This window comes from Undibacterium sp. GW821-FHT07F11 (assembly GCF_059418665.1).
The window spans coordinates 288,358-402,851 of the sequence record NZ_JBWKQH010000005.1; the positions used below are offsets into that span (position 1 = coordinate 288,358).

At 51.2% G+C, this 114,494-nt stretch carries 113 protein-coding genes (2 of these 113 only partly in view); 66 read left to right on the top strand and 47 right to left on the bottom strand.

Annotated elements, in window-relative coordinates:
- Positions 1-418 carry the start of a cryptochrome/photolyase family protein gene (locus AC07OI_RS14615; RefSeq protein WP_495257743.1) on the bottom strand. 1,073 nt of this gene lie to the left of the window's left edge, so only the first 418 of its 1,491 coding nucleotides appear in the window; it begins with the start codon at positions 416-418; the stop codon falls past the left edge of the window.
- Between the two features lie 147 nt (positions 419-565).
- Here AC07OI_RS14615 and AC07OI_RS14620 point away from each other — a divergent pair, with 147 nt between their 5' ends.
- The 6 genes from AC07OI_RS14620 to AC07OI_RS14645 all read left to right on the top strand — a co-directional run bounded on the left by AC07OI_RS14620 (position 566) and on the right by AC07OI_RS14645 (position 5,257).
- Positions 566-1,183 carry a YqgE/AlgH family protein gene (locus AC07OI_RS14620; RefSeq protein WP_422949683.1) on the top strand — a complete coding sequence of 206 codons (618 nt, stop codon included), beginning with the start codon at positions 566-568 and terminating at the stop codon, positions 1,181-1,183.
- The gene (gene ruvX / locus AC07OI_RS14625) at positions 1,183-1,578 is read left to right on the top strand and encodes a Holliday junction resolvase RuvX (RefSeq protein WP_492703468.1); all 396 of its coding nucleotides are present in this window, start codon (positions 1,183-1,185) and stop codon (positions 1,576-1,578) included. The genes AC07OI_RS14620 and ruvX overlap by 1 nt, the downstream gene beginning before the upstream one ends.
- A complete protein-coding gene (gene pyrR / locus AC07OI_RS14630; protein WP_492703469.1) occupies positions 1,575-2,096 on the top strand; it encodes a bifunctional pyr operon transcriptional regulator/uracil phosphoribosyltransferase PyrR in 522 nt (173 codons plus the stop codon). Before ruvX ends, pyrR begins: the two co-directional genes overlap by 4 nt.
- Positions 2,089-3,060: an aspartate carbamoyltransferase catalytic subunit gene (locus AC07OI_RS14635; protein ID WP_186952126.1), complete on the top strand. Its 972-nt coding sequence runs from the start codon at positions 2,089-2,091 to the stop codon at positions 3,058-3,060. The genes pyrR and AC07OI_RS14635 overlap by 8 nt, the downstream gene beginning before the upstream one ends.
- A 7-nt stretch (positions 3,061-3,067) precedes the next feature.
- Complete coding sequence (locus tag AC07OI_RS14640; protein WP_495257745.1) at positions 3,068-4,354, top strand: dihydroorotase; 1,287 nt, start codon at positions 3,068-3,070, stop codon at positions 4,352-4,354.
- Between the two features lie 168 nt (positions 4,355-4,522).
- The gene (locus tag AC07OI_RS14645) at positions 4,523-5,257 is read left to right on the top strand and encodes a lysophospholipid acyltransferase family protein (RefSeq protein ID WP_495257746.1); all 735 of its coding nucleotides are present in this window, start codon (positions 4,523-4,525) and stop codon (positions 5,255-5,257) included.
- 3 nt (positions 5,258-5,260) lie between these two features.
- Here the strand turns inward: AC07OI_RS14645 and AC07OI_RS14650 are convergent, their stop codons facing one another.
- The 4 genes from AC07OI_RS14650 to AC07OI_RS14665 all read right to left on the bottom strand — a co-directional run bounded on the left by AC07OI_RS14650 (position 5,261) and on the right by AC07OI_RS14665 (position 9,949).
- Positions 5,261-6,085: a symmetrical bis(5'-nucleosyl)-tetraphosphatase gene (locus AC07OI_RS14650; RefSeq protein WP_495257747.1), complete on the bottom strand. Its 825-nt coding sequence runs from the start codon at positions 6,083-6,085 to the stop codon at positions 5,261-5,263.
- Positions 6,086-6,092: 7 nt separating this feature from the next.
- Complete coding sequence (gene hemH, locus AC07OI_RS14655; RefSeq protein WP_495257748.1) at positions 6,093-7,199, bottom strand: ferrochelatase; 1,107 nt, start codon at positions 7,197-7,199, stop codon at positions 6,093-6,095.
- Positions 7,200-7,214: 15 nt separating this feature from the next.
- Positions 7,215-8,861: a DNA repair protein RecN gene (gene recN, locus AC07OI_RS14660; RefSeq protein ID WP_495257749.1), complete on the bottom strand. Its 1,647-nt coding sequence runs from the start codon at positions 8,859-8,861 to the stop codon at positions 7,215-7,217.
- A 194-nt stretch (positions 8,862-9,055) separates the two neighbouring features.
- The gene (locus AC07OI_RS14665) at positions 9,056-9,949 is read right to left on the bottom strand and encodes an NAD kinase (protein ID WP_492703476.1); all 894 of its coding nucleotides are present in this window, start codon (positions 9,947-9,949) and stop codon (positions 9,056-9,058) included.
- Between the two features lie 75 nt (positions 9,950-10,024).
- On the opposite strand from AC07OI_RS14665, the gene AC07OI_RS14670 reads away from it, so the two are divergent.
- From AC07OI_RS14670 to AC07OI_RS14680, 3 genes are all read left to right on the top strand, one after another.
- Positions 10,025-10,711 carry an HAD family hydrolase gene (locus AC07OI_RS14670; protein ID WP_492703477.1) on the top strand — a complete coding sequence of 229 codons (687 nt, stop codon included), beginning with the start codon at positions 10,025-10,027 and terminating at the stop codon, positions 10,709-10,711.
- 44 nt (positions 10,712-10,755) lie between these two features.
- Entirely contained in the window at positions 10,756-11,787 is a 1,032-nt protein-coding gene (hrcA, locus tag AC07OI_RS14675) for a heat-inducible transcriptional repressor HrcA (RefSeq protein WP_492703478.1), read from the top strand.
- 67 nt (positions 11,788-11,854) lie between these two features.
- Positions 11,855-12,238, top strand: coding sequence for a response regulator (locus AC07OI_RS14680; RefSeq protein WP_492703479.1), 384 nt, complete (start codon positions 11,855-11,857; stop codon positions 12,236-12,238).
- A gap of 74 nt (positions 12,239-12,312) precedes the next feature.
- Here the strand turns inward: AC07OI_RS14680 and fur are convergent, their stop codons facing one another.
- A complete protein-coding gene (gene fur, locus AC07OI_RS14685) occupies positions 12,313-12,741 on the bottom strand; it encodes a ferric iron uptake transcriptional regulator (protein ID WP_492703480.1) in 429 nt (142 codons plus the stop codon).
- Positions 12,742-12,852: 111 nt separating this feature from the next.
- Between fur and AC07OI_RS14690 the strand changes: the two genes are divergently transcribed.
- From AC07OI_RS14690 to AC07OI_RS14765, 16 genes are all read left to right on the top strand, one after another.
- On the top strand, positions 12,853-13,386 hold the full coding sequence (locus tag AC07OI_RS14690; protein WP_492703481.1) for an outer membrane protein assembly factor BamE: 534 nt from the start codon (positions 12,853-12,855) through the stop codon (positions 13,384-13,386).
- Positions 13,387-13,435: 49 nt separating this feature from the next.
- Entirely contained in the window at positions 13,436-14,242 is an 807-nt protein-coding gene (gene dapB / locus AC07OI_RS14695; protein WP_492703482.1) for a 4-hydroxy-tetrahydrodipicolinate reductase, read from the top strand.
- A gap of 248 nt (positions 14,243-14,490) precedes the next feature.
- On the top strand, positions 14,491-15,147 hold the full coding sequence (locus tag AC07OI_RS14700) for a MotA/TolQ/ExbB proton channel family protein (protein ID WP_492703483.1): 657 nt from the start codon (positions 14,491-14,493) through the stop codon (positions 15,145-15,147).
- Between the two features lie 12 nt (positions 15,148-15,159).
- Positions 15,160-15,603: an ExbD/TolR family protein gene (locus tag AC07OI_RS14705; RefSeq protein WP_495257750.1), complete on the top strand. Its 444-nt coding sequence runs from the start codon at positions 15,160-15,162 to the stop codon at positions 15,601-15,603.
- Between the two features lie 161 nt (positions 15,604-15,764).
- Positions 15,765-18,392 (top strand): leucine--tRNA ligase, encoded by a 2,628-nt coding sequence (leuS, locus tag AC07OI_RS14710; RefSeq protein ID WP_495257751.1) that lies wholly within the window; start codon positions 15,765-15,767, stop codon positions 18,390-18,392.
- Positions 18,393-18,444: 52 nt separating this feature from the next.
- Positions 18,445-18,954: an LPS-assembly lipoprotein LptE gene (locus AC07OI_RS14715; RefSeq protein WP_492703486.1), complete on the top strand. Its 510-nt coding sequence runs from the start codon at positions 18,445-18,447 to the stop codon at positions 18,952-18,954.
- 1 nt (position 18,955) lies between these two features.
- Positions 18,956-19,975 (top strand): DNA polymerase III subunit delta, encoded by a 1,020-nt coding sequence (gene holA, locus AC07OI_RS14720; protein WP_495257752.1) that lies wholly within the window; start codon positions 18,956-18,958, stop codon positions 19,973-19,975.
- A 117-nt stretch (positions 19,976-20,092) separates the two neighbouring features.
- A complete protein-coding gene (locus tag AC07OI_RS14725; protein WP_495257753.1) occupies positions 20,093-21,358 on the top strand; it encodes a glutamate-5-semialdehyde dehydrogenase in 1,266 nt (421 codons plus the stop codon).
- 14 nt (positions 21,359-21,372) lie between these two features.
- Positions 21,373-21,804, top strand: a complete 432-nt coding sequence (locus tag AC07OI_RS14730; protein WP_492703489.1) for a CopD family protein — start codon at positions 21,373-21,375, stop codon at positions 21,802-21,804.
- A gap of 107 nt (positions 21,805-21,911) precedes the next feature.
- Positions 21,912-23,126 carry a THUMP domain-containing class I SAM-dependent RNA methyltransferase gene (locus AC07OI_RS14735; RefSeq protein WP_495257754.1) on the top strand — a complete coding sequence of 405 codons (1,215 nt, stop codon included), beginning with the start codon at positions 21,912-21,914 and terminating at the stop codon, positions 23,124-23,126.
- A gap of 163 nt (positions 23,127-23,289) precedes the next feature.
- Complete coding sequence (locus tag AC07OI_RS14740; protein ID WP_495257755.1) at positions 23,290-24,771, top strand: NAD-dependent succinate-semialdehyde dehydrogenase; 1,482 nt, start codon at positions 23,290-23,292, stop codon at positions 24,769-24,771.
- A gap of 123 nt (positions 24,772-24,894) precedes the next feature.
- Positions 24,895-26,130: a multidrug effflux MFS transporter gene (locus AC07OI_RS14745; protein WP_495257756.1), complete on the top strand. Its 1,236-nt coding sequence runs from the start codon at positions 24,895-24,897 to the stop codon at positions 26,128-26,130.
- 392 nt (positions 26,131-26,522) lie between these two features.
- A complete protein-coding gene (locus tag AC07OI_RS14750) occupies positions 26,523-27,599 on the top strand; it encodes a porin (protein ID WP_492703493.1) in 1,077 nt (358 codons plus the stop codon).
- Between the two features lie 222 nt (positions 27,600-27,821).
- Positions 27,822-28,268 (top strand): hypothetical protein, encoded by a 447-nt coding sequence (locus tag AC07OI_RS14755; RefSeq protein ID WP_492703494.1) that lies wholly within the window; start codon positions 27,822-27,824, stop codon positions 28,266-28,268.
- A 31-nt stretch (positions 28,269-28,299) separates the two neighbouring features.
- The gene (locus tag AC07OI_RS14760; protein ID WP_495257757.1) at positions 28,300-29,259 is read left to right on the top strand and encodes a homoserine kinase; all 960 of its coding nucleotides are present in this window, start codon (positions 28,300-28,302) and stop codon (positions 29,257-29,259) included.
- 3 nt (positions 29,260-29,262) lie between these two features.
- Complete coding sequence (locus AC07OI_RS14765) at positions 29,263-30,042, top strand: BPSS1780 family membrane protein (RefSeq protein ID WP_495257758.1); 780 nt, start codon at positions 29,263-29,265, stop codon at positions 30,040-30,042.
- Here AC07OI_RS14765 and AC07OI_RS14770 read toward each other — a convergent pair.
- Positions 30,027-30,482 (bottom strand): OsmC family protein, encoded by a 456-nt coding sequence (locus AC07OI_RS14770; protein ID WP_492703497.1) that lies wholly within the window; start codon positions 30,480-30,482, stop codon positions 30,027-30,029. The two genes, AC07OI_RS14765 and AC07OI_RS14770, sit on opposite strands and share 16 nt — an antisense overlap.
- Positions 30,483-30,920: 438 nt before the next feature.
- On the opposite strand from AC07OI_RS14770, the gene rplM reads away from it, so the two are divergent.
- The 11 genes from rplM to AC07OI_RS14825 all read left to right on the top strand — a co-directional run bounded on the left by rplM (position 30,921) and on the right by AC07OI_RS14825 (position 40,037).
- Positions 30,921-31,349: a 50S ribosomal protein L13 gene (gene rplM / locus AC07OI_RS14775; RefSeq protein ID WP_110255178.1), complete on the top strand. Its 429-nt coding sequence runs from the start codon at positions 30,921-30,923 to the stop codon at positions 31,347-31,349.
- Positions 31,350-31,358: 9 nt separating this feature from the next.
- Positions 31,359-31,751 carry a 30S ribosomal protein S9 gene (gene rpsI / locus AC07OI_RS14780; RefSeq protein ID WP_110255177.1) on the top strand — a complete coding sequence of 131 codons (393 nt, stop codon included), beginning with the start codon at positions 31,359-31,361 and terminating at the stop codon, positions 31,749-31,751.
- Positions 31,752-32,042: 291 nt separating this feature from the next.
- Positions 32,043-33,080: an N-acetyl-gamma-glutamyl-phosphate reductase gene (argC, locus tag AC07OI_RS14785; RefSeq protein ID WP_495257759.1), complete on the top strand. Its 1,038-nt coding sequence runs from the start codon at positions 32,043-32,045 to the stop codon at positions 33,078-33,080.
- A 10-nt stretch (positions 33,081-33,090) separates the two neighbouring features.
- The gene (locus tag AC07OI_RS14790) at positions 33,091-33,816 is read left to right on the top strand and encodes a DUF6776 family protein (RefSeq protein WP_492703499.1); all 726 of its coding nucleotides are present in this window, start codon (positions 33,091-33,093) and stop codon (positions 33,814-33,816) included.
- Between the two features lie 114 nt (positions 33,817-33,930).
- Complete coding sequence (locus AC07OI_RS14795; protein ID WP_422949483.1) at positions 33,931-34,320, top strand: bactofilin family protein; 390 nt, start codon at positions 33,931-33,933, stop codon at positions 34,318-34,320.
- Positions 34,321-34,368: 48 nt separating this feature from the next.
- Positions 34,369-34,719 carry an iron-sulfur cluster insertion protein ErpA gene (gene erpA, locus AC07OI_RS14800; RefSeq protein WP_110255173.1) on the top strand — a complete coding sequence of 117 codons (351 nt, stop codon included), beginning with the start codon at positions 34,369-34,371 and terminating at the stop codon, positions 34,717-34,719.
- A 159-nt stretch (positions 34,720-34,878) separates the two neighbouring features.
- Positions 34,879-35,379 carry an ankyrin repeat domain-containing protein gene (locus tag AC07OI_RS14805; RefSeq protein WP_495257760.1) on the top strand — a complete coding sequence of 167 codons (501 nt, stop codon included), beginning with the start codon at positions 34,879-34,881 and terminating at the stop codon, positions 35,377-35,379.
- A gap of 248 nt (positions 35,380-35,627) precedes the next feature.
- A complete protein-coding gene (locus AC07OI_RS14810; RefSeq protein WP_492703501.1) occupies positions 35,628-37,106 on the top strand; it encodes an FAD-linked oxidase C-terminal domain-containing protein in 1,479 nt (492 codons plus the stop codon).
- Between the two features lie 31 nt (positions 37,107-37,137).
- A complete protein-coding gene (gene glcE / locus AC07OI_RS14815) occupies positions 37,138-38,202 on the top strand; it encodes a glycolate oxidase subunit GlcE (RefSeq protein ID WP_495257761.1) in 1,065 nt (354 codons plus the stop codon).
- A gap of 5 nt (positions 38,203-38,207) precedes the next feature.
- A complete protein-coding gene (glcF, locus tag AC07OI_RS14820; RefSeq protein ID WP_495257762.1) occupies positions 38,208-39,497 on the top strand; it encodes a glycolate oxidase subunit GlcF in 1,290 nt (429 codons plus the stop codon).
- Positions 39,498-39,500: 3 nt separating this feature from the next.
- Positions 39,501-40,037 carry a DUF2867 domain-containing protein gene (locus tag AC07OI_RS14825; RefSeq protein WP_492703504.1) on the top strand — a complete coding sequence of 179 codons (537 nt, stop codon included), beginning with the start codon at positions 39,501-39,503 and terminating at the stop codon, positions 40,035-40,037.
- Positions 40,038-40,041: 4 nt separating this feature from the next.
- Here AC07OI_RS14825 and AC07OI_RS14830 read toward each other — a convergent pair whose 3' ends face one another.
- The 3 genes from AC07OI_RS14830 to AC07OI_RS14840 are packed head-to-tail and all read right to left on the bottom strand — an operon-like array spanning position 40,042 to position 42,720.
- The gene (locus AC07OI_RS14830) at positions 40,042-40,524 is read right to left on the bottom strand and encodes a glutathione peroxidase (RefSeq protein WP_495257763.1); all 483 of its coding nucleotides are present in this window, start codon (positions 40,522-40,524) and stop codon (positions 40,042-40,044) included.
- Positions 40,521-41,657 (bottom strand): PilT/PilU family type 4a pilus ATPase, encoded by a 1,137-nt coding sequence (locus AC07OI_RS14835; protein WP_492703506.1) that lies wholly within the window; start codon positions 41,655-41,657, stop codon positions 40,521-40,523. Before AC07OI_RS14835 ends, AC07OI_RS14830 begins: the two co-directional genes overlap by 4 nt.
- Before the next feature lie 19 nt (positions 41,658-41,676).
- Positions 41,677-42,720 (bottom strand): type IV pilus twitching motility protein PilT, encoded by a 1,044-nt coding sequence (locus AC07OI_RS14840; RefSeq protein WP_492703507.1) that lies wholly within the window; start codon positions 42,718-42,720, stop codon positions 41,677-41,679.
- Positions 42,721-42,852: 132 nt separating this feature from the next.
- On the opposite strand from AC07OI_RS14840, the gene AC07OI_RS14845 reads away from it, so the two are divergent.
- Together AC07OI_RS14845 and proC are read left to right on the top strand one after the other, a co-directional pair.
- Positions 42,853-43,557: a YggS family pyridoxal phosphate-dependent enzyme gene (locus tag AC07OI_RS14845; protein ID WP_492703508.1), complete on the top strand. Its 705-nt coding sequence runs from the start codon at positions 42,853-42,855 to the stop codon at positions 43,555-43,557.
- Positions 43,547-44,377, top strand: a complete 831-nt coding sequence (gene proC / locus AC07OI_RS14850) for a pyrroline-5-carboxylate reductase (RefSeq protein WP_495257764.1) — start codon at positions 43,547-43,549, stop codon at positions 44,375-44,377. The genes AC07OI_RS14845 and proC overlap by 11 nt, the downstream gene beginning before the upstream one ends.
- A 59-nt stretch (positions 44,378-44,436) precedes the next feature.
- Here the strand turns inward: proC and AC07OI_RS14855 are convergent, their stop codons facing one another.
- The 4 genes from AC07OI_RS14855 to ubiA form a co-directional block, all read right to left on the bottom strand.
- Positions 44,437-44,799 carry a YqjK family protein gene (locus AC07OI_RS14855; RefSeq protein WP_495257765.1) on the bottom strand — a complete coding sequence of 121 codons (363 nt, stop codon included), beginning with the start codon at positions 44,797-44,799 and terminating at the stop codon, positions 44,437-44,439.
- A 3-nt stretch (positions 44,800-44,802) separates the two neighbouring features.
- Complete coding sequence (locus AC07OI_RS14860) at positions 44,803-45,192, bottom strand: phage holin family protein (protein ID WP_492703511.1); 390 nt, start codon at positions 45,190-45,192, stop codon at positions 44,803-44,805.
- A 15-nt stretch (positions 45,193-45,207) separates the two neighbouring features.
- Positions 45,208-45,519, bottom strand: a complete 312-nt coding sequence (locus AC07OI_RS14865) for an ElaB/YgaM/YqjD family protein (protein WP_162039958.1) — start codon at positions 45,517-45,519, stop codon at positions 45,208-45,210.
- A gap of 130 nt (positions 45,520-45,649) precedes the next feature.
- Positions 45,650-46,516 (bottom strand): 4-hydroxybenzoate octaprenyltransferase, encoded by an 867-nt coding sequence (gene ubiA, locus AC07OI_RS14870; protein WP_492703512.1) that lies wholly within the window; start codon positions 46,514-46,516, stop codon positions 45,650-45,652.
- A gap of 191 nt (positions 46,517-46,707) precedes the next feature.
- On the opposite strand from ubiA, the gene ugpB reads away from it, so the two are divergent.
- The 4 genes from ugpB to AC07OI_RS14890 all read left to right on the top strand — a co-directional run bounded on the left by ugpB (position 46,708) and on the right by AC07OI_RS14890 (position 51,038).
- Positions 46,708-48,021: a sn-glycerol-3-phosphate ABC transporter substrate-binding protein UgpB gene (gene ugpB / locus AC07OI_RS14875; RefSeq protein WP_492703513.1), complete on the top strand. Its 1,314-nt coding sequence runs from the start codon at positions 46,708-46,710 to the stop codon at positions 48,019-48,021.
- Between the two features lie 203 nt (positions 48,022-48,224).
- Positions 48,225-49,106: a sn-glycerol-3-phosphate ABC transporter permease UgpA gene (ugpA, locus tag AC07OI_RS14880; RefSeq protein WP_495257766.1), complete on the top strand. Its 882-nt coding sequence runs from the start codon at positions 48,225-48,227 to the stop codon at positions 49,104-49,106.
- 2 nt (positions 49,107-49,108) lie between these two features.
- Complete coding sequence (ugpE, locus tag AC07OI_RS14885; RefSeq protein ID WP_422949466.1) at positions 49,109-49,960, top strand: sn-glycerol-3-phosphate ABC transporter permease UgpE; 852 nt, start codon at positions 49,109-49,111, stop codon at positions 49,958-49,960.
- Position 49,961: 1 nt separating this feature from the next.
- Positions 49,962-51,038: a sn-glycerol-3-phosphate import ATP-binding protein UgpC gene (locus AC07OI_RS14890; protein ID WP_495257767.1), complete on the top strand. Its 1,077-nt coding sequence runs from the start codon at positions 49,962-49,964 to the stop codon at positions 51,036-51,038.
- A gap of 42 nt (positions 51,039-51,080) precedes the next feature.
- On the opposite strand, the gene AC07OI_RS14895 is transcribed toward AC07OI_RS14890, so the two are convergent.
- Positions 51,081-51,338, bottom strand: a complete 258-nt coding sequence (locus AC07OI_RS14895) for a hypothetical protein (RefSeq protein WP_495257768.1) — start codon at positions 51,336-51,338, stop codon at positions 51,081-51,083.
- 216 nt (positions 51,339-51,554) lie between these two features.
- Between AC07OI_RS14895 and AC07OI_RS14900 the strand changes: the two genes are divergently transcribed.
- Entirely contained in the window at positions 51,555-52,343 is a 789-nt protein-coding gene (locus AC07OI_RS14900; RefSeq protein ID WP_492703516.1) for a helix-turn-helix domain-containing protein, read from the top strand.
- Here AC07OI_RS14900 and AC07OI_RS14905 read toward each other — a convergent pair.
- From AC07OI_RS14905 to AC07OI_RS14925, 5 genes are all read right to left on the bottom strand, one after another.
- A complete protein-coding gene (locus AC07OI_RS14905; RefSeq protein ID WP_492703517.1) occupies positions 52,316-54,586 on the bottom strand; it encodes a patatin-like phospholipase family protein in 2,271 nt (756 codons plus the stop codon). The two genes, AC07OI_RS14900 and AC07OI_RS14905, sit on opposite strands and share 28 nt — an antisense overlap.
- 165 nt (positions 54,587-54,751) lie before the next feature.
- On the bottom strand, positions 54,752-55,285 hold the full coding sequence (gene rimJ / locus AC07OI_RS14910; protein ID WP_495257769.1) for a ribosomal protein S5-alanine N-acetyltransferase: 534 nt from the start codon (positions 55,283-55,285) through the stop codon (positions 54,752-54,754).
- Between the two features lie 28 nt (positions 55,286-55,313).
- On the bottom strand, positions 55,314-56,258 hold the full coding sequence (locus AC07OI_RS14915; protein ID WP_495257770.1) for a hydrogen peroxide-inducible genes activator: 945 nt from the start codon (positions 56,256-56,258) through the stop codon (positions 55,314-55,316).
- A gap of 286 nt (positions 56,259-56,544) precedes the next feature.
- Positions 56,545-57,456 (bottom strand): SDR family NAD(P)-dependent oxidoreductase, encoded by a 912-nt coding sequence (locus AC07OI_RS14920; RefSeq protein WP_495257771.1) that lies wholly within the window; start codon positions 57,454-57,456, stop codon positions 56,545-56,547.
- 714 nt (positions 57,457-58,170) lie between these two features.
- Positions 58,171-58,989 (bottom strand): SDR family NAD(P)-dependent oxidoreductase, encoded by an 819-nt coding sequence (locus tag AC07OI_RS14925; protein ID WP_495257772.1) that lies wholly within the window; start codon positions 58,987-58,989, stop codon positions 58,171-58,173.
- A 135-nt stretch (positions 58,990-59,124) separates the two neighbouring features.
- On the opposite strand from AC07OI_RS14925, the gene AC07OI_RS14930 reads away from it, so the two are divergent.
- On the top strand, positions 59,125-60,003 hold the full coding sequence (locus AC07OI_RS14930; RefSeq protein WP_495257773.1) for a LysR family transcriptional regulator: 879 nt from the start codon (positions 59,125-59,127) through the stop codon (positions 60,001-60,003).
- Between the two features lie 24 nt (positions 60,004-60,027).
- Here AC07OI_RS14930 and AC07OI_RS14935 read toward each other — a convergent pair whose 3' ends face one another.
- Complete coding sequence (locus tag AC07OI_RS14935; RefSeq protein ID WP_495257774.1) at positions 60,028-60,516, bottom strand: GNAT family N-acetyltransferase; 489 nt, start codon at positions 60,514-60,516, stop codon at positions 60,028-60,030.
- A gap of 6 nt (positions 60,517-60,522) precedes the next feature.
- Positions 60,523-62,679 carry an ATP-dependent DNA helicase RecG gene (gene recG, locus AC07OI_RS14940; protein ID WP_495257775.1) on the bottom strand — a complete coding sequence of 719 codons (2,157 nt, stop codon included), beginning with the start codon at positions 62,677-62,679 and terminating at the stop codon, positions 60,523-60,525.
- 195 nt (positions 62,680-62,874) lie between these two features.
- On the opposite strand from recG, the gene queA reads away from it, so the two are divergent.
- The 4 genes from queA (at position 62,875) to AC07OI_RS14960 (ending at position 68,381) form a co-directional block, all read left to right on the top strand.
- Positions 62,875-63,924 carry a tRNA preQ1(34) S-adenosylmethionine ribosyltransferase-isomerase QueA gene (gene queA / locus AC07OI_RS14945; RefSeq protein ID WP_495257776.1) on the top strand — a complete coding sequence of 350 codons (1,050 nt, stop codon included), beginning with the start codon at positions 62,875-62,877 and terminating at the stop codon, positions 63,922-63,924.
- Positions 63,917-65,050, top strand: coding sequence for a tRNA guanosine(34) transglycosylase Tgt (tgt, locus tag AC07OI_RS14950; protein WP_495257777.1), 1,134 nt, complete (start codon positions 63,917-63,919; stop codon positions 65,048-65,050). Before queA ends, tgt begins: the two co-directional genes overlap by 8 nt.
- Positions 65,051-65,186: 136 nt before the next feature.
- Positions 65,187-66,710: a flavin monoamine oxidase family protein gene (locus AC07OI_RS14955; protein WP_495257778.1), complete on the top strand. Its 1,524-nt coding sequence runs from the start codon at positions 65,187-65,189 to the stop codon at positions 66,708-66,710.
- A 219-nt stretch (positions 66,711-66,929) separates the two neighbouring features.
- Positions 66,930-68,381, top strand: a complete 1,452-nt coding sequence (locus tag AC07OI_RS14960) for a YdgA family protein (RefSeq protein ID WP_495257779.1) — start codon at positions 66,930-66,932, stop codon at positions 68,379-68,381.
- 23 nt (positions 68,382-68,404) lie between these two features.
- On the opposite strand, the gene AC07OI_RS14965 is transcribed toward AC07OI_RS14960, so the two are convergent.
- Positions 68,405-68,659: a hypothetical protein gene (locus tag AC07OI_RS14965; protein WP_495257780.1), complete on the bottom strand. Its 255-nt coding sequence runs from the start codon at positions 68,657-68,659 to the stop codon at positions 68,405-68,407.
- 100 nt (positions 68,660-68,759) lie between these two features.
- Between AC07OI_RS14965 and yajC the strand changes: the two genes are divergently transcribed.
- The 5 genes from yajC to AC07OI_RS14990 all read left to right on the top strand — a co-directional run bounded on the left by yajC (position 68,760) and on the right by AC07OI_RS14990 (position 76,697).
- Entirely contained in the window at positions 68,760-69,026 is a 267-nt protein-coding gene (gene yajC / locus AC07OI_RS14970; protein WP_492703649.1) for a preprotein translocase subunit YajC, read from the top strand.
- Between the two features lie 78 nt (positions 69,027-69,104).
- Positions 69,105-70,982 (top strand): protein translocase subunit SecD, encoded by a 1,878-nt coding sequence (gene secD, locus AC07OI_RS14975; protein WP_492703529.1) that lies wholly within the window; start codon positions 69,105-69,107, stop codon positions 70,980-70,982.
- A 33-nt stretch (positions 70,983-71,015) separates the two neighbouring features.
- Positions 71,016-72,038, top strand: coding sequence for a protein translocase subunit SecF (secF, locus tag AC07OI_RS14980; RefSeq protein WP_495257781.1), 1,023 nt, complete (start codon positions 71,016-71,018; stop codon positions 72,036-72,038).
- Positions 72,039-72,318: 280 nt separating this feature from the next.
- Positions 72,319-73,605 (top strand): efflux RND transporter periplasmic adaptor subunit, encoded by a 1,287-nt coding sequence (locus AC07OI_RS14985; RefSeq protein ID WP_495257782.1) that lies wholly within the window; start codon positions 72,319-72,321, stop codon positions 73,603-73,605.
- The gene (locus tag AC07OI_RS14990) at positions 73,602-76,697 is read left to right on the top strand and encodes an efflux RND transporter permease subunit (protein ID WP_492703532.1); all 3,096 of its coding nucleotides are present in this window, start codon (positions 73,602-73,604) and stop codon (positions 76,695-76,697) included. Before AC07OI_RS14985 ends, AC07OI_RS14990 begins: the two co-directional genes overlap by 4 nt.
- Positions 76,698-76,751: 54 nt before the next feature.
- On the opposite strand, the gene AC07OI_RS14995 is transcribed toward AC07OI_RS14990, so the two are convergent.
- The 4 genes from AC07OI_RS14995 to AC07OI_RS15010 all read right to left on the bottom strand — a co-directional run bounded on the left by AC07OI_RS14995 (position 76,752) and on the right by AC07OI_RS15010 (position 79,017).
- The gene (locus tag AC07OI_RS14995) at positions 76,752-77,144 is read right to left on the bottom strand and encodes a MarR family winged helix-turn-helix transcriptional regulator (protein ID WP_492703533.1); all 393 of its coding nucleotides are present in this window, start codon (positions 77,142-77,144) and stop codon (positions 76,752-76,754) included.
- A gap of 125 nt (positions 77,145-77,269) precedes the next feature.
- Entirely contained in the window at positions 77,270-77,836 is a 567-nt protein-coding gene (locus AC07OI_RS15000; protein ID WP_492703534.1) for a YceI family protein, read from the bottom strand.
- 58 nt (positions 77,837-77,894) lie between these two features.
- Positions 77,895-78,461 (bottom strand): YceI family protein, encoded by a 567-nt coding sequence (locus AC07OI_RS15005; RefSeq protein ID WP_492703535.1) that lies wholly within the window; start codon positions 78,459-78,461, stop codon positions 77,895-77,897.
- 19 nt (positions 78,462-78,480) lie between these two features.
- The gene (locus AC07OI_RS15010; protein WP_495257783.1) at positions 78,481-79,017 is read right to left on the bottom strand and encodes a cytochrome b; all 537 of its coding nucleotides are present in this window, start codon (positions 79,015-79,017) and stop codon (positions 78,481-78,483) included.
- A 254-nt stretch (positions 79,018-79,271) separates the two neighbouring features.
- Between AC07OI_RS15010 and AC07OI_RS15015 the strand changes: the two genes are divergently transcribed.
- The gene (locus AC07OI_RS15015; protein ID WP_495257784.1) at positions 79,272-80,477 is read left to right on the top strand and encodes a sterol desaturase family protein; all 1,206 of its coding nucleotides are present in this window, start codon (positions 79,272-79,274) and stop codon (positions 80,475-80,477) included.
- Between the two features lie 106 nt (positions 80,478-80,583).
- On the opposite strand, the gene purB is transcribed toward AC07OI_RS15015, so the two are convergent.
- Positions 80,584-81,951, bottom strand: coding sequence for an adenylosuccinate lyase (gene purB / locus AC07OI_RS15020; protein ID WP_492703538.1), 1,368 nt, complete (start codon positions 81,949-81,951; stop codon positions 80,584-80,586).
- Between the two features lie 264 nt (positions 81,952-82,215).
- Between purB and AC07OI_RS15025 the strand changes: the two genes are divergently transcribed.
- Positions 82,216-82,824 (top strand): glutathione S-transferase, encoded by a 609-nt coding sequence (locus AC07OI_RS15025; RefSeq protein WP_492703539.1) that lies wholly within the window; start codon positions 82,216-82,218, stop codon positions 82,822-82,824.
- A 113-nt stretch (positions 82,825-82,937) separates the two neighbouring features.
- Here the strand turns inward: AC07OI_RS15025 and bfr are convergent, their stop codons facing one another.
- Positions 82,938-83,414, bottom strand: a complete 477-nt coding sequence (gene bfr / locus AC07OI_RS15030; RefSeq protein ID WP_492703540.1) for a bacterioferritin — start codon at positions 83,412-83,414, stop codon at positions 82,938-82,940.
- Positions 83,415-84,290: 876 nt separating this feature from the next.
- Between bfr and AC07OI_RS15035 the strand changes: the two genes are divergently transcribed.
- Together AC07OI_RS15035 and AC07OI_RS15040 are read left to right on the top strand one after the other, a co-directional pair.
- Positions 84,291-85,016 carry a hypothetical protein gene (locus AC07OI_RS15035; RefSeq protein ID WP_495257785.1) on the top strand — a complete coding sequence of 242 codons (726 nt, stop codon included), beginning with the start codon at positions 84,291-84,293 and terminating at the stop codon, positions 85,014-85,016.
- 12 nt (positions 85,017-85,028) lie between these two features.
- Positions 85,029-86,276: a hypothetical protein gene (locus AC07OI_RS15040; protein ID WP_495257786.1), complete on the top strand. Its 1,248-nt coding sequence runs from the start codon at positions 85,029-85,031 to the stop codon at positions 86,274-86,276.
- Positions 86,277-86,519: 243 nt separating this feature from the next.
- On the opposite strand, the gene AC07OI_RS15045 is transcribed toward AC07OI_RS15040, so the two are convergent.
- The 5 genes from AC07OI_RS15045 to asd form a co-directional block, all read right to left on the bottom strand.
- Entirely contained in the window at positions 86,520-87,197 is a 678-nt protein-coding gene (locus AC07OI_RS15045) for an energy transducer TonB (protein ID WP_495257787.1), read from the bottom strand.
- 8 nt (positions 87,198-87,205) lie between these two features.
- On the bottom strand, positions 87,206-87,445 hold the full coding sequence (locus AC07OI_RS15050) for a (2Fe-2S)-binding protein (protein ID WP_423006752.1): 240 nt from the start codon (positions 87,443-87,445) through the stop codon (positions 87,206-87,208).
- A gap of 4 nt (positions 87,446-87,449) precedes the next feature.
- Positions 87,450-87,791, bottom strand: a complete 342-nt coding sequence (locus AC07OI_RS15055) for a hypothetical protein (RefSeq protein WP_495257788.1) — start codon at positions 87,789-87,791, stop codon at positions 87,450-87,452.
- Between the two features lie 45 nt (positions 87,792-87,836).
- On the bottom strand, positions 87,837-88,052 hold the full coding sequence (hemP, locus tag AC07OI_RS15060; RefSeq protein WP_492703546.1) for a hemin uptake protein HemP: 216 nt from the start codon (positions 88,050-88,052) through the stop codon (positions 87,837-87,839).
- A 329-nt stretch (positions 88,053-88,381) separates the two neighbouring features.
- Entirely contained in the window at positions 88,382-89,233 is an 852-nt protein-coding gene (gene asd, locus AC07OI_RS15065; protein ID WP_495257789.1) for an archaetidylserine decarboxylase, read from the bottom strand.
- A gap of 175 nt (positions 89,234-89,408) precedes the next feature.
- On the opposite strand from asd, the gene AC07OI_RS15070 reads away from it, so the two are divergent.
- The 4 genes from AC07OI_RS15070 (at position 89,409) to AC07OI_RS15085 (ending at position 94,179) form a co-directional block, all read left to right on the top strand.
- Positions 89,409-90,713 carry a cyclic di-GMP phosphodiesterase gene (locus tag AC07OI_RS15070; protein ID WP_495257790.1) on the top strand — a complete coding sequence of 435 codons (1,305 nt, stop codon included), beginning with the start codon at positions 89,409-89,411 and terminating at the stop codon, positions 90,711-90,713.
- Positions 90,714-90,718: 5 nt separating this feature from the next.
- The gene (locus tag AC07OI_RS15075) at positions 90,719-92,641 is read left to right on the top strand and encodes a PAS domain-containing sensor histidine kinase (protein ID WP_495257791.1); all 1,923 of its coding nucleotides are present in this window, start codon (positions 90,719-90,721) and stop codon (positions 92,639-92,641) included.
- Positions 92,642-93,027: 386 nt separating this feature from the next.
- Positions 93,028-93,576 carry a peroxiredoxin gene (locus AC07OI_RS15080; protein ID WP_110255121.1) on the top strand — a complete coding sequence of 183 codons (549 nt, stop codon included), beginning with the start codon at positions 93,028-93,030 and terminating at the stop codon, positions 93,574-93,576.
- Positions 93,577-93,654: 78 nt separating this feature from the next.
- Positions 93,655-94,179: a carboxymuconolactone decarboxylase family protein gene (locus tag AC07OI_RS15085; RefSeq protein ID WP_186950911.1), complete on the top strand. Its 525-nt coding sequence runs from the start codon at positions 93,655-93,657 to the stop codon at positions 94,177-94,179.
- Positions 94,180-94,709: 530 nt separating this feature from the next.
- Here the strand turns inward: AC07OI_RS15085 and AC07OI_RS15090 are convergent.
- The 6 genes from AC07OI_RS15090 to AC07OI_RS15115 form a co-directional block, all read right to left on the bottom strand.
- Positions 94,710-95,054: a hypothetical protein gene (locus tag AC07OI_RS15090; RefSeq protein ID WP_495257792.1), complete on the bottom strand. Its 345-nt coding sequence runs from the start codon at positions 95,052-95,054 to the stop codon at positions 94,710-94,712.
- Positions 95,055-95,118: 64 nt separating this feature from the next.
- Positions 95,119-95,910, bottom strand: a complete 792-nt coding sequence (locus tag AC07OI_RS15095; protein WP_495257793.1) for a prohibitin family protein — start codon at positions 95,908-95,910, stop codon at positions 95,119-95,121.
- 88 nt (positions 95,911-95,998) lie between these two features.
- On the bottom strand, positions 95,999-97,000 hold the full coding sequence (locus AC07OI_RS15100; RefSeq protein ID WP_495257857.1) for an isoaspartyl peptidase/L-asparaginase family protein: 1,002 nt from the start codon (positions 96,998-97,000) through the stop codon (positions 95,999-96,001).
- Position 97,001: 1 nt separating this feature from the next.
- On the bottom strand, positions 97,002-97,949 hold the full coding sequence (locus AC07OI_RS15105) for a MurR/RpiR family transcriptional regulator (protein ID WP_162040004.1): 948 nt from the start codon (positions 97,947-97,949) through the stop codon (positions 97,002-97,004).
- A 348-nt stretch (positions 97,950-98,297) separates the two neighbouring features.
- Positions 98,298-99,395 (bottom strand): tRNA 2-thiouridine(34) synthase MnmA, encoded by a 1,098-nt coding sequence (gene mnmA / locus AC07OI_RS15110; protein ID WP_495257794.1) that lies wholly within the window; start codon positions 99,393-99,395, stop codon positions 98,298-98,300.
- On the bottom strand, positions 99,392-99,883 hold the full coding sequence (locus tag AC07OI_RS15115) for an NUDIX hydrolase (protein ID WP_495257795.1): 492 nt from the start codon (positions 99,881-99,883) through the stop codon (positions 99,392-99,394). Before AC07OI_RS15115 ends, mnmA begins: the two co-directional genes overlap by 4 nt.
- Before the next feature lie 453 nt (positions 99,884-100,336).
- On the opposite strand from AC07OI_RS15115, the gene AC07OI_RS15120 reads away from it, so the two are divergent.
- From AC07OI_RS15120 to AC07OI_RS15135, 4 genes are all read left to right on the top strand, one after another.
- Positions 100,337-101,452 (top strand): Re/Si-specific NAD(P)(+) transhydrogenase subunit alpha, encoded by a 1,116-nt coding sequence (locus tag AC07OI_RS15120; protein ID WP_495257796.1) that lies wholly within the window; start codon positions 100,337-100,339, stop codon positions 101,450-101,452.
- Between the two features lie 41 nt (positions 101,453-101,493).
- Entirely contained in the window at positions 101,494-101,859 is a 366-nt protein-coding gene (panD, locus tag AC07OI_RS15125) for an aspartate 1-decarboxylase (RefSeq protein WP_110255112.1), read from the top strand.
- Between the two features lie 83 nt (positions 101,860-101,942).
- Positions 101,943-102,266: an NAD(P) transhydrogenase subunit alpha part 2 gene (locus AC07OI_RS15130; protein WP_162040008.1), complete on the top strand. Its 324-nt coding sequence runs from the start codon at positions 101,943-101,945 to the stop codon at positions 102,264-102,266.
- Positions 102,266-103,699: an NAD(P)(+) transhydrogenase (Re/Si-specific) subunit beta gene (locus AC07OI_RS15135; protein WP_495257797.1), complete on the top strand. Its 1,434-nt coding sequence runs from the start codon at positions 102,266-102,268 to the stop codon at positions 103,697-103,699. The genes AC07OI_RS15130 and AC07OI_RS15135 overlap by 1 nt, the downstream gene beginning before the upstream one ends.
- Positions 103,700-103,774: 75 nt before the next feature.
- Here the strand turns inward: AC07OI_RS15135 and AC07OI_RS15140 are convergent, their stop codons facing one another.
- The 5 genes from AC07OI_RS15140 to AC07OI_RS15160 all read right to left on the bottom strand — a co-directional run bounded on the left by AC07OI_RS15140 (position 103,775) and on the right by AC07OI_RS15160 (position 112,771).
- A complete protein-coding gene (locus AC07OI_RS15140) occupies positions 103,775-106,912 on the bottom strand; it encodes an efflux RND transporter permease subunit (RefSeq protein WP_495257798.1) in 3,138 nt (1,045 codons plus the stop codon).
- 20 nt (positions 106,913-106,932) lie between these two features.
- Positions 106,933-108,453, bottom strand: coding sequence for an efflux RND transporter periplasmic adaptor subunit (locus tag AC07OI_RS15145; protein ID WP_495257799.1), 1,521 nt, complete (start codon positions 108,451-108,453; stop codon positions 106,933-106,935).
- A gap of 8 nt (positions 108,454-108,461) precedes the next feature.
- Positions 108,462-109,736: a TolC family protein gene (locus tag AC07OI_RS15150; protein ID WP_495257800.1), complete on the bottom strand. Its 1,275-nt coding sequence runs from the start codon at positions 109,734-109,736 to the stop codon at positions 108,462-108,464.
- A gap of 144 nt (positions 109,737-109,880) precedes the next feature.
- On the bottom strand, positions 109,881-110,249 hold the full coding sequence (locus AC07OI_RS15155; protein ID WP_495257801.1) for a hypothetical protein: 369 nt from the start codon (positions 110,247-110,249) through the stop codon (positions 109,881-109,883).
- 260 nt (positions 110,250-110,509) lie between these two features.
- Complete coding sequence (locus AC07OI_RS15160; RefSeq protein ID WP_495257802.1) at positions 110,510-112,771, bottom strand: heavy metal translocating P-type ATPase; 2,262 nt, start codon at positions 112,769-112,771, stop codon at positions 110,510-110,512.
- A gap of 104 nt (positions 112,772-112,875) precedes the next feature.
- Between AC07OI_RS15160 and cadR the strand changes: the two genes are divergently transcribed.
- A complete protein-coding gene (cadR, locus tag AC07OI_RS15165) occupies positions 112,876-113,322 on the top strand; it encodes a Cd(II)/Pb(II)-responsive transcriptional regulator (RefSeq protein ID WP_495257805.1) in 447 nt (148 codons plus the stop codon).
- A gap of 77 nt (positions 113,323-113,399) precedes the next feature.
- Here the strand turns inward: cadR and rocF are convergent, their stop codons facing one another.
- Together rocF and ocd are read right to left on the bottom strand one after the other, a co-directional pair.
- Positions 113,400-114,311, bottom strand: a complete 912-nt coding sequence (rocF, locus tag AC07OI_RS15170) for an arginase (protein WP_422949411.1) — start codon at positions 114,309-114,311, stop codon at positions 113,400-113,402.
- Between the two features lie 34 nt (positions 114,312-114,345).
- A protein-coding gene (ocd, locus tag AC07OI_RS15175; RefSeq protein WP_495257806.1) for an ornithine cyclodeaminase crosses the window boundary here: on the bottom strand, positions 114,346-114,494 show its final stretch. 931 nt of this gene lie beyond the right edge of the window; 149 of the gene's 1,080 nt are visible here — the last part of the coding sequence; its start codon lies beyond the right edge, outside the window; its stop codon occupies positions 114,346-114,348.

The following is a 114,494-nucleotide window of genomic DNA, read 5'->3' on the forward strand; positions in this document are numbered from 1 at the left end:
CAAAAATGACCTGGTCTTTAAAGCTCAGAAATGCACAATTTCGTTTTGATAATTCTTGCCTGACAGACTCATCACGGATCCCTGCCTGTGGTTCGTAATCATGATTGGTGAACACGGCATCCACACCAAGCTCGGCCGCCAGTTGCAGTATGGCTGTTTCTGCATGGGCATAACGCACCAGCAAGCCACCACCCATTTGCTGTAGTTCTTGATCCAGTTCAACAATACTTTCATGAATAAAGGCCAGCCGCCTGTCATTTTCTGGCAAATTGTCTAATATTGTCTTATCGAAGATAAAAGCGCAGTAGATCTCGTCACTTTGCCGCAGGGCATGGTACAGGGCTGCATGATCAAAATTTCGCAGGTCGCGGCGGAACCAGACCAGCGCGCGAGGGAAATGGGCTTTATTTTCTTGCATGATCTGTCTGATAGTGTGGTCAAAACGCAGTGTGGCACCTTAGCACACATCGAAAATACACGCTAAAAATGCTAAAATGTGACCATGGCGAAGCAAACAAAATCACTACATACCAATCTGCACGACGATGCAACACAGTCGGCCCCCATGACTTCCAGACATAAATTCCAGGTGAAAAGCGAAGACGATAACAATTTGGAATTGAATTTAACCAATCATTTCCTGATTGCAATGCCATCCATGATGGATCCCGTCTTTGGCGGCACGGTGATTTATCTATGCGAGCACAGCCCGCGCGGTGCCATGGGCATGGTCATCAACCGCCCCATAGAGCTGACAGTGGCTGGCCTGTTTGACCGCATAGACTTGAAACTGGAAATCATTCCTGATTCTCATCCCATAGGCAAACGCCCCGTCATATTTGGCGGGCCGGTGCAGGATGACCGTGGCTTTGTCCTGCATACCCCTGTTGGTGAATATTCATCTTCATTAAAAGTGACTGACGAGATCGCCTTCACCACCTCACGCGATGTGCTGGAAGCCGTGGCCGCCGGTGACGGGCCTGAGCAAGTCCTGATCAGTGTTGGTTATGCTGGCTGGGGTGCTGGCCAGCTGGAGCAGGAGATACTGGCCAATGGCTGGCTGACAGTTGCTGCTGACGCGCGCATCCTGTTCGATTTGCCGCTGGAAGAACGCTTTGCCGCCGCCATCAAATTGTTGGGCATCGATCCATTGATGCTGGCAGCCGAAGCGGGGCATGCCTGATGGCTGCAAGCGAAGGTACGGTACTCGCCTTTGATTTTGGTTTAAAGCGCATAGGCGTTGCCGTTGGCAATACCTTTTTACGTCAGGCTGAAGCGCTCAGCATCATCCACGCTCCTACCAATGACGGCAAATTTGCCGACATCACCAAGCTCATAGAAAAATGGCAGCCCGTGCTGTGTGTAGTGGGTTTGCCCATGCACCCCGATGGTGCCGATAATGAAATGACACAGCGCTGCAAGCGCTTTGCCAACCAGCTTAATGGCCGTTTCAACATACCCGCCGTACTGGTCGATGAACGCTATTCTTCTGCCGTACTCTCAAGCTCGCGTGGCGAGTTCATCGACGACGATGCGGCTGCCCTTATTCTGCAACAATATTTTGACGAAACGCCATGACTACCACGACCACCAATGCTGCCCCGCTTGATGCAGAAGTCTTGTATCAGCAGTTACTGGAGCAAATCAGACCACATGCGCTGGCACAAGATAAACTGGCCATCGTTGGCATTTACTCAGGCGGCGCCTGGATAGCCGAGCGGCTGGTGCAAGACCTGGGCTTGCCGAATAAAGCGGGCCTCATCGATGTGTCCTTTTACCGCGACGACTATGCCGCCAAGGGCCTGCATGCCGAAGTCAAACCTACGCAAATTCCTTTCGATGTCGATGGCGCGCAAATCATCCTGGTAGATGACGTGTTGTACACGGGCCGCACCACCCGCGCCGCCATCAATGAATTATTTGATTATGGCCGCCCGGCCCGCATCATGCTGGCCACCCTGGTAGACCGTGGTGGTCGCGAATTGCCGGTGGCTGCTGATTTTGTAGCCCATACTGCCTCATTTGAACCCGCCGTCTCTGTCAATCTGCAACGCGCAGATGATGGCACTTTCAGCATCTCTGTCGACCATGCATAATCCCCAGCTCAATAAACACGGCGAACTCCAGCATTTGCTGACGATAGATGGCTTGCCGAAAGCCATCGTCAACCATATTCTCGATACCGCTTCTTCCTTCGTCAGCGTCAGCGACAGGGAAGTCAAAAAAGTGCCGCTGATGCGTGGCAAAAGCGTCTTCAATCTGTTCTTTGAAAACTCTACCCGCACACGTACTACGTTTGAGATTGCCTCCAAGCGCTTGTCGGCAGACGTGATCAATCTCAATATCGCTGCTTCCAGTACCAGCAAAGGTGAATCCCTGCTCGACACCATCGACAATCTGGCGGCCATGCATGCCGACATGTTTGTCGTGCGTCATGCGACTTCCGGCGCGCCTTTCCTGATCGCCAAGCATCTGAACGACACCAAACAACACCATGTACACGTGGTGAATGCCGGTGATGGTCGCCACGCCCACCCCACCCAGGGTTTGCTGGACATGTACACCATACGCCACTACAAAAAAGACTTCACCAACCTGACAGTGGCGATTGTCGGCGACGTCTTGCACAGCCGCGTTGCGCGTTCCGACATTCATGCCCTGACAACCCTGGGCGTGCCAGAAGTGCGTGTGATAGGTCCACGTACCTTGTTGCCCGGTGGCCTGGATCAGATGGGGGTGCGGGTATTCAATAACATGGATGAAGGCCTCAAAGGTGTCGATGTCATCATCATGCTGCGCCTGCAAAATGAACGCATGAGCGGTGCCTTGCTGCCTTCAGCACAAGAATATTTCAAGAGCTATGGCCTGACGCCAGAACGCCTGGCGCTGGCAAAACCGGATGCCATCGTCATGCATCCCGGCCCCATGAACCGTGGTGTGGAAATTGATTCTGCCGTGGCCGATGGCCCGCAGGCAGTGATATTGCCGCAAGTGACTTTTGGTATCGCCGTGCGCATGGCTGTCATGAGCATCGTTGCAGGCAACAGCGGCGGGGTATGAGGAGAATATGAAGATACATATCAAAAATGGCCGTGTGATTGATCCGGCAAGTGCTACCGATGCAGTACAGGACGTGTTTATCGCTGCTGGCAAGATCGTCGCTATAGGCCAGGCACCTGCCGACTTCGTTGCCAATAAAACTGTGGATGCAACAGGCCTGATCGTTGCCCCTGGTCTGGTCGATCTGAGTGCCCGCCTGCGTGAGCCTGGTTTTGAATACAAGGCCACGCTGGAATCTGAATTACAGGCCGCCATGCGCGGTGGCGTCACCAGCCTGGTGTGCCCACCAGATACTGACCCTGTGCTTGATGAGTCTGGCCTGGTAGAAATGCTCAAGCAAAGAGCGCGCATGCAAAACAAGGCCCACGTTTATCCGCTGGGTGCATTGACTGTCGGTTTGAAGGGTGAGTCCCTGACAGAGATGGCCGAGCTGACACAGGCTGGCTGCATAGGTTTCTCTCAGGCTGAAGAAACCATCGCCAATACCAATACCCTGCAAAGGGCTCTGGATTACGCAGCCACCTTTGGTTTCACCGTCTGGCTGCGTCCACAAGATGCCTATATAGGCAAGGGTGGCGTTGCCCACAGCGGCCCTTTGGCTTCACGCCTGGGTTTGTCTGGCGTACCTGTCATGGCCGAGACGATAGCTCTGCATACTCTGTTTGAACTCATGCGTGCCACTGGTGCCAAAGTGCATCTATGCCGTATCTCTTCAGCAGCTGGTCTTGAGTTGATACGCAAGGCCAAGAAAGAAGGCTTGCCGCTGACCTGCGATGTTGGCGCCCATCATGTACACCTGACTGATGCCGACATTGGTTTCTTTGATTCCAACGCCCGCCTGACCCCGCCTTTACGCAGCCAGCGAGACCGCGATGCCATTTCTGCGGCATTGAAAGACGGCACCATCGATGCGATATGCTCAGACCATACGCCAGTTGATGATGATGAAAAACTGCTGCCCTTTGCCGAGGCATCACCAGGTGCTACCGGCCTGGAATTATTGTTATCGTTAGCATTGAAATGGGCAGAAGACAGCCGTGGTGAAGTCAGCCTGACGCTGGCCCTGTCCAAGATCAGCCAGCATGCCGCCAAAGTGGCAGGCGTGCCAGCCGGGCAAATCGCAGTTGGCCAGGCAGCCGATATCTGCATTTTTGATCCTGCCACACGCTGGAAGGTAGAAGCCAAAGCCCTCGCCAGCCAGGGCAAGCACACGCCTTTCCTGGGTTATGAATTGCCGGGCGTGGTCAAGACGACAATAGTTTCAGGGCATATTGCGTTTGATACTCTGCACTGAAATGCGCTTGGGGCCAGTGCAGGGGGGCTCGTAAATGATGTAGCTATATATTTGGTAATTATTGGGCAATAAAATGGTTTGCTGGGAGTATGGTTCACCGTACTCCCGTTTGTTTTATTGAGATTGATTTTTTTTATTCTTACCCTGTATGGGTATGGGCGTTCGGGCATGATCGTTTGGCATTTTTTTCGGATATTTCTCCATCTCACGGCAGGTCTGCTGACTTGCGCCGTGATCTTTCCGTTTTCTTCTGATGTCAGGCGTGACGATCTGGTCCGTCGCTGGTCGGTCAAGTTGCTGGCTATCTGTACTGTGGATGTTACTTTCAAGGATAAAAGCGGAGGCGCGGTGAATCCGGCGGCGATGATCGTCTCTAACCATGTGTCGTGGTTGGATATTTTTGTCATCAATACCCTGCACCCTTGCCATTTCGTCGCCAAGTCAGATATTCGCAACTGGCCTTTGCTGGGCTGGTTATGCGAAAAAGCGGGCACGATTTTCCTGGTGCGTGGCAGGCAGCGTGATGTGCGGCGTATTTATGAAGGTCTGGTACATCAGATAGAAGCGGGCAAGCGCATTGCGTTTTTTCCTGAGGGTACAACAGCGGCACAAGGCAATTTGCTGTCTTTTCACGCCAACCTGTTTGAAGCAGCAATAGAAGCACATGTACCTGTGCAACCCTTTGTTGTGCGATATCTTGATGCGCGGGGGCAGTTCCATTCTGCCGCTGATTTTATTGGTGAAATGACTTTTGCAGAAAGCATGCGCATCATCTTGCTGGCACCGCGCATGACGGCAGAACTGGTGCGCTTGCCTGCTATTCCTACCGAAGGTGCACACCGCAGAGAAGTGGCGCAAGTGGCTCGTGCGGCGGTGATGAAAGAACTGGGTTTAAGAGAGTAAGGCTTAACCCGGTTTTTGCTGCTGCGGACAATCTACCTGCACGACTTGCCTGTCTTCCAGCGCGACGGCTGTCAGCTTGCCACCCCAGACACAACCAGTATCAAGGCTGATCAGATTGTCACGCAAGATCAGGCCCAGGGTAGACCAGTGACCAAATACCACAGAGTTTTTTTCACTGGCGCGTGGCAGGTCAAACCATGGGGCAAATCCTTCTGGTGCGCCATCCAGACCATCCTTGCTGTCAAAATCCATGACGCCATCAGCACTACAAAAACGCATGCGTGTCAGGGCATTGATGATGCAGCGTGACCTGTCATAACCTTGCAAATCATCGCACCATTGCGCGGGTGTATTGCCATACATATTGCGCAATAAATCTATCCAGTTTTTATTGCGTAACTGTGTTTCGACTTCATGCGCCAGCTTGATGGTTTGCTTTGCTGACCATTGCGGGAATATGCCTGCATGCACCAGCAAATGCTGATGCTGCAAAATCGCAATAGGCCTGTGTCTCAGCCAGTCCAGCAATTCTTCACGGTCTGGTGCCTGCAGTATATCGTCGAGGGTATCGCTACGACTTGCCTTGCGTATGCCATTGGCAACGGCCAGCAAATGCAGGTCATGGTTGCCGAGCACGGATTCTGCCCGGCCAGCGATTTGCAAATCACGTATCAGGCGCAGGCTGGCCAGTGACTTTGGGCCGCGGTTGACGAGGTCCCCTGCAAACAAATACTGTGCATCCGGTTCGGTCAGCTCTATCTGCTTGAGCAGGCTTTGCAACTGGTCGGCACAGCCTTGTATATCACCGATAAAATAGGTTTTTGCCATTGCTGTCTCAGGGTTCTCCACCCAGACGTTTGGCTTCTGCGCGGCTGATCAGGGCTTGTTGCTTTTGTTGTTCACGCACGCTGGCAGTGATCATGGTTGGCCAGCCTATCAGATGCTGTTCTGCAATTTCAGCCAGGCCACGCATCCATGCTGGTGATTCATTCAGGCAGGGGATGTAGTTGAATTCCTTGCCACCTGCTTTGAGAAAATCGGTCTTTACTTCCATGGCGATTTCTTCCAGTGTTTCCAGGCAATCAGCGATAAAACCTGGGCAAATCACGTCGACCCGCTTGATGCCTTCTTTGGCCAGTTTTGCTACAGTCGGCGCAGTATAAGGTTGCAACCATTCTGCACGTCCCAGGCGTGACTGGAAAGTGACCACATAATCATCCTTGCCCAGCCCAAGCTTCTCCGCCAGCAGGCGGGCGGTTTTATAGCATTCGCAATGGTAAGCATCGCCACGCAGTAAAAAGGCCTTGGGCAAACCATGGAAACTCATGACCAGTTTGTCCGGGCGGCCATGGCTTTGCCAGTGATCCATCACTGATATGCGCAGCGCCTGTATATAGCCATCATGATCATGATAATTCTTGACGAAGCGCAGTTCAGGCATATTCCTGACTTGCTGGTAATGCTGGACTACGGCATCAAAATTGGATGCCGTCGTGGTGGCAGAATATTGCGGGTAAGCAGGCAATATCAGTATGCGTTCACAACCGTCGGCTTTTAGCTTTTGCAAGACATCGGGTATCGAAGGTGAGCCGTACCGCATGGCATACGCAACTTGTACTTCATGCCCACGCTCACCCAGATAGCCTTTCAGCAATGCAGCCTGTTTTTGCGTATGTATCTTCAGTGGCGAGCCATCCTTGGTCCAGATGGACGCATATTTTTTTGCTGACTGGCCAGAACGGAAGGGCAGGATAATCCCATGCAAGAGCAGCCACCAGACCGGGCGCGGCACTTCAACCACACGCCTGTCCCATAAAAATTGTTTGAGGTAGCGGCGCACAGCCGATGTCGTTGGTGCATCAGGCGTGCCCAGGTTGATCAGCACTACTGCTGTCCTGGGGATTTTGCCGTGTGAATATTCAGGTTCTTTAAGGAAGCGCATGATGTATTTTTTTTCTTAAGATGCCAATAATTCTCTGGCGTGTTTGCGCGTAGTCGCTGTAATTTCTATGCCGCCCAGCATGCGGGCAATTTCTTCCACTCTCTGCTTATTATCGAGTGCTTCTATCTGCGAAACGGTTTTGCCATTCTGGTTGGCTTTGCTGACCTGGAAGTGCTGGTTAGCCTGACTGGCTACTTGTGGTAGATGCGTCACACACAAGACTTGCCTGTCTTGTCCAAGACGTTTCAATAAGCGTCCAACCACTTCAGCCACGCCACCACCTATGCCGCTATCAACTTCATCAAATATGAGGGTAGGGGTGGCCGTAGCACAAGAGGTGATAACAGAAATCGCCAGCGAGATACGTGCGAGTTCACCGCCAGAGGCCACCTTGGCCAATGGCCTTGCCTGCACACCTGCATGGCCTGCCACGAGAAATTCCACTTGCTCCAGACCATAGCCGGCTGGTTCGACCGGGTTCAGGGCGACCGAGAAACTGCCGCCGCCCATGCTCAAGTCTTGCATTGCCGTGGTTACTGCTGCGCCCAGGTCCTTGGCAACTTTTTGTCTGGCCCTGCTGAGTTTTTCTGCGGTTTGCAGGTAAGCCAGCCTGGCTTTTTCTTCCTGTGCTTTCAGGGCATCCATGTCAGTCGCATTGGATAGTTGTGCCAACTGGGCAGACAGCGTGGCAAATTCTTCATGCAGTTTTTCTGGTGCGACGTGAAAGCGCCTTGCCGTGGTGTGTATTGCTTCTACACGGTTTTCCACGACGCGCAGGCGGGCCGGGTCAAGTTCGGTGCGGCTCAGGTAAACATTGAGTGCATAAGTGGTTTCCTGCAAGTTGATGCAGGCAGATTCCAGCGCATCGGTGACGGGTTTGAGCGCTGCATCGTAATCGATAAGCTTCAACAGCTTTTGCTGGATGGCAGTCAGTTGCGACAAGACCGGATGCTCGGATTCAGAAATCAATGCCGCCGCTTCCTGACCAGCTTCGAGCAGGCTGGCGGCATGGGCGAGGCGGCTGTGCTCCTGGCTGATGCTTTCCCATTCGCCTGGTTTGATTTGCAATTTATCGAGTTCACCAACTTGCCATTCCAGGCGCTCGCGCTCTTGCAATACGCTCTTGGCATTGGTTTCAAATTCTTCGCGTTGCTTGCTGATGTTACGCCACGCCCGGTAACGCAAACCTGCTTCTGTGACTTGTTCTTGCAAGCCGCCTTGCATATCCAGTAAATCGCGTTGCGCTTCAGTTTTCAGCAATGACTGATGTGCATGCTGGCCGTGAATATCCACCAGCATGTCGCCAATCTCGCGCAATTGGCTTACTGTGGCGGTGATGCCATTGATCCATGCTTTTGAGCGGCCTGCATTATCGATGGTACGGCGCAAGATCAAAGGCTGGTCCTGGTCAAAGAATTCATGTTCTTTGAGCCATGCTGCAAGAATCTCATTGACGGCAAATTCCGCGCTGATATCAGTTTTGCTGGCAGACTCGCGCACCATGCTGGCATCACCCCGTCCACCCAAGGCCAGGGTCAGGGCATCGATGAGGATGGATTTACCAGCACCGGTTTCTCCGGTCAGCACACTGAAGCCGGAAGAAAATTCAAGTTCCAGCGTATCGACAATGACAAAATCACGAATGGCAAGCGTGCGCAACATAATGGGCTGACATGAAGGAATTTGTTAAGAAAACAGGGCTGGACTATATGGTATATGACCCGGTATATGGCCCAGCATAGCGAAATCGCTATTCTAGCAACAGCCTGTGACTTCTGTGTTCGTAAGAGTGGGTTTGGTACGCTTAATAAGTTACTCAATAGGATACCTACTTAGTTGGGTACTTACTCAGTAGATTAATTCAGCGCACCCTCTACGGATGGATATTCATTCCAGTGCAATTTTTCGCGCAGAGTGTTGTAATAATTCCAGTCCTGAGGATGAAGAAAGGTCACTGTATGAGCAGAACGATTGACGATGATCCTGTCCTGATGCTGCAGGCTGGCAAAATTTTGCATATCAAAGTTCAGGCTGATATCGCGCCCAGCCACGATGGTGATGACGATTTCACTACTGTCTGGCAAAACGATGGGCCGGTTCGATAAGGCATGCGGTGCAATCGGCACCATCGCAATGCCGGATAAGCTGGGGTGCAGCAAGGGGCCGCCAGCAGAAAGCGCATAGGCCGTAGAGCCAGTTGGTGTCGAGACGATAAGGCCGTCTGAACGCTGGTTGTACATGAAGTGCCCGTCTACCTCAACGCGCAGTTCCACCATGCCTGAGCCAGCACCACGCGACACCACAATATCATTGAAAGCCACGCCACTGAAAATCTGGTTGCCATCACGGGTAACGATAGCCTGTAACAGGCTGCGCCGTTCAGACACATATTTGCCATTCAGCATTTCTGTGATGACAGGGATTTTGCGGTCGAGCGCAATATCTGTGATAAAACCCAGCCTGCCCTGATTGATGCCGATCAGCGGGATATTATAGGGAGCCAGTTGCCGCGCTATACCCAGCATGGTGCCATCACCGCCAACCACGATGGCAACGTCCGCCAGCTTGCCTATCTCTGGCACGGGCATACTGCTGAATTCACTTAACTGCAGGTATTGCGCCGTTTCTGCTTCGATGACGACACGATGTCCCTCGCTCGCAAGAAAATTGGCCAGCTCCTTAATCGAGTCGGCAATGCCTGCCGCATTAGATTTTCCAACAAGTGCAATGGTTTTGGCCTGTACTGTCATAAACAAAGGTAGGGTGACATGATGGCTAAGATTAGAACATAATTAGGACATCAATGAATGGAATGAGTGCTCTTTATGGCAATTAAAGCAGTTTTGCTGGATCTGGATGATACTTTGTGGCCGGTTGCACCGGTAATTCGCCATGCCGAATCAGTGTTGCAGCAATGGATGCATGAGCATGTACCCGTCGTGGCGCAAAATTACAATATGGAAAAATTGCGCGAGCGCAGGAATGTGCTGGTAGCGAGCGACCAGCGTTTTCAATACGATTTATGGGCCTTGCGGCATACCCTGTTGAAGCAGGTGTTTGATGAGCATGGCGTGGCAGCCGATAAAGCCGACCAGGCCATGGCGGTATTTGCCGATGCCAGGAACAAAGTCGATTTGTACAGCGATGTCAAACCGGCTTTACAGGCCCTGCAAGAAAAACTGCTGCTGGGCACTGTCTCAAATGGTTTTGCCGATTTGCAGGCGATAGGCCTGGCGCACCATTTCAAGGTGTCTATCGCTGCCTTTCGCTTTGGCTGTGCCAAACCTGATCCCAGGATATTTCTGGCTGCTTGCCAGGAATTGGGTCTGGCCCCGCAAGAGGTATTGTACGTAGGTGATGATTTATTGCTTGATGTGCAAGGTGCGCAACAGGCGGGATTAAAAGGCGGCTGGATGAACCGCCAGGGTTTAAAAATTGAAGATGAGCGCCATCTGCATATCAAGCCGGATGCAGAATTTGCCAATCTGCATGACCTGACTCTATGGCTGTGAATTTTTCTATGTTCATGTCAGTCATGAACGCATAAAATGAAACCATGCAACTAGATATCCGCGCACAAACTTTATTAAAAGCCCTGGTCGAGCGTTATATCGCCGATGGCCAGCCTGTGGGGTCTCGCGCCTTGTCAAAAATATCCGGTCTGGAGTTATCGCCAGCGACGATACGCAATGTCATGGCGGATCTCGAAGAAATGGGCTTTGTCGCTAGCCCGCATACTTCTGCGGGCCGTATCCCCACCCCCAGAGGTTATCGTGTCTTCGTTGATAAGTTGCTGACTGTGCAAGATATCAATGGTGCAGGTATGGATTCGCGCCTGCAATCGAGCCTGCAATCGAATATGAATGCACAGCCGCCGCAAAAACTGATTGCGAATGCGGCGCAAATCTTGTCTTCCTTGACGCAGTTTGCCGGTGTCGTCATGACCCCGCGTACTGAGTCGATTTTCCAGCAAGTTGAATTCTTGCGTCTTTCAGAAAAACGTATTTTACTGGTGGTCGTCACTCCAACAGGCGAAGTCCATAACCGCTTGCTGTTGACGGATGTTGATTACACACCCACCCAGCTGGTGCAGGCAGCCAATTACCTGAACCAGAACTTTGGCGGCCTTAGTTTTACCGATGCACGTACCCGTATCAATAGTGAGTTGCGGCAATTGCAAAATGACATGACCAGACTCATGCAGGCGGCTGTTGAAGCAGGCAGCAATGCCATGGATGAAGATAATGACGAAGTCGTCATCTCTGGCGAGCGCAATTTGCTGAATGTGCAGGACCTGTCTTCGAATATGAGTTCCCTGCGCAAGCTGTTTGATATGTTTGAGCAAAAAAACAGTCTCATGCAACTGCTTGATGTCTCCAGCAAGGCAACCGGCGTGCAGATATTCATAGGCGGCGAGTCGCAACTGGTGCCCATGGAAGAAATGAGTATCGTCACTGCCCCTTACGAGGTGAACGGTAAAATAGTAGGTACCCTGGGTGTCATAGGCCCAACCCGCATGGCATATGAAAGAGTAATTCCTATCGTGGATATCACTTCGAAATTATTATCGAATGCATTAAGTCAATAAGCCGGGATGTCAACATGCCCAGACTGGCGTAGCAGCTTATTAAACATTTACGCGAATACAGATTGCCATGGACAAGAAAAACGCGAAGATTTTATTGATAGATGACAATGATGTAACCCGCGAAGTGCTCAGGGTCATATTGCGCAGCGAGGGGTATAACGTTGTTGGTGAGGCAACGGATGGCGGTGCTGGCCTGGAAATGGCAGTGAAGCTCAGGCCCGACCTGATCTTGCTTGATATTGTGATGCCCAAAATCAGCGGTACTGAAATTTTACCGCGTATCCGAGAACTGCTGCCAGATGCCCGGGTACTCATGGTGACAGCCAATAAAGATCAGGAAACCATCAATGAGGTAGTCAAAACCGGCATACATGGCTATATCCTCAAGCCATTTAATGCCCAAAAGATCATAGGTACTGTGGAAGCTGTTGTTACCAAGATCAATAAGTGAGTCTGGCGGCGCACAGGACATGTATATCCATCCCGGTGCGCTTGAAAACCAAATTTGAGAAATTGTTGTCTGACTTAAGCCTTATGCTCGCAATTCGGCTTGGTACAGTTGCCATAGATCGCCAGTGCATGTTCAGCAATCTTGAAGCCACGCTCCTGAGCTACCGTCTGCTGGCGTCGCTCGATTTCTTCATCAAAGAACTCTTCCACGCGACCACAATCCAGGCAAACCAGATGGTCATGGTGTGAACCCTCATTCAATTCAAAAATGGCTTTGCCAGTCTCAAAATGATTGCGGTTTAACAGGCCAGCCTGCTCAAACTGGGTTAGTACGCGGTACACAGTTGCCAGACCGACATCCATATTTTCATTCAGCAGGATCTTATATACATCTTCTGCTGTCAGATGACGAACCTTGCTGCTCTGGAAGATTTCCAGGATTTTCAGACGGGGCAGAGTGGCTTTCAGACCGCTGGCCTTGAGGTTGGGGGTGCTGTTTGTCATGTTTTCGATCAAAAAATTGCTATCTGCTTTATGATATCGGGTTTTAGGGCTTGTTGCTCAATTAAGAGGTTATCTATGCAACTGTTGTTTTCAGAATTAACACGGAAGAAGATGAGCCGTGTAGCGGGTCTGGTAGTGCTGGCTTCTTTGACAGCATGCTCATCACCTATTCCCCTGCTGTCATCGGCTGACAAGACATCAGTATATGCAACATCGGGCACACCTGGTGATGCGAATGGTGCACAAGTGGTAGAGCCTACTGGTTTTGGCAAGGTATTGGCCTTTATTTCACCTTATCGCGTTTCCATACAGCAAGGTAATTTTGTTTCCCAGGAAATGGTGGCGCAATTAAAAGAAGGCATGACGCGCGAACAAGTGCGTTTTGTGCTTGGCACAGCCTTGCTGACCGATATGTTCCATGAAGACCGCTGGGATTATCCTTTCCGCCTGACCAAGCCGAATGGCGAGCGTATTACCAGCCGTGTTTCTGTGTACTTCAAGGATGGTACGGTAGCGAAGTTCGAAGGCGGTGGTAATTTGCCGACTGAAAAAGAATATCTGGCGCGCATCACTGAATCCGCACTGGGCCTGAACCGGGTGCAATCAGTAATAGAAACTGATGCGCCGAAGAAAAAAGATAAATAAGTCTTAAATAAGCCTAAAGAGAAATAAATCTAAAGAGAAATTAATACCAATGACTGCACTGAAAATCGCCGTGGCCGGGGCTTCTGGCCGTATGGGGAAAATGCTGGTCGAAGCGATCAGCAATGCGGATGATATGGTACTGGTTGGTGCCCTGGATGTGCCAGCTTCGCCAGCTCTGGGTACGGATGCGGCAGCCAGCTTGGGCAAGCCTTCTGGTGTCAGCATTACGGCTGACCTGTCCGCAGGCCTGGCGAATGCTGACTACCTGATCGACTTCACCCGTCCTGAAGGTACACTCAAGCATCTTGAATATTGTGCTGCGCATGGCATCAAGATGATCATAGGCACCACAGGCTTTGATGAGGCTGGCAAGGCAGCGATCGCCGCCGCAGCAGAAAAAACTGCCATCATGTTTGCGCCGAATATGAGTGTGGGCGTGAATGTCACCATGAAGTTGCTGGAAATGGCAGCCAAGAGCTTTGCAGAGGGGTATGACATCGAAATCGTCGAAGCCCATCACCGCTTCAAGGTGGATGCTCCATCAGGCACTGCCCTGAAAATGGGTGAAGTCATCGCCGATGCATTGGGCCGTGACCTCAATGAAGTGGGTGTCTTTGCCCGCGAAGGCGTGACTGGTGAACGCGATCCGTCTTCCATCGGTTTTGCCACTATCCGTGGCGGCGACATTGTTGGTGACCACACAGTCTTGTTTGCCGGCATAGGTGAGCGTGTAGAAATCAGCCACAAATCATCCAGCCGTGTGACTTATGCCCATGGCAGCCTGCGTGCAGCACGTTTCCTGCAAGGCAAATCTACAGGCCTGTATGATATGTACGATGTGCTGGGTTTGCGGTAGTGGGACTGACGCAAAACCGCCCCAGCAGCGTTGCAGCTCCTGGCCGTACTAAAGTACTGTCTTCATCGCTATGGTGTAGTCGGGGTTTCAGGCAACATGTTGCCTGCCGACGTAACGAACCTCTCTTGCAAGAGAGGTTTCTTAAGGCGATAGTCTTGCCGGGACAATTTTGCGTAAGTCCTATTTAGTTTTCGTTAATAACACAACATTTGCCTGACATTTAAATAAGTGAAATAAGCGGCGCACGCATGAATTCTGCAATTGCACATTACTGGGAACAGGCTGATGCCCTGGGTCATCTGGTCGGCTGGCTATTATTGTTGATGTCGGTACTGAGCTGGACATTGATCTTGATGAAGGGCTGGAGTTTCTGGCGCATCCGTAAGGCGGCGCCGGCAGTGCGTACATTCTGGCGCGCCCCCAGCCTGGCAGATGCCTTGTCGTCCTTGCGTCAGGCGGATCAATCCAAGGTATTCATCACTCTGGCAGATGCTGCGCACGCAGCAGGTGACACTGCACAGCGCAGCGCCACGCTGTCTGCCAGTGCCGGGCTTAGCGAAATCCTGACACGTAGCCTGCGTCAAGAATTGCAGGGGCTGACAGTCAAGCTGGAAACCGGCCTGAGCTTTCTCGCCTCAGTCGGTGCAACCGCTCCTTTTGTTGGCTTATTGGGAACGGTCTGGGGTATATACCGCGCCTTGACGGCAATCTCGTCCAATGGCGTAGTGCAAATCGACCAACTGGCAGGGCCGGTAGGTGAGGCCCTGATCATGACAGCGCTGGGTTTGCTGGTCGCGATACCTGCAGTGCTGGCTTACAACGCTTTTAACCGTGTCAACCGCATTACCCTGGCAGAGCTTGATGGTTTTGCTTTTGACTTGCATGCTCACATGAGCAAGGTTTGATACTTTCCAGAGATGACATTCGGTCAATTCCATACGCCGCGCGAATCTTCATCCCGCCCTTTGACTTCAATGGCGGACATCAATGTCACGCCCATGGTCGATGTGATGCTGGTCTTGCTTGTCATCTTTATCATTGCAGCTCCTTTCATGACACATGCCGTCAAGCTGGATTTGCCACAAGCCCAGTCTGCCCCGGTGCCGGACCAGGCAGATACAGTGCGTATTTCCTTTGATGCTGACGGCATTCTGTACTGGGATAAACAGGTTCTCGCCATGGCTGATCTGGAATCCAGACTGGCTTTGCTGGCAAAAAAGAACAAGCAGACAGAATTGCAACTACGCGCAGATAAGTCCACCCGTTATGAAATCATTGCCCAGGTCATGGCGTCTGCCCAGGCACAGGGGCTGGCCAAGATTTCTTTCGTGACCGACAGCAAGCAGGCTAAAAAGCCTTAATTGTTCTTGGCCTGCTCAGGTCAGACTAGCCTGAATAAGCACCACTCTCCCTGTAAATTCGCCCTGACAGCCTTTGTCCATCAGGCTTTCCTCAATAATGTGCCTGAACCAGTTATAATCAAAGGTTCTGAGTCATTTCCGCATCTACTTCTGCTTACGCCATGCAAGAAAAATACACGCCTTCCGACGTCGAACAATCGGCGCAATCCCATTGGAAAAAGATCGATGCCTATACGGCAGTAGAAAACAATCCACGTTTCCCTAAAGGCAAGTATTACGCCTGTTCCATGCTGCCTTATCCTTCTGGCAAGCTGCATATGGGCCACGTGCGCAATTACACGATCAATGACATGCTGGCACGCCAGTTGCGCATGAAGGGCTATAACGTCCTCATGCCTATGGGCTGGGATGCATTTGGCTTGCCAGCAGAAAATGCGGCGATTGCCTATAAAAAATCACCGGCAGAGTGGACCTACGCCAACATCGAAGACATGAAGTCGCAAATGCAGCCCCTGGGACTGGCATTTGACTGGACGCGTGAAGTCGCTACCTGTGACCCTGACTACTACCGCTGGAACCAGTGGCTGTTCCTGAAGATGCTGGAAAAAGGCGTGGCCTACAAAAAAACCCAGGTTGTGAACTGGGACCCTGTCGATCAAACCGTGCTGGCGAATGAGCAGGTGATTGATGGTCGCGGCTGGCGCTCTGGCGCACTGGTCGAGAAGCGGGAAATCCCTGGCTATTACTTTGGCATCACCCAATACGCAGACGAACTGCTGAACAGCATCGACAATCTCGATGGCTGGCCTGAGCAAGTGCGCACCATGCAGCGCAACTGGATAGGCAAGAGCGAAGGCGTACGCTTTGCTTTCCCGCACGAAATTAAGGATGAAACTGGCGCGCTGGTACAAGATGGCAAGATGTATGTGTTTACTACCCGTCCTGACACCATCATGGGGGTGACTTTCTGCGCAGTAGCAGCAGAACATCCTGTCGCCACTCTGGCAGCAAAGAACAATGCAGCACTGGCAGCCTTCATTGAAGTCTGCAAAGCCGGTGGTACGACAGAAGCCGAAATGGCGACCAAGGAAAAAGAGGGCATGCCTACTGGCCTCTTCGTTACTCACCCTTTGACTGGCGAGCAGGTAGAAGTCTGGGTCGGTAATTATGTCCTCATGACTTATGGCGATGGCGCTGTCATGGGTGTTCCTGCGCATGATGAACGCGATTTCGCTTTCGCGAAAAAATACAATATCGCCATCAAGCAAGTGGTGGCGATTGAAGGTGAAAGCTTCAGCACTGATGCCTGGGCAGAATATTATGGCGACAAGCAACGTGGTGTCACCGTCAATTCCGGTAAATATGATGGCCTGAGTTTCAAGGCCACGGTTGATGCAGTGGCTGCCGACCTTATTGCCAAACAACTCGGCGAAAAGAAAACCACCTGGCGTTTGCGTGACTGGGGTATTTCCCGTCAACGTTACTGGGGTACACCTATCCCTATCATCCACTGCGACAGCTGTGGTGACGTGCCCGTACCTTATGAAGATTTGCCCGTGGTCTTGCCTACCGATTGTATCCCTGATGGTTCTGGCAATCCATTGAAACACCGTGAAGATTTCCTGAATGTGCCTTGCCCTAAATGCGGCAGCCCTGCGCACCGTGAAACTGACACCATGGACACCTTCGTTGATTCCAGCTGGTATTTCATGCGTTATACCTGCCCAGATGCGTCGACCATGGTCGACGAGCGCAATGATTACTGGATGGCGATGGACCAGTATATAGGCGGCGTCGAGCATGCAGTTTTGCATTTGTTGTATGCACGTTTCTGGACCAAGGCCATGCGTGACTTGGGCCTGGTCAAGATAGACGAGCCTTTCAAGAATCTGTTCACCCAGGGCATGTTGCTCAACGAGTCTTATTATCGTGAAGATGCCAGCGGCAAGAAAACCTGGTTCTATCCGAATGAAATTGAAGTCCAGCATGATGACAAAGGACGTCCAATTTCTGCGTCGCTGAAAAGTGATGGCCAGCCTGTGCAAATGGGCGGCATCGAAAAGATGTCCAAGTCCAAGAACAATGTGGTTGAACCGAAAGACATTATCGAGCAGTTCGGTGCTGATACAGCACGCCTGTTCACCATGTTCGCTGGTCCTCCGGATCAAAGTGCTGCATGGAGTAATAGCGGTGTAGAAGGTGCATCACGTTATCTGCGCCGTCTGTGGGCGTCTGCATTGAAATTGTCTGGCACGATTGCCTCTGGTACTGTGGCACCAACTGCCTATGCAAATGATGTCAAGGCCCTGCGCCGTGAAGTACATCTGACGCTGAAGCAGATCGACGCCGATTACGACAGACTGCAATACAACACCGTTGTTTCTGGTGCCATGAAGTTGCTCAATACCATAGAGTCCTTCAAGTCAGAAGCCGAAGGCAGCGCCGCAGCTTTGCGCGAAGCTTTCAGCATCCTGCTGCGTGGTTTGTATCCGGTATGTCCGCATATTACCCACGTACTGTGGCAGGAACTGGGTCTGGCGACAGAACTTGGTGAAATCATTGATGCGCCGTGGCCGCTGGTAGATGAAGCTGCATTGGTGCAAGATGAAATCGAACTGATGGTGCAAGTCAATGGCAAACTGCGCGGCAGTATCAAGGTTGCCAAGGATGCCGACAAGGCGACCATTGAAGCGACAGCCCTGGCCAATGAAAGCGTGCAGAAATTCATGGAAGGCGCAGCCAAGAAAATCATCATCGTACCTGGCAAGCTGGTGAATATCGTTGCGTGATATCTTGGTCTTGAACAATAGTCTGACAAAGTAAAGTAATAAAGGAAACCGCATGCAAGCAAAGTATTTAAAGCATCTGCAATGGCTGGCAGTCATCATGTCCATCATGTTGTTGTCGGCTTGCGGTTTTGCCCTGCGTGGCCCGGTTGCTTTGCCATTCAAGAGTATCTATATCGGCATGCCTGAAAGCTCGGCACTTGGTGGCGAATTGCGCCGCCATATCCGTGCCAATGGTCAGACCCAGATCATGTCTGAAGCCAAGGATGCCCAGGTCATACTGGAAGTGCTCAGCGAAACCAGGGACAAGCAAATCCTGTCCCTGAATAGCCAGGGGCGTGTGCGTGAATACAATCTGATTTATAACTTCCGCTTCCGTGTCCGCAATAATGTGGGCAAGGAGTATCTGGAACCGGTAGATCTGCAGTTGAAGCGTAATATCAGCTTTAATGAATCACAAGTGCTGGCGAAAGAAGCGGAAGAAGTCTTGCTGTACCGCGACATGCAAAGTGACCTGGTGCAGCAAATCATGCGCAGGCTGGCTGTTGTAAAGATGGACGACTGATATGCAATTACGCTTCGATGCCCTTGATGGCCATCTGGCGAAAACACTGGCGCCACTGTATGTGATCACCAGTGATGAGCATTTGCTGGCGCTGGAAGCCGCAGACAAGATACGTCGTGCAGCAAAGTCGCAGGGTTTTTACGAACGCGAAATCCTGACAGTGGAACGCAGTTTCAAATGGGGGGCCTTGCTGGCCGCGAATCAGTCGCAATCCCTGTTTGGTGATAAAAAACTCATCGACTTGCGTATCCCTACCGGCAAGCCCGGCAAAGATGGTGGCCAGGCCCTGCAGGATTATGTGACGAATCTGTCGCCCGATAACCTCACCCTGATTACTTTGCCCAAGCTGGACTGGGCGACGCAAAAAGCCGCCTGGGTAGGCAGCTTGCAACAGGCAGCGGTATATATCGATATTCCGATGGTAGAGCGTAATCAACTGCCAGGCTGGATCAGCATGCGCCTGTCTTTGCAACAACAAAGCGCAGACCGGCAAAGTCTGGATTTCATTGCCGACAGGGTAGAGGGCAATTTGCTGGCGGCCCATCAGGAAATCCAGAAACTGGCCCTGTTGCATCCGCCAGGCAAGCTGAGTTTTGAACAAATCCATGATGCAGTGCTGAATGTGGCGCGCTATGATGTCTTCAAACTCAATGAAGCCATGCTGGCTGGTGACGTTGCGAGACTGGTACGCATGTTGAATGGTTTGAAAGGTGAGGGCGAAGCACTGCCACTTGTTTTGTGGGCCATGGCAGAAGAGATACGTACCTTGCTGAAACTGAAGTCTGGCATAGCGCAGGGCAGGCCCTTGTCAGCCTTGCTGAAAGAATACCGCATCTGGGGCCCGCGGGAAAAACTCGTGGACCCCGCCTTGCGTCGCGTCAGCCTGGCAAACTTGCGGGCTGCACTGCAAGAGGCATCGCAAGTCGATAAGATGGTAAAAGGTTTACGAGCGAAGGCATTTGCAGGTGATCCCTGGGATGCCTTATTACAGTTGGGTTTGAGAGTGGCAAAAGCGGCTTAATCGCAATTGTACCTGCACCTGATTAAGCGGTTTATCAAACCGGAAATTGAATTCCCTCGCCACCTTGCTGGTGGCTGATCAACGAATATGAGGACTAGATGTCCTCTGAATGACGATATGGATATCAAGCACTACATGAATGACCTCGGCATCCGTGCCCGCGCAGCATCGCGCGCCATGGCCAAAGCCGACACCGCCGCCAAGAACAAGGCTCTGTCCCTGATCGCTGCCGCCATCAGGCGTGAAGCCGCTGCCTTGCGTGCCGCCAATGAACTTGACCTGGCCGCAGCCAAAGCAGCAGGCATGGAAGCAGCGATGCTCGACAGGCTGACCCTGTCCGACAAGGCGATTGCCACCATGGCCGAAGGCCTGGAGCAGATCGTCAGCCTGGCTGACCCTATCGGTGAAATCTCGAACATGAAATACCGCCCAACCGGCATACAGGTAGGGCAAATGCGCGTGCCGCTGGGTGTCATCGGCATCATTTATGAAGCACGCCCGAATGTGACTGTAGATGCCGCCGGCCTGTGCATTAAGAGTGGCAACGCCACCATCTTGCGTGGCGGTTCAGAAGCTATCCATTGCAACCAGGCGCTGGCGAAGCTGGTCAAGGAAGGCCTGGCCGGTGCCGGTTTGCCTGCTGATGCTGTACAAATCGTCGAGACCACAGACCGCACTGCCGTCGGTGAGCTGATCACCATGCCGCAATATGTCGATGTCATCGTTCCGCGTGGTGGTAAGGGCCTGATTGCGCGTCTGATGCAAGAGGCGACAGTGCCCATGATCAAGCATCTCGATGGTATCTGCCATGTGTATATTGATGACAAGGCTGACCTGACAAAAGCGGTAGACGTGGCTTTCAATGCCAAGTGCCACCGCTATGGTACTTGCAACACCATGGAAACCTTGCTGGTCGCGCAGGGCATAGCTGCACAAGTCTTGCCTGCACTGGCTGAGTTATATGCAGGCAAGCAGGTGGAATTACGCTGTGACGATGCCGCCGCTGCGATTCTGGCAGGCTACCCGCATCTGGCTAAAGCCGCGGAAGAAGACTGGAGTACTGAATACCTGGCCCCTATTCTGGCCATCAAGCTAGTGGCTGACCTGGATGAAGCCATCACGCATATCAATGATTATTCATCCAAACATACAGAATCCATCATCACAGAAGACTACAGCCGCGCCCTGCGTTTCTTGCGCGAAGTTGATTCAGCATCGGTGATGGTGAATGCTTCCACCCGTTTTGCCGATGGTTTTGAATATGGCCTGGGTGCAGAGATCGGCATCTCGAATGACAAGCTGCATGCACGCGGCCCGGTAGGTCTGGAAGGGCTGACTTCGATGAAGTATGTAGTCTTTGGCCATGGTGAAGTGCGTCAATAAAAAGAAAGAGCAATATGGATTTTTATCCTTGGGTTAAAGTTTTCCACATCCTGTTCGTCACATCCTGGTTCGCCGGCCTGTTTTATATGCCGCGCATCCTGGTTAACCTGGCGATGGAAAATCACTCACCCACGACAGAGCGCCTGTTGCTGATGGCGCGCAAGCTCTACCGTTTCATGACGATCCTGGCGGTGCTGGCACTGATCTTCGGCCTGTGGTTGTGGCTAGGCTATGGCATAGGCAAGGGACCGGGTAATGGTTGGCTGCATGCCAAACTGACCTTGGTGATCCTGCTGATAGGTTATCACCACGCCTGTGGCAGCTTGCTGAAAAAGTTTGAGAAGGGTGTTAACAAGCGTAGTCATGTCTGGTTCCGCTGGTTTAATGAAGTGCCGGTAATTTTGTTGCTGGCGATATTGATTTTGGTAGTCGTCAAACCTTTCTAGGTTTGACGAGGTTTCAAAATACGGTTGATCTGGAGTGCAGAACCCCAGGTCAGCAAATGGCGGTGAATATTCACCATAGTTTTTATTAACGGATAAAGGGTACTCCTATGACGCGTTATTCTTATTTTTGCCCATGCCCACGTGGCCTGGAAATAGCCCTGGCTGAAGAGTTGGGTGAAATTGCAGCCATGGATAAAACCATGACTGTACACAATCAGGTGCCTGGCGGCGTGCATTGCTCAGGCAGCCTGCATGATGGCTGGCGTATCAACCTGCATTCACGCATCGCATCCCGCGTGCTGATGCGTATGGCGCATTCTGGCTATACCAATGAAAACGATATTTACGATCTGGTGCTGGCCCAGCCATGGGAAGACTGGTTTGGTTATCACCACACCATCCGTGTCGATGTCACGGCAGTCAAGTCACCTTTGAAGAGCCTCGATTTTGCCACCCTCAAAATCAAGGATGCGATCTGCGACCGTTTCCGTGACCAGTTTACGCAGCGCCCATCAGTCAATACCAAGAACCCTGACATGCGCATCGTCGGTTTCATGGACGCGCGCAATTTCACGGTATATCTGGATATCTCTGGCGAACCCTTGTTCAAGCGCGGCTGGCGTATGGAAACTGGTGATGCGCCTTTGCGTGAAAACCTGGCAGCAGGTTTGCTGCGCACCGCTGGTTGGAAACCTGGCACACCTTTGTTTGATCCCATGTGCGGTTCCGGCACCATCCTCATCGAAGCTGCGCAAATCCTGGCAGGCATACCACCTGGCCTGAAGCGTGATTTTGCGTTCGAGAAAATGCATCAGTTCGATGCTGATGCCTGGGCACAGATCAAGGCCAGCGCCAAACCACATCCTTTGCCTGCTGAACCTACGATTTTCGGTAGCGATATTTCTGGCGACATGATCGTCATGACGCGCAATAACCTCAACAAGGCGGGCATACGTTTTGACGTGCCACTCAAGCAGATAGAAGCGCAGGAAATCAAGGCGCCAACGACAGAGCCAGGCATTTTGCTGACCAACCCCCCTTACGGTGAACGTATCGGTGTGCGTGGTGACAGTTCGATGGAAGATGATGACATGGCCAAAGATTTCTTCAGTGCTTTCAGTACGACCTTGAAGCAGCGTTTTGCTGGCTGGAGCGTGTTCCTGTTCACTGCAGATCTGGGTTTGCCCAAGATGTTGCGCCTCAAAGAATCGCGCAAGACCCCATTCTTTAACGGTGCATTGGAATGTCGCTTGTTCCGCTTTGACATGGTGGCAGGCTTCAACCGCAGGGAAGAAGCGAAGCCAAAAGATATTGCTGAATAATTTTCATGCGATTTGTTGTAACTTGCAATAACTTGTAATAAGTCGCTAAATGCAGCTATAAATCGCTATTCAGTTTCTGAAAAAACGGCCAGGTCTCAGCAGACCTGGCCGTTTTGCTTTAGGCTTGAGGCTTCACTTCAAGATTCTGCAAGGAGATGTAGTCATGGCACTGGAATCAACAGCAAAGCAATTGAATTTAAAAGACCCATCCTTATTACGCAACCAGGCCTATATCAATGGCGAGTGGGTCACAGGCAAGGCCAGTTTTGAAGTGAATAATCCTTCCACGCTGGCAATATTGGGCACAGTACCCAATCTGGACGCCAGCCATACCGAAGCCGCCATCAAGGCCGCGCAAGTTGCATTCCCGCTCTGGGCTGCAAAAACCGGCAAGGAACGCGCCATTCTCATGCGCAAGTGGTTTGACCTCATGATAGAGAATGCTGACGATCTGGCCGCCATCATGACGGCAGAGCAGGGCAAGCCGCTGGCAGAAGCCAAGGGTGAAGTCATTTACGGCGCCAGCTTCATAGAATGGTTTGCGGAGGAAGCCAAGCGCGTATCTGGTGACGTAATGGCATCGACCTGGAGCGACAAGCGCATGGTGGTCTTGAAGCAGCCTATTGGTGTCTGTGCCTCCATCACGCCATGGAATTTCCCTATCGCGATGATCACGCGCAAGGTGGCACCAGCGGTTGCGGCCGGTTGCTCTATCGTCATCAAGCCTGCCGAGCAAACACCTTTGTCCGCACTGGCCATGGCAGAACTGGCGCACAGGGCAGGCATACCGGCAGGCATCATCAATATCATCACCGCTGACTCGGAGCAGTCTATTGCTGTTGGTAAGGTCTTGTGCGACAGCCCTGTGGTCAGGCATTTGTCCTTTACCGGTTCAACGCCGGTAGGCCGTATCCTCATGCGTCAGTCTGCCCAGACGGTAAAAAAACTGGCGCTGGAACTGGGTGGACATGCACCCTTCATCGTGTTTGAAGATGCTGACCTGGATGCTGCTGTCGAAGGTGCGCTGCAATCTAAATTCCGCAATTCCGGCCAGACCTGTGTCTGTACCAACCGTTTTTATGCGCATGAATCAATTTACGACGCTTTTGTAGCAAAACTTTCAGCCGGGGCTAAAAAGATCAAGGTAGGCGATGGCTTTGGTGCTGGCATCAACCAGGGGCCAATGATCGATACGCAGGCGGTAGCCAAGGTAGAAGAGCATGTGGCCGACGCCTTGAAACAAGGTGCAAGCTTGCAGGCTGGTGGCAAATTGCTGGAAGCTGGCAAACTTTTTTATGAACCAACGGTGTTGTCGAATGTTACATCTGGCATGCTGATCATGAATGAAGAGACCTTTGGCCCGGTAGCCGCAGTCGTCAAGTTCAAGACAGAAGAAGAAGCCATTGTCGCTGCGAATAACACTGACTTTGGTTTGGCCTCGTATTTTTATTCACGCGACATAGGCCGTGTCTGGCGGGTGGCTGAAAAACTGGAATACGGCATGGTAGGTATCAATACCGGCCTGATCTCGAATGAAGTGGCACCGTTTGGTGGTGTCAAACAATCCGGCCTGGGGCGTGAAGGCTCGAAATATGGCATGGATGAATATCTGGAAATGAAATATCTGTGTATGGGTGGCATCTGAATCTCAGCGTGAACCTCGGCCTGAACATCAGCGCAGTCCTCGCTTCAGGTTCCAATCCCCTCAATATGTAGTCCGATGCCTGATAGCTAACTTGGCTATCAGGCGTAAAAACTGAATTTACCCATGTCCTCTGCAACCAAGATCAATAATGCTGGCCTGGCGACCTTACTGGCTGCCCTGGCCATGCTAGGTCCGTTTTCCATCGATACTTACCTTCCTGCTTTTCCCAATATCCAGGCTACCCTGAATGCCAGTGCGCTGGAAGTGCAGCAGACCCTGACGGCCTATATGCTGTCCTTTGCCGTCATGACCTTATGGCATGGCGCTTTGTCAGATGCTTTTGGGCGGCGCAATGTGATCCTGGTGGCCCTGGCGGTGTTTGCCGTGGCCAGCTTTGGTTGTGCTTCTGTGCATAGCATTCATTATTTGTGGGGCTTTCGCATTCTGCAAGGTGTGTCGGCGGGGGCGGGCATGGTGGTTGGTCGTGCCATCATCCGTGACTTGTATGCAGGTGCCCCGGCTGAGCGTCTGCTGTCACTGGTGACCATGATTTTCTCTATTGCACCGGCGATTGCACCTATCCTGGGTGGCTGGGTAGTCAGTTTCCTGAGCTGGCGGGCGATTTTCCTGTTGTTGTTTGGCTATACCGTGGTCTTGTGGTGGGCTTGCTATAAGCGTCTGCCTGAATCCCTGCCTATGGATAAGCGCCAGCCTTTCAGCGCAGAATTTTTATGGGTCAGTTATAAAAAAGTATTCAAGTCACCACTATTTCATTTAAAAGCAGGCACCATCGCCTTTAATTTTGCTGGCTTGTTCCTCTATGTTTCTGCAGCCCCGGCTTTTATTACCCAGCATTTGCATCTGGGGCCAGACCAGTTTGGCTGGCAGTTTGTACCGTCGGTGGGCGGCATATTTTTTGGTGCTCTGGCAGCCAACAGGCTGGCAGGCAATATGACGGTATGGAAGCAGGTCAGCATAGGTTTTTGCTTCCTGATTGGCGCATCTTTGTTTAATGTCATCTTCCACTATTTTTCTCCACCTATACTCTTGTGGTCAGTGACACCGCTGTTTTTTTATACCTTTGGCATGTCTCTGGTTGCACCAGGAGCAACCTTGCTGGTGCTGGACTTGTTCCCGAATATACGTGGCATCGTCGCGTCCTGTCAGTCGGCCACGGTAACCCTGCTGGGGGCAGTGATTGCCGGTATTGTCGCACCGGCCCTTGATCATTCCGTCCTGACTTTGGCCTTGGGGCAGTTTGCGTGTGCGGCCATAGGCGCAGCCATGTGGTACACCGGACGTGCTTACTGGCGTGCCATGACTGCGCAAAAACAGAACGCCTGGGAGGCCATAGAGTAGGGGTTTTCACTGATTATGAAATGTTTCAATTACTGTAATATATAAATAAATTTCAAGTCAGTTACTTGAAATGCTTGTTACTGGCCTTATATAATTGGTGCTTTGCAGCAATGGTGCATAATCTTGTGTGGCAGCAGGTTTCCCTGATTTTGTGTACTATTCGTTCCGCATATGCAAATAAGATATCCGTCGTGTTCTTTTTGGCTGAACTTTATTAAAGTGTAGCTTTCTAAACACATTGAATTCATCAAGTTGTCACTTTTCACAGGTATCGTGCCGCTTGTCATTGGATCTCTTACCGATTCAAGGCTGTAAAACACCTGTAATTCTGTTTTTACCGTGCTTGATGTGAAATTGGTAAAAACTTAACATTCATTTTTGGATACTAGATAATGAAAAAATCATTCCTCGCACTTGCTCTGATGAGTGCTTTCTCCGGTGCAGCGTTCGCTCAATCTTCCGTTGTTGTCTACGGTATCGTTGACGCTGGCTTCCAAAGTCTGGACAACGGCACGCCTGCTGGCCGTTTCAACAAACTGCAGAGTGGTCAGGAAAACGGTTCCCGCGTAGGCTTCAAAGGTACTGAAGACCTCGGTGGTGGCTTGAAAGCCAACTTCGTTCTGGAAATGGGTCTGAACGTTGATGATGGTAGCTCTGCTCAAGGCCGTACATTTGGCCGTCGTTCTACAGTTGGCCTGTCTGGCGATTTCGGTACAGTAGATCTGGGCCGTGACAAGACTCCAACTTTCAAATTCTTCGACAACTACGATCCGTTTGCATCCGGCTATATCAACAGCGGCAATGGTCTGTCCAATCTGTACTTCATCGGCGGTACAGCTACAGTTGCTGGCGCTAACGCCAACTCCGGTGGCCGTGCAAGCAATGCGGTTTACTACTACACACCAGGTAACCTGAATGGTTTCTCTGCAGCTGGTCAATATGGCTTCGGCGAAGCTGCTGGCGACAACTCTGCTGGCCGTTCCCTGGGTCTGAACCTGCGTTACTCAGCAAATGGTCTGGACGTTGGTTACTCTTTCGTTAAAGATAATGGCCAAGCTGTAGCTGGTGGCGTTATCAATGCACGCAAAGGTAACACTCTGGCAGCTTCCTACGACTTCGGCGTAGCGAAACCAGTGCTGATCTATCAAAAAGTAAGCGATGATGCTGCGCTGGCTGTAGATCAAAAAATCTACACAGTTGGTGTAACAGTTCCGTTTGATGCATCCAACAAGATCCTGGCTACTTACTCCAACATCAAAGACTCTACACGTCTGTCCGCATCTTCGACAGCGACAGTTGGCGATGCCAAGCAATTCGCTATCGGTTATCAGTATGCATTCTCCAAGCGTACTGACCTGTATGCTGCTTTCGCAAGCACATCACAAGATGCCAATTCCCAAAAAGTGGGCGCAGCAGTTAAAGGCGCTGACGTAAAAGAATTGACAGCTGGTATCCGTCACCAGTTCTAATACGGTTCTTGTTAAACGGGTTCAGGCCCGTTTGATCTGAATACGAAAGAGGCGCTATCTTTTAAGATAGCGCCTCTTTTATTTTATTTATTCAAAGCCGTTGTAATTGTGAATGCAGGCAGACGCTGACATAAGCTTTGCGCCAGGTCTGACCGTATATTCCTGTCAGACCCGCCTGGGTTTGTTACAATGACAGAATATATATCGTTTCCGGGCTTCAACATGAAAATCACAAACAAATCTGCAGTGCTGCTGATGTCGTTTTTGTTGGCATTCACAGCCGCTCAGTCAGTTTCAGCACAAGCGCCTTCCAAGGCTGACGTGCCACCTCCGCCAAAAATGGAAAAACTGGAGGAACTCCCTGATCCCAAGGGTGTGTCGGTGAGCAAACCAGAACCTAAAACCAAGGTGACTGAAAAACGTGTCATTGGTGGTAAGGGAACCGAAGTGCAAGTGAAGTCTGGTAAAAGTAATTACACGGTTAAAACCGATACCGATGTAGGTAATGCACCAAAAGGTACGGTACAGGGCGATGCCAATCGTGCAGCCCAATGGACGATACTCGAATTCGGTGGCAAGAAAGAAGTTAAAGAGGGCAACCCTCCTGATGTGCTGGCACCTGCGCCAGCAAAATCAGCCGCCTCCGCCAGTGCTGCAGCATCGAAGTAAGCATTCACTTAGCTCCTCATTTTTAATTGACATGGCAGTTTTTACACCGGTAAGTCTGGAAGACCTTGGCCCCTGGATGCAGCAATTTCCTCTCGGTAAGGCGCTAAGCATCAAAGGTATTGCTTCAGGTATAGAGAATAGCAATTTTTTCATTAATACCGAAGCGGGTGAATTCGTCTTGACGATTTTTGAAAACCTGAGCTTCGAGCAATTGCCGTTTTACCTGAAACTCATGCGCCACCTGGCAGATCATGGCGTACTGGTGCCTGCACCTATCGCTAATGATCAAGGTGAGTTAGTGGTCGCTCTTCAAGGCAAGCCTGCTGCTATTGTCAGCAAACTTGAAGGTAGCTCACAGATGGAGCCGCAGACCGTACACTGTGCAGAAGTGGGGGCCATGCTGGCACGCATGCATACAGCAGGCAAGGATTTCAGCATACAGCAGCCAAATCTGCGTTCGCTGGACTGGTGGCACGAGACGACGCCCAAAGTCCTGCCATTCTTGTCAGATGAATTGCAGCATTTGTTGCGCGCAGAGGTTCATTTCCAGGATGCCTTTGACAGTACGTCAATTTACCGCGCCTTGCCGCGCGGCCCCATTCATGCCGACCTGTTCCGCAATAATGTCATGTTCGATGGCGAGCGGCTGACGGGCTTCTTTGATTTTTATTTTGCTGGTTGCGATACCTGGATTTTTGATGTGGCCGTAACAGTCAATGACTGGTGTATTGATGTCGCTACCGGTGTGCTGGATGAGGCGCGTGTGCTGGCCTTGTTGAACGCCTATCATGCTGTACGCCCTTTCACTGAAGAAGAGGGTATAGCCTGGCAACCTATGCTGCGCGCTGCTGCCCTGCGTTTCTGGTTGTCGCGCCTGTATGATTTTTATCAACCCAGGGACGCAGAAATGCTGACCCCGCATGATCCTACTCATTTTGAACGTATTCTGCGCCTGCGTGAGTCTGGTCGCGTGCCAGCTTTACCCCATTAATCAATGAATGCTGTTAATGCACAGTCCGGCTGGACATGGGTTAAGCAGGGCTTTGCACTGTTTCGCAAGCGGCCACTGGAATTACTCAGCCTGTTTTTCTTGTGGATGATGCTGACGCAGTTGCTGAGGTTCATTCCTGTAGCCGGGCAATTCCTGACCTTGTTTTTATTCCCGGTATTTTCAGTCGGATTTATAGAAGCATGCCGGCGCGCAGATAATCAGCAAAAAATAACACCCGGCTTACTTTTCTCCGGTTTTAAATCCCCGCGCATGGTCGCTTTGCTCGGCTCGGGTTTGCTTCGCATAGTCGCCATATTCTTTACCTATTGGCTTTCTGACCTGCTCAATGATGATGCTCTGTCCAACTTCATGAAGGCAGCAGGAAAGGCTACGCCTGCAGATGCTGCCAGTCTGGATCAGGCCATACCGGTCAAGGCGATGCTTTTGTCCGTCCTGATCTATGTCCCATTTGTGATGGCATTCTGGTATAGCGTTCCATTGATTGCCTGGCAGCGCATGTCCTTGATTAAATCCATGTTCTACAGTTTCTTTGCCGTCCTTCACTCCTGGAAAGCATTTCTTGTTTATTTCCTTGGCTGGTATGGTCTTTCGATCCTCATTAGCCCTCTGGCGCTTATCTTTCTTAGCATAGACGTTAACGTTGCGGTGTTGCTGTTGACAATATTGTCATTTATTATTTTTATCATCGCTTATTGTTCCTCCTATCCGACTTACACAGATATTTTTGGTAAGCCGGAGGAAGAAAGTCAGCCCGCTGCCTGATGCTCTGAAGGCAGGTCGAGGTCTTCAATAATTTCAAAGCTGTGCGTCATCTCTGCTGTTTTTTCCAGCATGATGGACGCCGAGCAGTATTTCTCATGTGACAGCTTGATGGCACGCTCCACCAGGTTCGCTTTCAACTGGCGGCCACGCACGACGAAGTGGAAATTGATCTTTGTGAATACCTTGGGTTCAGTATCAGCACGTTCTGCCGTCAGCTTGACGTCACAGCCACGGATATCCTGTTTGCCCTTGCGCAAAATCAGCACCACATCATAGGCGGAGCACCCGCCTGTACCGAGCAACACCATTTCCATGGGACGTGGTGCCAGGTTGCGGCCACCACCATCGGGCGCTCCATCCATTAATACCGCATGACCAGAACCGGTTTCTGCCAGAAAAGACATGCCGGACGACCCTGTCCAGCGTACTGTTGCTTCCATTTCTTACCCCCGTTGAATTGAAAATGCTGTCCTCAGATTGTAGCCTATTGCTCAAAATCGTGAACTTTTGCGCAGAAAACTGTAAATTACCTTGCACTGCACAATTTCTTATCCTATTATTGACTCATCGGTTAGTTAATAGCAAGTCTGTCAACTAACCCTGCAATTGTCTCCTCCACCTACTCCTTTGGTGGATTCAACCCGAAGCCAGCCTTCGGGTTTTTTTTGCCTGTGTTTCCGCAAAATTTCCACACAGTTTCTGCAAAGTCTGCACAAAAATTAAACAGTTCTTGCACTAAGTCTTTGAAAATACTATAATTTCCGACTCCCTGATCGCCCAAGGGAGAAGTGATAAGGACGAGTCTGCTGAAATTAATGGCAGAACCACCAAAAACACAGAATATTTGAGGGCGTTTTTAACTTTTATTAGGATTCAACATGAAAACCTTTTCCGCTAAGGGCCATGAGGTTCAGCGCGACTGGTTCGTGATTGACGCGACAGATAAAGTACTCGGACGTGTTGCCAGCGAAGTGGCACTCCGTTTACGCGGCAAACATAAACCAGAATTTACACCACACGTAGACACAGGCGATTTTATCGTTGTTGTTAACGCAGGCAAACTGCGCGTGACTGGTACTAAAGCTCTGAACAAAACATACTACCGTCACACTGGTTATCCAGGCGGTATCTATGAAACAAATTTCCAGAAAATGCAAGAGCGTTTTCCAGGTCGTGCACTCGAGAAAGCTGTTAAAGGCATGTTGCCTAAAGGCCCACTCGGTTATGCAATGATCAAGAAGCTGAAAGTCTATGCAGATGCAACACATCCGCACGCAGCTCAGCAACCACAAGTACTCGACATCTAAGGATTAGCCATGATCGGTAATTACAACTACGGAACTGGCCGTCGCAAGAGCGCAGTTGCTCGCGTATTCCTGAAATCCGGCAGCGGCAAGATTGTTGTCAACGGCAAACCAGCAAACGAGTATTTCTCTCGTGAAACTGGCCTGATGGTCATCCGTCAACCTCTGGAACTGACTAATAATCTCGAAACATTCGACATTATGGTTAACGTTCACGGCGGCGGCGAATCCGGCCAATCCGGTGCTGTTCGTCACGGTATCACTCGTGCCCTGATCGACTACGATGCAGCTTTGAAACCTGAATTGTCAAAAGCTGGCTTCGTTACTCGTGATGCTCGCGAAGTTGAACGTAAAAAAGTTGGTCTGCGCAAAGCACGTCGCGCAAAACAATTCTCCAAGCGTTAATTTTTTATCGCTGTACGAATTGCTACAAGAGAGCCGCCTGCAAGGGCGGCTTTTTTGCTTTTAGAAAGTGCTTTCGATCTGTAGCGAGCGTGCGTCAGCGGGATGAAGAGCAGCGCAAAAAGCGGAATGTACTGAAGTACATGAGCATTTTGAGCAGCGCATGAGTCCCGATCACGCTCGCGCAGTAAGATCGTAAACACATTCTTAGGCATGTAACGAGTTTTTTCAGTCGCAGCGGCATAGACTCTTATGCTGCTAGAATAGCGTCAAAATTTCTTGCAAGGAAAGCATATGATCAAAATTGGCATCGTAGGTGGCACTGGATATACTGGGGTAGAGTTATTGCGCATATTGGCCACCCATCCTCAGGCGCAAATTACGGCGATCACTTCCCGCAAGGAAGATGGCCTGCCAGTTTCTGAAATGTATCCTTCCCTGCGTGGCCGCGTGGATATTGCTTTTTCTGCGCCTGACAAAGCCAACCTCAAAGAATGCGACGTCGTCTTCTTTGCCACCCCGCATGGCGTCGCTATGGCACAGGCACCAGAATTGCTGGCCGCCGGTGTCAAGGTCATCGACCTGGCAGCTGACTTCCGCATGAAGAATGTGGCAGAATTTGAAAAATGGTATGGTATCCCGCATACCTGCACCGAGGTACTGGAAGAGGCTGTCTATGGCTTGCCGGAGCTGAACCGTGCCGCCATCAAGACCGCCAGAGTGGTTGGTAACCCAGGTTGCTATCCAACCACCATGCAACTGGGTTTTGCACCGCTGCTGAAGGCTGGCATCATTGATGCCGGTAACCTCATCGCTGACTGCAAATCCGGTGTATCCGGTGCTGGCCGCAAGGCTGAGCTGGGACTCTTGTTCTCTGAGACCAGTGACACCTTCAAAGCTTATGGCGTATCCGGCCACAGACATACCCCTGAGACCATAGAGCAATTGCAGCGCATCAGCAAAGAGCAGATAGGTTTGCTGTTCACGCCGCACCTGGTGCCTATGATACGTGGCATGCATTCCACCCTGTATGCACGCCTGAATACAGAAATCAGCAACGAAGACTTGCAGGCCCTGTTTGAAAACGCCTATAAAGATGAGGTTTTTGTTGATGTTCTGCCATTTGGCTCGCATCCGGAAACACGCTCTACCCGTGCTTCGAATATGTTGCGCCTGGCTTTGCACAGGCCAAATAATGGCAATACGGTCATTATTCTGGTGGTGCAGGACAACCTGGTGAAAGGTGCATCCGGTCAGGCAGTGCAATGTATGAATTTGATGTTTGGTCTTGAAGAAAGCACTGGGTTGATGCACGTGCCAGTGCTGCCTTAATCGCACGGCCATGCCAAAGTCACGTCTGACTCCCAAGCGCTTCCTGGCGCCAAAAATGACGATTACGCATGAACGCCCATGGTCATCAAAAATGGCCATGGCTGGCATCGTCATTGCTGTTGCTGCCGGTGTCGCCTGGTGGACTTATGATCTGGGCAAGAGCTTTGCCTTTGGTTCCAGGATCAGCGCTGATCAGGTCGAAGAGCTCAAAGAAAAAATCAAGGAACTGACTGCCGAACGCGACAAGTTATCGCTGGCAGCGAATACCATAGAAAGCACGGTCAATATAGACAAGTCGACGCAAAAGCAATTGACTGACCAGGTCAAGGTCCTGACTACAGAAAACCTCAAGCTTAAGGATGATCTGGCATTTTTTGAAAGTCTGACACCTTCTGCCGTTGGCGCTGAAGGTATCTCGCTGCAAAATTTCAAAGTAGAAATACTCAGTCCGGGCCAGTTGCGCTATAGGGCATTGGTCATGCAAGGTGGCAAAAGTGGCCGGGATTTCACTGGGGAAATGCAATTCAGCCTGAACTTGGTACAAGCGGGTAAACCTGCTACGATGCTGTTTCCCGATCCTAAGTCGGGCGATGCCGGGAAGTTGAAGTTGTCATTCCGGCATTATCAAAGACTGGAAGGTACCATTACCTTACCAGAAGGAGCTACGGTTAAAGGTGTGCAGGCCAAGGTCTTAGTAAATGGCCAGATCCGGGCTCAGCAAATGGTCAATTTATAGCGGTCAATTTGTAAGCGGTCAATTTATAAACCACGCAAAGAAAAGCTGCGCTTGCTAAAATGGCATTTCTTATATGCTGCGGCTTCTGGCTCACTTCCTCAAGAAGGAACACGAATGTTTAATCGAAAAACCAAAAACACCATAGACAGTCTGATCGGTGCGACCACCGTCATACAAGGCGACTTGCATTTCAAGGGCGGTTTGCGCATCGATGGTCATATACGCGGTAATGTTGTTGCTGACCTGGAAGCATCCAGCATGCTGGTGATTTCTGAACAGGCAAAAATTGATGGCGAAGTCCGTGCCGCCCACATCGTGGTGAATGGCGTCATCAATGGCCCGGTATTTTCATCAGAATTGCTTGAATTACAGCCAAAAGCACAAATATCTGGTGATGTGCACTACAAAACACTGGAAATGCTGAGCGGTGCTGTCGTTTCTGGCAAGCTCAGCCATGACCAGGCTCAAGAACCTGTCTTGAAACTCGCAGCGAACAATGCATAGATTTCCGTGCGGGTCTATAATGATGGTAAATAGTCTGAAGGAGTAATTATGAACGCTGTTGCCGAAATGCCCGCACCCATTGTTTTCACTGAAAGCGCCGCTGCCAAAGTAGCCCAGCTGATTGAAGAAGAGGGTAATCCTGACCTGAAACTGCGCGTCTTCGTACAAGGCGGTGGTTGCTCAGGTTTCCAGTATGGTTTCACATTTGATGAAATCACCAATGAAGATGATACGACCATGACCAAGAATGGCGTCCATTTGCTGATCGATTCCATGAGCTACCAATACCTGGTTGGCGCAGAAATCGATTACAAGGATGACCTCGAAGGTGCACAGTTCGTCATCAAGAACCCAAATGCAACAACCACTTGTGGTTGCGGTTCTTCATTCTCAGCATAATCCTCGTCGATTTGCCTGAAAAAGGACGCTGCGGCGTCCTTTTGTGTTTTTGTCTGTCTGCATTACATTGATTGTTACAGTTTATTGCGCTTTGATAAAAGGTTTGCCATGGCAATTCCTGTAAGATGCCGCCCTTTGGTTTAGTAAAGGGTTTCAGACATGAAAAACAAATACATACTCAGCTTGACGTCTATCCTGATGTCCATCCTGTTCGCGGTAGCACTGCCAGCCAGTGCAGGTGCGGGTGGTTTGAGCAAGGCAGAGCGCAGTCAGTACACTGCCATGCTGAAAGCCATCAACGAGAATAATGTTGCGGCAGTTGAAAAGCTCATCAAAGATAAAATCAGGCTGGACTTGCAAGAAGACAGCAGGGCTGCCCCTACCTTCATGACGCAGGCGGCTTTGAAGGGTAACAATGACATTATCCTGGCTTTGCTTAAGGCGGGTGCAAGTATTGAGTCCACGAATGGTGATGGATATACAGCTTTACTCTGCGCGGTGCTGATGGACAGACTGGAGACAGTCCAATTGTTAATCAGCAAAAAAGCCGACGTCAATGCCATTGCCCCTAATGGTGATACGCCATTATCCACGGCAAGATATGCAGCGAAGCCAAACAAGACAATGATAGAAACCCTGGTGAAGGCTGGGGCTAAATAGCAGTTTCGTGCTTGTTTTTTTGTTTATTTCTGTTTGTTAAACAGAAAATTTTCTACCCGATAAAAACTCTTTCATTGGACTGTTGCATAAGTCACTTCCCTTCGAGAAATGAAAAGTATTTGCGGCAATTTCTCTGAACAATTCATCACAAGAGTAGTAAAGCTGATTACACTCCTCTAGAACTCATTTCATCAATGAAGCGCCAACATCGCCATTGATGAAATGAGTTCTGATCAACAGGAGCCAGCATGGAAGCATCACTCGCCATTTCTTCACGCCAGCAAGATCTTGTGCGCGCACTGCGCCAGCAATTGCCAGCGCATTGCATTTTGTATGATGAAGAAGATACCCGTCCCTATGAATGTGATGGCCTGGCTGCCTACCGCCAGTTACCGATGGTGGTTACCCTGCCGGAGAACGAAGGCCAGGTCATCAGCATCATCAATATCTGCCGCGAAAAACAGATTGCCATCGTGCCCCGTGGTGCCGGTACTGGTTTGTCTGGTGGTGCCATGCCGATTGCTGATGGCCTGGTGCTGTCAACCGCCAGGCTCAATAAGATCATCAAGGTCGATGCCTATGCCCGCACTGCCGTGGTTCAGCCGGGCGTACGCAATCTGGCGATTTCTGAAGCGGTAGCTGCCCACGATTTGTATTACGCGCCCGACCCGTCTTCACAAATCGCCTGCACCATAGGCGGCAACGTGGCAGAAAATTCTGGTGGTGTGCATTGCCTCAAATATGGCCTGACCGTTCACAATGTCATGGCGGTACGCGCCATTACCATGGAAGGCGAAGTCATCGAGCTGGGCGGCGGTGCACTGGATGCACCTGGCCTGGATTTGCTGGCCGTGTTCATAGGCTCGGAAGGCATGCTCGGTGTCGTCACTGAAGTGACCGTCAAACTGATACCCAAGCCGCAAACAGCACGCGTCATCATGGCCTCGTTTGATGATGTAGTAAAAGGCGGCAACGCGGTGGCCAGCGTGATCGCCGCAGGCATCATCCCAGCCGGGCTGGAGATGATGGACAAGACCTCTTCACGCATGGTGGAACCCTTTGTGCAGGCAGGGTATGACACCGATGCCGAGGCTATTTTGCTCTGTGAGTCAGACGGGACGATAGAGGAAGTCGAAGAAGAAATTGCCCGCATGAGTGCTGTATTAGAGCAGGCAGGTGCGACCGCATTGGCAGTCTCCAATAGCGAGGCAGAGCGCCTGCGTTTCTGGTCTGGCCGCAAGAATGCTTTCCCCGCTGCGGGTCGTATTTCCCCTGATTACTACTGCATGGATGGCACGATACCGCGCAAGCATCTGGCGCAAGTCCTGATCGGCATCACTGCCATGGAAGAAAAATATGGCCTGCGTTGCGCCAACGTCTTTCATGCGGGCGATGGTAACCTGCACCCGCTGATTTTATTTGATGCAAATAAAGAAGGTGAGTTTCACCGTGCTGAGGAATTTGGCGCCGAGATACTGGAGCTATGCGTCAAGGTCGGTGGCACGATCACCGGTGAGCATGGCGTGGGCATAGAAAAAATCAATTCCATGTGTGTGCAGTTTTCCAGCGAAGAGATTACTGCCTTCCTCGCCTTGAAACGGGCTTTTGATCCGGCTGCCTTGCTAAATCCGGACAAAGCTATACCTACTTTGCATCGTTGCGCCGAATACGGGCGCATGCATGTGAAAAAAGGTGTGTTGAAGTTTCCTGATTTGCCGCGTTTTTAAAGACAAAGGCTAGACTTAATTGGACGATGGCATGCAAACGACGCTAGACAATTTTCGTGAACGCATCTTGGCAGCAAGCGCCAGTGGCACTGCGCTGCAGATACAGGGCGGTGGCAGCAAGCACTGGTATGGGCAGGGATTGCAGGGCGAGGTACTGGATACCCGCGCCTATAGCGGCATCCTGGCATATGACCCGACTGAGCTGGTGCTGACAGCCCGCAGCGGTACGCCGCTGTCAGAAATAGAAGCTGCCCTGGCCGCACAAAACCAGATGCTGGCATTCGAGCCACCGCACTGGGGCAACGCCGCCACGATAGGCGGTGTGGTGGCTGCAGGCTTGTCTGGCCCGCGGCGGCCAGCCGTCGGTGCCGTGCGTGATTTTGTGCTCGGTGTCAGCCTCATGAATGGGCAAGGGCAAATACTGGAATTTGGTGGCCAGGTCATGAAGAATGTCGCCGGCTACGATATCTCGCGTTTGTTGACGGGTTCCATGGGCTGCCTGGGTTTGCTGCTGGATATTTCCATCAAGGTCTTGCCACGTCCCTTTGCAGAAACCACCCTGGTGTTTGCCTTGTCGGAGGCAGATGCTTTGATGCGCTTGAATCTATGGGCAGGCCAGGCCTTGCCTATCTCGGCCAGTTGCTGGCATGTAGGCCGTTTGATGTTACGTCTGTCTGGCGCAGAGGCCGCAGTGCGTGCTGCCAAAGCCAGGCTGGGTGGTGAAGAAATGCAGGATGCCACGGCCTTCTGGACGGCTTTGTGCGAACAGACCCTGGATTTTTTCCAGCAGGAACAAGAACACGGCTTATGGCGCTTGTCACTACCATCTACCAGCCCGGCCTTGAAGCTGACTGGCAAATCCATGATCGAATGGAGCGGGGCGCAGCGTTGGCTTTACAGCACGGAAAAACCAGAGCTGATACGCCTGACGGCACTGGCTGCCGGTGGCCATGCGACATTATTTCGTGGTGGTGACAAGAGCATAGGTGTATTCGCACCCTTGTCTGCACCGGTAGAAAAAATACATAGACGCCTGAAGAATACTTTTGACCCTGCCGGTATATTCAACCCCGGTCGCATGTATAAAGGCTGGTAAAGACAATGCAAACCAATCTCGCTGATTTCATCAAAGACACACGCGAAGGCAAAGAGGCTGAAGATATCTTGCGCAAGTGCGTACATTGCGGATTTTGTACAGCTACTTGCCCAACTTATCAATTACTTGGTGATGAACTCGATGGTCCGCGTGGCCGCATCTATCTCATCAAGCAGGTATTGGAAGGCAAGCCTGCTACAGTCAAAACCCAGCAACATCTTGACCGCTGCCTGACATGCCGTAATTGCGAAACCACTTGCCCATCCGGTGTGCAATATGGCCGTTTGGTCGATATAGGCCGCCAGGTAGTCGAAAAACAGGTTGGCCGCCCTCTGTTCCAAAAACTCAATCGTGCAGCTCTCAAGACTGTGCTGCCGCGCAAATGGATATTCAACCCGGCGATGAAGTTGGGGCAAAGCCTGCGCGCAGTCTTGCCCAAGGCCTTGCAAAATAAAGTGCCGGTGGCGCAAGATGCAGGCATCTGGCCGCAAACTGAACATGCCCGCAAGATGCTCTTGCTCGATGGTTGCGTGCAACCAGCCATGTCACCGAATATCAATGCCGCTACGGCCAGGGTTTTGGATGCCATGGGAGTGCAATTGCAGATTGCGCAAAAGGCAGGTTGCTGCGGTGCCATACGCTATCACTTGAATGAGCATGAAGATGGCCTCAATGATATGCGCCAGAATATCGACGCCTGGTGGCCTTATGTAGAAGCCGGTGCCGAAGCCATCGTCATGACTGCCTCCGGCTGTGGTGCCACAGTAAAAGAATATGGGCATCTGCTGGCGCATGATGCAGCCTATGCAGTCAAGGCAGAAAAAATCTCGGCACTGACCCGCGACCTCAGCGAAATTCTGCCAGAATTCCAGCCGCAACTGGTGCAGCGCCTGCAAGGTAAACTGAGCAGGCGCATCGCCTGGCATCCGCCGTGCACCCTGCAACACGGCCAGCAGATACGTGGCAAGGTCGAAGGCCTGTTGATGGCGATAGGCGTAGATGTGAAGCTGTGTGCCGACAGCCATTTATGCTGCGGTTCAGCTGGTACTTATTCTGTCCTGCAACCCAAACTCTCTTATCAGTTGCGAGATAATAAGCTACGCAATCTGGAGGCGACGGACGCCGAGATGATTTTGTCGGCGAATATAGGTTGCCTCACGCATTTGCAATCAGGCACAGAATTGCCGGTACAGCACTGGATAGAACTTATAGACAGGTCCTTGCAGGACTCTGCGATAAATCAGGATTTGCCAGAAGCGGGAAGTGCGCCAAGCGATGTAAATAAACCCGGATGACACATGCCTGACCAGCGCACACTCCTCAGCGAATGCGGGCATCCGCAGCAAAGTGTGCTGATGCCCGAGGTAGTGCATGCAGCCTATTATCGCGATTCGTACAGGGCTGAGCTTGGTCGTACCGCGCTGACAGTCAGCGATGCATTTCATGCGATTTTCATGCACAGGCCAACATGGATGAAGTTGATCATGTTGAGCCGTAATTACCTGATGTCCCTATTCGGTATTGCCGTACCAGATAGGGCAGAAATCATGCATCCACGCTTGAGATCAGAGTATAAAGTGGGTGAAAAAATAGGCGCATGGCCTATCTTTTATTTGAGTTCAGAAGAACTGGTTGCCGGGCGCGACAATAGCCACCTGGATTTCCGGCTTTCGATTGTGCGGGTAGAGGAAGAGCAGGCCATCTCTATCGTAGTATCCACGGTCTGCATCACTCACAACTGGTTTGGGCGAGTCTATATACAATTGATACGCCCTTTTCATCGCTGGGGCTTAAAACTGCTGATACGCCAGGCTATGTTGGCGGGGCGTTTGTGAATGATCACTCCGCCAGCAGCTTTTCTATATCATCCAGCAAGTCTTTAGGCGCAGTTTGTGGCGCATAGCGCTTGAAGACTGTGCCATCTTTCTTGACCAGGAACTTGGTGAAATTCCATTTGATGGACTGGCTGCCCAATAAGCCAGGGGCCTGGCTTTTCAGGTGCTGGAACAAAGGATGAGCATTGTCACCATTGACGTCTATCTTGTCGAACAAGGGAAAAGTCACGCCATAATTCTTTTCGCAGAAAGAACCAATTTCACCGGCAGAACCAGGTTCCTGATGACCAAACTGGTTGCACGGGAAGCCCAATACTTCGACACCCTTGTCCTTGAACTGCTGGTAAAGTGCTTCCAGTCCCTTGTACTGTGGCGTGAAACCGCAATTACTAGCGGTATTCACGATTAGCAATACCTTGCCTGCATATTGCTTCAGATCGACGGGCGTGCCTTGCAGGCTGTTGGCTTGAAAGTCCAGCGTACTCATACGATACCCAGATGTTTAGTACCTGCGCTCAAGTCACGGTCTTTGGCGTCTTTGCCCTTCAACATGATGGCCAGGCGCAGTTCATTGACAGAGTCGGCATTACGCAGCGCATCTTCATACGTGATCTCGTCTGCTTCATGCAAATCAAACAAAGACTGATCGAAGGTTTGCATGCCCAGTTCACGGGATTTCTTCATGATCTCTTTGATTTCATGTACCGCACCCTTAAAGATCAGGTCAGACACCAGCGGCGTATTGAGCATGATTTCTACTGCTGCAGCACGGCCCTTGCGCCCTTTCAGTGGTACCAGGCGCTGGGAAATAACGGCCTTCAGGTTCAGCGACAAATCCATCAGCAACTGGGCGCGGCGTTCTTCAGGGAAGAAGTTGATGATACGGTCCAGTGCCTGGTTGGAGCTGTTGGCATGCAGGGTGGCCAGGCAAAGATGGCCGGTTTCTGCAAAGGCAACAGCAAAATCCATGGTTTCGCGGTCACGGATCTCACCGATCTGGATAACGTCTGGCGCCTGGCGCAGGGAGTTCTTCAGCGCTGCACCCCAGTCTTCAGTATCAATGCCGATTTCACGCTGGGTGATGATGCAATTCATGTGCGGGTGCACGTATTCTATCGGGTCTTCGATCGTGATGATGTGACCGTAGCTATTCGCATTTCTATAGCCCAGCATCGCCGCCAGCGAGGTGGATTTACCTGAGCCGGTAGCACCCACCATGATGACCAGGCCGCGCTTGGTCATGGCGATTTCTTTGAGGTTCTCTGGCAAGCCCAGGTCTTCCAGTTTTGGAATGGCGGTGGTAATCGTCCGCAAGACCAGGCCAACACGGCCTTGCTGCATGAAGGCCGAGACGCGGAAACGTCCCAGGCCTGCCGGGCTGATCGCAAAATTACATTCCTTGGTCGATTCAAATTCTGAAGACTGTTTGTCGTTCATGATAGAACGGGCCAGATCGACAGTATGGGCAGGTGAAAGCGGTTGATTCGATACGGGTGTTACTCGCCCGTCTATCTTGAAGGCCGGCGGGAAGTCGGCAGTAATAAACAAGTCCGAACCGTTTTTGCTGAGCATGAGTCTCAGCAAATCATTCATGAATTTGGTGGCCTGATCGCGTTCCATGTTTTTATCCTTTGATCAATTAGCCTGGGAAGTTGTCTGGTGATTTGGCCGCACCACGTGCAGTTGCCACCGAGATGACATTGCGGCGCACCAGATCGGTCAGATTTTGATCCAGCGTCTGCATGCCCAGGTTACTACCGGTTTGTATCGACGAATACATCTGCGCAATCTTGGCTTCGCGGATAAGATTGCGTATCGCCGGGGTACCAAGCATGATTTCATGTGCCGCTACCCGGCCAGAACCATCCTTGGTTTTCAACAGGGTTTGTGAGATAACCGCCTGCAGTGATTCCGACAACATCGAACGCACCATCTCTTTTTCTTCCGCCGGGAAAACGTCGACAATACGGTCAATGGTCTTGGCAGCAGATGAAGTATGCAGGGTACCAAACACCAAGTGACCGGTTTCCGCGGCTGTCAGTGCCAGGCGTATGGTTTCCAGATCACGCAATTCACCAACCAGGATCGCATCAGGATCTTCACGCAGGGCAGAGCGCAGCGCGTTGTTGAAAGACATGGTATGTGGGCCGACTTCGCGCTGGTTGATCAGGCATTTTTTGGATTCATGCACAAATTCTATCGGGTCTTCGACGGTCAGGATATGGCCATATTCATGTTCATTAAGGTGATTCACCATCGCCGCCAGGGTAGTTGATTTACCAGAACCGGTAGGGCCGGTCACCAACACCAGGCCGCGTGGCTTCAAGGCCAGGTCAGCAAAAATCTTTGGTGTATTCAATTGCTCAAGCGACAAAATCTTGGATGGAATGGTACGCATAACCGCTGCCGCGCCACGTTCCTGATTGAAGGCATTCACACGGAAACGTGCCAGACCGGGGATAGAGAAGGAAAAATCGCACTCCAGCGTGTCTTCATAGGCTTTGCGCTGCGAGTCGTTCATGATGTCATAGATCAACTCATGGACATCTTTATGCTCCAGTGGGGGCAAATTAATGCGCCTGACGTCGCCATGTACCCGTATCATGGGCGGCAAGCCGGAGGATAGATGTAAGTCGGAGGCATTGTTCTTGACGGAGAACGCCAGCAGTTCTGAAATGTCCATTTATAATTCCGGTAATGATCGTTGCTGATTGTGGGTAAGCTGCTTTAAGGCAAGATTACAGCAATATTAAGCTGTGGACAGGAGTTTTACCAGAAGTCCACAACGAATTAGATAGATTTTTGGTTACTGATTATGTCCTCAATTTCTGACAACTTGCAAGCCGTAAGTGCGGATATCCGTGCTGCTGCCCTTGCCAGCGGGCGCGATCCGCAACAACTACGCCTGTTGGCTGTATCCAAGACCTTTCCCGCCGAAGCCGTCATAGACGCTGCAGATGCTGGCCAACATTGTTTTGGTGAAAATTATCTGCAAGAAGCTTTGGAGAAGATGCAGGAAGTACAGGAAAAAAAGCCGCAACTTCAGCTCGAATGGCATTTTATTGGGCCCATACAAAGCAATAAGACCCGTCCCATTGCCGAACATTTTTCCTGGGTTCATTCAGTCGATCGGGAAAAAATCGCCCAGCGACTGTCTGAACAAAGGCCAGCAGGTATGCCAGCCCTGAATATTTGTCTGCAAGTTAATATTAGCGGCGAAGCAAGTAAAAGTGGTGTTTTACCAGGTGAGGCCTTGGCACTGGCACAAAAAATTGTGCTGCTGCCTGGCTTGCACTTGCGTGGCCTGATGGCCGTGCCAGAAGCCAGTGATGATGAACAGGTGCAAAGGCAGGCATTTCGCCGGTTGAAACAGTTGAGTGACAGCATACAAGCTACAGGCATTGTGCTTGATACCCTGTCCATGGGCATGAGCGCAGACATGCACGCGGCAATCGCGGAGGGAAGTACCATGCTCAGGATAGGAACAGCTATTTTTGGAAACAGGAACTATGCAAAATAAGATAAAAATCGCCTTCATAGGTGGCGGCAACATGGCAAATGCCCTGATAGGCGGCTTGCTTAAAAATTTAACTACGGCTGAACATATCCATGTCATAGACCTCAATCAGCCGTCCCTGGATAAATTGAGCAGCGACTTTGGCGTCAGTACGGCACTGGCTGCAGATGCCAGGCTGGCACAAATGGATGCGATCATCCTGGCAGTCAAACCACAGCAATTGCGTGAGGTTGTGCAAGGTCTGGTACCGTATCTGGATCAGCAATTACTGATCTCTATCGCTGCCGGTATCCGCGCCACAGACATGGCACGCTGGCTGGGGGGCTATGAAAAAATTGTCCGTACCATGCCGAATACCCCGGCTCTGATAGGGCAGGGCATGACAGGGTTGTTTGCACTGGCAGGTGTCAGCACAGAGCAAAAACAAATGGCCGAGCACATCATGCAGGCCGTTGGTGCAACAACATGGCTGGACGATGAAAGCTTGCTGGACGCTGTCACTGCAGTGTCCGGCAGTGGCCCGGCCTATGTGTTCTATTTCATCGAAGCCATGCAGCAAGCGGCTATAGAACTGGGCCTGGGTCCTGAGCAGGGTTTGCAACTGGCGATGACTACCTTTACTGGCGCAGCGCAACTTGCTTTGCAAGTGACAGAACCAGTCAGTGTTTTACGTGAACGCGTCACATCCAAGGGGGGCACTACTTATGCCGCTTTGACCAGTATGGAAAATGCCGGAGTCAAGCAGGCTATCGTGAGTGCCATCAAGGCAGCGGCAGCAAGGGGAAAAGAATTGGGTGACGAGTTTGGTGAAGACAAGACGTAAATTCAAGCTGTACGGGCTGCATACGCAGCCTTTATTGCTCCAGGTTTAAGTTTGAAGGCTTAAGACTTGTTTGAATTGACGGAATTGACCGTTGTATGAGTCGATTTGGATACATCTGTGCGTATGCCTCGCAACACATTGGCAAGGCTACGCCAGGTTTGCCATCCCAATAGCGCAGATTTGGCAAAAGAAAATATCCGCCTGGGTTTGAATATCAGTACAGCAGCAATTGCAATACCACCGAGTAATGGCCTATGGCGAGCAAATTGTCCGGCCCTGCCCAGCAGACTGGCAGCTCCGCCTGCCATGCCCAAGGATTTTTTGAGTTCCTGATAATGTATCGTCATCAGGCCGCGTTCTGCCTGTATCTTCAATAATAATGCCTGACGCCGCAAGGCCAGTCTTTCCTGACGATTTCCCATGCTTTAACCCTGTTCCTTCTGGCTGTTATCGCTATGGTCAAAGACGGAAGCGTCTTTTTTCAATTCGGCCAGGCTATGGGATAAGAAACGGGGTTTGTTGCGGAATTGCGCGCGCAGCCTTAAACCGATACCCAGAGACAGCAAACCAAATATGGCAATTAAAGCCAGCAATACCGTATAGCGGTAAGCTGTGTCCCAAAACACTGCTACCACAGTCAGTATTACCAGCAGGATGGCAATGCCAGCAAAAAACAGCGCCGTCAACGACCATATCAGGCCGGAAGAAAAGTGTGCAAACTCTTCTTCCAGCTCAACTGCAGCCAGCTCCAGGCGCGTGCGGACTATGCTGCTCAGTGTTGCAGCAAGTTGTCCCAGCGAATCGCTGATAGCCATTGATTTTTGCTGCGCTTATCTGCTGCGGCCAATGAGCAAGCCAACCAGCAGACCTACACCGGCCGCAATACCGGCAGACTGCCATGGGTTTTCCTTGACATATACGTCCGTCGCCTTGGCAGCTTCTTTTGTGCGTGTGACGACGATATCTTCAATGCGCTCAACTTCTGCCTTGGCATTTCTCAAGGTTTTTTCAAATTTGGCCTTGGCAGACTTGAAGCCTTCGCTGCCTTGTTGCTCGGTATTTTTCAAGAGTTCTTCTGCATCGCGGATAACCAGATGCAAGTCATTCATCAATTGTTCTTTATGTTCATCTACTGTGCTCATGATTCATCCCTTCAGGTTGGTGAAATAATTTACAGCTTATGCGGAATATGTATGGCTACTTTGCGATATAACAAGACCACGCTTAAATCTGGTTTGAGGCAGTGAATTAAGAAATTGGCAATCTATCAGCTTACTTTACTGCATAGTCAATGGCAATGCCAGCAAAGATTGCTGCACCCAGCCAATTGTTATTGATGAAAGCAGCAAAGCAGGCCATGCGTTCACGCTCACGTATGAGGGTGTAGTGATAGAGCGAGAATCCGACGGCGACCCCCATGCCAGCCAGGAACCAGGTACGCAGGCCCAATTGCCAGCCTACCAGTGATATCAGCATGAAGCTGAGGGCATAACACAACATGACGGCAAACACGTCATAGCTGCCAAAGGTGATGGCCGATGTCTTGATACCTATCTTCAAGTCATCATCCCTGTCCACCATCGCATATTCCGTGTCATAGGCAACTGCCCAGAATACATTTGCCAGCAACAGGACCCAGGCTGCCACGGGCACGGTATTTTGCACTGCCGCAAAAGCCATGGGTATGCCAAAACCAAAGGCGATACCCAGATAAGCCTGGGGGATGGCAAAGAAACGCTTGAAATAAGGATAGCTGCCTGCAACCACAACAGCGGCGACCGAGAGCATCTTGGTCAGGCTGTTCAGAGGCAGGATCAGGCAAAAAGAAATCAGGGCGAGTACTACGGCGACACCCACAGCCTCTTTGCCAGATATCTTGCCACTGGTGAGTGGCCGGTCTGCCGTACGTTTGACATGGCGGTCAAAGTCACGGTCTGCATAATCATTGATCGCGCAACCGGCAGAGCGCATCAGCGCCGTGCCCAGGCTGAAAATCAATACCAGATGCCAGTCCGGCTGGCCATTCGAGGCTATCCACAGCGCCGCCAGCGTAGGCCAGAGTAATAAGAGTATGCCTATGGGCTTGTGCAGCCTGACCAGTTTGATGTACCAGCCCAGGCGAGTCAGCAAGAAATTCATGATTCAGCTTTGTTGTTGCGCATGGCAGAATTATAAGTGTTATCTATACACAGAGTGGTGCGGAGTGATATCTTAACGAATTGCTACATTAGATACCATTCAGCAAGAATCTGAATGCATCATGGCATTTGCCGGCCATGATTTTATAGCGGGCCAATATAATTATTATTACAAGTTTTCTGGGACTATCTATGAAACTGCAAACCAAACTGGCTTGGGCCAGTGCCGCTGTATTGATGAGCCTGGCTGGCTCTGCTCATGCAGTGACGGAAATAAGCTGGTGGCATTCAATGACCGGCGCCTTGGGTGACCGCGTCACCGCGCTGGCTGAGCAATTTAATAAAAGCCAGAATGAATACAAGGTCACGGCCGTCTATAAAGGCAGTTATGACGAAGCCCTGGCGGCTGGCATTGCCGCTTTCCGCGCTGGTAATGCGCCGCATATCTTGCAGGTGTTTGAAGTCGGTACTGCGACCATGATGTATGCCAAGGGCGCAGTCAAGCCGGTATCTGAAGTCATGAAAGTCGCTGGTGAGAAATTTGATGCCTCTGGCTATGTACCGGCAGTGGCGGGTTACTACACCTCCCCCAAGGGTGAAATGCTGTCCTTCCCCTTCAATAGTTCAACCACCGTGTTTTACTATAACAAGGACATGTTCGCCAAAGCGGGCATGGATCCCAACAAGGCCCCATCAACCTGGCAAGAAGTGGTCGCCGCCGCCGCCCGCCTGAAAGCCAGCGGCGAAAAATGCGCCTACACCACAGGCTGGCAAACCTGGGTGCATCTGGAAAGTTTTTCAGCCTGGCATAACGTGGAATTCGCTTCCAAAGGCAATGGCTTTGGCGGTCTGGATGCACGTCTGACATTCAATAGTCCCCTGCATGTACGCCATATAGAAAACCTGGAGAACTGGGCCAAGCAAGGCTATTTCACCTACGCTGGTCGCAAGAATGAGCCGGAAGCAAAATTCTATTCCGGTGAATGCGGCATGCTGACTTCGTCCAGTTCTGCCTACGGCAATGTGGCCAAGAATGCCAAATTCAAATTTGCCGTTGCACCACTACCATATTATTCAGACGTCAAAGGCGCACCGCAAAACACCATCATCGGTGGCGCTTCACTGTGGAGCATGAATGGCAAGAAGACAGAAGAATACAAGGGCGTCGCCAAGTTTTACAAGTTCCTCTCCCAGCCAGAAGTGCAAGCCAAATGGCATCAGGAAACCGGCTATCTGCCCATCACCAATGCCGCCTATGAGATGACCAAGAAGTCTGGCTTCTATGAAAAAACACCAGGCCCTGGCATCGCTGTCCAGCAGATGATCGTCAAGACCACAGACAAATCCCGTGGTATACGCCTGGGCAGTTTTGTGCAGATACGCACCATCATGGATGAAGAACTGGAAGCTGTCTGGAGTGGCAAAAAATCAGCCAAGGCTGCGCTGGATAATGCTGTTTTGCGAGGCAATGAATTGCTGGATCGTTTCGAAAAAGCGAATAAGTAAAGCCTTAAAACCTCTCAACACAGAGGCACGGAGACACAGAGGTGCACAGAGAAGGTTTCTCTTGATTTTCTCTGTGATGCAGCAGGGGTTTCATGTGGCCATGCCACATGCCTGCGTAACGAGCAGCACTTGCAAGAGCTGCTTCCCTCCTCAGTGTCTCTGTGGTGAGCTTTCCAGTTTTAAAATATTCATTAGAGGTTTTTTTGGAAAAGCGTGCTCGGTTTCGTTCGGCCTGGTTGCCTTATCTGCTGCTCTTGCCGCAGTTATTGGTGACGGTGCTGTTTTTTTTCTGGCCTGCGGTGCAGGCCCTGTATCAATCCGTCTTGTTGCAGGATGCCTTTGGCATGTCCACGCAGTTTGTCTGGTTTGATAATTTCAAGTCTCTGTTTGCCGATGAGACGTATTTGGCTGCATTCAAGACCACGGCCATGTTTTCCAGCCTGGTAGCAGTGTTGGGCCTGAGCCTGTCTTTGTTGCTGGCGGTTTTTGCCGACAGGGTGGTCAGGGGCAGTTCCATTTACAAAACCATGCTGATCTGGCCGTATGCGGTGTCGCCTGTCGTAGTAGGCGTGCTGTGGATGTTCTTGCTCAACCCCACGCTGGGTATCGTTGCGCATGGCCTGCGTCATTTTGGCATTGAGTGGAATAATCTTTTGAATGGTCGTCACGCCATGATATTGATCGTCCTGGCGGCGATCTGGAAGCAGATCAGCTATAACTTTTTATTCTTCCTCGCGGGTTTGCAATCCATACCAAAATCGCTGATAGAAGCTGCGGCGATCGATGGTGCCGGGCCGTGGAAGCGTTTCTTTACCATCGTCTTCCCCTTGCTTACACCAACCACTTTCTTCTTGCTGGTCGTGAATATCGTCTACGCTTTTTTTGATACTTTTGCGATTGTTGAAGCTACCACCCAGGGCGGCCCTGGCAAGGATACCGAGATCCTGGTGTTCAAGGTTTTCAATGATGGCTTCAAAGGCGGTGATCTTGGCAGTGCCGCTGCGCAGTCCGTCATATTGATGAGCATCGTCATCGTCCTGACCGTGCTGCAGTTCAAATACATAGAAAAGAAAGTGCAGTATTAAGCATGATAGAACGCCGGCCTTTTCTGGGCATGTTCAGCCACTTTATCCTGATACTTGGTGTCAGCCTGGTAGCTTTCCCCATCTATGTTGCCTTTGTCGCCGCAACCCAGACGGCTGAACAATCTGCCCTGGCACCGATGTCTTTGATACCGGGCGACCAGCTGTGGGTTAATCTGCAAGCGGTGCTGGGCACGGGCACGTCAGGTAATGTCGCCAGCAGCCCGGTGGGGCGCATGATGTGGGTCAGTTTGGTGTCTGCACTGATGATCGCCATCGGCAAGATTTCAATTTCCATGTTGTCTGCTTTTGCGCTGGTCTATTTCCGCTTTCCTGGTCGCACACTGTTTTTCTGGATGATTTTTGTCACTCTGATGCTGCCTGTCGAAGTGCGTATCAGCCCGACGTATAAAGTGGTGTCTGACCTGTCCATGCTCAACAGCTATGCCGGGTTGACTGTGCCGCTGATCGCCTCGGCGACAGCGACCTTCTTGTTCAGGCAATTTTTTTTAACTGTTCCCGATGAACTGGCGGAAGCAGCGCGTATTGATGGTGCCGGACCCTTGCGCTTCTTCAAGGACATTCTGTGGCCGCTGTCGCGTACCAATGTGATTGCGCTGTTCGTCATCATGTTCATCTATGGCTGGAACCAGTATCTCTGGCCCTTGCTGGTGTCGACAGAACAGAATATGTACCCGATAGGTGTGGGCATCAAACGCATGATTGCTGGCGGTGATGCTGCAGTCGAATGGAACATGGTGATGGCGACCCTGCTGCTGGCAATGTTGCCACCCGGGCTGGTGGTGGTAATCATGCAAAAATGGTTTGTTAAGGGTTTGGTAGATTCCGAAAAATAGCATGGCACAATTACATTTTAAAAACGTCACCAAGACTTACGGCAAGGGCGATAAGGCCGTTGCTGTCATCCATGGCATTTCCATGGATATCAATCATGGCGAATTCATCGTCATGGTTGGACCTTCTGGCTGCGGTAAATCGACGCTATTGCGCATGGTCGCAGGGCTGGAAGAAATCACTTCCGGCGATATCGTCATTGGTGACAGGGTTGTCAATAACCTGGAACCCAAGGACAGGGACATCGCCATGGTGTTCCAGAACTACGCCCTTTACCCGCATATGAGCGTGTACCAGAACATGGCTTATGGTTTGAAGATACGCGGTTTTTCCAAAGCCGATATTGAGACCCGGGTACAAAAAGCCGCGCAGATACTGGAACTGGGCGCACTGCTGGACAGGACCCCGCGTCAGCTCTCTGGCGGTCAGCGCCAGCGGGTTGCCATGGGGCGCGCCATCGTCCGGGAACCGGCGGTGTTTTTATTCGATGAACCGCTGTCGAATCTGGATGCCAAATTGCGGGTGCAAATGCGTCTGGAAATCCAGCGTCTGCACAAGGCACTGGGTACCACCAGCCTGTATGTCACGCATGATCAGGTCGAAGCCATGACACTGGGCCAGCGCATGATTGTCATGAATGGTGGTGTGGCAGAACAGATAGGTACACCAGCAGAAGTGTATGCAACACCAGCCACTACCTTTGTCGCCAGTTTTATTGGTTCGCCACCGATGAATCTCTTGCGTGGCAAAATCACAGAAAATGGCAGACAGATGCAGATAGGTCAGGCGCTGGTGTCATTGCCGCTGGTGCAAAGCGAAGCAGAGCGCGTCGCCAACCGTGAACTGATACTGGGTGTGCGTCCAGAACATTTGTTCATAGGCATGCCAGGTTTGCCACTGGATGTACAACTGGTAGAGTCGCTGGGGGCAGATTTGCTGGTGCATGGTCTATGTGGTGGTGAACCCATGGTCATACGCACGCCTGCAGGTACGGCAGTAGAAGCAGGTCAGCGCACGACAGCAGGTTTTGCTGCGGATGTAGTGCATTGGTTTGATCCTGTTTCTACCAAACGCGTTTAACAGAGTTTCCGCAGAATTTTTACAGAGTTTTTGCAAAGTTGCTCAGACGATCAACGCAGCTTTGCGCTGATGACCCTGTTGGCGTTTTAACAGATCAGAACGCACGCTGGCGCGACTGGGTGGGCCATTGAGTCCGTTGGCTTTGCTGACAGCAGGTGTTTGCCTTTCAGTCTTTTGCCCGCAAATATAGCCCATCCCAAATACCGCAATCGTCAGCAGTGCTGCTATGGCATACCTGCGTATCGTCTCCCGGTTGTTGCTGGGATCACTCATATCACCGGTGTTACTTCGTGTTTGCATTCTGACTCCTCTGGACTGAAGCTTCAATATTTCCATTAGCAGCGAGTTTCAATATCGATACGCCTGCTATTGAACTTCACGCAGCTTTTGCAGGTCGAAGTGTCGCAATAATTAAAAAAACGTACCAGAAAATTGCTGAAAGAATAGTTATTCAGTATTTTTGGTATCGATTTGCGGTACTATTTGCAAAATTTTACACTTAGCCAGGAAGCACTCATGAGTTCACCCGAATTGGTCTTGAAAGTCTTGCGTTCAGAGTTGCGTGCCGCAGGCGTGACATACAAAATGTTGGCCGAACGCATAGGCATGAGTGAATCCAGCATGAAGCGCATGTTCGGGCAAAAGGACATGAGCCTGTCGCGCCTGGCGGAAATTTGCAAGGCTTCAGGCATCGCCATGGAGGATGTATTACGCCAGGCCGCTGATGTTACCCCGCACGCCGATACACTGAGCCTGACGCAGGAGCAGTCGTTGATGGCCGACCCCAAGTTATTGCTGGTGGCGATTTGCTGCCTGGGGCACTGGACGCTGGAGCAAATCATAGAAACCTATCATTTGTCCGAAGCTGAATGCGTCTTGCATATGGTCGCGCTCGACAAACTCGAAGTCATAGAACTGCGCCCCTTGAACCGCTACCGTTTGAAGGTATCACCCGCGTTCCACTGGCGTCCTGACGGGCCGGTGCAGCAGTATTTCCGGGATGTAGTAGTCAGTGATTACTTTGATGGCAGCTTTGCCGGGCAGGGCGAGACTTTGCTCTTCGTGCCAGCCCGGGTGTCATCGCATAGCGCCATGGAAATGGTGCAGAAGATACAGCAACTCGCTGCCGAGCTCGCGCGTCTGCATCAGGATGACCGTCGCCTCAGGCCAGAAGAGCGGGATGGTTTTACCTTGCTGGTAGGTTTCCGTTCCTGGGAGTTTTCAGCCTTTACGGCGCTGCGTCGCCCAGAGACGGCAGCGCCAGTCAAAGGACTGACTCACCAGATAGGCCCGAGGAAAAGGTAAAGCGAAGAGCCATTGCCTCGTGTTGCCCCTGCACCAAAAAACAGCGGGCCAAAACGCGTTTCTACCGAAACAAAGGCACTGGCTGCCTGCTTGAGGGAGCTCAGGCGTAGCGCCTGACCATTGCCATAAGAATTGCCCACTTCCAGCGAAAAACCAGTCCGTATGGCACCACCAACGGCAGTGGGCAATGAGCCTATTTTACGCGCCAGCACGAAGCGGCCAAAAGCCGTGGCGTCGCCCTCCAGTGAATTGTTCGCCGTACCTGACAGACGCAGGAAACCGCCCAGCGGGTTGGGGGCACCGCCGCGTTCCGAACGACCCCATTCGCCATATAAGTGGCCAGCCCAATCCCCGAGCTGGAAGGCGGATAAAGCATCGATCTGGGACTGGGCTTGTGAGCGTTCGCCTGGATTCTGTGCCGGAGTTTGTTCCCACGATGAAGTAACCAGATAGCCCCGGCTGGGGTTGGCCAGCGAATCCAGGGTATCCAGGCGGAAGCGCAAGAAGCGCGTGGTGCTGTAATAGCGCAGGCTGTCCTGATTGGCGACGGCGGGCAATAAAATGTCAACTTTGCCAAAACCACGGCTGACTCCGGCTTCTATAGTGCCCCAGTTATCCAGTTGCCGCCCAAAAAGCAGACTGGCCTGAGTGCCGCGCACGCCTACGCGCAAGGCTCTGCGACCCTCTTGATACAGATCCAGGCTGCTGCCGTTGTATTCAATAGAAGGGGCGACAAACCAGGGGGAACCTGAAGCCAGTGGTTGCCAAAACTGCGTACCCAACTGGCGTTGGCTGCCTATACGGGCAAAGGTGCGTAATTCAGCGCCATAACTATTGAGTGACGATGCAATATGCATGACGCTCAGGCCAAAGCGATTTTCGTCAGCGAAATCGCTGGTCAGCTCAAGGCCAACCCGCAGGCGGTTGCGGCTGGAATTCGACTCTGATGGTTTGATCAGCACATTGCGTTTGCCATCTTCGTCGCTGATGACAGTTTCTATATTGTCGATGTCACCGCGCCCATACAGCTTGCCCGAGGCTTGCCTGATCTGTTCTTGCGACAAGACCTGGCCCTCTTTCAAGCCTGTTTGCGCGATCAGAGCCTGGGGATTGATGTAGCGCGGCCCTTCCACCTCTATCTTTGCCAGCGGTAATTTATCGGCTGTATTTCTTGCCGCCTGACCAGCGTTGGAACGCTGGTATTCAAACACCGCATATTGTTCATCCGGCACGCGCAAGGCGCTCAGTTGAGAGGCCATTTTATTGGTGGCGATTTCGCCAGCCTTGATGGATTGCTGATACAAGCCAAAATCCAGAAAGCTGGTGCCTGACAATTCTGGCGCTATCAATACATCGGTCTTGCGCAAGTCCCTGATCGAGCGCTGCACGTTCTGTTCGGTCAGAATCTGCAGCATCTGCTTGGTCACATCAATGGCACTGTTAAGTTCATGCTCCTTGGCCAGCGGCGTGCCGACATTGACGGCAATGATGATATCCGCACCCATGGCACGTGCCAGTTCTACCGGCAAATTACTGACCAGGCCACCATCGACGACCAGCTTTTGCTTGATACGTACAGGTGCAAAAACGCCCGGCAATGCCAGCGAGGCACGCATGGTCATCAATAAAGGGGTGTCGTTCAATTCCACCATCTCGCCAGTCAGCAAATCAGATGCGACAGACAGGAAAGGCAGGGCCAGCTGATTCACTGGTTGGTCTCGCATGCCTTCAGGCATCAGGCGGGTCAGGGCGTTTTCCAGCGCGGCATTACCGGCTGCTGCGGGTGGCAAAAATACACCAGACTTGGTCACCGCAAACTCTATGCGTGAAGGCAGCATCAAGTCTTCTTCCTTGCGGCGGAAGTCCAGGTCGTAGCGGGCAGGACGGTCAGCCAGTACGCTGTCCCAGTCAGTTTCCTTTACGATTTGTTCCAGCTCATCGGCTGAGCGCCCGGCAGCATAGGCACCACCAACGACAGCACCTATGCTGGTACCGACCACCATATCCACAGGCACACGCATTTTACGCAATGCTCGCAAGACGCCTATATGGGCAAAGCCGCGCGCACCACCGCCTGACAGAACCAGGGCCACTTTCGGGCGGCTGGGCTGGACATTGGCATTGATGATGGCTGGGCTGGGATTTTGTACGTCGCCAGTGGTTTGCGCCTGGCTGTCAAAGGTAAAAAAGCTGGTTGCCGCGCAGGCGCAGGCAAGTATCACCAGTATCCGGGACAATGACATGGACTGAAGCCTTCTGTAGAAATGTGATGAGCGGAGTCTGTTGCCATTCTCTGATACACCAGCGTGTTTCGCAAAAGACCGCAGTATATACGTATCACTCTTTTGGGGGACACCCGTTTGCTAATTCATGATGCTTGATTTGATTATCCTGCTAAGTTATCTGGCTCAGTTATCAATATTAACCAGGGCAGTCAAGATATGATCGCGCCAGACGCCATTGATCTTGAGATAAGACTTGGCATAGCCTTCTTTTTCAAAGCCCAGACGCTCCAGCAAAGCGCCACTACGCTGGTTTTCCGGCACATAGTTGGCCATCACACGGTGCAGCCCCTCCTCATGGAACATGTGGCCGATGCCAGCCTGCACGGCTTCTTGCATATAGCCCTGGCCTTGCTGCTGTTCTGCAATCGCATAACCCAGATGGCAGGCATGGAAAGCGCCACGGACGATATTGCTGAAATTGCAGATACCTATCATGACCTGGTCCTGGCAAACCGCAAAATGCATGGCCAGACCAGCTTCTGTCAAGCGGGAACTGGCCAACAGTCTTTCTTCGCATTTCTCCAGCGAGAAAAATTCTTCATCACGTGCTGGCTCCCACGGTGCCAGGTGATGGCGGTTGAGCAGCAGGTATTGCTGCATCATCGGGGCATGTTCGGGCTTCAGGACCCGCAATTGCAGGCGTGCGGTCGCGATCACTTCTTTGTTCATAGTGCGAAGGGAAAAATTATTGAGTGCTCGCCGCTTCGTCGAGCATGGTGACACCAGGCAGGTCACAAGCCAACACGGCCTTGCGTATAGCTTCAATCGCAGCCTGACGGGTAAAACTCTTGCGCCAGGCAATCACGACGCGGCGGTCGGGTGCCGGGGCAGTAAAAGGCAGGTAACGCAGCATGCCATCCTTGGCATCCATATCCGGTACCGACGCCATCGGCAATACGGTGATGCCTATGCCAGACGCCACCATATGACGTATGGTTTCCAGCGAAGAGCCTTCAAAGGTCCTGGCAATGCCGTCACCGGTAGTGGAGAAGCGCGACATTTCCGGGCAAACTTCCAGCACCTGATCGCGGAAGCAATGACCGTTGCCCAGCAAGAGCATGGTCTCAGATTTCAATTCTTCAGCTGATACTTCCTTGCGGTCAGCCCAGGCATGGTCGCGGGGCATGGCGACGACAAAGGGTTCGTCGTATAGCGGCTGTATCATCATGCCCTGGTCGGGCAGGGGCAGGGCCATGATGGCAGCATCAAGCTCACCCTGGCGCAATAGCTCCATGAGTTTGACGGTGAAATTCTCTTGCAGCACCAAAGGCATTTGTGGCACCTGCTGTATCATGGTTTTCACCAGAGTAGGCAGCAGGTAGGGGCCTATCGTATAAATGACGCCGAGGCGGAAAGGGCCCGCCAGCGGGTCTTTGTTTTGTTTGGCGATTTCCTTGATAGCGGCGGTTTGCTCAAGCACACGTTCGGCCTGGGCAACAATCTGCGCGCCCAGAGGGGTGGTTGAAACTTCGGTGCCACCACGTTCAAAAATAGTGACCCCCAGCTCATCTTCCAGTTTTTTGATGGCGACAGACAGCGTAGGCTGGGCGACAAAACAAGCTTCTGCCGCATGGCCAAAATGTTTTTGCCGGGCTACGGCAACAATATATTTTAATTCTGTGAGTGTCATGCCGTTAGTTTGGCACAGACTGGGAGCAGCGTCAGCAAGAGCTTTGTACAGAGCGCAAATTTTTTCCCGAATTTAACAATGGATGGGGGAGTATTTTTGGATAATCATACTGTATATACGATATATCCCTGTTTTAACACATACTCTGCCAGAAATTAAATTGCTGATGAGGCGCTAATTGTTTGCAAAACTGTTGATCTGGCTCATAGTCTTGACGCTGAATTGTGGTAGGTAACAAAGGGGTAGCCCTGATGTGCTACTCCCTGTCAAATCTACATGGGCAGGATTAAGTTTTGGCTTGGCTCATGGCCTTGGTCAACTCCAGGTGACCTTGCGCCGCACCGCTTTCTGGTACAGCTTCGCCTTCACGCTGGCGGACTTCAGCCAGACGAGCTGCCAGTTGCTCAGGTGCATCTTCACCGCGGCCTACCCATACACCCTGGGTCAGGGTGATATTCGCTGCTTCAAAGCTGCCAGCGCCGGCACACAGGATGGCACGGCTAGGTGCCTGCTCAGACGCCAGCACCAGCATGGCTGGTACCACATCAGATGGTTGCAGCGCCGCCAGGAATTCTGCCGGGAACAGGCTCTCCGTCATGCGTGTTGCCGCTGTTGGTGCCAGGCTGTTGACGCGGATATCGTACTTTGCACCTTCCAGCGCCAGCGTCTGCATCAGCCCGACCAGGGCCATCTTGGCCGCACCATAATTCGACTGACCAAAATTGCCATATAGACCGGACGAAGAAGTCGTCATGACGATGCGACCATATTTTTGTTCTGTCATGATGGCCCAGACTGCCTTGCAGCAATGCACCGCACCCATCAGATGCACATCCAGCACCAGTTTAAAGTCGGCGACATCCATCTTGGCAAAGCTTTTGTCACGCAAGATACCAGCATTATTGACCAGAATATCAACCCTCCCCCATTGCGCCATAGTGTCTGCCACCATCGCCTGTACCGCGTCAAAATCAGTGACCGATGCACCATTGGCTATCGCCTCACCACCAGCAGCACGGATTTCTTCAACCACGGCCAGCGCTGCAGCGGACGAACCACCGGAACCATCACGCGCACCACCCAGATCATTGACTACTACTTTTGCCCCACGCGCAGCGAGCGCCAGCGCATGTTCACGTCCCAAACCACCACCTGCACCGGTCACGATGGCGACACGGCCCTTGAAATCTATAGTCATTGCTGATCCTTATGTAGTGTGTGCACGAGCCGGTGAGTTTGGCATTTATGCGTTTGTAGTCAGAAAAAGTCTGCGGGGGATTTTACCTTGACATGAGGTGAGGGCGGTAGTTGTGATTTTGGCTATGGGGTAGGAAGGGAGGATTTGCTTCTGGGGATTTGCACATCCCGGCAAATTGATACAGTTTTTCTTGGATGGCTTTTGCCGAAGCCATTGCTTTACATTTTACGCAACCCCTTAATACGTCATTCCACCGGGCTGGCGCTCCAGTCGCGTTCGTAGCATGCCGTACTTCACCGATGCACATTTCCAATGCCTGCACTTGTTGAATTAAGATTGCAGGCCGGTGGTAGACCGGCAGCTACACACCTTTTTGCTTCGCCAAAAAGGTGTGCCAAAAAGGCGACCCAGGCGTCGTCGCCCCCTGAAGGGGGTGCCCGTTTGTGCAGTACAAAAAATGGGAAGGCCCGAAACTCGCTACGCTCAGACAGCGGTCCTTCTTAATCCATTTTCTGTACAGCACAAACGGCGTCGACACATGGGAACTGCGGAAAGTCAAAAGCAACCGCAACCACAACCGCAACACACAGGTTAATTGACCATTCTCAATAACATATATGTAACAGCCGCTTGGACGAGATTCGACTTGCCTTAACGAAGAGTTATGGACTCAATCAAATACGTCGAGTGGTAAGGCAAGGCCAATAAAAATCCTCAAACATGCTCCGCCACAAACCCATTAAACCAAGGGCGCAAGCCGCCTATGGTAAAGCCGCCATCCACCAGCAAACTTTGTCCGGTCACAAAACGCGCATCGTCGGACAATAACCATAGCACTGCATCGGCCACATCTTCGGGCTGACCTATGCGTTGCAAAGGTGTTTGCTTCTCGAACGGCAGTGCAGATGTTCTGGATGCCAGTACGCCGCTGGCCATGGGGGTAGCGATGATGCCGGGGCTGACGTTGTTGATGCGGATTTGCAGAGGGCCGACTTCGACTGCGACCGTGCGTGTCAATGCATCGAGAGCGGCTTTGCCTGCGGCATAGGCGGACAGGCCGGGCATGGCGCCGTGGGCAGTCCAGGAAGAAGTGTTGACGATGGCGCCACCGACACCGGCTGCCTGCATGGCGGCGATTTCGTGTTTCAGGCAGGCGAATACGCCGCGCAGGTTGGTAGCCATGACGGCATCGAAGTCAGCCAAGCTGGTTTCCTGGAAGGGCTGGAAGCCACCGAGGATGCCCGCGTTATTCCAGGCCATGTGCAGGCCACCAAAGGTGGACAAGGTTTTTTGTACCAGCGCCTGGACTTGTTCTGCGTCAGAGATGTCGGCAGGTATTGCCAGGGCGACGCCGCCGGCGGCCTTGATTTCATCGGCAACCAGATTTATTTCTGCAGAACGGCGGCCAGCGATGACGACATTGGCTCCTTCGCGGCCAAAGCGCAAGGCGGCGGCCTTGCCCATGCCGCTTCCTCCACCTGTGATCAGGACGGTGCGGTTGGCAAAACGAGTGGCAAGTGTGGTGATAGTCATGGTATGGCTCCAAAAATTGTGTGGGAATCGTTGTTTGTTTGCCAGCGAAGGCTGCAAACAAGGCTCTATTCTTATTTGAAACTAAAATGAGATAAATGAGTCTATGATTGATACATCTATAATCAGGAGTGTTGAATGGATTTGCTGGACAGCATGAAGGTCTATGTTCTTGCCGTGGAAAAAGGCAGTCTGAGTGGAGCCGCCACGGCTAGCGGGATTTCGGCAACCATGGCAGGCAATCATTTGCGCATGCTGGAAAAACGCCTGGGCATGCAATTGCTGCAAAGGACCACGCGGCGTCAGCACTTGACAGCCTTTGGCGAGGATTACTATGCGCGCTGCAAGGAAATCTTGAGGCTGGTCGATGAAACCGACAAGCAGGCGCAAAACCTGCAACTGGCTCCAGCAGGCAAACTGCGCATTACTGCGCCTGTCAGTTTTGGTACCGAGGCACTAATGCCTGCATTGTCAGAATATCTGGCGCGCTATCCTGAAGTAAGTGTCGATGTGAGCTTGTCTGACCGCGTCATGGATATGCTGGAAGAGGGATTTGAAGTGGCGATACGCATAGGTGAGTTACCTGATTCAACACTCATCGCCAAATCCTTGCGTCCATATCGCTTGATGATCTGCGCCTCACCTGATTATCTGGCGCGCAAGGGCGCACCACGCATGCCTGAAGATTTGACGCAGCATGAATGCCTGTCCTTCAGCCCAGCCGCGATTACTAACTGGCGCTTGCAAGACCAGGATGAGATGTATCGCATCCCCGTTACCGGCAGGCTGCAAGTCAATCATGGCCAGGCTTTGCGGGTCGCTGCTTTGCATGGCCTGGGCATTATCTTGCAGCCAGCGATCTTGCTGGAAGCAGATGTCAAGGCCGGGCTTTTGGTGCAATTATTTCCTGAGTATGAATTGCCAAGCCGGGCCTTAAGCGTGGTTTATCTGCAGGACAGATACCGCACGCCCAAGCTGCGTAGTTTTGTGGATTTCATGGTAGAGAAATTTGGCTGATCTCCACTATGCAATGTGATGAAATCAGGCTTTGCCAATTTTCTTTTGCATGATAATCGCACCACCAAATTCGGGGTTCAGCTCATACGGTGCGAAGCCTTCTGCACGATACAGATTTTGCGCACGGGTATTCCCCTCCAATACTTCCAGCGTCATCTTGCAATAACCTAGTTGTTCGGAAAGTGCAGTCAGGTGCTGCATCATTTTATTGCCTATGCCCTGACCACGAAAATCAGGGTGTACGGCAAAGTCGTGGATGTTTAACAGAGCCTTGCAGGCAAAGGTGGAAAAGCCCTCTATGCAAATCGCAAAACCGGCAGCCTGATCATTCACATAAGCGAGAATGACGCGCACGGTATTGCGTTTTTTTAGTTCGCTAATGAGATTGGTTTGCGCATAATCAGACAGAGCTTCGCCACCGCCCATAGGATCGAGCGCATACATATTGAGCATGCTGACGAGGTCTTTGGCATGTTGTGGATTATTAACATCAACATTAACGATATTCAGCATAGGTTTTTATACTCTCAAAAATTCTTCTTTATATCCCAGCCAGCGCTCCAGATGAGCAGCAACGGTGACGGGGTCATTTTTTAATAAATCATCGGCCAGATTGCGTGCCTTATCCACCAGCCATTGATCGGTTTCCAGGTTGGCAAAACGTAACATGGCTTCACCAGATTGACGCGCACCGAGGAATTCACCGGGGCCGCGCAATTCCAGGTCCTTGCGCGCAATTTCAAAACCATCATTACTCTCGCGCATGGTGGCCAGCCTTTGCTTGGCAGTGCCGCCCAGCGGGCCTTGATACAGCAACAGGCAAACACTGGCTGCGGCACCACGGCCTACGCGGCCACGCAACTGGTGCAATTGTGACAGGCCAAAACGCTCTGCATGCTCTATCACCATCAGGCTGGCATTCGGTACGTCAACGCCAACTTCAATCACGGTGGTAGCCACCAGCACCTGGCTGTCATTGCGGATGAAGGCTTCCATCGTTGCCTGCTTTTCTGCCGGTTTCAGGCGGCCATGTACCAGGCCTACATTCAGTTCTGGTAGGGCTTCAGCAAGCATGGTGTGCGTGTCAGTTGCTGTTTGCAGTTGCAGTGTTTCTGATTCTTCTATCAGTGGGCAGACCCAATAGACTTGCTTGCCTTCCTGCCCCGCTGCCTGCACGCGCGCAATGACTTCATCACGGCGGTTCTGGTCGATAACGCGGGTGACGATAGGTGTGCGGCCTGGCGGCAATTCGTCGATGACTGACACTTCCAGGTCAGCATAGTAAGTCATCGCCAGGGTGCGCGGGATAGGCGTGGCCGACATCATCAGTTGATGTGGCACCTTGCCAGCCTCGGTCTTGTTGGCCAGGTTAAGGCGCTGGCTGACGCCAAAGCGGTGTTGTTCATCGACGATGACCAGGCCCAGTTTCTTGAATTGCACGCTATCCTGTATCAGGGCATGGGTACCTATCACCAGTTGTGCTTCGCCGGAAGTGATCAATGCATTTGCCGCGTCTTTTTCTTTTTTCTTCAGGCTGCCGGTCAGCCAGGCGGTTTTAACACCGAGAGGCTCCAGCCAAGCGGCGATTTTCCTGAAATGCTGTTCTGCCAGAATTTCTGTCGGTGCCATCAGTGCAGCCTGAAAACCATTGTCTATTGCCTGCGCAGCAGCCAGTGCTGCCACGATGGTTTTGCCGCTGCCTACGTCACCTTGCAACAGACGTTGCATGGGAAAGGCTTCACGCAGATCATCGCGTATCTCGGCCAGCACTTTTTCTTGTGCCCTGGTCAGGGAAAATGGCAGGTTCAGCAGGAAGGCATTGCTGAGTTCACCAACCAGTGGCAGGGCATTTGCACCTTTACTACGACGCGTAATTTGTGCGCGCTTCAGTGATAATTGCTGGGCCAGCAGTTCATCAAATTTCATGCGTTCCCAGGCCGGGTGTTCGCGTTCTATCAGGCTATGCTGGTCTACATCTGGCGGTGGATTATGCAGGGTGCGTATGCTGCTTTCAAAATCCTGCAAATGCAGGGCAGCCAGCCGCGCGGGGGACAGGGTGTCACGCCAGTTGACGCGTGTCATGGCATTGGCAATGGCCTTGCGCAATAAAGCTTGTGGCACGCCTTCTCCGGATGGGTAGACGGGTGTCAGCGCAGTCGGCAGCGGTGCGCCTTCATTGACGATCTTGTAGTGAGGATGCACCATTTCTGCACCAAAGAAGCCGTGGCGTAATTCTCCGCGTGCCCGTACTCGCACGCCAACTGCCATTTGCTTGGTCTGGTTGCCATAAAAATTCAGGAAGCGCAGCACGACCTGGCCACTATCGTCAGCAATAGTCACGACCAACTGACGGCGTGGGCGGTACTGGATATCGCATTCTGTGACCACACCCTCAACCTGCACACTGCTGCCACCACGGAAAGAAGCATCGCGCATGCTGACGATTTCAGTTTCATCTTCATAGCGCATGGGCAGGTGCAAGACAAAATCCATGTCCTTGCGCAAGCCCAGTTTGGCAAGTTTTTCGCTGGCCTTGGCTGCAGTGTTAGTGGGGGTTTTGGTTTTTTTTGCAGGTTTTTTGGGGCTTGAGTCAGGCAAGGTGGTGATGCCAGCCATGGCTGCATCAGCTTGTGTATTTTTTAACTCTGCACTTGCACTTTGGTCTTCAGCGGCCATGGGGTGTAAAATGGTGGGTTTTGCTGTTAGCTTACTTTTTTCAGGAAATTCACAAAACCTTGGGTTTCAGGCTGTTTGTCTATGATCTTACCCGGGTTTGCTACGATAGTGTGCATTCTACTGGTATTTTATACAGTGTAAAGTAGCTTTATGTCTGTTTTTCCTGTTTTACCCCCGTTTTTGTAGAATTTTTGCATGTCTTACTCCCTAAGTGATTTTGATTTTGAACTGCCTGAAGCCCTGATCGCGCAAACACCTTTGCCCGACCGTACCGCTTCACGCCTCTTGCATGTCGATGGCGATAAGTTGGTCGACAGGCATTTTGCTGACATCATAGACCAGCTCAATGCCGGTGATTTGCTGGTCTTTAATGATACCCGTGTACTCAAGGCACGCTTCTTTGGCGTCAAGGAAAGCGGTGGCAAGATACAGATGCTGGTAGAGCGCGTGCTGTCGAATAATGACAAGGAGCGCAGTGTGCTGGCCCAGATGCGTGCGTCCAAGTCGCCGCTGCCAGGTAGCAAAATCCGCCTGGCGGACAGTTTCGACGTGGTCGTCGGTGAGCGTGTCGGTGAATTTTTTACCCTGTATTTCCCGTCTGATATCTTCACGCTACTGGAAACTTATGGTCGCCTGCCTTTGCCGCCGTATATAGAACATGATGCAGATGACTTTGACGAGCAACGTTACCAGACTGTGTATAACCGCGTACCTGGGGCGGTAGCCGCACCGACTGCTGGCCTGCATTTTGACGAGGCGCTATTACAGCGTTGCCAGGACAAGGGTATCAAACTTGCCTATGTGACTCTGCATGTGGGCGCTGGTACCTTCCAGCCTGTGCGTACAGAAAACCTGGCAGATCACCAGATGCATAGCGAATGGTATACCGTGCCGGATGAGACCGTGGCAGCCGTGCAGGCCACCAAAGCCGCGGGCGGCAAAGTGGTGGCGGTTGGTACCACCAGCATGCGTGCGCTCGAATCTGCTTCACAAACTGGTGCCTTGCAGGCAGGCAGTGACGACACCCGCTTGTTCATCACGCCCGGCTATGTATTCAAAACCGTGGACAGGCTTATCACCAATTTCCACTTACCAAAATCCACTTTGATGATGCTGGTATCGGCATTTGCCGGGTATGATCGCGTCCGCGCTGCTTATGCTCACGCTATCGCTCAACAATATCGTTTTTTCAGCTATGGCGATGCCATGCTGCTGACCAATTCCTCCGGGGAAGACCATGCTTGAATTTACACTCATTAAAAAAGATAAAACTACTGCTGCACGCTGTGGCCGTGTCAAAGTCAACCATGGTGAAATAGAAACGCCTATCTTCATGCCGGTGGGTACTTATGGCTCGGTCAAGGCGATGTCGCCGCTGGAGTTGAAAGAGATTGATGCCCATATCATTCTCGGCAATACCTTCCACCTATGGCTGCGTCCTGGCACGGAAGTGCTCAACAAATTTGGTGGCCTGCATGGTTTCATGGGCTGGGATAAACCTATCCTGACAGACTCAGGTGGCTTCCAGGTATTTTCGCTTGGCGCGATGCGCAAGATTACGGAAGAGGGCGTCAAGTTTTCTTCGCCTATCAGTGGTGAGCGTCTGTTTTTGTCGCCAGAAATTTCCATGCAAATCCAGCGTGGGCTGAATTCTGACATCGTCATGCAGTTCGATGAATGCACGCCGTATGAAATCGATGGCAGGCCAGCGACGACAGAAGAAGCAGGCAAATCCATGCGCATGTCTTTGCGCTGGGCCAAGCGTTCAATTGATGAATTCAACCAGGGTGAAAACCCGAATGCCTTGTTTGGCATCGTCCAGGGCGGCATGTTTGAGCACCTGCGTGATGAATCCCTGGCTGGCTTGAATGAGCTCAATTTCCACGGTATCGCCATCGGCGGCCTGTCGGTAGGGGAGCCTAAGGAAGACATGATGCGCGTACTCGCGCATGTCGGCCCCAAGCTGCCAGAAAACAAACCGCATTATCTGATGGGCGTAGGTACGCCAGAAGACCTGGTAGCAGGTGTTGCCAATGGCATAGACATGTTTGATTGCGTCATGCCTACCCGCAATGCGCGCAATGGCTGGATCTTCACCCGCTTTGGCGATATCAAGATCAAGAATGCCCGTTACAAGGAAGAAAAAGAACCGCTGGATGCGACTTGCGAATGCTATGCCTGCAAAAACTTTTCACGCGCTTACCTGCATCATTTGCACCGCACCGGTGAAATCCTCGGCGCACGTTTGAACACCATCCACAATTTGCATTACTACCTGGATTTGATGAAGAACATCCGTAAAGCACTGGATGACGAACGATTCCCTGAGTTTGTACAGCAATTCCATGCAGACAGGGCACGTGGTGTTTGACGTAGTGTCTTATTGATTGTCTTATTTAATACGGTAAATAATGACGGACTGATCAGTAATACGAATTATATTCAGGCCGCTTGCAGGCAAAATGACGCTCTCGTCCTAGTGGACAAATGAATACTAGAGGTCTGATATGAATTATCATCCTGTCATTATTGCCGGCGGCGGCATTTCTGGTCTGTATTGCGCCTGGCGTCTGGCATTGGCCGGGCAAAAAGTCGTGGTGCTGGAAGCCTCATCTGATCGTTGGGGTGGCCGCATAGAGACTGAAGACCTGGATGGCTTCATCGCTGAATGGGGCCCTATGCGTTTCGAGCCTACCCTGCAGCCGCGCTTCGATAAATTGTGCCGTGACCTGGGTGTCAAGCTGACCGAGTTCAGCGGCCCCGAAGGTGAAGAAGTCAATGCACCTACTTATGATTTGCCTGCCGAGGAAATGGGTCTCAATTCCCTGCAACTTCTCAAGCGCGGCATCATGCTCGTCATGGGGCAAGACCCACAAGACCAGGCCTGGATAGATGCGCAGACCGAAGCTGACTATCAGCGCATGCGCAAACATGCACAGCTCAATGGTCAGCCGCTTTGGAGCATGGGCTTCTGGAACGCCATGTCTGCCGAAGGTGCGCTGAGCCATCTGGCACTGACCAAGCTGCGTGATACTGGCACCTTCTATCACATGATCCCCGAAAACCTGAATGCAATCGAATGGATCATCTGGTGGCTGCGCGCCCTGAAAACCGTAGGTCAGCAACTGGCCAGCGTCGATGGTGGCACGGCAAAACTGACAGAGAGCCTGATGGCCAAATTACGCGGCCTTAGCAATGTCACTCTGGCCGGTGGTCATATGCTCACCAGTTTCAAGCAAATCGCCATGGGCCAGCCCCGGCTGGAGCTTGATGTACATACCAAGAACGGCAATATACAGTTGCAGACCGACAGGTTGATCCTGGCTTTGCCGAGAATGCCGCTGGTAAAACTGGCGTCCTGTTTGCCTGAACACGTCTCCTCACAGCTTGATGCGGTGAATGGCTTCCCCATGCTGAAACTGTTCTTCGTGACAGATTCACCCTGGTGGGATTATTCACAGCGCCCGCAACAATATGCGAGTTGCCTGCCTACCCGTGAAATCCATTATTTCCGCCGCCCGCAAGGACAGGATAAAGATGGACACGGCATGGTCTTGCTGTACATGGATCGCCCGTCGACAGAATTCTGGAAACACTATGTCATGGAAACCGACAAACATGACCGCGCCGAGATCGACCAGAACGTCAAGATCGTCGATGCCTTCTCCCTGTTCGTCGCGCGTGATGTCAAGCGCCTCGTCGATATCAAGCGCTCAGGTTTGAAACTGACTGACCAGGCCCAGCACATGTTTGAAGAAAAATCGCTGGAAGATACCCGCGACTTCATCAAGAATTCCATCGTTACCTATGGCATACGCGATTGGGCCAGGGCGCCGTATGGTGCGGCCAACCATGGCTGGCAACCAGGTGTTCGTTCATGGAAGGTCATGGATGTCTTCAAGGCCTTCGACTTTGGCAGCGGCGCCAAGAATATCCACATTGTTGGTGAGGCATATTCTGACTATCAAGGCTTTGTTGAGGGCGCTTTGAATACCTCTGAATTGGCGCTGGCAACTATACGTTCCAGCTAACTAAGTAAAACAAAACAATCATGGCAAGGGCAGCAATCGTGAGTTTGCTGCCCTTTTTTTGAATTTTTTAATGTCTGGAAATCCGCGAAAGCTTGCCACATACCAAAGTATTATGTGCCGAATGCAATAATGACAATCGAAAAGAAGCTTGTTACACTCCTTGCAGGTCGCAATGACCAGTGCCACATGGCAAGCGTGTAGCTTAAATGGAGAAAGTTTGTGAGTAAAAGTACGAAACTGATCGCGGTAGTAGTGGTTCTGGCGGTGGCATACCCTGCTGCGGCCTGGTACACCGGAAAAAGTGTAGAAGCCAAGCTGGCAGAGTCCAGCATGATTCAGGCTAAATCTTCTCCATATGTCAAAGTCGTCAAGCAGGATTATCAGCGTGGTGTGTTCTCTTCAGTGCAGGATACGACGCTGGAGCTGAACCTGGCAAATTTCCCAGGGAAGCAAAAGTCTGATTCCCCTGAACCTGATGCTGCTGAACAGCCAGGTGCGGATGGTGCTGTCGTCGCTGCAGATGCGCCTCCTGCAGAACCAGTCGTGACAGAAAAAGTGTCAAAGCCCTTGCAAATTCATTTTATTAATCGTATCCAGCATGGTCCTTTGCCTGGATTCCGTGGCTACGGTGCTGCCCTCATCAAGACAGAACTGGTTCTGGATGCAGAAAGCAAGGCGCAACTTGCCAAATTGTTTGGTACGGCCAATCCGCTTGAGATTACTTCCCGCCTGAATTATGGCGGTAGTGGCCGCGTCAGTATTTCCAGCCCGGCATTCAATACAGTGATGGAAAAAGACAAAGAAAAAGTCGCATGGCAGGGTTTGAGTCTGGAAATCGGCTTTGAAAAAGATTACAAGGCGTTTAATGTCGTGATGAGCGCACCTGGCCTGACTGTAGACGGGCTGGAAGGGCAATCATTCAAAATGGGTGCCGTCAGCCTCAAAGGTGACGTGACGCAAGCTTATCCAGGTACGAATCTGTATCTGGGCAAGACGGATACCACGGTTGCCAGTATCAGCTATGCGGATAAAGTCGATGCCAAGAAAAGTTTTAATCTGGATCAGCTCAAGCTCACCACAGATGCCGGCATGAAAGATGAATTGGTAGACATCGCAGCCAGATTTGGAGTTGCCAAATTCACTTTTGATCAGCAAGAGTTCAGTGATTTTCATTACGACTATGGCGTCAAGCGCATTCATGGCCCTTCGCTGGCAAAAATTTCTACGGCATATTCGGGTGCTGGTGCTGATCCGGAAAAACTGACTGCCTTGAAAGCACTCTGGGATGAAGTCGCACCCTTGATTTTGCAAAAAGAGCCAGAATTGGTGCTGGAGCGTCTTAGCGTTGTTACTGCTGAAGGCGAGGCAAAACTCTCAGGCTCTGCCAAACTGGTTGGCGCAACGGCGGCAGATGCAGCCAATCCTATGCTGCTGCTGCCAAAATTGCAAAGTAATCTGGATGTGACCTTGACAGAAGCTCTGGTGGCAAAGCTGGGTGGTGCAAGGCAAAAAGACCCGGAAATGCAAAAAGCAGCACTGGATGCCATGAATCAACAGATCCAGGCTTTCGAGGGGCAGGGTTATATCACTCGTAGCGGTAAACTCCTGAGTTCCAAGATCGAATGGAAGCAGGGAGCCCTGACTGTTAATGGCAAGCCATTTAGTCGTTAAGAATTCTTGCTTATCTATTAATTTTAATAATTAAGTCCGGCAATTAAGTCGGGCGAAATAGTAAGATGCAGGCAATCACCGGGTACTCCGGTGATTGCCTGTTTTTCTTTGTTGGACAGCTTTCTTTGCAGATATCCTGACAATTTCCAGCAATTCGCATGGGCGATGCTAAAATACGGAGCTTTGCCGATTGAAAAATAGGCATTTGGTGCTATATACCAGCAACTGAGCAAGGACTGAGCAAGAATCGCGGCAATCTCTATCCAGTTTTTAGCCAAAAAATTAGTATTTCATTATTAAAATGACAGGAGTCTGAACGTGTTTATTTCCAATGCTTACGCACAAGCAGCCGCTGGCGGCGACCTCCAGAGCAATCTGATGAGTATGTGGCCTTTGCTCCTGATGGTAGCAGTAATGTATTTCCTGATGATACGTCCTCAGATGAAACGTCAGAAAGAGCAAAGAGCAATGATGGATGCTCTGGCAAAAAATGATGAAGTAGTTACGGCAGGCGGTATTCTGGGTAAAGTGGTCAAGGTCAGCGACGCCTATGTCACGATAGAAATCGCGAACGGCACAGAAGTTGTCGTACAAAAAATGTCCATCACCATGATGCTGCCCAAGGGCACGATTAAAGCGATTTAATCAGCAAACAACGGCAACGCAGTCCACAATGATCTGGGCTGCGTTGTGCTTTTTTAGCTTCCAATTATTCTTCCCATTATGAATCGCTATCCACTCTGGAAGTACATACTGATTCTGATCGCCCTGGTGTTCGGTGCTATTTATACCGTGCCCAATTTTTTTGGCGAATCACCTGCAGTACAAGTCAGTAGCGCGAAAGCCACTGTCAAAGTCGAAGCTGATATGACCACCCGCGTTGAAAAAGCGCTGGAGCAAGCTGGTCTCAAAAGCAAGGATATCTTCTACGAAAATAACGGCGTGCAAGGTACCGTACGCGCTCGTTTCGAAGATACGGATACTCAATTCAAAGCCAAGTCTGCTCTGGAAAAAGCTTTAAATGCCGATCCTGCTGACCCTACGTATACGCTGGCTTTCAATCTTTTGTCGAATACGCCGAAATGGTTGCAGAGCTTGCATGCCCTGCCCATGTATCTGGGCTTGGATTTGCGTGGTGGTGTGCATTTCCTCATGCAAGTCGATACCAAGGCTGTCATGAATAAACGCATGCAGGGCTTGTTGTCCAGTGTACGCAGCAATTTGCGTGAAAAAGAAGTGCGCCATGCAGGTCTGAGCCGTGAAGGTGATCAGATTAAGGTTAAATTCCGTGATGCAGAAGAACGTGGCAAGGCCAAGAGTGTCCTGACTTCGCAGATGGCAGATGTAGACCTGCTTGATACTGCTGGCAGCGATGGCGCTGATTTTGGTTTGCAAATCAGTTTGAAACCAAAGGCACTGAAAGAAGTCATTTCAGAAGGCATCAAACAAAATATTACCGCCTTGTCCAAGCGTGTGAATGAACTGGGTGTTGCTGAACCTATCATTCAGCAACAGGGTGCCGACCGTATCGTTGTGCAATTGCCTGGTGTACAGGACGTGGCGCGCGCGAAGAGCATCATCAATCGCCTGGCAACGCTGGAAGTCCGTTTGCTGGATGAAAGTGTCATCGGCGCAGTCGATGCAAATACTGCTGTTCCTTACGGTTCAGAAAAATTCATCTCCAATCGTGGTGAGTACCTGATCCTGACCAAGGACCCGGTGATTACTGGCGATGACATCACCAATGCCACCTCCAGTTTTGATCAGCATCAGCAACCGGCGGTCAGTGTTGACCTGAATGGCGATGGCGGTAAAAAGATGGGTAATGCCACCAGCTCACGGATAGGCAAGCGCATGGCGATTGTCCTGTTTGAAAAAGGCAAGGGTGAAGTCTTGATTGCACCTACCATCAATGATGAATTGCGCAATCGCTTCATCATTACCGGCATGGGTTCTTCCTCCGCTGCCGGTGACTTGGCCTTGTTGTTGCGCGCAGGTTCATTGGCGGCACCTATGGAAATCATCGAAGAACGCACCATAGGCCCGCAACTGGGTGTAGAAAACATCAAGCAGGGCCGCAATTCTACCTTGTATGGTTTTGCTGCGATTGCTGTCTTCATGATGGCTTACTACCTGATGTTTGGTTTCTTTAGTGTGCTGGCCTTGTCTTTCAACTTGCTGTTGCTGGTGGCGATTTTGTCACTGATGCAGGCAACGCTGACTTTGCCTGGTATTGCGGCGATTGCACTGGCACTGGGTATGGCGATTGATGCCAACGTACTTATCAATGAACGTATTCGTGAAGAATTGCGTGCAGGTAAAGCGCCGCAAAAAGCCATAGAAGAAGGTTTTGATCACGCCTGGGCAACGATTCTCGATTCCAACGTGACCACCCTCATCGTCGGCCTGGCATTGCTGGTATTCGGTTCTGGTGCGATACGTGGTTTTGCAGTGGTTCACTGCCTGGGTATTGTGACTTCGATTTTCTCTTCAGTCTTTGTATCGCGCGGTGTGGTCAATCTCTGGTATGGAAGAAAGAAAAAACTGTCGTCCATTTCTATTGGCCAAATCTGGAAACCAACAGAAAACGCTTTGAAGTAAGCGCTCAGCCAAACAAGAATACAGGGATTCATTATGGAATTATTTCGCATTAAAAAAGACATTCCTTTCATGCGCCATGCGCTGATTTTCAATGTCATTTCTGCGCTGACCTTTGTTGCAGCCGTGTTTTTCCTGCTGCACAAGGGTTTGCATTTCTCGGTCGAATTTACCGGTGGTACGGTCATGGAAGTGACTTACCCCAAGGCTGCCAATGTCGATGCGATACGTCATACAGTAGAAAAACTGGGTTTCACGGATTCACCAGTGCAAACTTTTGGCAAGGCACAGGACGTTGTCATTCGTTTGCCGGAAACCAAAAAAGATGCAAAAGTCAGTCCTGCTGATGTCGTGTTTGAAGCACTCTGCAAAATTGAAAATGGCAGTTTGACGAAGGCGCCAGCAAGTGCAGAAAGTGGTGCAACTTCGGAAAAACTGGTTTGTCAGGATGCTGCCAAAACCGAACTGGTCAAACTGCAACGGGTAGAGCTGGTCGGTGCCCAGGTTGGTGATGAACTGGCACATGATGGTTTGATGGCTCTGCTGTTTGTGGTATTGGGTGTGATGCTGTATCTGGCAATACGTTTTGAATGGAAATTTGCGGTTGCGGCGATTGTCGCCAACTTGCATGACGTCATTATCATCCTGGGTTTCTTTGCTTTCTTTGAATGGGAATTCAACTTGTCGGTATTGGCAGCGGTGCTGGCGGTGTTGGGTTACTCGGTGAATGAGTCTGTGGTTATTTTCGACCGTATTCGTGAAAATTTCCGCAAGCAACGCAAGATGTCTGTGACTGAAGTCATCGACAATGCGATTACCAGCACGATCTCGCGTACCATCATCACCCACGGCTGTACTCAGTTGATGGTCTTGTCGATGCTGCTGATTGGCGGCCCGACTTTACATTATTTTGCAGTTGCACTGACGATAGGTATTTGCTTTGGTATTTACTCTTCGGTTTTCGTGGCGGCTGCGATTGCCATGTGGCTGGGTGTCAAGCGTGAAGATTTGATTAAACCAGTCAAGGAAAAAGACGATACTGATGGCGCTGTTGTATAAAAGTTTTTAATGTTTTGTATAAAACTACGCAATTGTGTCTCTTCCATGTAACGGAAGGTATCTAAAATGAAAGCCAGCCTGTGTGCTGGCTTTTTCTTTGTTAGCATTCCAGTCTGAACTTTTTGATGTTGAATTGAGTCTCAGAGGCTGTTGCAAATTGACGCAGATAAGTGAAGTTGATAAATGAAGCAGATATAAAGCTGCCAATCAAGCCGGTGGAAGTAGCCGGTCACGTAATGCAAATGCCTGTTGGTACTTCTCCGCACTGGATAAAAATAATATGAGCAAATTCAAAACCCTGATCATCGTTGCAGCTCTGGCGGCCATCTCGGGCGCGGCCTACACTTACTTAAAGACATCTGACAAGGCTGCAGGTGAGGGGGCTTCGGCAAAAGCAGGTAGTGGTGCCGCTGGTGCTGCCGGCGCGGCGCAAAACCGTCCAGTCAGCGTCTCTACCATCATTGCGCTAAAGCGTGACTATGATGTCAGGATTACTGCGAACGGCGTGGTTTCTGCATTGAACACTGTGGACATTCGTCCTCAAGTGAGCAGCACTATTGCCAGGGTACATATCAAGGAGGGACAGTTTGTCAAAGCAGGTGATGTTTTATTCACACTGGATAGTCGTGCCGATGAAGTCAATCTGGCAAAAGCCCAGGCACAACTTGATAAGGATATGGCAACGCTGGCAGACTTTCAGCGCCAGCTGGTACGCAGCAAGGATCTGGTCAGCAAGAAATTTGTCGCACAAAGCGCCGCCGATACCAGCCAGACCCAGGTTGACACTCAGCAAGCCGTGATAGCCTCAGACAAGGCAGCAGTCAATGCCGCGCGTGTCGCGCTTAGTTATAACCGCATTGTTGCACCATCGTCAGGCCGTACCGGCATCATCAGCGTTTTCCCTGGTTCGCTGGTACAACCTGCAACGGCGACACCGCTGGTCAGTATCACCCAGATGGACCCGGTCGCGATTACCTTCCCGCTGCCACAGCGCAATCTGCCCGACGCACTGGAAAGCATGAAGCGCAGCGACAGCTATGTCATGGCCAATTTGCCAGACACCATCGTCAAGTTCAAGGGGAAATTGCAGTTCGTTGACAATGCCGTGGATGCTGCATCCGGCACCATCAAGGTCAAGGCCGTATTTGATAACAAGGAATTGAAACTCTGGCCTGGTGCCTATGCCAACCTGGAACTCAGCGTGCAGACCTTGAAAGATGTGGTCGTGATTCCGCAGGATGCCGTCATCGTAGGCCCGCGTGGCAGCTCTGTGTATATCGTCGATGCTGAAGGCAAGGCCGCCATGAAACCTGTGGTCGTCACCAATAGCTTCGGTAACGATGCCGTCGTTACTGGCATAGATGCAGGTGCCAAAGTTGTGTTGGATGGCAAGCAAAACCTGCGTCCAGGTGCCAGCGTCAAAGAACGCAATGGCGATGGTAAAGAAGGCAAGGGTAAGGGTGATAAAGGTGATAAGGCAGGCAAGGATGCTGGTAAGTCTGATGCTGCGGCCAGCGCCTCATCTGGCGCTGCAGCACCTGCAGCCTCAGCAGCGAGCGCATCATGAATTTGTCTGAATTATTCATACGCCGTCCAGTGATGACGGTCTTGCTGAACCTGTCCATCGTTGTGGCAGGTATTCTGGCATATCGTTATATTCCTATCGCGGCTTTACCAAGCTATAACACGCCTGTTATCAGTGTAAATGCCAATTTGCCGGGTGCCAGTCCTGAGACCATGGCGACTTCGGTTGCTTTGCCACTGGAAAAGCAGTTTGCCACCATACCTGGCTTGTCCATCATCAGTTCCAGCAATACCCTGGGTTCCACTTCGCTGACACTGGAATTTGACCAGAACCGCAATGTTGATGCCGCTGCCGTGGATGTGCAGGCAGCATTGCTGCGCGCGCAGCGCTCCTTGCCCGTTGATATGACATCGCCGCCATCGTATCGCAAGGTCAACCCTGCTGATGCGCCTGTGCTGTTTATTGCGCTGACATCACCGTCATTGAGTCTTTCTGAATTGACGAGTTATGCCGAGCATCTGATCTCGCCAAGTTTATCCACGCTGGAAGGTGTGGCGCAGGTGAATATTTTTGGTATCAAGCGTTATGCCGTGCGCATACGTGTCATGCCGGATGCCTTGCAGGCGCGCAATCTGACGCTGGATGAATTGTCAGCATCTATCCGCACTTCAAATGCAAATACGCCGGTCGGTACGCTCGAAGGTGACAAGCAGACACTGACCCTGCTGGCCAACAAGCAAATGCAGAGCGCTGCAGAATTTGCCAATTTGGTGGTCAGCAACAAAGGTGGTCAGGTCGTGCGCCTGCGCGAAGTTGCGACAGTTGAAGACAGCTATGAGCAAGTCAAGACAGCCGCCAATTTTAATGGTGAAAGCTCGATTACCCTGGCGATACAAAGACAGACCGATGCCAATACCGTCAAGGTAGTCGATTCCATCAGGGCTGCCTTGCCAGGCTTCAAATCGCAATTGCCCGCTTCAGTCAAAATGAATCTGGTGAATGACAGGTCTATCTCGATTCGTGATGCCTTGCATGATGTGAACCTGACTCTGCTGCTGACGATATTCCTGGTGGTTATCGTCATCTTCCTGTTCCTGCGCCGCATGGTAGCGACCATCATTCCTACGCTGTCATTGCCTGTGTCCCTGATCGGTGCCATCGCCCTGTTATGGGGTTTTGGTTACACGCTGGATAATGTCTCTTTGCTGGGGTTGACACTGGCGGTGGGCCTGGTAGTCGATGATGCCATCGTCATGCTGGAAAACATCATGCGCCATGTGGAAAATGGCGAGCCGCCTTTCAAGGCGGCATTGCAGGGTTCGCGTGAAGTGGGTTTCACGATCATCTCGATTTCCACTTCGCTGGTGGCGGTGTTTATCCCCATCTTCTTCATGCCTGGTGTCATCGGTCAGTTGTTCCACGAGTTTGCCGTTATCGTCAGCCTGGCGATTCTGGCATCCGCCTTCGTCTCGCTGACGCTGGTGCCGATGCTGGCCAGCCGTTTCCTGAAGAGCGAACATGAGTTGAAAGAGCCGCCAAAAGCAGTGGCTGCAATGTTGCATGTATTTGAAAGCAGCTTTAATGCCTCGTTGCGTTCTTATACCCGTGGCCTGGACCTGGCATTGCGCCATCGCAAGCTGGTACTGTTGATTGCCCTGGCGACCTTTGCTGCCACCGCTTATCTGTTCAATGTCATCCCCAAAGGCTTCTTCCCTCAGGAAGACATAGGCCAGATCAACGTCTCGACAGAGGCTGCAGAAGAAACGTCTTTCCCTGCCATGGTGATCTTGCAGGACAGGGTCGCGAAAATCATACGCGATGATCCGAACGTGGCCACTGCAACCTCGTTTAATGGCGGTAGTGGCTCACAAAATACTGGCCGTATGTTCGTCAACCTGAAGCCACGTGGTGAACGTAAACCCATGAAGGATGTGGTCGATGGTTTGCGCAAGAAACTCAGTGAAGTGCCGGGTATTTCCGTCTTCCTGCGCCCTACCCAAAACTTGCAACTGGGCGGACGTCCCAGCAAGAGCCAGTACCAATACATACTACAAAGTGTGGAAGCTGGTTCCCTCAGTGACTGGGCCATCAAGCTACAAGAGAAATTACGCAGTGACCCAGGCTTCAAGGATGTCACCACCGATTCACAACTGAAAGGCCTGCAGGCCAGCGTCGATATAGACCGTGACCGTGCCAATGCCCTGGGCGTGACCATGGACAGCATACGTTCTGCCTTGTATAGCGCCTTTGGTGAACGCCAGATATCGACCATGTATACCAATGTCGATAGCTATCAGGTCATCATGGAAGTTGAGCCCAGCGCCAAGAAAGATGAAAGCGCCATCAATGGTATTTACGTGCGCGGCAACACAGGTACGCTGGTGCCACTCTCCAGTATTGCTACTGTCAAACGTACGGTAGGGCCAACTGCCATCAATCACGTAGGGCAATTGCAGGCTGTAACGGTGTCCTTCAATCTGGCACCGGGCACAGCTTTGGGTGAGGCGACTAACCGCATAGAAAAATACCGCGATGAAATCAAATTGCCAGCCTCCATCATCACTACTTATGGCGGTGATGCGGCGGTGTTCAAGGATTCGCAATCAGGCCAGATTATCCTCATCGTTGCTGCCTTGCTTGTGATCTATGTCCTGCTGGGTGTGCTGTACGAAAGCTATATACACCCTATCACCATCCTGGCAGGTTTGCCTTCTGCAGCCGTAGGTGCCCTGCTAACCTTGCAAATGTTTGGCGAGGACCTGACCCTGATTGCTACCATCGGTATTTTGCTGCTGATAGGTATTGTCAAGAAAAACGCCATCATGATGATCGACTTTGCGCTTGATGCGCAAAGGCATCACAACATGACGCCACCAGAAGCGATACGCGAAGCCTGCATACAACGCTTCCGCCCGATCATGATGACCACGCTGGCTGCTTTGGTAGGTGCCCTGCCGATTGCCATGGGCTTGGGTGCCGGTGCAGAATTACGTCAGCCTCTGGGGTTGGCGGTGGTTGGTGGCCTGATTTTTTCCCAGGCGATTACCTTGTTCATCACACCCGTGATTTACCTGGCACTTGACCGTTTCAGCGGCAAAGGGCCTATCGTGGGTGACAAGCTGGAAGTGAAATAAAGCTTGAGGCCAATCCGTGTCGGTACTGAATGCGGATTGGCGGAGGCGGACGATTTAACTACAGTCGTCTTCCTGTAAATGCTGCCTGAGTTTGAGTAAGCTGCTTTCCAGATTCAGGTAGTCATCTTCTGTGTAGGTCTTGAAGCGTTGCTTTCCAGACTGTACTACCTTGGGAAAGATGTCATCAAAAGTGGCTTCACCAACTGGTGTCAGTTTGACGAACAACTGGCGTCTGTCATCATTGCCGCGTTCACGCTGTATCAGGCCTTTTTGCTCCAGCCTGTCGAGTACGCCTGTCAGCGTACCTTTCGTGATCAGGGTTTTCTCACCCAGTTCCTTGCAAGTCATGCCAGGCGTATTGCCGAGGGTGGCGATGATATCGAATTGAGAATGTGTAAAGCCCAGCTTGCGCACATTCCTGGCAGAAGCCTGTTCAAATAATTGCATGCACTCCGACAGTAATCGTATGCTGCGCAGGTAACGTTCACCCATGAGATAGTTTGTGTGGATTATGGTGTGATACGCAGAGCGGCAGAGCGTATCACACCAGGGACAGCTACTAATGCAAAAAATTAGTCAGCCTTGATTGCTTCTACCTGGATAGCCAGTTTTACTTCTGGTGCAAAACGTGGTGTACCGTAGTTCAGACCAAAATCAGTACGTTTGAATTCTGCTGAGGCATCTGCACCACAAGCTTCTTTCTTGAACATAGGATGCTGGATACATTTGAATTTATTGATGGTCAGAGTGACTGGCTTGGTCACGCCCAGCATGGTCAACTCGCCGATAACTGCAACAGGTGTATCGCCATCAAATTTAATGGATGTACCTTTGTAAGTCGCGGTAGGGAATTGCGCTACATTGAACATGTCTTTGCCTTTTGCATGTTCATTCATTTTTTCATGGCCAAAGTCGAGGGAGTTGGCATCGATAGTGATGTCAACAGTGCCAGTTTTCGCAGCGCGGTCGAGCACGATTTTACCTGAGGTTTTGTTGAACTTGCCGCGCCACACGGAGATACCCATATGGTCAGCTTCAAAGCTAGGATAAGTGTGGTTGGATTCAATGTTATATGTCTGAGCAAATGCAGGTGCAGAGCTGATCAGCAGGGCGGCGGCGATAAGTTTGGCGATTTTCATGTATGACTCCTGAATGGCGAAAATTTGTTTGCTTAAAAAGGTTTGGTGTTACTTGGTATTACGGGTTTGTTACTACGTGAAACTTGATCTGTACTTCATCGGCAACCATGCCGGTATCTTTCCACTCACCTTCACCAATATTGAAGGTGAGGCGTTTGATGGGCAGGCTGCCATCAAAAACCTGGCTATTACCTTCTTTCTTGATACTTAAAGGGAAACTGACATCCACGGTCTTGCCCTTGATGCTGAGCTTGCCGGTGACATCCAGTTTGCCAGCCGCGCCAGCTTTCATGGAAGTAGAGACAAAGCTGGCTTTAGGGAAGGCGGCGGCATTAAACCATTCCTTCTTCAAGACTTCCTTGTTGTATTCAGCGTCGCCCAGGTCAAAGCTGGCGACATCAATGTCCACAGTTGCTTTGGATGCTTCTGGTTTGGCGCTGTCATAGTCGATATTGGCGTTAAATTTTTTGAATTTGGCATCAACCGGTACATTCATTTGCTTGAAGACAATATTGACTGTGCTCTTGGCATTGTCAACTTTAACAACGCTGGCGATGGCCGGGCTGGCTATCACCAGGGCGGCGGCTGCATAGGCAGCGATTTTTTTCATGGAATATGTAGACATGGGATACCTGTGTAAAAAATTAACGACCTGGGCGCATGCGTTGCATGAGACCATCTTTGTCAAAAAATTGATGTTTCAGTGCTGCTGCAACATGGAGTAGGACCAGAACAAACATGACTTTGTTTAATATTTCATGCAATTCTTTCAAAGTTTCCTTGATTTCCGGGTTTGGCCCCATTAATACTGGTAATTCAAACAATCCCAGAAAGACTACCGGGTAGCCTGCCGCCAGCGTGTAGAAATAACCGGACAAAGGCACGCCAAACATTAGTACATACAGCAAGATATGCGTGCCATTAGCGAGTTGCGTCTGGACTTTACCCATGCTGGCAGGGTAGGGTGGTGCCTTGCTTAGCAGGCGGGAGATGAGGCGCAGCGCTACAAATCCCAGCACAGTAACGCCTAGCCACTTATGATAAGAAAAATATTGTAATTTTGTCGGGCTGAATTTCATGTCAACCATGATGTTACCCAGGATGAAGGCAATGATAATCAGCAAGGCAATGAGCCAGTGCAATACTATGCTGAAATTGGAATATCGTTGAGTGGCTGCCATGCTGGCTCCTCTGATGAAAGAGATAATTAGTTCGAAGTAGAACTAATATAGCAAAAAAAAAGAAAGTCTGCTGACACCAGCCAGATTTTCAGACTTTAATATGTAAGCAGCTGCTACAGCAGGCTTTTGAGCTTAAGGCTTGCCGGTAGACTTTGCCCCGGAATCACCGCAGACACCTCTCCATCCAAGGTTTTTCCCCCGCTTTTAAGGCATTCATTTATCATTGGCCGACCTTGCCATTCATCATATCAATAATGAAACCAGAAATTCCAGAAAAATCGCTAGGGAAAATCTTAGTTGACCCTGCCAAAACCGTGCTTGGCAATGTTGCCGGAGCCGTCAGTGAAACCACAGGTTTGCTGGATCAAAGTGGCCCCTTGAAGCCGGGTACCGGGTTAGCCAGCGGTGTGCTGGCATTGACGCTGGCATTCCTGTGTTTGCTGGGCGTGATCGCGTTCCACTTTCCGCAATACCTGACCACGCCTGAGCTGCGCAAAAATTATTCACCTGATGTGATACGGCATATTCTGTTCGCGGCGCTGGTATTGTCTGGCGTGATCAGCTTATTGAATATACTGTTCAATCGCCGGCGTGGTTTGAATGCAGTGGCAGCGTCCCTGGTCATTGCGGCTGTGGCTTTTGGTGGATCTCACGTGCCGGTTGCCGACTTTCCTGATCACACGCCGTATATAGGGCTGGACTGGTTCATCCTCGATTTGCTGGGTTCCACCATTATTTTCGTCGTGATAGAAAAAATCTTCCCGCTGTATAAGGGGCAGTTGATTTTCCGCCGCGAATGGCAGACCGACATGGTGCATTTTGCCGTCAATCACTTCATCGTTGGGCTGGCCTTGTTGACTGTCAACTTCGCCATTCACCGCCTGTTTGGCTGGATGGCGCATGACAGTGTGCGTGACTTTGTGCAGTCTATCTGGTTCTTCCCGCAGTTACTGTTGTGTATCCTGGCCGCCGATCTGGTGCAGTACTGGACGCACCGCGCCTATCATGAGATTCCATTCCTGTGGCGTTTCCATGCCGTCCATCATTCAGCCAAGACCATGGACTGGCTGGCCGGTTCGCGCCAGCATATTCTTGAATTGATATGTACACGCGTTGGCGTACTGGGTGCCTTGTATGTTTTGGGCTTTGACAAGACCGTCATGGACGTCTACATCATCGTGGTCGGCTTCCAGGCGGTGTTTAATCATGCCAATGTGCATTTGCCCTGGGGCCCGGTCAAGTACCTCATCGTCACGCCAGATTTCCACCACTGGCATCATTCATCAGATGATGTGGCGATCGACAGAAACTATGCTGCCCACTATGCCTTCCTCGATCATCTGTTTGGTACGGCAATCAAGGGACAAAAAGGCTTCCCAGAGAAATATGGTGTACAGGGTGACTATATGCCGGATGGCTTCGTGAAACAGCTGATGTTCCCGTTCCGCTCGCAGAAATAAGTCCGCATAAATAAGTTCGCAAAAGTAACAATGAAAACAAAACAGGCAGATCAAATGATCTGCCTGTTTTGTTTAGTATTGCTAAAACCAGTTTTTGAAACCTCGTTTAAATCGCTTTCGCCAGTTTTGCTGCAATACCGGTGTAATTCGCCGGTGTCATGGCCAGCAGCAAATCCTTGGCATCGCGTGGGATCGCCAGACCTTCAACAAACTCTTGCAATGCCTCCTTGGTGATGCCTTTGCCGCGTGTCAGTTCTTTCAATTGTTCGTAAGCGTTTTCAACCGCGTAACGACGCATCACGGTTTGTACCGGTTCTGCCAATACTTCCCATGTTGCATTCAGGTCAGCAGCGAGGCGTTCAGGATTGGTTTCCAGCTTGTTCAAGCCACGCAGGCAACTGTCATAGGCCAGCAGGGTATAACCAAAAGCGACACCGATATTACGCAAGACTGTGGAATCAGTCAGGTCACGCTGCCAGCGGGATACCGGCAATTTTTCCGACAGATGGCGCAGCAGTGAGTTAGCCAGTCCCAGATTACCTTCAGAGTTTTCAAAGTCGATGGGGTTGACTTTATGCGGCATGGTGGAAGAACCGATTTCACCCGCCTTGGTCTTTTGCTTGAAATAACCGACCGAGATATAACCCCAGATGTCACGGTTCAAATCCAGCAGAATAGTATTGACACGGGCGAAGGCATCAAACATTTCAGCCATGTAATCATGCGGCTCGATTTGTATGGTGTAAGGGTTGTAAGTCAGGCCCAGGCGTTGCTCAATGACGTTCCTGGAAAAATGTTCCCAGTCATAGCCAGGGTAAGCAGACAGGTGAGCATTGTAATTGCCGACTGCGCCATTCATCTTGCCCAGGATTTCAACTTGCTCTATGCGCTTGATGGCGCGTTGCAGACGGGCGACGACGTTGGCCATTTCCTTGCCCAGGGTAGTCGGACTGGCGGCCTGACCATGGGTGCGTGACAGCATGGGTACCTCAGCATTCACATGCGCGAGGTCTGTCAATCTGCTGATCAGATTGCGCAAGGCGGGCAACATTACATCATTGCGGGCAGTCTTCAGCATCATGCCATGCGAGGTGTTATTGATATCTTCTGAGGTACAGGCAAAGTGAATGAATTCGCTGGCGGCAACCAGCTCAGGTACATCCTTGACTTGCTCTTTCAACCAATACTCTACGGCTTTGACGTCGTGATTGGTGACAGCTTCGATTTCCTTGATGCGTTGGGCATCAGTTTCAGAAAATTCAGCGACGATTTTGTCCAGCAAGGCGTAGCCATCTTGAGAAAAAGCCTTTATTTCGTCAAAGCCAGCCTGCGAAAGGGCCTGCAGCCAGGACACTTCAACTTTAACACGGTGATGCATGAAGCCAGACTCAGACAAAGTGGCGCGCAAAGCATCAACCTTGCTTGCATAGCGACCGTCGAGCGGAGAAAGGGCAGAAAGTGAGGATAGGGACATGATGGACTATAGAGATGAAATGACAGAAAGCCTTGCGCAAAAAACAACAAAAGTGTAGATTTTGCAAATGGTAAAGATTTGGCAAAAATTTACAATTGTTGTGCAAATACAGTTTTTTTTGCACCGATTATGCGATTTTACCATTTGAATGCGTTCAAATTATAGAATCGTAGTGATGTTGCTGCTCCGCACGCCTGTCCTTCAAGCACAGGATTTGCAGGCAGGCGATGCTATAATCCGCGCTAAACCTACTACCAGATTCCTATGAAACTTATTGGCTCCATCACTAGTCCTTTTGTAAGAAAAGTCCGCGTTGTCATGGCGGAGAAGAAACTTGATTACGTTTTTGTGCAAGAAAACGTGTGGGCGGCAGATACTACGATACAGCAATCAAATCCACTCGGAAAAGTACCCTGTCTCTTGATGGAAGATGGCGGTGCCATGTTTGATTCGCGCGTCATCGTTGAGTATATCGATACTCTGACACCAGTCGGCAAGCTCATTCCTGCCCAGGGTCGTGAGCGCGTGGAAGTCAAATGCTGGGAAGCGCTGGCAGATGGCATCATGGATGCGGCGATTCTGGTGCGTCTGGAAAAAACCTTGCGCCCGGCTGAGCAACAAAGCCAGGAGTGGATAGACAGGCAAATGAGCAAGGTCCATGCTGGTTTGAAGTCCATGTCCAGCGGCCTGGGTGATACACCGTTCTGCACCGGCACGCATTTGACACTGGCAGATATCAGCGTAGGTTGTTCCCTGGGCTGGTTGAGCTTCCGCTTCCCGGAGATAGACTGGCGCGGTGACTATCCAAATCTGGCTAAGTTATTTGATAAATTGTCGGAACGTGCTTCTTTCAAAGACACGTTGCCGCAATAAGTCCACGCAATAAGCCCAATAAGCTCGACTATAAAACGCGACTATATAAAAAAGGGATGCAGCGCAAGCTACATCCCTTTTGTGTTTCTATCGCACCAAAAAACTGGACCGACTTATTCTTCTGTAGACATTTGCGATTGCAAATAATTCTGGATACCGATTTTCTCTATCAATTCCAGCTGGGTTTCCAGCCAGTCTATATGTTCTTCAGTGTCTTCCAGAATAACCTGGAACAAATCGCGCGAGACATAATCGCCTACCGCCTCACAAGTGGCGACGCCTTCCTTGACTGTTTTTTGCGCGGCAACTTCCAGCTTCAGGTCACAGCTCAGCATTTCCACCGTATCTTCACCTATCATCAGTTTGTGCAGGGCTTGCAGATTCGGCAGGCCCCCCAGCATGAGGATGCGGTCGATGAGCTTGTCAGCATGCTTCATTTCGCCTATGGATTCTTCGTATTCTTTCTTGGCTATTTTTTCAAAGCCCCAGTGCTTGTACATGCGTGCATGCAAAAAATACTGATTAATGGCACTCAATTCATTGGTGAGTTGAGCGTTAAGCAGTTTGATGACTTTCGCGTCGCCTTTCATGGCTTTCCTTCCTGTATCTATTGATTCTGTTGGTGATGTGATTGCTGATGCACATTTGCATACAGGCTTTTATCACATCATAGAGCATTCAGTGGCAGTTGCAAAATGAAGATGATCAGCATCACTGAATTCGCTGAATTCAGTGCACGAAGGCGACAATGCTTTTGAAATTGACTGAAGTTGTGAAGCGCAATTGTTCTCATTTAGTTTTCTATCAGCCTAAGAAGAGTCACGGTCATTCAATGCTAACGGCTCTTTATCCGATTTCTATTTTCATTCCTGCGCTTATTCCATATCCCATCTGAATAAATCTCTCCAGAAAATCAAAATCTTTTCAAAGACACTTATTTCAATAAGCTCAAAATAAATTTCGTCGATAGAGAATGAATTTTCACTTCGTTCAAAGTCAACTGAACTTCTCAAGCGTCACGACTCCAATCACGAGAGTCAAGTTTTCCTTCCTTCATCAAGTTGGTCTTTGTCGCACTTTCTTCAAGCCAAGGTATGGTGCGCAAATAGATTTTTTCTCTGTCGTCTGTCACCATTTTCCAAGGTCAATCATATTTTCATTTTCTGAGTCTGGTGTTCTGGGAAAACTGTTTTTGTGGTTGCTGGAAATCGGCGCTATCGGCGCTAATTCCAGCATTGTTGCTCATCAAAATCATGTGCGCGAATACATCACTTATTCGTATCCGTGTGAGTTGCCTCTGCTCCCCATCTTCCACATTTGTTGATCGTGCTAACAACAGTGATATACTCTCATTACTAAATCGGCAATATTTTAAGACGATGTAAATTCACTTGAAAATATGGCGTGTTTTTAATTTGAATGCCCGGAACTCCCCCCGTTTGCCAGTCATCTGAAAGGACCTGATAGTGCAATCCAGTACCATTGCTTCATCATCTTCCCATCCTCCAAACGCAGGGCCGGCAAAGCGTCGCCGTATCAACGCCATCGGTATGATCTTTTCTTCAGCGCTACTTGCTTTTCTGACGGCTTCTTGCGCGCAAAGCCCTGATGCCCAGGCGCAGGGAAATCGTTCTGCAGGTACTGCCTCTTCCTCAACTTCTATCGCAAACAAGAAACTTATGGAAACCACTGATCAAAATGCATCGCCCAAAGTACCGCAAATGACTGCCGAGGAAATCAGCAAGCGTATGCTAGACCTGATCGGCAAGATCAAGACGGCGGAGGATATTTCCTCCAAGAACCTTGAGATTGCGACTGGCCTCAAGGTTTACTTTGATCCGGTAAATTCCAAGGAATATGGGACAGGAGCGAAAATTACTGATACCTGGTTCTTTAACATTACCGTGATCTCCAGCAATAAAGAAGGCAAACCCAGTCGCCTGATATTCTCGTTCGATGACCAGACTCACAGTGACGCCGATATGAGCGCGATTTGCCAAGTCGATTTTGATGCCTATGCAAAACGACTGACTGAACTAGGCTTTCGATCAGAGCCTTACTATGGGGAACACAATCGACTCATTTATTGGAATTTTTCACGCGGTAAAGTTGAGCTACAAATTTCTATTCGTGGAGAAAGCGACAAAAAAGTGACGCACAATTGCGTCTCCATGATAGTCATTGATGTCTAGAGAGGAAGTCACATGACCGGACCAAATGACAAACCCAATACTGCACCGCCGACTGCAGAGCAAAAGCTTGATAAGATCATCAAGGACTTCGGTAATGCCAACAAGACTGCGAGCAACAATCCGGGTGATGACTTGGCTAAGGTCCTCGACGCTTCCCCCGATCTGAAGAAGCGTATCCTCGACTCGGTCGATAAAGGATATTTAAGTAAATTTCAGGCGCTTCCTCCCAACTCTGGTACAGGTGGCTCGTATGACCCGAGCGCAAAAGCCATCAATGTACCGATGGACGCGCTCAAAGGTGCCAGCACTAATCCACGTGATAAGGCCGAGTTGATTTTTGTGATGGGCCACGAAATCCAGCATTCATTCAATGCCGCAGCGACCAGGAAGATAACGCAGGATTTCCTTGACGGCACCACGACTCTGGCAAAAAGCAAGGCATCACCACACGACTATACCAAGTTGACTGAAGACTTTATCCAGTCATCTCGCAAAGACGAGGCCTCCGCGCATATCGGCGGTTTCAATGCGACTGTCTCGCAAGCCAGGAAAGATAACCCCAGTGCGACGCTCAAGGACATCTACAATACCTCCCCGGGACGTATGCAGGATTTCATCGATGTGACCGGTATTCGGCCAAATCTAAACTACGCGATGAAACCAGGCCTGACGGCCGATGCAGATATGACCATGTCCTTCTCGAAGGAAAATGTCGCTGCTATGGGCAAGTATTACTTTGATAAACCAGGAAACGTTTCTCGTCTTGGGTCGAATCACAATCTCGATTACACCAACTTCTACGGTAGTTGGGCAGCCAATGTTGCTGGTAATAATGAGAAAGCGTATCAGGATTTTTATCACAAAACTGACAAGAAATACGTCACCCCTGAAGTGCAGTTCGATATGAAACGACTGGGTTTGCAGCAAGACCTGATCAACCAGAATGTAAAATTTTCTGACAACAAAGCCTTCCCGTATGTCGATATCAGCGATGGCAAGAAAAAGGCTGCGACCTTCGATCCGAATGCTCATCCGAACCCAGCTCCTCCGGTGAGCCCAGTCACGAACCATGCACTAGCGAGGGATTCCAAGCTGGATCTGATTGACGGGACAATAGCACCTGCGAACTCATCAAAGACTGGGCCCGCAGTGCCTGCAAAAAACAGTTCCGACATGCTGATGGGCGACGACACGCCATCGAGTCGCCTGCTTGGGAGAGTACCTGAATCACTTAGAACTGGCCAACCCAAACCAGGGTGAATGCAAGGATGCATGCAGAGTCATAAATGACTCACAAGAGCGACTTTAGTCACGAGCTGCTTGTACACCCGAACAGCTTGACGGGAATACTTGGTGTCATACATCAATCATGTAGCGAAGTATTCGCGGCTGAAGCTGTTCCTGATTCTAGCAATAAATTGGTTCGATTTTGCCGCAGGAATAAAAAAAGGCCAGATCGCGCAATTGCCGCAATCTGACCTGTCCCGGGGAGGGGACTTATTCTTAGCTGCTTAGGGAGAAGCTGATAGTCGCTGTGGCAATCACAGTCAGGGCTTTGCCATCTTCGAGATAAGGTTTGAAGATGGCGCGCAAAATGGCGACTTTGGCGGCTTCATCAAGGCGGTTGGAGCCGGATGATTTTTGCACATCCACTTTTTCTGCCTGACCTTTTTCATTGACCAGTACCCGCAAAGTCACTTTGCCTTCTTCGCCCATGCGTCGGGACATGGGAGGGTAGTCTGCCTGTGGTGCACGTACGTATTCGACCGCACTGATTTGTTTCGGCTGGGCAGCAACCACAGGCGTCGGGCTTGTGTCAACCTTGGCCACCAGCGGTGCCGGTTGTGGGGCAGGTGGTGCTGCCTGTGTGGTGATCTGATGTACGTCGGCTGGTATTTCTACGACTGGTGTGATATGGGGAACGACAGGTACCGGCACTTGCACCGAGGTCAGTTTCTTTGTGGGGATAGGCTGGGGTGGTGGTTCTGCCTTGACTACAGGTGGCTCGACAAAGGTCATCATCACTTCCCTTGGCAGTATTTGCACTGCATGTGAAAGCAGACCATGTTCCAGCGCATAAAACAGCGCAAGGTGAGCCACAACAATGGCGGCAAAAGAAAAGATGCGGGACTTGGGAGCGGTGAAATCTTGTGGAACTGATTGTAATGTAAGTGTGGACATGGTTAACCTCACGCAGTGACGGCGTTGGGCTGGAAGTGTAATTGTTGAATGAAATTCTGGAAGCTGGATGCACTATTGCTTTGTTCATCCATACACTGGCGCATGACTTTGCGTGCACAACCTGCGCATTTGCCGCAGCAAGTGCCAACATCAAGTTGCTCGCGCAGCTCGGCCATCGTGCTGACACCCATGGCGACAGCCTGATGAATTTTCTTTTCCGATACGTTATTGCAAACACATACAATCATGAAGCTACTCCATTAATGCAGATTTTTTACCAGAGAAGGCCAGCAACCAGCCCAATTTGCGCAGCTTGGTTTTTTGCGCTGTCTTCTTTTCTACCAGGCTGGCCCATTGTTCGGATAATTGCTGGCAGGTGGCTTTCAGCACAGGTGCCAGATCCGGCAAATTCGCCAGCACACTCAAATGTCTTTCTATGACTGATGCCAGCTTGGTACTCGCTTGCTCAGCCTCTTCCTGCGTTGCACTGTTCGTGCTGTTGACTGTGTAATGCGACATCAGGTGCAACACTGCTGAAACCAGCAGTTCAGGCTGCTTGGATGTGGCAGTCAAACCCGATAATTCTTCGTTCATCAGCGTTCCACCTGGCATGTCCAGTCTCCAAGTATGATCAGCGTTTTACGCTGTCAATATCAGCTTGTTCAGTTGCGTAATGCGCAGTCGGTAAATACGGCCCGCGTGATCAATTTCCAATTCACGCTTTTGTTGCATCAAGTCGCCGCTCTTGATGCGTGGAACTTCTTTCAAAGCATGATTCGATGTAGCTGTTGTCGTTGTTGCCGCTGCGGCATTAACTAGATCAGCGTGCTGGTGTAGAGCGTTATATGTAGTCATATTTACCTTGCAAATCTAAACGATAACAATTCTTATTTAGATTATTGAATATTCGAACTTGTTTGGCAAGTGTTTTTTGTTGATATTCATCAGTTCAAGGTTTACTTTTGTCTTGCTCATTAAAGTGGCAAACTAAATACGCTGGAAAATTGGCACCAAAGCAATGTTTTTGGCAAATACTTGTTGCTTTTATATGAAGGGGGAAATGCTACTGAAGCTGATGCTTACCCAGGTGTGCAAGGATGGAATTGCCTGGGTAAGTGTTTGAAGATGGCAGTATTTGAAGCGGAGGAGGCTTGAATATCTGAAACGATAGAGCAGGAACTATATTATTTAGCTGGATACATGCCCATAGCTTCGCCCATGCAAATGGCTTTGGCCGGTGTCCAGGCTGGATTGAAATCCACTGTGCCTTTAGGGAATAGCATGACTACTGTGGACCCGAGCAAGAATCTGCCCATTTCCTCACCCTTTTTCAACACGATTTGCTGATCGTCGTAACGCCACTCGCGTACTTTGGTGCTGCGCGGCGGGTTGACCATGCCATGCCAGACGGTGGCCATGCTGCCCACGATGGTGGCACCTACCAGTGTCAGCACAAAGGGGCCGAAGGCAGATTCAAATACACAAACCACACGCTCGTTGCGGGCAAACAAGCCGGGTACGCCACGTGCCGTGGTTGGATTGACGGAGAATAATGCCCCTGGCACATAGATCATGCGCGTCAGTCGGCCATCGCAAGGCATATGGATGCGGTGGTAGTCACGCGGGCTCAGATATAGGGTGGCAAAGCCGCCATCCTCAAACAAGGATGCCAACTGGCTGTCGCCACCAACCAGGGCTGTGGTGCTATAGCTATGTCCCTTGGCCTGGAAAATCTGGTCTTTTTGTATTGGGCCAAACTGGCTGATGGCACCATCTACCGGGCTCAGCAAGTCGCTATTGGCGAGCGGGCGGGCATCTGCGCGTAACGGGCGGGTGAAAAATTCATTAAAGCTGGCATAGCTACCGATGTCAGGATTGGCAGCTTCCTGCATATTCACCTGGTATTTACCGACAAACCAGCGTATCAGGCTGGTCGTGAACTTGCCTGCTTTTGCATTGGCAAATTTGCCGAACAGTACGGTCAGTGCCTGTTTAGGCATTAAATATTGGGGCAGGACGGCAAGACGGTCGGACACAATGAGTCACTTTCAAAATGGTCAGGGAAGGGATTATAACGTTGCGAGATAAAAAGGCTGATTTTTCTGCACTTATGCACGCACATCGTCAGAAATTGTTTCTCCTGAGCTAAGGTTTTTGCAAATGAGGGGGGCGTATGCTATCGTCAATAGAAATACTTACTATTGCGTCCCCATGTCTGATGATAGCCAGCTAATTGTGATTGATCAGATCCGGATCGGAATGTTCATCAAACTCGACCTGAGTTGGTTCCAGCATTCTTTTCCGATGAACTCGTTCAAGATCACCAGCCAGCAACAAATTGACGATCTGATCGCGCTCAAGCTCAAGCATGTACGTTATATCCCGTCAAAGTCTGATCCGTTAACTGCCAAGCCAGCTAGCCAGCCTCAGACTGTTGCTGACAGTTTGCCTGAATCATCGCCAAAGCGGGTATATGCCAGCATTATGGATGCCAAGCGCGCCCGCTTTGAAAAACTGCAAAAGCAAAGAGATGAAATTGCGCGCTGCGAAGAAAAATTCGTGTTGGCGGCCAGCGTGGTCAAAAATATCAATCGCCTGATTTTTTCCAGACCCAAGGAAACCATTTTAGAAGCTGGCAAGCTGGTCGACAGCATGTCTGAAGTCCTGCTCAGCGGTAATGATACCGTCATGCATCTGATACAGCAGACGGCGGGCAACGAGGAATTGTATTTTCATACATTGAATGTCTCGGTGCTGGCAATGATGCTGGCCAATGAAATGAAATGCAGCGATGAGATGATCAAGGAGATAGGTATTGCTGCCTTGTTTCATGATTTGGGCAAGGTGAATGTGCCTGAACACATCAGCAACAAGACTGAGCCCCTGACCCGGCCTGAGCAAAATTTCTTTGAGCTTCATCCAGAATATGGTGTGGAGGTGGGTAAAAAAGCAGGCTTGCCGCAGGTAGTGCTGGATGTGATTGCCCAGCATCATGAGTTCATGGATGGTACTGGTTATCCGCATCAACTGAAAGCGGATGCCATAAGCATGCATACGCGTATTGTGACCATCGCCAATGTGTACGATAATTTGTGCAATCACAATGATCCCAAACAATCATTGACGCCACATGAAGCCTTGTCAACCATGTATGCGCACAGACGCACGCAGTTTGATGGGCTCATCATGGCTACCCTGGTCAAGAGCCTGGGTGTGTATCCACCCGGCACGCTGGTCAGGTTATCCAATGAAGCGGTCGGTCTGGTCATGAATGTGAATGTGGGCAAGCCCTTGCGGCCACGCGTACTGGTGTATGACGCTGAGATTCCTAAGGAAGACGCCATCATTCTGGACCTCGCTGAAGAGAGCAAAGAGCTGTCCATTAACGCCAGCATACGGCCAAGTCTATTACCACGGGTGATTTTCAATTACCTGAACCCGCGCAAAAGGGTCAATTATTATTTTGACTCGCAATCGAAGAAAACACAGGGCGGCCCTTTACCAGGCCAGAATTAGCAGAAATGACCGACACCGGCATGTCACAGTCAGTATCCGTTTTGAACCATGGATTACTGCGCCACATCATTGACCATAGTCGTGAAGCGATTCTGGTGGTGGATATGCATCACATGGCATTGGTCGATGCAAATCAGCTGGCTTGCATGATGCTGGCTTACGCCAGAGATGAGCTGCTGGGCCTGCCTCTGGCAAACATAGAATGTTCATTGCAGGATGTGTTCTTTTGGGAAGCCTTGCGTGCAGATGCGCATGCTGAAGGCCGGGCAGTTGCAGAAAGTGAATGGATCAACCGTCATGGTGTTTCTTTTCCGGTAGAAAAACGCGTTTCGACTTTTATTGAAAACGGCAAAGAGTTTTTTATTATCCATGCCGAAGATATTACCCACAGACGTGAACTGGTAGAAGGCCATGTGCATCTGGTAGCGCAATTGCAAAGTTCGCTCGATGCGACTGCCGAAGGCATCTTGTCGATAGACTTGAGCGGCAATGTGGTGAACATCAATCAGCGCTTTTCTTCCATGTGGCAATTGAAAGATGAATTGCTTGCTTCCAGAGACGAGGCGCAAATGTTTGCCCATCTCAAGGGCGCGCTGCAAGATGCAGATGGTTTTTTTGCCAGCCTGGAAAAGATCCACGATGATCCGAATCTGGAGACCGAAGATTTAATGATCCTGAAAGACGGGCGCTATTTTATCTGTGTTTCCAAACCTGAATTCATGCGAGACAAGAGGGTAGGGCGGGTTTTTAGTGTGCGTGACATTACGCAAATGAAAGAAGCCGAGCGCAGCCTGGTGGCAGCCAGGGATGCGGCAGAACAAGCCAGTAAAGAAAAATCGCGCATGCTGGAGGCGCTGCTGATCAGTGAGTCGCGCTTGCGCCGCCTGGTTAATTCCAGTCTCATCGGTATCATGCAAGGCAATCTCAGCGGTACGCTGACGGAGGCCAATGATGTCTTGTTGCAATTGGCGGGTGTGCAAAGGCTGGAGTTTGCAGATTTTGGCATGAGCTGGCTGGACCGGACCACAGAAGAGAGCCATGCTGCCCATCACAATGCCATGGCAGAAATACGCCTGCATGGCCAGGCCAGACCCTATGAAGGCGAGCTGATACGCAAGGATGGGGTGCGTATTCCCGTCATGGTTGGCCTGGCACAACTGGAAGGCTCACTGGAAGAATGGGTGGGCTTTGTGCTGGACCTGACTGAACAGCGCAAGGCTGACCGCATCAAGTCAGAATTCATTTCTGTCGTCAGCCATGAGCTACGTACTCCTCTGACCTCGATACGGGGCGCGCTGGGTTTGCTGGAAAGCGGGGTTGCCGGTGAATTGACAGCCAAGACCATGCAACTGATCAAGGTCGCTCACAGAAATTGCCAGCGTCTGGGCGTTTTGGTCAATGACATCCTCGACATGGAAAAACTGGCATCCGGCAAAATGGTCATCAACATAGAACGCTTTGACCTGGTTGCCGTGACCAGGCAGGCAATAGAAGCCAATGCCGGTTACGCGCAAGCGCTCAACGTGCGTTACCGCATTGCTGATCATCCAGAAAATGCCTGGGCCATGGGTGACAATGTACGTGTCATGCAGGTCTTTGCCAACTTGCTGTCAAATGCTGCCAAGTTTTCTCCAGCAGGTGCTGAAGTGCAAATCAGGATTACCGATATCTCAGGCATCTACAAGGTCGAGGTGGAAGATCATGGGCAAGGCATACCTGAGGCTTTCAGGGAACAGATTTTCAAGAAATTTGCCCAGGCAGATGGCACCAATACCCGACAGCAGGGTGGTACTGGCCTGGGTTTGAATATCACTAAAACCTTTGTCGAAAAAATGGGAGGTGAAATCGGCTTCGAAACCGAAGAGGGCAAAGGCAGCATATTCTGGTTTACCCTGCTGGCCTCGGCGCACCGCCGCCACGACAGATAAAACGGACTTCCGCAAAACCGCCCCAGCTGCGTTGCAGCTCCCGCATTTAGCAAGATTCGGTACTAAAGTATTGTCTTCGTCGCTACGGTGTAGTCGGGGTTTCAGGCAATATGTTGCCTGCCGACGTAACGAACCGCCCTTGCAAGGGCGGTTTCTTGACGCGATAGCCTTGCTGGGACGATTTTGCATAAGTCCTGATAGACTTGAAATTCTGACCCATCCCTCAAATTTTTCAGATTACTCACAGTCAGCTACTGAGGTTGCAGATAAGGTTTTAGCTAATTGTATGGTAGTTAAAATCTATTGGATATTTAAAATTCATAGTGATATGCTTCTTGTCGTTGTGGACATATTGTTCACCTTGTTATGTCAATCAGGAGAATTTAATGAAAACTGTAGGTCAAAAACTCGACGCATTCAAAGTTCCAGCAGCCAAGCCAGGCTTCAATCATCACGAAGAAAATGGCGTGTCCGCATTCGAAGACATCACTGAAGCTTCGTTTCCTGGCAAATGGAAAATCATTTATTTCTACCCAAAAGATTTCACTTTCGTCTGCCCGACTGAAATCGTTGAATTTGCCAAACTGACCAATGACTTCGCTGACCGTGATGCTATTTTGCTGGGTGGTTCTACAGATAACGAATTCTGCAAGCTGGCATGGCGTCGTGAACACAAAGATCTGGACAAACTGAACCACTACGCGTTCGGTGATGCAACAGGCTCTTTGGTCGACATGCTGGGTGTACGCGATGTTAACGCCGGTGTTGCACTGCGCGCGACTTTCATCGTCGATCCTGACAATGTCATTCAACACGTTTCTGTCAACAACCTGAATGTTGGCCGTAACCCTACAGAAATCCTGCGTATTCTGGATGGTCTGCAAACAGATGAACTGTGCCCATGCAACCGTACAGTAGGCGGCGCAACTCTGTAATGCAGAGAGCGCATGCTGTAGATGTAAAATAAACCCGCTCCGGCGGGTTTTAAAACCACTTTTTGATAGGTAAATACTATGGAATTCTTGAATTTAATTAAAAGTCGTATCCCTGATTACGCCAAGGATATCCGCCTGAACATCGATGGCACCATCGCCCGCTCCAGCCTGGAAGGCAATGACGCGGTAGGCGTGGCTCTGGCAGCAGCATTTGCAGCAAAAAGCACAGTGATCATTGAAGCCATCAAATCCAGTGGCGCAATCACGCCAGAAGAAATCAATGCAGCGCTGACAGCAGCGGCTTTGATGGGTATGAATAATGTCTGGTACCCGTATGTGGAAATGGCAGACGATGCTGACCTGAAAACCCAGGCTGCTCAATTGCGCATGAATGCCTATGCGACCAATGGCGGTGTTGATAAGCGCCGTTTCGAGATGTACGCTTTGTCGGCTTCCATCATCGGCAAATGCCATTTCTGTGTGAAGTCGCATTTTGAGTTGTTGAAGAAGGAAGGTATGTCGGCGACGCAGTTGCGGGATGTTGGTCGTATTGCGGCTGTTGTGAATGCAGCAGCGCAGGTTATTTCTGCTGAGACTGTGTAATCCTTGGTTGGTATTGCTCCTTCACCTTCAAGGAGAGATTTGTGGGAATTCGCAAAGCACTGCTTTGCGCCACAAATTTCTAAGCAGCTTGCAAGCTGCAAGGTGGAATGGTTGGGATGAGGATGGGATTCTGTCGATAAACGGCGATCACAATATCGTCGCTCCAGCGTAGGCTGGAGCCTGGTGACGTTCGTTGCATACTTGTGTCGCGCGTAAAACGATTGCCCTTCATGGATACAGGCCGGGTCTCGGCCCGGCGGCCGAAATTCTTTCTTTGCGTCGCCAAAGAACGTATTCAAAGAAAGGCGACCCAGGCATAGCCGCACCTGCGGGGTGCCCCTTTGTGCAGTACAAAAAATGGGAAGATCCGAAACTCGCTTCGCTCAAACAGCGGCTCTTCTTAATCCATTTTCTGTACTGCACAAATGGCGGCTACACATGGGAACGGCAAAAGTCAAAAGCAACCTCAACCCCAAAGTCAAACCCAACAGCAACCCCGGTTCGAGCACACTTCAAATCACCGCAGTCCCCTACCGAGACTTCCTCTTAAAAATCCCCAACACCACAATCACCAGCAACAAAGGCAATAAAAACGGTGAAAAGATCATCAAAAACAAGCCACCTATCAGCACCGCAAGACCCACCAGTAAGAACGACACACCGGCAATCACCAGTCCCGCCATGATCATGGCGAAGACGATGGCGACCAGGGCAACAGCGATGCCGCCTATGGAAAAACCATTGTCAGAAAAAATATCAAAGTCATCCGGATTCCAGTCCAGGTTTAAATCGATGGGGCTGTCCATGACATACCAGATGACCAGCAATAGTATGCAAAACAGGGTGAAGCGGGCGGATGATTTTTGGTCTGACATGGCTGGCTTGTTCCTCACTTATTTTTGATTATTTACTGACTTATTTGCCAACTTATTTACCAACTTATTTACCAACATTAATAAAGGGGATCGCACCGCCGGTGGTCGTTGGCAAACGGCCATCCCATTTTTCTATGGCCTTGGCCTGATTTTCTGTTTCACGCAGACGCAGCAGTTCTGGTGTGACTTGCTGTCTTTGCAGAGCCAATGCTTCTGCTTCAGCACGGGCGCGGGATACTTTTTGTTTGGCTTCTACTTCTATCCTTTGCAGGTCGCGCTCAGCTTTCATCTTCAATTGATCTGCCGTGGTCTTGGCTTCGATCGCTTCATTGAAGGTGCGGCTGAAGTTGAAGTTGACGATGGAAAATTCATCAACCACCAAGCCATGTCTTGCCATGCGTTCTTTCAAGGCCAGGATGATTTCATCGCGTACTTGTGAGCGGCGTGAAATCAGCTCTTCGGCAGTGAAGCGAGCGGTCACAGCCTTGACTGCCTCTTGCACACTGGGGATGATGATGCGCTCGCCGGGCTCGTTGCCAAGATCACGGAAGACAGAGACCACTGCATCTGGCCTGACGTGATAGTTGATAGCGATCTTGGTGTGCACGGTCTGTAAATCCTTGGAAGCTGCATCGCCATCCCCTTCACCCTTTTGTATGGCGACGGAGACCTTTTGCATTTTCTGGGCAATAGGCCAGACCCAGTGTATGCCTTCACTGTAGACCTCATCCGAAGGTTTGCCAAATGTTGTCAATACGCCGCGATGACCAGCGGGGATAGTAGCGAAAGGATTGAGTATGATCAGGACCAGCAAGACGATCAGGCCGACCGCAAATTTGGGAAAAAAATTACGCATGATTTTTTTAACTCGGGGGATGAAAACACCCGCAGTATAGGTGTTTTTTACATAAGTATTCCCGGTAATCGGCGGGCAAATCTACCGCTTAATTTACGTCCTGTGAGTTTGCATAAATTGCTGCAAATGCTGCTTCACCAACGCGTTGATAAGCGCGGTACATGCCTTCGGTATTAAAGGGCAGGACGATGTTGCCAAATTTGTCTATGCCTATGATGCCACCCTGGCCTTCATACACGGGCAGTTTATCCATGACGACATTATTGGCAGCCTGCTCCAGGCTTAGCCCCAGGTACTGCATTTGCGCAGCAATATCATGCAGCGCCAGGCTGCGCATGAAGGCTTCCCCCGTACCTGTGGCAGACAAGGCAGCAGTCAGGTTATCGGCATAACAGCCTGCACCGAGCATGGGTGTGTCTCCGACGCGACCTGGCAGTTTATTGGTCATGCCGCCAGTCGAAGTAGCTGCAGCCAGGTTGCCGTGCACATCCAGCGCAACGGCACCTACCGTGCCAAATTTTTTATCGGGATCAAGTGGTGCGGGTTCTGGAGCCGGTTTGGATGACGTGCTCAGCAAATTCGCTGCATCATGATCGAGCAGCACGCCAGATTCTTGCCGGGCGCGTTGCAATTGCGCGTAGCGCTCTTCGGTATAAAAGTACGATTGGTCTTCGAATTGCAGGCTATGCTGGCGCAGGAATTCTTCTGCACCTTTGCCTACCATCAAGACATGCGGGCTGTGCTCCATGACGGCTCTGGCAGCGCGAACGGGATTGCGCACCTGCTGTATGCAAGCCACGGCACCGGCGCGGCGGTTTTTGCCATCCATGATGGCGGCATCCATTTCCATGGTGCCAGCATTGGTGAATACTGCACCTTTGCCTGCGTTGAAAAGCGGGCAGTCTTCCAGCAGGCTGACAGCCAGGCTCACAGCATCCAGTGCGCTGCCACCTTGTGCCAATACTTCATTCCCCGCAGTGACGAAAGACCGCAAAGCCTCCAGATAGCACGCTTCCTGTTCCGCAGTCAGACTGCTGCGCAAGATCGTGCCAGCACCACCGTGTATGGCGATAGCAGCACGTGCGCCCATCTTAAGCTGGCCTGTCCATGTCGATGATCTTGCTGGCTGCCGCTGCCTGTGATTTGCGGGTAGTGGCATTCGGTTCCTGATACAACCATGGCAGCATGAACTTGGTCATTTCGGATGCAGCGTGTACGGGGGCTTTGGCCTGATGGGCAACGGCACTGCAAATCGCTTCTATCAGGCACAGTGCTGCGCCCTCGGAATTGGGGGAGAAATTGCGGCGGGTTTGCGCATACAGGGTGATGTTCGCCAGTGATGCCAATGGTGAACTTGGCGCATCTGTCAGTGCCAGAATGGGCACGCCTTTTTCGCGCAACTGCTGCAGGATGGTGACTACGTCTTCTGCATAGCGCGGGAAGGAAATGCCGATGACCAGGTCACGCTCAGTATATTTGAACAACTGCCGTGCGACATTCGATGGCCCGCCTGAGCCCAGTGTTGATTGCACGGTATTGCAGAATGGGTCCAGGCTATGCGCCATCAGTCCAGCCAGGAAGGCGCTGGCGCCATAGCCGACGATGTAAATTCTTTCCGCATTCAGGATCTGGCGCACGGCATGGTTGCACAGGTCAGGGGCCAGGCCGCGGCGCGTGGCTTCCAGATTGGCCATGTCCTCATTGAGTGAGCTGGAAATAATTTCTGTGCTGGTGGCAGGGCGCTGGATTTCGCTGCGTAGATTATCGATAGGTGCCAGCATGGCTTCAAAGCCATATACCAGTTCAGCACGGAATTGCGGATAACCTTCAAAGCCAAGCGCCCTGGCAAAGCGATTCGCCGTGGCGACCGAGATGCCGACAGCATTTGCCAGCTCATCGATAGACATGGTGGCTGATCGAAATACATTCGACAGCACATAATCGGCTGCTTTTCTGTGCGCTTTTGACAAGTTCATATAGACCTTGCCTATGCGCGCATTAACAGTACCACCCAGGGATTGCGTATCAGGACGATTCATATCGGCTGGCTTTTCCGGTGAAATAGAAATGTAAATATAATTTCATCGATTTAAATTGTAAAGAAATGAATCGTGTCAAATCGATGATTGTCTCTCTCCGTACATATTTTGGATAATTTGGTCTATTTAGGAGATTTGTCAGGATAAACAAAATACATCAAATTTTGTTCTGAATTTACCTGAATTTACGCAAGCTAATGATTGTGTTATTGAAAAGATTGTCGGCATTTATGAAAGTAAATTGAAACAGATTCTGCTATTTACCAAATGGTAAAAAAATGCCCACAGACATGTGGGCATTTAGTTTGTGGCAATCATTTGCTGGCGATTGACTGTTCGCAAGGTAGTTTAGCGGGTGGCGAGATCAATAATCCCACCACCCAGGCAAACATCGCCGTCATACAAAACTGCAGACTGCCCAGGCGTGACCGCCCATTGCGCCTGAGGGAAGTCCAGTTGGAAACGCTCAGTGTCACCGCTGAAATGGCAAGCCACGTCAGGCTGGCGGTAACGGGTCTTGGCAGACAGCTCACCAGCTTGCGGTGCCTCACCGGCCACCCAGCTGACTTGTCCGGCTTCGAGACCAGCAGACAATAGCCATGGATGATCATGACCCTGCACTGCATAAAGGGTATTGGCTTCTACATCTTTTTTCGCCACATACCATGCATCACTGCTGCCATCGGCGTTCTGGTGCGATTTGATGCCGCCTATGCCTATGCCTTTGCGCTGACCCAGGGTGTAAAAACTCAGGCCCACATGCTGGCCTATGATTTCACCTTCAGGTGTCTGGATATTGCCTGGTTTGTATGACAGGTAGCGGTTCAAAAACTCGCGGAAAGGGCGCTCGCCAATAAAGCAAATGCCAGTCGAATCTTTTTTCTTTGCATTCGGGAGTTGCAATTGTTCGGCGATCTTGCGTACTTCTGTCTTCTGGATTTCACCAAGCGGGAACAGGGTATTCGCCAGTTGCTTCTGGTTCAGCCTGTGCAGGAAGTAGCTCTGGTCCTTGCTGGCATCAATAGCCTTCATTAACTGGAACTGGCCATTCATTTCACGCACACGCGCATAGTGGCCGGTGGCGATGTAATCGGCGCCCAGCTTCATGGCGTGATCAAGGAAAGCCTTGAATTTGATTTCGGCATTGCACAGCACATCCGGGTTGGGCGTGCGGCCAGCCTGGTATTCACGCAGGAATTCTGCAAAGACGCGGTCCTTGTATTCGCTGGCGAAATTGACGGCTTCGATATCGACGCCAACGACGTCGGCAACGCTGACGGCATCTATCCAGTCTTCACGGGTAGAGCAGTATTCTGAATCGTCGTCATCTTCCCAGTTTTTCATGAACAGGCCGATGACTTCATAACCCTGTTCTTTCAGCAGCCATGCCGAGACGGAAGAATCAACGCCGCCAGACATGCCTATCACTACTTTTTTCTTGCTCATTTTTGCGGTTCCAAGTTTCCAAGTGCGCTTGGATGGGTAAACAACAGGGACAGCGGCGCGCGCTTGCCCTGCAAATAATCGTCTATGCATTGCATGACCAGGGGGCTGCGATGCCTGTCCTGCGCCGCTACTATCTCTTTGTAGCTCATCCATACAGTGCGCAAGATGCCGGTGTCTAGGGCGCGGTCGTGCGCCTGGCCCAGTTCGCCGGTAAAGGCAAAACGCAGATAAGTGACTTCTTCACCGGTCTTGGGTGAAATGAAGCGTGACAGGTAGGTGCCTATCAATGCGGTTGGTGTGAAGTCGTGTGCGGTCTCTTCCAGGGTTTCGCGGATGACGGCCTGTATCAGGCTTTCATGGGGGTCCAGATGACCGGCGGGCTGGTTGATGCGCACACCATCAGGTGTTTCTTCTTCAATCATGAAAAACTGTTGGTCGCGCTCAATAATTGCGGCTACAGTGACGGATGGTTTCCAAATGGCAGACATGGCTTCTCTCAGTAAGTCCGACATTTTACTTTGCCGTCAAATTTTGTGTGGCAAACCAGCAAATTTGAAAGCGAATTAGCTAATGCGTAATTTATCTATGTCTGCTTATTTTTGCGCTTTCACTATATTTTGATTTTGCACCAAACTTGAATGATTCCGGGTTTCGCGGTCAAGTGACTGTTTTTAAAGGAAATAATTTAATTTTGTAGGTGTTTGCAGGGTGTCGTCAGTATGGTCCTTAAAAGAAATTTGTAGAAAACACAAAAAAGTGAACGGTTGTGCTAAAAAACATTTTGCGTGTAATATCGTTGTCGAATATCAAATGTAAGATTCGGGTAAGCAAACTGGTGACCCGCATCAGCAAAAAAATAATGGAACGGTCAGAGCTTACCCTTGGCCTTTCCAGCACGAAATTGATACACCAATATTCACACTAAAAAAGGGAGCAAATCTATGAAAATCGGCATACCCGCCGAGTCACGGCCGGGGGAGACGCGTGTAGCGGCAACCCCAGAAACCATCAAGAAATATGTCGCAGCAAAACATCAGGTGATCGTGCAGTCTGGTGCAGGTGTGGCTTCCAGTATTACTGACGAGGCCTACCAGGCTGCCGGTGCAGAAATTGGCACCGCTGCCGATGCACTGGGCGCTGAGCTGGTCTTGAAAGTACGTGCCCCCAATGCAGAAGAACGTGCGTTGATGAAGTCAGGCACGGTGCTGGTCGGCATGCTTAATCCTTTTGACGCAGACAATATTGCGGCAATGGCCACACACGGCCTGTCCGCATTTGCACTCGAAGCTGCACCGCGCATTACCCGTGCGCAGTCGCTCGACGTCTTGTCTTCGCAAGCCAATATTGCTGGTTACAAGGCTGTCATGCTGGCTGCCAATACCTATCAACGTTTCATGCCCATGCTGATGACAGCTGCGGGTACGGTCAAGGCCGCACGCGTGTTGATCATGGGCGTAGGTGTAGCCGGTCTGCAAGCCATTGCCACGGCCAAACGCCTGGGTGCAGTGATTGAAGCATCGGACGTACGTCCACCCGTCAAGGAACAGGTTGAATCCCTGGGTGCGAAATTTATCGATGTGCCTTACGAAACTGATGAAGAACGCGAGATCGCCAAAGGCGTGGGTGGTTACGCCCGTCCCATGCCAGCAGCATGGATGGAAAGACAGGCAGCTCTCGTACATGAACGTGCCAAGCAGGCTGACATCATCATCACAACAGCCCTGATCCCTGGCCGCAAGGCACCGATACTGATCTCGGAAGAGACAGTAAAAGCCATGAAACCAGGCTCAGTCATCGTCGACATGGCGGTAGAGCAGGGTGGCAATTGCCCTTTGTCTGAACTCAACAAGACAGTCACCAAATACGGCGTACACATCATAGGCGAGCCTAACCTGGCCACCCTGGTGGCGGCTGATGCATCGGCCCTGTATGCACGTAATGTGCTGGACTTCCTGAAGCTCATCATCGACAAGGATGCTGCGCTTGCGATTAACCGTGAAGATGAAATCGTCGCTGCCACTCTGGTGTGCGCAGGTGGTGAAGTCTTAAAGAAATAGAGTCAAGTTTTTAGTTACAAGTATCAGAAAGTAGAAAGACCATGCAAAGAAATATGCTCCGCGCCAAAATTCATCGCGCAACTGTAACCCAGTGTGACCTGCACTACGAAGGATCGTGCGGTATAGATGAAGATCTGCTCGACGCTGCCAACATCATCGAAAACGAACAGATAGAGCTGTATAACGTCAACAACGGTGAACGCTTCTCCACTTATGCCATCAAGGGCAAACGTGGCAGCGGCGAAATTTCACTCAATGGCGCTGCAGCCCGTCGCGTACAACTGGGCGATTTGATGATTATCTGTACCTATGCGCCGATGACAGAAGAAGAAGCAAAAGCGTATAAACCGAATGTCGTTTTCGTGAATGGCAAGAATCAGATCACCAGTATTAAAGAGTATAAATAACCTAGCCAGGGCAGGCAGTTTGTAAAGTTCTGCTTGCTCATGTCTCGATTTGCATGTCTCAATCCAATTAAAGAGAGGACATCATGGAAGTTAGTCATACCCTTACCAATCTCATCATCTTCGTGCTGGCAATTTATGTCGGTTACCATGTGGTGTGGACAGTAACACCGGCCCTGCACACGCCTTTGATGGCGGTGACGAATGCCATTTCTGCCATCATCATCGTCGGTGCCATGCTGGCCGCCGGTTTGACCGAAGGCCTGCTGGCCCAGGTCATGGGCACGGCTGCCGTGGCACTGGCGGCAGTGAATGTATTCGGTGGTTTTCTGGTTACCCAGAGGATGCTGGAAATGTTCAAGAAAAAAGAGCCAAAAGCCATTGCCCATGCTGACAAGGAGGGCAAATAATGAGCATGAATCTGGTAACGATGCTGTACCTGATCGCATCGGTCTGCTTTATCCAGGCCCTCAAAGGCTTGTCACACCCTTCCACCGCACGCCGTGGTAATGCCTTTGGCATGATAGGCATGGCGGTTGCTGTTGCAACGACCATAGCCCTGATCGTCAAGCTGAAAAACGAAAGCGCCGGTGCAGGCTTGGGCTATGGCCTGGTTGCCATCGGCGTCATCGTCGGCGGTGGCATAGGTGCGACTCTGGCCAAACGCGTAGAGATGACCAAGATGCCGGAACTGGTCGCAGCGATGCACTCATTGATCGGTCTGGCAGCGGTGTGTATTGCCGTAGCCGTTGTGTCCGAACCCTGGGTATTCAATATCGTCGCGAGAGACCAGCCTATTCCTTTCGGTAACCGTCTGGAATTGTTTATCGGTACTTTTGTCGGCGCGATTACTTTCTCTGGTTCTGTCATCGCCTTTGGTAAATTGTCTGGCAAGTACAAGTTCCGTTTGTTCCAGGGCGCACCCGTCAGCTTCAGTGGCCAGCATCAGTTGAACCTGGTATTGGCAATTGCCATGCTGGGTTGTGGTATTGCCTTCTGCGTCACGCAAAGCTGGACACCGTTCATCGTCATGACTGCTCTGGCCTTCGTGCTGGGTGTGCTCATCATCATCCCTATCGGTGGTGCTGACATGCCGGTGGTGGTGTCGATGCTGAACAGCTATTCTGGCTGGGCTGCTGCAGGTATCGGTTTTTCGCTGAATAACTCCATGCTGATCATTGCCGGTTCGCTGGTGGGTTCGTCCGGTGCCATCCTGTCTTACATCATGTGCAAGGCGATGAACCGTTCTTTCTTCAATGTGATCTTGGGTGGTTTTGGTGGCGAAGCTGCAACTGCAGCCAGTGGCGACCAGGCACAGCGTACCGTCAAGTCCGGCTCTGCTGATGACGTGGCTTTCCTGCTCGGTAATGCCGAGACTGTCATCATCGTTCCTGGTTATGGCCTGGCAGTTGCGCGTGCCCAGCATGCCCTGAAAGAACTGACAGAAAAACTGACGCACAAAGGTATTACAGTAAAGTATGCAATTCACCCTGTGGCAGGGCGCATGCCTGGTCATATGAATGTCTTGCTGGCAGAAGCTGAAGTGCCTTACGACCAGGTATTCGAGATGGAAGACATCAACAGCGAATTTGGTCAGGCTGACGTGGTGTTGGTATTGGGTGCAAATGACGTGGTTAATCCTGCGGCAAAAGACCCCAAATCACCGATTGCCGGCATGCCTATCCTGGAAGCCTACAAAGCCAAGACCGTCATCGTCAACAAGCGCTCCATGGCTTCTGGCTATGCAGGTCTGGACAATGAACTGTTCTACATGGATAAAACCATGATGGTGTTTGGCGATGCCAAGAAAGTCATTGAAGATATGGTGAAGGCTGTTGAGTAATTAGCTGAACCAAGCTGAGTTGTAAAAAATGCCCGGAAGCGTTGTTCGCTCCCGGGCATTTTGTTTTAGCATGGATTACGGTTTATCTGTCTTGCGATGGCTCAGTTGATACAACAATGGCAGCACAAGCAAAGTCAGAAGAGTGGATGACAGTATGCCACCGATAACCACCGTTGCCAGTGGCCTTTGCACTTCAGCCCCTGTGCCTGTCGCCAGTGCCATGGGGATGAAGCCCAGCGATGCTACCAGTGCCGTCATCAACACCGGACGCAGACGTGTCAATGCGCCTTGCTGGATGGCGTTGTCCAGCGCCATGCCTTCTTCACGCAGGCTGCGTATATAGGCAATCATCACCAGGCCATTCAATACCGCAACGCCAGACAAGGCGATAAAGCCTACGCCAGCAGAAATCGACAACGGTATATCACGCAACCACAGTGCGACGATGCCACCGGTCAGGGCAAACGGTACGCCTGTGAATACCAGCAGGCCGTCCCTGATATTGCCAAACATGGCGAACAGCAGCATGAAGACCAGTAGCAAGGCTGCGGGTACGACGATTTGCAGGCGCTGTGATGCAGACTGCAATTGCTCGAAAGTGCCGCCCCAGGTGGTCCAGTAAGCCGTCGGGACTTTGACTTTTTGTGCCAGTTGCTCCTGTGCCTCTTTTACAAAAGAGCCGATGTCGCGACCACGCACATTGGCGGTGACCACGACGCGGCGTTTGCCATCTTCACGGCTGATCTGGTTGGGGCCAGGTGCCATGTCTATGCTTGCCAGGTCAGCCAGGGTGATGAAACTGGTTGCTCCATTTTGTGCATTCGAAACATTCGGCAGACGAATGGGCAGGCGCTTGATGGCATCGATATCGCTGCGTACATTTTCTGGCAGGCGCACAACGATATCAAAACGGCGGTCACCCTGGAACAGGGTGCCGGATTCCTTGCCACCTATGGCTGCAGAAATCACGTCCTGCACATCGCTGATATTCAAACCCAGCCTGGCCGCCTTTTCGCGGTTGATGTTGATGCTTAACATGGGCAGGCCAGTGGTTTGCTCTACCTTGACATCGGCAGCACCGGGGATTTTTTCCAGCACTTTGGCAATCTGGTCCGCAGTGCGGTTCATGACATCCATGTCGTCACCAAACACCTTGATCGCGACATCGCTGCGCACACCGGAGATCAGTTCATTGAAGCGCATTTGTATAGGCTGGGTAAATTCATAATTATTGCCCGGCACTTTTTCGACTGCTTCCTGTATCGCTGCTACCAGATCATCCTTGCTGCGCCTGGGATCAGGCCATTGCTCTTGCGGCTTGAGCATGATGAAGGTGTCAGCCACATTTGGTGGCATGGGGTCAGTGGCAATTTCTGCCGTGCCCAGTTTGCCAAAGACTTTGTCAACTTCAGGGAAGGTGCGTATCACATGTTCCAGTTCTATCTGCATTTGCAAAGCCTGGCTCAGGCTGGTACCGGGTATGCGCATGGCGTGCAGGGCAATATCACCTTCATTCAGGCTGGGGACAAATTCACTGCCCATGCGGCTGGCCAGCAAACCACTCAAGGCCAGTACCACCACAACGATGCTCAAGACCAGCGCCTTGCTTTTCAGTACAAAGTCCAGCAAGGGTTGATAGAGTTGCCTGGCCCATAGCATCAGGCGGTTTTCTTTTTCGCTGACGTGTTCACCGATGAACAAGGCAACAGCGGCGGGGATGAAAGTCATCGACAGGACCATCGCGGCAATCAGGGCCGCAACTACGGTAAATGCCATGGGGTGGAACATCTTGCCTTCTACCCCGGTCAGTGCAAAGATGGGCAGATAGACCACCATGATGATCAGTTGGCCAAACAGCAAGGGGCGGCGGGCTTCTCTGGCGGCAGCGAACACTTCTTGCAGGCGTTCACTGCGGTTCAGCGTGCGTCCGGCGGCCGCTTGTGCATGAGCCAGCCTGCGCACGCAATTCTCGACGATGACCACGGCACCATCGATGATGATGCCAAAGTCCAGCGCCCCCAGGCTCATGAGGTTGGCACTGACCTTGTTGCCCACCATGCCGGTAAAAGTGAACAGCATCGCCAGCGGTATGACCATGGCGGTGATGATGGCTGCACGTATATTCCCCAAAAACAGGAAGAGGATGGCAATCACCAGCACAGCACCTTCCAGCAGGTTTTTCTTTACCGTATTGATGGCCTTGTCGACCAGCACGGTGCGGTCATATACGGTACTGGCGACGATGCCGGGCGGCAGGCTGCGGTTGATCTCAGCGAGTTTTTTTGCCACGTCCTGCGATACCTTGCGGCTGTTTTCACCGATCAGCATGAACACTGTGCCAAGCACGACTTCACGGCCATTTTCTGTCGCTGCACCAGTGCGCAATTCACGGCCTATGCTGACTTCGGCGATATCGTTGATGCGCACAGGAATATTTTTCTGGGTACTGACGACGACATTGCGTATGTCATCCATGGAAGCCAGTTGCCCCGGTGCCCTGACCAGGTATTGTTCACCACGTCTTTCTATATAACCCGCGCCGACATTGCCATTATTTTTTTCCAGTGCAGTGACGACATCTTGCCAGCTCAAACCATGTGCCACCAGTTTTTCTGGCGATGGTGCAACCAGGAATTCCTTGGCATAGCCGCCTATGGTATTGATTTCGGTCACGCCTGCAACATTGCGCAGTTGTGGCTTGACTATCCAGTCCTGTATTTCACGCAGGTCGGTGGCCGTGTAGGGCTGACCATCAGCCTTGAGCGCACCTTCCTTGCTCTCGACTGTCCACATGACGATCTCACCCAGACCGGTGGAGATAGGCCCCATGCCGGGTTCCATGCCTGCTGGCAGCTTGCCCTTGGCTTCCTGTATGCGTTCATTGACGAGCTGGCGGGCAAAGTAAATGTCGGTGCCATCCTTGAAGATGATGGTCACTTGCGACAAGCCATAGCGTGACAGCGAGCGTGTCTGTTGCAGATTGGGCAGGCCTGCCATCACGGTCTCTATGGGAAAACTGATGCGTTGCTCAGCCTCCAGTGGTGAGTAGCCGGGGGCGGCAGTATTCACCTGTACCTGGACATTGGTGATGTCTGGTACCGCATCAATAGGCAGGCGCTGGTAACTGAAGATGCCCAGTGCTGCCAGCGCCAGGGTCAGCATGATGACCAGCCAGCGCTGCGCTATCGAAAATTGTATGATTTTTTCAAACATGATGTATTTTCCTCATGCTCTTAGTGTTCATGACTGGCGGCAGCTTTGCCCAGCTCAGCCTTGATCAGGAAACTGTTTTTTGCGACATAGGCTGTACCAGCCTGCAAGCCCTTGCGTATTTCTGTGTACTTGCCGTCGCTGCGGCCCAGTTCCACTGGTCGCGCTTCCAGCTGATCGCCATAGCTGGCAAATACCGTGGCTTGCTCATCGATGATTTGTATGGCTTCATTGACTATCGCAACCGGCACTTCCACTTCGGCAGACAGCAGTGCCACATTCACGGTCAGGCCAGGATACCACTCGCCCTTGGTGTTCGGCAGTAGCAAGCGCGCTTTGGCCGTGCGGGTCTGTTCACCCATGACTGCACCTACATAGCTGAGTTTGCCTTCTGCCGTTGCGTCAAAGGCATTGGCGCTGATTTTGGCGTTCTGACCTGTCCTGACATTGTTGAGATCCTTGGCAGGTATCGCGATTTCCACCCAGACACTGCTGAGGTCGGCTACCGTAAAGATGGCAGCATCATCCTTGAGTGACTGGCCCATGCTGATATGCTTTTCGGTCACTGTGCCTGCGATGGGTGAACGGATTTCATAGCGGTTCAGATTGCCCTTGCCAGCCATGCCTGCACCCAGGGAAGCCAGTTTTTGCTGTGCACTTTGCAGGGTGATGTCGGCTTCCTGCATGGCATTGCGGGCTTGCAGATAATCCTGTTCGGCTGAGATTTTTTCTTCCCAGAGTTTTTTCTCGCGCTCAAAATTATTGCGTGCCAGTGCATGGCGTTTTTGTGTTGCCAGCACTTCGGTGCGCAAATCGACCAGGGCCTGGCTGGATATCACGGCCAGTAGCTGACCCTTGCTGACCTTGTCACCCGCATTCACCGCCACGCTTTCCACGATACCTGCTAGGCGCGGTACGATTTGCAGCATGCGGTCTTCATTCAGTTTTATTTCACCCAACAAGTTCAGATTACTTTGCAGCTTCACCGCACCTGCAATTTCTGTCTCCACGCCATTTTGCTTGCGCTTCAGCGCATTCATGCTGACGCGGCCTTCTATCTGTTCGTAATTGAACTGATAGCTCTTGCCCGCATACTGGGCAGTGATACTGGCTTTGAAGGAATGCGGTTCTTCGACGATGGCATCACTTTTCAGATAATTTTTTTCTGTGCTGAACTTGAAATTTTGTACTGCGCCACCCAGACGTTCCAGATTGATGCTGATATTGTTTGCTGCAGGTGGCAGCGGCTTGCCATCCTGATAGGCATACAGGCGAAATTCTGGTGCCGTGTTTTGCTCGAAGATAGTCACTTCCAACGCATAGCCATCCTTGCTGAACAGCTTGCCGCCATGTGGGCCTTTGGCAGTTTCAGTGATCTCATCGTGATGTTCTTTGTCGGCATGTTCAGCCTGCTCTGCATGGCTGCCATGTTCATCGGTTTTTTTTGATTTTCCTGTACTCAGTATCAGTGCAGCCAGTAAGACACCTATGAGGATGACGATGATGACTGGCACGGCAGTTTTTTTATTGATATTCAGTTTCATACAAAATCCTAAAATGAAGAGGTGGCGGTGAACAGGCTGAATTCACTGTCACCTATATAAGCCTCGATATCTGCCGCGGCACGCTGGGCTTCTGACAGGCTGCGCAAGTATTGCGCCCTGGCTTGCAGTAACGAACGCTGGGCGTCCAGCACATCCATGAAATTGAACTTGCCGTATTCAAAGCCCTTGATGGCAAGCTCATAAGCCTGCTGCGCACCCGGCAGCATGTCTTTCTTCAACATCCCGGCTTCTTCCCTGGCCAGGCTCAGGCGTTGATGGGCTTGCAGTATCTCGCCATGCAGGCGGTTTTCTGTGGCTGTCAACTCATCCCTGGCCTTGTCTGCGCGGCTCAGGGCTTCCTGCAAATTACCCTGGTTGCGGTCAAACAGGTTCAGCGGGATGCTGATGCCGACTATGGCCTGGTTGCGGCCAGTTTGCTGTTCACGCTTATTGCCTATGCTTAAAGTCAGGTCAGGAACTTGCCTGGTTTTTTCCAGTGCAGACATGGCGAGGCGTTTGTCCACTTCCAGCTGTGCGCGTTGCATTAATGGTGAGCGTGCCAGAGCTTGCGTCAATTTTTGCAAGTCGGGTAATGCGGGCAACGTATGGAACTCAGCCTGCAGTTGCTGATCGGCAGTCAGCTTGCTGCCCATGGCTGTTGCCAGACTTTGCCTGGCTATCAGTAATGCACTATTGGCTTGTGCCAGCTCCACACGCACGCCAGATTCCGCGATGCCCGCCCTGGTGGCTTCCAGTGGCGGGATTTTGCCCAGGCTGACCAGGCGGCTGGCAGCATGGCTGGCGCGTTGTGCCAGTTCCAGTGAAGCTGTGGCCAGACGCTGGCGCTCTTGCGCAATCAGCACAGCAAAGAAATGTGTGGTGACTGCTGCCCTGATATCGGCTGATTTGATCGCCAGTTCATTCAATGCAAGACTACGGCTACGCTCGGCGACACTGATGCGTGCACCGCGTTTGCCGCCCAGTTCCAGAGGCTGGTTGATTTGTATGGTGGTGCTGCGGCTGTCTTGCCTGGCATCTTCGATGAGCGCGGACAGTTCCGGATTGGGCATGACACCAGCCTGGCGCAATGCGCCTTCACTCGCTTGCACCTCACGCCTGGCAGCAGCGATGTCCGGGTTATTGGCAAGGGCCTGCGCTATTGCTGCGGGCAGGGTGATCACGGCAGCGCTGGCTGGTGGTGAAGAGTTTTGTGCTGACGCTGGCAACAGCATCGTACACAGTAGTACAGCCACTACAGCGGGTGGCAAGAATAATTTTTGCATGGCATTCTCCTGAAGAAACGAAAAGGAAGAATCCAGCAAGTAGCTGTCAAGTTTCTAGCTTGGAAAATACGTCACGTTGCACGTAAAAATACGTGACGAAACACAAAAGCAAAGAAATGAATGTAGACAGATGCCTCGCCGGACTTAGGCGAGGGCCATCCATTTGGGACGTTCAGGTTGCGCCAGAAAAGGCGCAGGAGTTTGCAGCGATGCCGCAGTGAGTTGATAAGTGATCAGCGTTGATTTTGTCAGCGGCAGCTTGGATGAATGCGCACCCAGTGGGCTATGCGCGCAAGATGCACAATCGGGGTGGGAGTTTGCTTTTTTTGCGGCTGACTTGTCTGCAGATTTATCAGCGTGGTTTTCACCATCCTTGGCAGCATGCTCATGCGGATGATGCCCAAAATGCTGCGCAGTCTTGTCCGTCTCATGCATGCAATAGGCACTCGCCACCGACCAGCTTAGCTGGAGAGTGAAAGCAACTATGATCATGAGGATGAACTTTTTAAGCATGGTGCGAATTATAAACCTTAAAATAGACGGCGATGATTTTACAGAACGATAAGTAATCGTGAATTTTAGGGCTTACGCAAAATTGTCCCAGCAAGGCTGTTGCTTTAGGAAACCACCCTTGGAAGGATGGTTCGTTACGTCGGCAGGCAACATGTTGCCTGAAACCCCGACTACACCGCAGCGACGAAGACAGTACTTTAGTACGCGGCTCCTAGGAGAGGAGCTGCAACGCAGCTGGGGCGGTTTTGCGTAGGCCCTATTTATTTTAGACGACGAACTAGGCGCAAACCATTGAAGATCACCAGCAAGCTAGCACCCATATCAGCAAATACAGCCATCCACAAGGTCGCCACGCCCATGACTGCCATGACCAGGAAAGCCAGTTTGATACCCAGTGCCAATGCGATATTCTGTTTCAGTATGGCCGCAGTGCGTTGACTCAAGCGGATGAATTGCGGGATCTTGCGCAAGTCATCGTCCATCAGGGCGACGTCTGCAGTTTCCAGTGCTGTGTCCGTGCCTGCTGCACCCATGGCAAAACCTATGCTGGATTTGGCCAGCGCTGGTGCATCATTAATGCCGTCGCCGACCATGCCTACCGTGCCATGACTTGCCAGTTCGTCATTCATGGCGGCCAGTTTGTCTTCAGGCAGCAGGTTGCCACGGGCATCATCAATGCCCACGTTTTTTGCAATGGCTTTTGCAGTCATTTCATTATCGCCAGTCAGCATGACTGTGCGTATGCCCAGCGCATGCAGTTCTGCAATTGCCTGGCGGCTGCTTTCACGCACAGTGTCTGCCACGGCTATCACTGCCAAGGCCTTTTCTTCGTCAGCAATGATGACGGCTGTCTTGCCTTCCGCTTCCAGCGCAAATAGTGCTGCCTCAGTAGCCGGGCTGCAAATCTTGAGTTCTTCTATCAGGCGGTGATTGCCGAGGTAGTACCATTTGCCCGCTATCTGGCCTTTGACACCACGACCTGCAATCGCCTCAAAGTTACTGACTTCCGATGCGCTGCTGCCTTGATTTGCTGAATAGGCAGTCACTGCTCCTGATACCGGATGATCAGAGCGGCCTGCCAGGCTGGCTGCCAGTTGCAATGCCATGGCCTGATCACCAGCAAGCAGTTTGATATCAGTGACGACGGGTTTGCCCTGGGTGATGGTGCCGGTTTTATCCAGAGCCAGCGACTTCAGCTTGCGGCCTTCTTCCAGATACACGCCACCCTTGATGAGTATGCCCGCCTTGGCCGCTGCCGCCAGCCCGCTGACCACAGTCACCGGGGTCGAGACCACCAAAGCACATGGGCAGGCAATCACCAGCAAGACCAGCCCCTTGTATATCCACACCATCCATGGCAGGCCCAGCAGCAGGGGAGGGATGAGCATGACGCCCAGCGCCAGGACAAACACGATGGGTGTATATACCTTTGCAAAGCTATCGACAAAGCGTTGTGTAGGCGCACGGCTGCCTTGCGCCTCTTCAACCGCATGGATAATACGTGACAGGGTGGAGTCAGTTTGCGCAGCAGTCACGCGGTATTCAAAAGAACCGGTTTCATTAATGGTACCGGCAAACAGCTTGTCACCAACTGTCTTGGCAACCGGTATGCTCTCGCCCGTGATAGGTGCCTGATTGACTGAGGATTGCCCCTGGCTGAGTTCACCATCCAGCGGGATGCGTTCACCCGGAGCAACCCTTACCGTAGCGCCTATGGCGATAGCTTTGGCCGCAACATCCTGCCAGCTGCCATCCGCCTGCAAGACGCTGGCTGTTTCTGGCGTCATTGCCATCAGGCCGCGTATGGCATTGCGGGCGCGGTCCAGTGACATTGCTTCTATCGCTTCTGACAGACTGAACAAGACCATCACCATGGCAGCCTCCGGCCATTGGCCTATGATCAGTGCACCGGTGACGGCGATCGTCATCAGGGCATTGATGTTCAGGTTCAGGTTCTTCAGTGCTATCCAGCCCTTTTTATAGGTGCTGGTGCCGCTCAGCAGTATCGCCAGGGCAGACAAGAGCATAACGGGCCAGGCTTTTTCTGCGCCGCTGATATAGGCATAGGTTTCGGCCAGTACCGCAGCTACGCCAGCAGCACCCAGCAACCACCATTTGTGTGCAGGGTTTGCTGGTGGGGTTGCGACTGCATCATCATTGTCTTTGCCATCTTCGCTTAACAGCACGGCCTGCATACCTATGGAAGTCAGCAGGGTCTGAATCTTTGCCTGATTTTCCAGTGTATGGCTGACCGTCAGTTTGCGCTGCATGAGATTGAAATCAAGCTGGGCTATGCCGGGCATGGGGCTTAGCTTGTTGCGTATCAAGCCTTCTTCTGTCGGGCAATCCATGTTTTCTATGGAATACACCACGGTCGATGTACCAGCGGGCGTTGCTATGGGCTTGTCGTTGACCTGCGCCGCCTTGACTTCTCCATGGCCGCAACAGCTATGGACATGCTTGGGCGCTGGCTCATGGGTGGGTTCATGCGAGTGTTCTGAATGATCGTGCTGATGCGCCATGCTGACTCCGGAAAAGAGGTATAGTGAGCATTAGACACCCTGTAGCAGGTATAGAGTCAAGCGCTAATATTTAAACTAATATTGAAATGAGCGAGGCAAGCAAAATGGAATTGAAAATTGGCGAATTGGCAAAACGGTCCGGCTGTCTGGTAGAAACCATACGCTACTATGAAAAAGAAGGCTTGCTGCCACAGGCTAGCCGCTCACAGGGCAATTTCCGTCTGTACGGCGAAATGCATGCAGAGCGCCTGCAATTCATACGGCATTGCCGTTCTCTGGATATGACACTGGATGAGATACGTCAACTATTGCAGTTCCGCGATGCGCCTGAAGACAATTGTTCAGAAGTAAATGCCTTGCTCGACAAGCATATAGGACATGTCGCCCACCGCATCAGGGAGTTGAAAGGACTGGAGTCGCAGTTAAAATCCCTGCGCAAGTTATGCACCAGTGCGCAGGCAACAAAAGATTGCGGGATTTTGCAGAATCTGGGTACGGCAGAAGAACATCCGGTGCGTAATCTGGGTAGTCACGGTAGCGGCTGTCATTGATGGCTAAAAAGCCTTTGAAGATTGAACAGGTCATCAGCAAAAAACGGCCGATGACCTGATGTTCCTTACTTTCTCGCTTACATCCTGACCAGTGTCGATTTGCCAAACAGGCTTTCGATCAAGTCAACTGCCAGCACGGCAGTCTGGTTACGCACATCCAGTGCCGGGTTCAGCTCTACCACATCCAGCGATGCCATCAGGCCGGTGTCGGCAATCATTTCCATGCACAACTGTGCTTCGCGATAGCTGGGGCCACCAAGCACTGCCGTGCCTACGCCAGGGGCGATGCCGGGGTCCAGGCAATCAAGGTCAAAGCTCACATGCAAATGGGTATTGCTGTCGAGATTCGCCAGCACGGAAGACATGACATTGCGCATGCCATATTCATCGATATAGCGCATGTCGAATACCTGCATACCCATTTCATGAATGAACTTGCGCTCACCATCATCGACACTGCGTATGCCTATCAGGCGTATGTCGGTGGGCTGGATGGCTGGCGTCTGGCCGCTATAGTTGATCAACTCTTTCGGACCATGACCCATGAGACAGGCAACAGGCATGCCGTGGATATTGCCGGTAGGGCTGATGGTTGAAAGATTGCTGTCAGCATGTGCATCAAACCACAAGACGCGCAGTTTCTTGCCAACGCGGCGGCAGTGTGCTGCCACCGCGCTGATCGAACCTATCGCCAGACAATGATCACCACCGAGCATCATGGGCATGTGGCCATCCTGCAAGGCCTTGTCGACGGCGTCATACACGGCCTGGTTCCAGTCTATCGCCTCTTTGAGGTGGCGCAGGCCATTCACTGGTTGTTCCCAGGGATTGGCTGGACCATGCAAATTGCCATGGTCAATGACTTTCAAGCCGCGTGCCGTCAAAGCCTCGTTCAGGCCCGCCACACGTAATGCGTCGGGCCCCATGCCCGCGCCTCTGACGCTTGCGCCTACATCGGTAGGCGCTCCAATTAAGGAAATGGTTTTCATTCGTTTCTAGTGTAATGCCCTGTCAGGATAGACTTCAGGCGTTTATTGGTACTGCACAATCTGTATTGCTACGGGCAGGGCTGGCAACATTGTTGCTCGTTGCTGCCATTCCCATACCAAACAGGTCTTTCGGGTTCATCATTTCAGGAATCAGATCCAGCACCGGTGAATTTGCCTGCATGA

Bases quoted from the DNA above. Each gene is read 5' to 3' on its own strand.
- AC07OI_RS14620 (WP_422949683.1), top strand. From the start codon at position 566: ATGACTTCCAGACATAAATTCCAGGTGAAAAGCGAAGACGATAACAAT.
- ruvX (WP_492703468.1), top strand. From the start codon at position 1,183: ATGGCTGCAAGCGAAGGTACGGTACTCGCCTTTGATTTTGGTTTAAAG.
- pyrR (WP_492703469.1), top strand. From the start codon at position 1,575: ATGACTACCACGACCACCAATGCTGCCCCGCTTGATGCAGAAGTCTTG.
- AC07OI_RS14635 (WP_186952126.1), top strand. From the start codon at position 2,089: ATGCATAATCCCCAGCTCAATAAACACGGCGAACTCCAGCATTTGCTG.
- AC07OI_RS14640 (WP_495257745.1), top strand. From the start codon at position 3,068: ATGAAGATACATATCAAAAATGGCCGTGTGATTGATCCGGCAAGTGCT.
- AC07OI_RS14645 (WP_495257746.1), top strand. From the start codon at position 4,523: ATGATCGTTTGGCATTTTTTTCGGATATTTCTCCATCTCACGGCAGGT.
- AC07OI_RS14650 (WP_495257747.1), bottom strand. From the start codon at position 6,085: ATGGCAAAAACCTATTTTATCGGTGATATACAAGGCTGTGCCGACCAG.
- hemH (WP_495257748.1), bottom strand. From the start codon at position 7,199: ATGCGCTTCCTTAAAGAACCTGAATATTCACACGGCAAAATCCCCAGG.
- recN (WP_495257749.1), bottom strand. From the start codon at position 8,861: ATGTTGCGCACGCTTGCCATTCGTGATTTTGTCATTGTCGATACGCTG.
- AC07OI_RS14665 (WP_492703476.1), bottom strand. From the start codon at position 9,949: ATGACAGTACAGGCCAAAACCATTGCACTTGTTGGAAAATCTAATGCG.
- AC07OI_RS14670 (WP_492703477.1), top strand. From the start codon at position 10,025: ATGGCAATTAAAGCAGTTTTGCTGGATCTGGATGATACTTTGTGGCCG.
- hrcA (WP_492703478.1), top strand. From the start codon at position 10,756: ATGCAACTAGATATCCGCGCACAAACTTTATTAAAAGCCCTGGTCGAG.
- AC07OI_RS14680 (WP_492703479.1), top strand. From the start codon at position 11,855: ATGGACAAGAAAAACGCGAAGATTTTATTGATAGATGACAATGATGTA.
- fur (WP_492703480.1), bottom strand. From the start codon at position 12,741: ATGACAAACAGCACCCCCAACCTCAAGGCCAGCGGTCTGAAAGCCACT.
- AC07OI_RS14690 (WP_492703481.1), top strand. From the start codon at position 12,853: ATGAGCCGTGTAGCGGGTCTGGTAGTGCTGGCTTCTTTGACAGCATGC.
- dapB (WP_492703482.1), top strand. From the start codon at position 13,436: ATGACTGCACTGAAAATCGCCGTGGCCGGGGCTTCTGGCCGTATGGGG.
- AC07OI_RS14700 (WP_492703483.1), top strand. From the start codon at position 14,491: ATGAATTCTGCAATTGCACATTACTGGGAACAGGCTGATGCCCTGGGT.
- AC07OI_RS14705 (WP_495257750.1), top strand. From the start codon at position 15,160: ATGACATTCGGTCAATTCCATACGCCGCGCGAATCTTCATCCCGCCCT.
- leuS (WP_495257751.1), top strand. From the start codon at position 15,765: ATGCAAGAAAAATACACGCCTTCCGACGTCGAACAATCGGCGCAATCC.
- AC07OI_RS14715 (WP_492703486.1), top strand. From the start codon at position 18,445: ATGCAAGCAAAGTATTTAAAGCATCTGCAATGGCTGGCAGTCATCATG.
- holA (WP_495257752.1), top strand. From the start codon at position 18,956: ATGCAATTACGCTTCGATGCCCTTGATGGCCATCTGGCGAAAACACTG.
- AC07OI_RS14725 (WP_495257753.1), top strand. From the start codon at position 20,093: ATGGATATCAAGCACTACATGAATGACCTCGGCATCCGTGCCCGCGCA.
- AC07OI_RS14730 (WP_492703489.1), top strand. From the start codon at position 21,373: ATGGATTTTTATCCTTGGGTTAAAGTTTTCCACATCCTGTTCGTCACA.
- AC07OI_RS14735 (WP_495257754.1), top strand. From the start codon at position 21,912: ATGACGCGTTATTCTTATTTTTGCCCATGCCCACGTGGCCTGGAAATA.
- AC07OI_RS14740 (WP_495257755.1), top strand. From the start codon at position 23,290: ATGGCACTGGAATCAACAGCAAAGCAATTGAATTTAAAAGACCCATCC.
- AC07OI_RS14745 (WP_495257756.1), top strand. From the start codon at position 24,895: ATGTCCTCTGCAACCAAGATCAATAATGCTGGCCTGGCGACCTTACTG.
- AC07OI_RS14750 (WP_492703493.1), top strand. From the start codon at position 26,523: ATGAAAAAATCATTCCTCGCACTTGCTCTGATGAGTGCTTTCTCCGGT.
- AC07OI_RS14755 (WP_492703494.1), top strand. From the start codon at position 27,822: ATGAAAATCACAAACAAATCTGCAGTGCTGCTGATGTCGTTTTTGTTG.
- AC07OI_RS14760 (WP_495257757.1), top strand. From the start codon at position 28,300: ATGGCAGTTTTTACACCGGTAAGTCTGGAAGACCTTGGCCCCTGGATG.
- AC07OI_RS14765 (WP_495257758.1), top strand. From the start codon at position 29,263: ATGAATGCTGTTAATGCACAGTCCGGCTGGACATGGGTTAAGCAGGGC.
- AC07OI_RS14770 (WP_492703497.1), bottom strand. From the start codon at position 30,482: ATGGAAGCAACAGTACGCTGGACAGGGTCGTCCGGCATGTCTTTTCTG.
- rplM (WP_110255178.1), top strand. From the start codon at position 30,921: ATGAAAACCTTTTCCGCTAAGGGCCATGAGGTTCAGCGCGACTGGTTC.
- rpsI (WP_110255177.1), top strand. From the start codon at position 31,359: ATGATCGGTAATTACAACTACGGAACTGGCCGTCGCAAGAGCGCAGTT.
- argC (WP_495257759.1), top strand. From the start codon at position 32,043: ATGATCAAAATTGGCATCGTAGGTGGCACTGGATATACTGGGGTAGAG.
- AC07OI_RS14790 (WP_492703499.1), top strand. From the start codon at position 33,091: ATGCCAAAGTCACGTCTGACTCCCAAGCGCTTCCTGGCGCCAAAAATG.
- AC07OI_RS14795 (WP_422949483.1), top strand. From the start codon at position 33,931: ATGTTTAATCGAAAAACCAAAAACACCATAGACAGTCTGATCGGTGCG.
- erpA (WP_110255173.1), top strand. From the start codon at position 34,369: ATGAACGCTGTTGCCGAAATGCCCGCACCCATTGTTTTCACTGAAAGC.
- AC07OI_RS14805 (WP_495257760.1), top strand. From the start codon at position 34,879: ATGAAAAACAAATACATACTCAGCTTGACGTCTATCCTGATGTCCATC.
- AC07OI_RS14810 (WP_492703501.1), top strand. From the start codon at position 35,628: ATGGAAGCATCACTCGCCATTTCTTCACGCCAGCAAGATCTTGTGCGC.
- glcE (WP_495257761.1), top strand. From the start codon at position 37,138: ATGCAAACGACGCTAGACAATTTTCGTGAACGCATCTTGGCAGCAAGC.
- glcF (WP_495257762.1), top strand. From the start codon at position 38,208: ATGCAAACCAATCTCGCTGATTTCATCAAAGACACACGCGAAGGCAAA.
- AC07OI_RS14825 (WP_492703504.1), top strand. From the start codon at position 39,501: ATGCCTGACCAGCGCACACTCCTCAGCGAATGCGGGCATCCGCAGCAA.
- AC07OI_RS14830 (WP_495257763.1), bottom strand. From the start codon at position 40,524: ATGAGTACGCTGGACTTTCAAGCCAACAGCCTGCAAGGCACGCCCGTC.
- AC07OI_RS14835 (WP_492703506.1), bottom strand. From the start codon at position 41,657: ATGGAACGCGATCAGGCCACCAAATTCATGAATGATTTGCTGAGACTC.
- AC07OI_RS14840 (WP_492703507.1), bottom strand. From the start codon at position 42,720: ATGGACATTTCAGAACTGCTGGCGTTCTCCGTCAAGAACAATGCCTCC.
- AC07OI_RS14845 (WP_492703508.1), top strand. From the start codon at position 42,853: ATGTCCTCAATTTCTGACAACTTGCAAGCCGTAAGTGCGGATATCCGT.
- proC (WP_495257764.1), top strand. From the start codon at position 43,547: ATGCAAAATAAGATAAAAATCGCCTTCATAGGTGGCGGCAACATGGCA.
- AC07OI_RS14855 (WP_495257765.1), bottom strand. From the start codon at position 44,799: ATGGGAAATCGTCAGGAAAGACTGGCCTTGCGGCGTCAGGCATTATTA.
- AC07OI_RS14860 (WP_492703511.1), bottom strand. From the start codon at position 45,192: ATGGCTATCAGCGATTCGCTGGGACAACTTGCTGCAACACTGAGCAGC.
- AC07OI_RS14865 (WP_162039958.1), bottom strand. From the start codon at position 45,519: ATGAGCACAGTAGATGAACATAAAGAACAATTGATGAATGACTTGCAT.
- ubiA (WP_492703512.1), bottom strand. From the start codon at position 46,516: ATGAATTTCTTGCTGACTCGCCTGGGCTGGTACATCAAACTGGTCAGG.
- ugpB (WP_492703513.1), top strand. From the start codon at position 46,708: ATGAAACTGCAAACCAAACTGGCTTGGGCCAGTGCCGCTGTATTGATG.
- ugpE (WP_422949466.1), top strand. From the start codon at position 49,109: ATGATAGAACGCCGGCCTTTTCTGGGCATGTTCAGCCACTTTATCCTG.
- AC07OI_RS14890 (WP_495257767.1), top strand. From the start codon at position 49,962: ATGGCACAATTACATTTTAAAAACGTCACCAAGACTTACGGCAAGGGC.
- AC07OI_RS14895 (WP_495257768.1), bottom strand. From the start codon at position 51,338: ATGCAAACACGAAGTAACACCGGTGATATGAGTGATCCCAGCAACAAC.
- AC07OI_RS14900 (WP_492703516.1), top strand. From the start codon at position 51,555: ATGAGTTCACCCGAATTGGTCTTGAAAGTCTTGCGTTCAGAGTTGCGT.
- AC07OI_RS14905 (WP_492703517.1), bottom strand. From the start codon at position 54,586: ATGTCATTGTCCCGGATACTGGTGATACTTGCCTGCGCCTGCGCGGCA.
- AC07OI_RS14915 (WP_495257770.1), bottom strand. From the start codon at position 56,258: ATGACACTCACAGAATTAAAATATATTGTTGCCGTAGCCCGGCAAAAA.
- AC07OI_RS14920 (WP_495257771.1), bottom strand. From the start codon at position 57,456: ATGACTATAGATTTCAAGGGCCGTGTCGCCATCGTGACCGGTGCAGGT.
- AC07OI_RS14925 (WP_495257772.1), bottom strand. From the start codon at position 58,989: ATGACTATCACCACACTTGCCACTCGTTTTGCCAACCGCACCGTCCTG.
- AC07OI_RS14930 (WP_495257773.1), top strand. From the start codon at position 59,125: ATGGATTTGCTGGACAGCATGAAGGTCTATGTTCTTGCCGTGGAAAAA.
- AC07OI_RS14935 (WP_495257774.1), bottom strand. From the start codon at position 60,516: ATGCTGAATATCGTTAATGTTGATGTTAATAATCCACAACATGCCAAA.
- recG (WP_495257775.1), bottom strand. From the start codon at position 62,679: ATGGCCGCTGAAGACCAAAGTGCAAGTGCAGAGTTAAAAAATACACAA.
- queA (WP_495257776.1), top strand. From the start codon at position 62,875: ATGTCTTACTCCCTAAGTGATTTTGATTTTGAACTGCCTGAAGCCCTG.
- tgt (WP_495257777.1), top strand. From the start codon at position 63,917: ATGCTTGAATTTACACTCATTAAAAAAGATAAAACTACTGCTGCACGC.
- AC07OI_RS14955 (WP_495257778.1), top strand. From the start codon at position 65,187: ATGAATTATCATCCTGTCATTATTGCCGGCGGCGGCATTTCTGGTCTG.
- yajC (WP_492703649.1), top strand. From the start codon at position 68,760: ATGAGTATGTGGCCTTTGCTCCTGATGGTAGCAGTAATGTATTTCCTG.
- secD (WP_492703529.1), top strand. From the start codon at position 69,105: ATGAATCGCTATCCACTCTGGAAGTACATACTGATTCTGATCGCCCTG.
- secF (WP_495257781.1), top strand. From the start codon at position 71,016: ATGGAATTATTTCGCATTAAAAAAGACATTCCTTTCATGCGCCATGCG.
- AC07OI_RS14985 (WP_495257782.1), top strand. From the start codon at position 72,319: ATGAGCAAATTCAAAACCCTGATCATCGTTGCAGCTCTGGCGGCCATC.
- AC07OI_RS14990 (WP_492703532.1), top strand. From the start codon at position 73,602: ATGAATTTGTCTGAATTATTCATACGCCGTCCAGTGATGACGGTCTTG.
- AC07OI_RS14995 (WP_492703533.1), bottom strand. From the start codon at position 77,144: ATGCAATTATTTGAACAGGCTTCTGCCAGGAATGTGCGCAAGCTGGGC.
- AC07OI_RS15000 (WP_492703534.1), bottom strand. From the start codon at position 77,836: ATGAAAATCGCCAAACTTATCGCCGCCGCCCTGCTGATCAGCTCTGCA.
- AC07OI_RS15005 (WP_492703535.1), bottom strand. From the start codon at position 78,461: ATGTCTACATATTCCATGAAAAAAATCGCTGCCTATGCAGCCGCCGCC.
- AC07OI_RS15010 (WP_495257783.1), bottom strand. From the start codon at position 79,017: ATGGCAGCCACTCAACGATATTCCAATTTCAGCATAGTATTGCACTGG.
- AC07OI_RS15015 (WP_495257784.1), top strand. From the start codon at position 79,272: ATGAAACCAGAAATTCCAGAAAAATCGCTAGGGAAAATCTTAGTTGAC.
- purB (WP_492703538.1), bottom strand. From the start codon at position 81,951: ATGTCCCTATCCTCACTTTCTGCCCTTTCTCCGCTCGACGGTCGCTAT.
- AC07OI_RS15025 (WP_492703539.1), top strand. From the start codon at position 82,216: ATGAAACTTATTGGCTCCATCACTAGTCCTTTTGTAAGAAAAGTCCGC.
- bfr (WP_492703540.1), bottom strand. From the start codon at position 83,414: ATGAAAGGCGACGCGAAAGTCATCAAACTGCTTAACGCTCAACTCACC.
- AC07OI_RS15040 (WP_495257786.1), top strand. From the start codon at position 85,029: ATGACCGGACCAAATGACAAACCCAATACTGCACCGCCGACTGCAGAG.
- AC07OI_RS15045 (WP_495257787.1), bottom strand. From the start codon at position 87,197: ATGTCCACACTTACATTACAATCAGTTCCACAAGATTTCACCGCTCCC.
- AC07OI_RS15050 (WP_423006752.1), bottom strand. From the start codon at position 87,445: ATGATTGTATGTGTTTGCAATAACGTATCGGAAAAGAAAATTCATCAG.
- AC07OI_RS15055 (WP_495257788.1), bottom strand. From the start codon at position 87,791: ATGAACGAAGAATTATCGGGTTTGACTGCCACATCCAAGCAGCCTGAA.
- hemP (WP_492703546.1), bottom strand. From the start codon at position 88,052: ATGACTACATATAACGCTCTACACCAGCACGCTGATCTAGTTAATGCC.
- AC07OI_RS15070 (WP_495257790.1), top strand. From the start codon at position 89,409: ATGTCTGATGATAGCCAGCTAATTGTGATTGATCAGATCCGGATCGGA.
- AC07OI_RS15075 (WP_495257791.1), top strand. From the start codon at position 90,719: ATGACCGACACCGGCATGTCACAGTCAGTATCCGTTTTGAACCATGGA.
- AC07OI_RS15080 (WP_110255121.1), top strand. From the start codon at position 93,028: ATGAAAACTGTAGGTCAAAAACTCGACGCATTCAAAGTTCCAGCAGCC.
- AC07OI_RS15085 (WP_186950911.1), top strand. From the start codon at position 93,655: ATGGAATTCTTGAATTTAATTAAAAGTCGTATCCCTGATTACGCCAAG.
- AC07OI_RS15090 (WP_495257792.1), bottom strand. From the start codon at position 95,054: ATGTCAGACCAAAAATCATCCGCCCGCTTCACCCTGTTTTGCATACTA.
- AC07OI_RS15095 (WP_495257793.1), bottom strand. From the start codon at position 95,910: ATGCGTAATTTTTTTCCCAAATTTGCGGTCGGCCTGATCGTCTTGCTG.
- AC07OI_RS15100 (WP_495257857.1), bottom strand. From the start codon at position 97,000: ATGGGCGCACGTGCTGCTATCGCCATACACGGTGGTGCTGGCACGATC.
- AC07OI_RS15105 (WP_162040004.1), bottom strand. From the start codon at position 97,949: ATGAATCGTCCTGATACGCAATCCCTGGGTGGTACTGTTAATGCGCGC.
- mnmA (WP_495257794.1), bottom strand. From the start codon at position 99,395: ATGAGCAAGAAAAAAGTAGTGATAGGCATGTCTGGCGGCGTTGATTCT.
- AC07OI_RS15115 (WP_495257795.1), bottom strand. From the start codon at position 99,883: ATGTCTGCCATTTGGAAACCATCCGTCACTGTAGCCGCAATTATTGAG.
- AC07OI_RS15120 (WP_495257796.1), top strand. From the start codon at position 100,337: ATGAAAATCGGCATACCCGCCGAGTCACGGCCGGGGGAGACGCGTGTA.
- panD (WP_110255112.1), top strand. From the start codon at position 101,494: ATGCAAAGAAATATGCTCCGCGCCAAAATTCATCGCGCAACTGTAACC.
- AC07OI_RS15130 (WP_162040008.1), top strand. From the start codon at position 101,943: ATGGAAGTTAGTCATACCCTTACCAATCTCATCATCTTCGTGCTGGCA.
- AC07OI_RS15135 (WP_495257797.1), top strand. From the start codon at position 102,266: ATGAGCATGAATCTGGTAACGATGCTGTACCTGATCGCATCGGTCTGC.
- AC07OI_RS15140 (WP_495257798.1), bottom strand. From the start codon at position 106,912: ATGTTTGAAAAAATCATACAATTTTCGATAGCGCAGCGCTGGCTGGTC.
- AC07OI_RS15145 (WP_495257799.1), bottom strand. From the start codon at position 108,453: ATGAAACTGAATATCAATAAAAAAACTGCCGTGCCAGTCATCATCGTC.
- AC07OI_RS15150 (WP_495257800.1), bottom strand. From the start codon at position 109,736: ATGCAAAAATTATTCTTGCCACCCGCTGTAGTGGCTGTACTACTGTGT.
- AC07OI_RS15155 (WP_495257801.1), bottom strand. From the start codon at position 110,249: ATGCTTAAAAAGTTCATCCTCATGATCATAGTTGCTTTCACTCTCCAG.
- AC07OI_RS15160 (WP_495257802.1), bottom strand. From the start codon at position 112,771: ATGGCGCATCAGCACGATCATTCAGAACACTCGCATGAACCCACCCAT.
- cadR (WP_495257805.1), top strand. From the start codon at position 112,876: ATGGAATTGAAAATTGGCGAATTGGCAAAACGGTCCGGCTGTCTGGTA.
- rocF (WP_422949411.1), bottom strand. From the start codon at position 114,311: ATGAAAACCATTTCCTTAATTGGAGCGCCTACCGATGTAGGCGCAAGC.